The sequence below is a fragment of the Pannonibacter sp. CBAS1226 genome (assembly GCF_055685825.1).
In genome coordinates this window covers 113,047-215,074 of the sequence record NZ_JBVOUO010000009.1, presented here as the reverse complement: position 1 = coordinate 215,074, position 102,028 = coordinate 113,047, and the positions used below count along the sequence as shown (strand labels likewise).

Below are 102,028 nucleotides of genomic sequence, written 5' to 3'. Positions count from 1 at the left end.
GAGGGGGAGGGGTTAGGGGTGGGGGGATAGCCTTTCCGGCTGGCAGGGTATCCATTGATTATAGACAGTCTCTCCTCGCCAGCTTCTTCAGGAAAAGTTCGTCTTTTCAACTCCTTGCAGGCTCAGAGCCCCCCACCCCTTCCCCCTCCCCACGAGGGGGAGGGGGGCGGAGTCATCCTGCCGGAAAGCTGTTGCATCACTGCGGTCGACGTCAGAACCTGATGTGTGAACCCGGTAGGACGCCTGAGCTCCCTCAACACACGGCGGACCCTCGCTTTCCTCTCATCCCGCCTCCGGCTCCACCGCGATCCTGTAGATGTGCCAGGTCGTGTGGCCGAGGATGGGGAGGGTGAAGATGAGGCCCATGAAGGAGGGCACCATCGAGACGATCAGCGTCAGCGTGACCGCGATGCCCCAGCCGATCATCGGCAGGGGCGAGGTGGCGACGGTGCGCACGCTGGTGATCATGGCGGTGATGAAATCCCGGTCCCGGTCGAGCAGCAGCGGGAAGGAGATCACCGTCAGCGAGAACAGCAGCAGCGACAGGATGGCCCCGACAATGTGGCCGGTGAGCAGGAACATCAGCCCTTCCGGCGTCGAGATCACCGTGTCGATGAACTCGGGGAAGCTGGCGAAGGACTGGAAGCCGAGGAACAGCGCCAGCAGCAGGCGCACCTGATACATCCACATGATCAGCACGAACAGCACGGCAAAGGCCATCCAGCCGATTTCCCGGCTGCGCTGGGCCCAGATGACGCCGAGCACGCCGCCCCAGGTGAGCGGCTCGTTCTGCTCCAGCCGCCGGCTTACCTCATAAAGGCCGCAGGCAATGAACGGCCCGACGAGGGCAAAGCCCGCCGCCAGCGGATAGCTGAGATAGCTCATGTGCAGGGCCGAGGCCGTCAGCAGCACGAGGATGCCGCCGAGGGCATAGATGCCGCCGAAGAACAGGCCGAATTGCGGAGCCCGCCGGAAATCGCGCAGGCCCTTGCCAAGGGCGGTGATGATGTCGGCGGTGCTGATCTTGCGCACCTTGGGATCTGGCCTGTGTGAGGCTGTTCCCTGCGGGGCGGCGTTACCCGTTTCCTCCATACCCATCTCCTCCCTCGATTGCATGGTTTGCGAAGAAGAGTGGCGTGAAAACCGCAAGCCGCCAATCGTATTTTCCGGTAGGAGGGGCCGAAATTTTTTAATCTGCACCTACATATGCGTTGCGGTGCTGCTTTTGCTTGATCCCCGCCGCAGGCCGCAGTACCTGCCACGTCAGGACCTGTCCTCACCCGCTGGAGCAACAATGGTTTCCGGACTTCCCCCTGCCCAGCTGAGCCCCGGCATCCGCTGGCTGCTGCTCAGCCCGATTGGCCGCCTGTCGCGCCAGGTCTATTGGTACGGGCTTGCCTTCAACTGGGTGATCATTGCCATCGCCGCCAACATGTGGATGAAGTCGCTGCCGGGTGATGTGGACCTCGGCTCGCTCACCTTCGGCGACTTCATGGGCTCCAACCCGCTGTTTCCGGTGTTGTTCGTCGTGGTCACCTGGTTCGAGATGGCGCTGCTGATCAAGCGGCTGCAGGATGTGGGGCTGCCCGGCTTCTTCGCGCTGGTGGCCTTCGTGCCGGTGATCAATTTCTTCGCGGTGCTGACTCTTGGCTTCCTGCCCAGTGCGCAAGGGCCGAACCGCTACGGCCCGCAGCCCGACAGCTATTACCGCCGCCGCTGAAGCGGCACGCATTGACCCATGCCCCCAAGCGGGGCTAGGACTCCTACCATGACCCAAGCTCTGTCTCCCGCCGCCGCCATCGCCCGCGATCTCATCCGCTGCCCCTCCGTCACGCCCGCCGAAGGCGGTGCGCTGGCGTTTCTGGAGCGGCTGCTGGGTGAGGCAGGCTTCACCGTCTCCCGCGTCACCTTCTCCGACACGGATACGCCGGACGTGGAAAACCTCTTTGCCACCATCGGCAGCGGCGCGCCGCATTTCGTCTTTGCCGGGCACACGGATGTGGTGCCGGCAGGCGCGGAAAGTGACTGGCAGCATGAACCCTTCGGCGGCGAGATCCGCGACGGCGTGCTCTACGGGCGCGGCGCGGTGGATATGAAGGGCGGCATCGCCTCCTTCGCAGCCGCTGCTCTTGCCTTCATTGAAGCGCGCGGCAAGGCGTTCGGCGGAACCATCTCCTTCCTCATCACCGGTGACGAGGAAGGCCCGGCCGTCAACGGCACGTCGAAGCTTCTCGCCTGGGCGAAGGAGCAGGGGCACGTGTTTGATGCCTGCATCGTCGGCGAGCCGACCAACCCGGCTGCACTGGGGGATGCCATCAAGATCGGCCGCCGGGGTTATCTCTCCGGCATCGTCACGGTGGAAGGCACGCAAGGCCACGCCGCCTATCCGCAGCTCGCCGACAACCCGATCCCCGGCCTGCTGGCGCTGATGAGCGCGCTGGATGCGCTGGTGCTGGATGAAGGCAACGAGCGGTTCGAGCCCTCGAACCTTGAAATCGTCAACCTGCATGTGGGCAATCCGGCCTTCAACGTCATCCCGGCCCGCGCCGAAGGGCGCTTCAACATCCGCTTCAACGACGAGTGGACGCTGGACGCCCTGAAGGCGAAGCTGCAGGACACACTGGCGGCTGCGGCCCGCCCCGGCCTGCGCTACAGCCTCGACTTCCGCCGCGATGCGGGCGAATCCTTCCTCACCCGCGATGATGCGCTGATCACGGCGCTGGCGGACGCGGTGGAAGCGGTGACGGGCCGCCGCCCGGATCTGTCCACCAACGGCGGCACTTCCGATGCCCGTTTCATCAAGAGCTACTGCCCGGTGGTGGAATTCGGCCTTGTCGGCCAGACCATGCACAAGGTGGACGAATGCACCCCGGTCGCCGACCTCGACCAGCTCGCCGCCGTCTACCGCCGCTTCCTCGACAGCTATTTTGCTGGCTGAGGCAAGGCATTCTTCCCCGGCGTTAATCGGCAATTATCAGTAGCCTGTCATAGTCCCGGTCATTGGGTCCCGGCACCGGCCGGGACTGCAGAGCCTTTGCTGTGCCCAGATCCGGGAGTTGTCCGTTGCTCGATGTATCGCCGGTTTCCACGCAGAACTCGTTCCGCAAGAAGCGTGTGCAGTCGCTTGCCCGCATCATTGATGATTATATCGCCGTGAAGGGCCATTGCCGGATCATTGATCTTGGCGGCACGCGCGGCTTCTGGGATGTGTGGAAGAGCGAACTCGATTTCGCCCATCTCTCGGTCGATTGCGTCAACCTGTTTCCGGACAGCGATCCCAACACCACCGACATGCCCAACGTGCGCATGACGCAGGGCAATGCCTGTGACCTGGCCGGGGTGGCGGACGGGGCCTATGACCTCGCCTTTTCCAACTCGGTCATCGAGCATGTGGGCTCCTGGAGCAACAAGAAGGCCTTTGCGCGGGAGGCGGGCCGGGTGGCGCGCAGCTATGCCATCCAGACGCCCAGCTTCTCCTTCCCGATTGAACCCCATGCCCGCAGCCTGTTCCTGCACTGGCTGCCGGACCCGCTGCGCTACCGCATTCATCTGGCCCGGACCACGGGCTTCTATTCTAAGGCCGCGAATCTCGACGAGGCCATGGCCTCGCTGGAAGACGCCCGCATGCTGGACCTGCGCCAGATGCGCTATCTCTTCCCCGATGCGGTGATGGAGAAGGAAAAGTTCTTCGGCCTCACCAAGTCCTTCACCGCCGTGCGGCATATGCCGCTGCGCTGAGAACGCCGGAAACAAGAAGCCCCCGCCAGAGCATCCTCCGGCGGGGGCTTTTGCTTTGCGTGTGCGGTCAAAGGCTTTCGATGCTGACGCATCACGCCTTCAAACGGCTCGAACGCCGCACGGGACCAGGTATCAGTCGCGCAGCAGCTCGTTGATGGCGGTCTTGGCGCGGGTCTGGGCGTCGACGCGCTTGACGATCACGGCGCAATAGAGGCTCGGGCCGGGGGTGCCGTCCGGCAGCGGCTTGCCGGGCATGGCGCCGGGCACGACGACGGAATAGGCCGGAACCTCACCGATGAAGACTTCGCCGGTGGCGCGGTCGATGATCTTGGTGGAGGCGCCGATGAAGACGCCCATGGACAGCACCGCGCCCTCACGCACGATCACGCCTTCCACGACTTCCGAGCGGGCGCCGATGAAGCAGTTGTCCTCGATGATGACCGGGCCTGCCTGCAGCGGCTCCAGCACGCCGCCGATGCCGACGCCGCCGGACAGGTGCACATGCTTGCCGATCTGGGCGCAGGAGCCCACGGTGGCCCAAGTGTCCACCATCGTGCCTTCACCCACATGGGCGCCGAGGTTGACGAAGGAGGGCATCAGCACCACGCCCTTGCCGATGAAGGCCGAGCGGCGGACGATGGCGCCCGGAACGGCGCGGAAGCCGGCTTCCTCAAAGTCCACACCGCGCCAGCCGTCAAACTTCGACGGCACCTTGTCCCACCAGGTCGCATCACCGGGGCCGCCCTTGATGACGTCCATCGGGTTGAGGCGGAAGGAGAGCAGCACGGCCTTTTTGGCCCACTGGTTCACGGTCCAGTCCCCGCCGTCCTGCTTTTCGGCGACGCGCAGCTGCCCGCGGTCCATCAGGTTCAGGGCGGTTTCTACGGCCTGACGCACGTCACCCGTCGTGTGCGTGTCGATATTGGCGCGGTCTTCAAAGGCGGCGTCAATGGTGGCGGCAAGTTTCACGAGATCGGTCGACATGGAAATGATCGGCTCCGCAAAGGGGTCGGTTAGGGTTCGCCGGATAAAAGGCGGGTGCGGGGCTTGAGTCAATGGTTCATGCGGCTTGAGAAGCGCTCAACTGCGCAAAGGCCGCAAACAGGCGACATTGAGGACGGTTTCTCCCGCATCTTCTCAAGCCCGCAGGCCGCCTCTCATGGAACTCTGGATTCCCATCACTCTCTTTGCCGCCTTCTGCCAGAACCTGCGCTCGGCGCTGCAGAAGCACCTGAAGGGCCGCCTTGGCACCAGCGGGGCGACGCTGGTGCGATTCGCCTATGGCTTTCCCTTTGCCCTTGCCTATGTGCTGGTGCTGCATCTGGCCTTCGGCATGCCTTTTCCGGACATGAATGGCCGCTTCCTTCTGGCGGCGGCCCTCGGCGGCTTTGCCCAGATCATCGCGACACTCCTGCTCGTCCACCTCTTCTCCTTCCGCAATTTCGCGGTCGGCACGGCCTATTCCAAGACCGAACCGGTGCAGGCGGCGATCTTCGGCGCCGTCATTCTGGGCGAGCACGTAACCGGGCTGACGGCAGCTGCCATCGGCATCGGGGTTGCGGGCGTCATCCTCATTTCCATGGCGCGGGTGCCGCTGACGGGCCGGGCGATTGTGGCTTCGCTCGCCGGGCGTCCGGCGCTGATCGGGCTGGCTTCGGCTGCCTTCTTCGGGGGCTCGGCGGCGCTCTACCGCATGGCTTCGCTCTCGCTGGAAGGGCCCGGCTATCTGATGCAGGCCGCCTACAGCCTTGCAGTGGTCACCCTGATGCAGACGGTGGCCATGGGGCTCTACATGGCCTGGCGCGAGCCGGACCAGCTGGCCGCCTCCATCCGCCACTGGCGGCAGGCGGTATGGGTGGGGCTTGCCGGTGTCGCAGGATCTGCGGGCTGGTTCACCGCCATGACGCTTCAGCAGGTTGCCTATGTGCGGGCACTGGCGCAGGTGGAGCTGGTCTTCACCCTCATTGCGTCCTGGTTCTTCTTCAAGGAGCGCATCAATGGCCGCGAGATCACCGGCTGCGTGCTGATCGTCGCCGCCATTCTGGTGCTGCTGTCCGGTACCTGATCACTACCCGGCATCCGCCGCAGACGTGCCGATCAGCCAGTCGCGGAAGCCTGAGATGGGGCGGGAGAGCGGGCGGTTGGGGGAGCGGACGAACCAGTAGCCGCTGTCCAGCTGCAGCACCGGCCAGTCGGGCATGACGAGATGTCCAGCCGCCAGCTCCAGCATGACGAAGCGCCGGTCGATGACGATGGCGCCCATGCCCGCGATGGCGGCCTGAATGGCAAGATCCCGGCTTTCCAGCACCATGCCGGAGCTGGCATCCGGCAGCTTCAGCCCCGCATGGGCCAGCCAGCGGGACCAGTCGTCACGCCGGGAGGCGCTGTGCAGCAGCTTGAGGCCGGGCAGGGCGGCGTCCGGACCAGCGTCTTCGCGCATCAGGCGCGGCGCCATGGCAACCGCCAGATGCTCGCGCCACAGCAGCGTGGCGTCGATGCCCGGCCAGTCGCCCCGCCCAAGCCGGATGGCGCAGTCGTAATTCTCCCGGTCGAGGTCAACGACGCGGGTGGAGGCGGACAGCAGCAACTCCACATCGGGCTGCGCGGTCTGAAACTGCGGCAGGCGCGGTATCAGCCAGCGGGTGGCGAAGGTGGAGACGGTGCTGATGCGCAGTTCCGTCCGGCCCCGGCGGCGGAAACCGTCCACGGCCGATTCAATGCGGTCAAAAGCATCGCCCAGCCCGGCAGCCAGGCGCTTTCCCTCTTCGGTGAGTGACAGGCCGCGCCCGTCGCGCAGCACCAGTGTGGCGCCCAGCTCGCTTTCCAGCTTGCGCAGCAGATGCGACAGGGCCGAAGGCGAAATGCCGAGGTCGTCCGCTGCCTGCGCGGCGCGGCCATTGCGGGCAAGAAGAGCAAAGGCATGCAGAGCGCGCAGGGAGACCATGGGTTCACACGATGGATTCGGCAGGCCGGGGCGGCTTGCGGGATTATTGAGTTTACATCAATAAACCGGCGAAGCTCCCGTGGTCCAGTGCCTCACGCTTCAATCGCTCCCAGAACCCCTTCGAGGAAGCCGGCAAGATTGCCGGTTACGAAGTCGATATGCGGGGCATCCTGACCCTCCATCTCCCACTCCTCGCGGAAGACTTCGCGTGTCACCTTCGGCACGATCAGGGCCGTGCGCATGCCGAGCTTGTGCGGCACCAGCAGATTGCGCGGCAGATCTTCGAACATGGCCGCCCTGGCGGGCGAGACGCCTGTCTTGGCGATGAAGGTCTGGTAGGTCTCAAGATTCGGCTTCGGCAGCAGGCCAGCGGCGACGATGTCGAAGATGTCCTCGAAATGATCGCTGATGCCGAGCGCGGCAGCGGTGCGCTCCGCATGGGGGCGGTCGCCATTGGTGAAGATGAACTTGCGGCCCGGCAGACGGCTGATCGCCGCGCCAAGCGCAGGGTCCGGCTTCACCGGCGAATAGTCGATGTCATGCACATAGGCGAGGAAGTCATCCGGATCGATCTTGTGCTGCATCATCAGCCCGCGCAGCGTGGTGCCGTAGTCGCGGTAGAACTCCTTCTGCTTCGCCCGCGCGGCATCCTTGCCGATGTCCAGCAGCTTCGCGATGTAGTCGGAGATGCGGACGTCGATCTGCGAGAACAGATCGATTTCCGCCGGATAGAGCGTGTTGTCCAGATCAAAGACCCAGGCCTCCACACCGGTGAAGGCCCGAAGATCATGACGGTGGGCGCCCTGGCCCTCGCCCGGTGTGGGGATGGTGTCTGTCACTTGCTGATCAGGGTCCCGGCGCCGCGGTCGGTGAAGAGTTCCAGCAGGACGGCGTGCTTCACCTTGCCATCAAGGATGACCACGCCCTCGACGCCGCGGTCCAGCGCCTCGATGCAGGTTTCCACCTTCGGGATCATGCCGCCGGAAATGGTGCCATCGGCAATCAGTTCACGCGCATGGGCAACGGTGAGGTTCTTGATCAGCTTGCCTTCCTTGTCGAGCACGCCCGGCACGTCGGTCAGGAACAGCAGGCGCGAGGCATGCAGCGCACCGGCGATGGCGCCGGCGAAAGTGTCGGCGTTGATGTTGTAGGTCTCGCCATCTTCGCCGGGGGCCACGGGGGCCACCACGGGGATCAGGTCTTCCTTCAGCATCATTTCCAGCATCACCGGATTGACGTGTGCAGGCTCGCCGACGAAACCGAGATCGAGGATCCTCTCGATGTTGGAATCCGGGTCCATTTCGGTCCGGGTCAGCTTGGTGGCCTTCACCAGATTGCCGTCCTTGCCGCACAGGCCGACCGCACGGCCGCCTTCGGCATTGATCAGCTGGACGATTTCCTTGTTGATCGAGCCGGCCAGCACCATCTCGACGATCTCGACCGTCGCCTTGTCGGTGACGCGCAGGCCGCCGCGGAACTCGCTGACGATGTTGAGGCGCTTCAGCATGTTGCCGATCTGCGGGCCGCCGCCATGGACGACCACCGGATGCACGCCGGACTGGCGCAGCAGGGTGATGTCACGGGCAAAGGCCTTGCCCAGTTCCGCATCGCCCATGGCATGGCCGCCGTACTTCACCACGACACGCCGCTTGTCATAGCGCTGCATGTAGGGCAGGGCCTGGGCGATGATATGGGCGTTGTTGCTGAAGTCCGGGGTGCTCATGGGCGGGAACACTCGCTGCTGCTGTGGCGGGAAAAGGCGCGGAAGCCCTCGATCGGAAGCAAGGGCTTGCAGCGTCTATAGCCGGTTTGGCCGGGTATCTCAACGGATCGCGTGAGCGGACACGCAAGCTTCATTCGGAGCTTGGGCCGGCGCATGCTTCAGGGCAGCGCGCAGATTTCCGCACGCAACAGGTCGATGCCCAGCCCCTTCTCGGAGGACGTGGGGATGAGCACCGGGTGGGCCGCCGGCCGCTTGCGCAGGATCTCGGCCGTTGCCGTCATCAGCGTGGCCAGCTGGCCGGGCTTGATCTTGTCGGCCTTGGTGAGAACCACCTGATAGACGACGGCCGCCTTGTCGAGCAGCTGCATGGTCTCAAGGTCGTTGTCCTTGATGCCGTGGCGGCTGTCGATCAGGAGGAAGACGCGGCGCAGGTTCGGCCGTCCGCGCAGGTAGGAGAACACCAGCTTCGTCCAGGCATCCACCATGTCCTTCGGCGCCTGGGCATAGCCATAGCCGGGCATGTCCACCACGGTGACGCTCGCGCCCTCGGCGCCGAAGAAGTTCAGCATCTGCGTGCGGCCCGGCGTGTTGGACGTGCGGGCAAGGCCCTTGCGGCCGGTCAGGGCGTTGATGAGGCTGGACTTGCCCACATTCGAGCGCCCGGCAAAGGCGATTTCCGTGCCGCGCGAGGCCGGAAGCTGGCGCATGTCGGCAACGCTGGTCTGGAAGGTCCAGGGGCGGTTGAACATCAGCCGGCCGGCTTCAAGCTGTTCGTCGGTATATTCGGGCAAGTCGGTCATGATGTGCTTTTAGCTGGCTGCGGCCGCGCCGTCGAGCGCAGGTTGAGCATGTGGCAAACAGAAGGGCCTGCCGTGTGGCAGGCCCTTTGGTCTTTGGTGCTGAAGAAGGCTGGATCAGCTCTTCTTTTCCGCTTCGGGTGCGCCCTTCTTGCGCTTGAACGTCTCCCTGAGGTTCCCCCACAGTTCCACCTTCACGCCCTGGCGGCGCATGATGATGTACTGCTGGGTGATCGACAGGCTGTTGTTCCAGGCCCAGTAGATGACCAGACCTGCCGGGAAGGAGGCCAGCATGAAGGTGAAGAGCACCGGCATCCAGGTGAAGACGATCTGCTGGGCCGGGTCGGTCGGCGCCGGGTTCATCTTCATCTGCAGGAACATGGTGATGCCCATGATGATCGGCCAGATGCCCAGCATCAGCAGGTGCGGCGGGGTCCAGTCGATCAGGCCGAACAGGTTGAAGATCGTCGTCGGATCCGGCGCGGAAAGGTCCTGAATCCAGCCAAAGAACGGCGCATGGCGCATTTCGATGGTGACGAACAGCACCTTGTAGAGCGCGAAGAACACCGGGATCTGGATCAGAACCGGAAGACAGCCCGCCAGCGGGTTGATCTTTTCGGTCTTGTACAGCTCCATCAGCGCCTGCTGCTGCTTGGCCTTGTCGTCCTTGTATTTCTCGCGGATGTCCATCATCTGCGGCTGCACGAGCTTCATCTTGCTCATGGAGACATAGGACTTGTTGGCCAGCGGGAAGAAGATCGCCTTGACCAGAACCGTCACCAGCAGGATGGCGATGCCGAAGTTGCCGACCAGATGGAACAGCCAGTCGATGACATAGAACATCGGCTTGGTCAGGAAGTAGAACCAGCCCCAGTCGATCAGCAGATCGAAACGGTCGATGCCAATGCTCTCCTCATAGGAGGCCAGAAGCTTGGTTTCCTTGGCACCGGCAAACAGATAGGTGCTGGCTTCCTGCGTGCTGCCGGCTGCAATGGAAACCGCGTCGCCCAGGTAATCGGCCTGGAAATTGTCGGTGGCCTTGTTGTAGCTGAAGCTCGGCTGGAAGCTGGTGCCCGGCTCCGGCGCAACCGTTGCAGCCCAGTACTTGTCGGTGAAGCCGAGCCAGCCCCGGTTTGCCTTGGCTGGCATCGTCTTGCCGTCTTCGGCGATGGTCTTGTACTTGATCTCGTGCAAGCCTTCGTCACCGGTCACACCGATCAGGCCTTCATGAAGAATGTAGAAGCCTTCGGTGTGCGGCGTGCCGTTGCGGACAATCAGGCTGTAGGGATAGAGCGTCAGATCGCCGCCCGTGTTGTTGGTCACCGACTGGGTGACCTTGAACATGTAGTTCTCGTCAATGGAGAAGGTGCGGCTGAACACGGCGCCTTCGCCATTGTCCCAGGTCAGGGTGACCGGCGTGCCGGGGGTCAGATTGCTTTCGCCCGCAACGGTCCACACCGTGTCAGCACCCGGCAGCTTCACCTGTGCGCCCGGTTCCGCCACCCAGCCATTGTCGGCATAGAAGGCACCCTGCGTGCCCTTGGGCGAGAACAGGGTGATGAGCGGGCTGCCCTTGTCGACCGTCTCGCGGTAGTCCTTCAGGCGCAGGTCATCGACCCGGGCACCGGTCAGGCTGATGGAGCCGCTCAGGCGCGGTGTCTCGATGGAAACGCGCGGTGCTGCTGCAATCGCCTGCTCACGGCTGAGCGGGCCGGTGGCTTCACCTGCAGAACCGGGGACGCCAGCCGTGCCGGGTGCGGCACCGGGCGTTGCGCCGGGTGCCGGAGTGCCGGCCTGCTGTGCCTCGGCCTGCTGCTGCGCGGCCTGCTGAGCCTGCTCCAGCTGCGGCCGGGCGACAAAATACTGCCACCCGAGAAGGACCACCAGCGACAGCGCGATGGCGATGAATGTGTTGCGGTTGTCAGCCATGAGCTGCGGTTACCCCTGTCTCTGTCCTGACCCCTGTGCGGGTTCCTTGCCTTGTGCCTGCCCGCCTGCCTTTGGCTTGCGGTTGTCACGGCGGCCCTGCCATGATCCGTTGCCCTTGCGCTCCAGAGCAGGCTTGAGCCCTGAGTTAAGCTCTCTGACCAGATCTGCAAAGGGCTGATTCAGCGCGGCGCGGCGTCCGATGATCACAAAATCCGCACCGGATGGTACGGTCTCGTCCTCAAGTTGCGCAACAGCCGCGCGCAGCCGTCTCTTGATCCGGTTCCGCTCGACCGCATTGCCAGTCTTCTTGGTCACCGTGTAGCCGACGCGGGCCGGGCCTTCATCCGCGCGTTTCAGGCCCTGTAATGCAAAAGCGCGCCGGTCTGTCCGTCCACCTTTGGCGACGGCCAGAAACTCGGAGCGCTTTTTAAGAGTTTTCATGTGCTGCGGCGTTCTGAAATCCAGAGCCTCGAAAGGGTGGTCCGAAGCGCCGCTGCAGGGCGCTATCAGGCGCTCAGGCTCTTGCGGCCCTTGGCCCGGCGGCGGGACAGGACCAGACGGCCATTCTTGGTCGCCATGCGTGCGCGGAAGCCATGACGGCGCTTGCGGACGAGGCGGCTGGGTTGATACGTACGCTTCATTTTTCTATTCCGCGCCGTCGCGCGGCCCTTTTATTTGAAACTTGAGGCTGGATGCATCCTGCCGCCACAAGGCAAGCCTGCTCCATGAGACAGGCCGGATGCCGGTCCGAGTCGAGCGCGCTTATACGAGGGCTCTGGCGGTGAGTCAACGCAGAACCGCCTTTTCCCGCGCCATTGCATGGCTTTGCCCTGCCTGCAGGCCGCAGGAGGCAGGATTTGCACAGCTGGCTCATGTTCCGCCGGGTCCGTGCTACCCTGCACCTGTCCGCCGGCCGGGGGAATCGCTGCAGGGTGACGGCTTGCTGGCGGGGTGGCTGACATGGCGCCTGTGCCGGGTTATAAAGCAGAAGCAGGTGCTTGGGGCGGATGAGGGGCGCTGGAGCAGAGTGATGAAGCACGAACAGCCGCCCACGGCGTCCGGAGGGGCCACTCCGCCCCCCGGTGAAGGGCTGCCTGCCGTTCCGCCTGCTCCTGTTCCCGCAGGGGGGGCTGTGTGGCGCCGCTCTGCCGGCCTGTCCGGCAAACTGCTGCTTTTGACAGTGCTTTTCGTCATGCTGTCGGAAGTCTTCGTCTATGTGCCGTCAGTCGCCAATTTCCGCAGCACATGGCTGAAGGACAAGCTCACCACCGCTGGTGTGGCCGCCGCCGTCCTGTCCGAAACCAACACCATCGCCCCGCGCCTGCAGGAAGAGCTGATGCGGGTAACGGGGGCCGTCGCCATCTCTCTCACCCACAAGGGCCGCCGCAGCCTGATCGCCATGAGCGGCCTGCCGGAGGAGATCCGCTATGTCATCGACATGGAGGAAGAGACGCCCTGGAGTGCCATCCGCGACAGTGTCGAGGTGCTGTTTTCCGATGGCTCCGGCCTGATGCGCGTCAGCCAGCCGCTGCCGATGGGCTCCAGCGCCGGGGATGACGTGCAGAAGGTGGATATCGTGCTTCCGGTCGCCATGCTGCGCAAGGACATGCTGGCCTTCTCGGGCCGCATTCTCGGGCTGACGCTGATCATCTCGGTGATCACGGCCAGCCTCGTCTATCTGGCGCTGCGCTGGATGTTCGTGCGCCCGCTGCAGCGCCTGTCGGCGTCCATGGCCCGCTTTGCCGAAGATCCCGAGGATACGGCGCGCATCATTGTGCCGGGCGGACGTGACGACGAGATCGGCGATGCGGAAAAGCGGCTGGCTGACATGCAGCGGGGCCTTTCCCGCGCCCTGCACCAGAAGCAGAGGCTCGCCGACCTGGGCCTTGCCGTCTCCAAGATCAACCATGACCTGCGCAACCTTCTGGCCTCGGCGCAGCTGTTCATGGAGCGTATCGAGCATGTGCCCGATCCGACCGTGAAGCGGCTGGTGCCGAAGATCCTGGCGACGCTCGACCGTGCGGTGGGCTACACCCAGGCCGTGATGGCCTATGGCAAGGCGCGGGAAGAGCCGCCGCGCCGCCGCCTGATCCGCCTCGAGCGGGTGGTGAGCGACGTGGCCGAACTGCTGGCGCTTGCCGAGCATCCGGGCATCGAATTCGAGAGCCGCGTGGCCGAAGGCTTCGAGCTGGAGGCAGATCCGGAGCAGCTGTTCCGGGTGCTGGTGAACCTCTGCCGCAATGCCGTTCAGGCGATGGAAGCCGGTGCGGACGCCGCCCATGTCTGCCGTCTGACCATTGAAGCGGCGCTGATTGAAGGCGAATGCCTCATCCGCGTCAGGGATACCGGACCGGGCATTCCCCCTGCCGTGCGTGCGGGCCTGTTCCGGGCCTTCCAGAGCGGGGCAAAGAACGGCGGCACCGGCCTTGGCCTTGCCATCGCCCTTGAAATCGTCCGCGCCCACGGCGGCCGCCTCGTGCTGGAAGACACCGGGCCCGGCACCACATTCTGCATCCAGCTGCCGCAGCGCGCCGCGCCAGAGGCGTGAGCCGCTGCCGGTGAGCCTGACAGACCGGGAGCTTCTCAAGCCCGTGCGGCGCCTGAGTCTTCTCAGGGCGTGATGCGTCAGCATCAAAAGCCTTGGTATGAGACGCGGCGTGCAGTGGAACGGTGTTTTCGCCGTCCTCCTTATCCGGCAGAGCCTTGGCTGGCGGGCACAGGGGCTCCTCCCGCCCACAGTTCAAATCAGTTCTGAAGGCGTTTGATGCGGCGTGGGGGCGGGGCCCTTTGCCGGATATGTTATCCACCGCCGTGCACAGGCTTTCTGCAAAGTTTTCGCCGCAGGAGTCTGCGGTTTTTCAGCGCCGGATAAAAAAACTCGAAAACGCCCCTTGCAATCCTCTCGGGAGGCCGGTAGATACCCCCTCGTTCGCAGCCGCCGCGGCAACGCGGTGAACGAACAGCTGTTTGGTTTCCTTGCAGGTATATCCGCAAGTCCAGCAACCAGACACTGCCTCAAACAGGCACTGCGCGCCCGTAGCTCAGCTGGATAGAGCACCAGACTACGAATCTGGGGGTCAGAGGTTCGAATCCTTTCGGGCGCGCCATTTTGCTTTTCTCACAAGAATTCAAGACAGTATCTTGTTTTTGAACGCTTATTTGAGTTCGAAAACGCTGTTTTGTCGAAATACTCTTTCTAGCCCAATGGGGTTCTTTTTTCACATCCAACAAGAGATCGTATTTTTTAAACCCCTGAGTAGCCGTGCGTTTCAAGGCAATGCGGCGGAGTTCGAACTTTTTTTGACAATGTAATCTGGGGGCGCTGCCCCCAACGCCGCTACAAGCAAAATAGACGGCTCCCTGGCTCCGTCGCTTTGCTCCGTGCGCCCGCCGTCGATTTAGCTGTCCGGCTTTGCCCCCGTGTTCGCCACAGGACACAGGGAGGCAAGTCTGCCTCCCTGTGATTTCAATGAGCTGTAAACGAGTCTTAACTGCCGCGGGCGTGATGCTTCAAAGGCGGTTCATCAGAACGTCAGAAAGTGTAGTACATCTGACCTGAAAGTTCCATCTGCCGAGGCGAGTCTTTCTTCATCCAAGGGACGCTACCGCTGCCCGGCGCTTGCGCTCCATCTCTGCGATCGCGGCTTGGATCTCTGGGGAAACCGGGTTGTTTGGCCCCGACGGCGGCAGGTAAGCTAGGTGCCGCCAACGCTCATCGAGGCCAGCAAGTGACACCTCGTCGGTATGTCCGCGCCGGGCTTGTCGGCGGAACAAGCTTTCCAACTCGCTCGATACGGGTTTGCCTTCGCGCATCCGTTTGGCGGTCCAGAGCGTGACGTCGACCAGTTCGAGGCCTGCGCTTTCATCGCCAGGTTTGTATTCAGGCGGAATTTCCGGAAGCATCGAGTAATTAAACTCGGGCATGCCAGGGCCCAGACTCGATTTGTGGCCGCGTAGCTTTTGGTAGAAATCCGCCAATTCCGCCTGAGCCTTGTTAAATTCGGTTTGGCGGTCTACCGTTACCCTATGAACTTTCTGCCCCATAGCGGTTGCCTCCCTTCCGATGCCTTGTAGAACCGACTGGAAGCCGACTAAATTTGGGGATATCTGCAACAAGGTGTCGTAGTTTCCAACGCCGTAGCTGATTGCGTCCGGATGTGCGTCTGCCCAGCGGATGGCTCCGTCTATGATCTCTCGCGAACGAGCATCGGGCAGCCTGTTGATGTTCGCAAGAAGCTGCCTGTGGACGTTCTGAAGCATAGTGGCACAGCGAGCAGGATTTTTCTCGAGTCGGGCCTTCCATGCGGCTTTTGCGATGTCATCATCAAAAAGATGCGCTACTTTGAAAAGCAATGGATAGCGCAACGGCGTCCAATAATGGTTCCATGCGACTGCATCATTCAGGCCAGCATCGAAGACCTGGTCGAAGTAGCTGATGATCGCATGGTCCTTCTTATTCACTGTGAAGACAGAGAATCTTAGATCGTTTTTCTTACTAAATTGTTCGATGCGCCCGGCGATAGTTGTCAACTTTGCGACGCCGAGTTCGTTGGAGTGGATGCGGTTCACACCCAACTCCCTTCTAAGCGCCCGCAGCAAAGGTTCAGCAATGACGTCTAGATTGGCACGTGCTCCGAGGACGCCATAATAGAGAAGGGGCTGGTCAGGGTCGAATAGATGCAACCCGGTATTACCGCTCTCATCGACGAAATAATACATGCCTGCCCTCGATAGCCTGACCAACTCATAGCTATTCGGGAGTCTCGCATTCAGCCGCCCGGCTGCCAAGCCCGTAGTCTGACGATCCGCTCAGGAAACCGCTATTGGTTGGGTACGAAGGTTCGCTTTGGCGGGCACGACTTTCGGCCAAGACCTAAGAGCCGCTTTGGCAGAGCCTCGACATTGAGAACAGAAAATGTCCACCCCCCGTGAAACCATCCTCGCCGATCTTTATATCCATACTGGCTTGCCCAGAACATAAAAACGGCGGCATCCGGCGGGAAAAAGTTCGCACGCCCCGGATGTTGAGAACTATCGAAAAACAAGTGGCACCGGCCGGTGGGCCGATGCCGGATTGTGATTGGGCCTTCGGCCTCACCCTTGCTGGGCGTCGTAGAGCGCAACCGCGTCGGCACCGGCCGGAAACTGTTGGCGGCCTGATGTGTCGTAGACGGCATTCCAGACTGCCCGGGCCACATCCTCTTCCTTGGTCGTCATGGCGGGATAGGCGTAAGCCTCGAAGATGGGTGTTGCAAAACCGGCATAGGCTGGCGGGATCAGATCCTCGATCCGCACATCCGTATTCTGTGCAAAGCGCGTCGTCGGGGCATAACCTGGTTCCACCAGTTTCGCCCGGACATTGAAGCAGCCAAGCTCATGCGCGAGCGATCCGGTGAAGCCCTCGATGGCCTGCTTGCTGGCGGTGTAGGCCGCAGCAAGTGGCATGGCGGCCAGCGTCACGCTCGATGTCACGTTGACGATCACACCGGAGCGGCGTTCGCGCATCTGCGGAATGACCGCCTGGCACATCGCCATCACGCCGAACGTGTTGGTAGCGAAGACCTTGCGGACATGTGCCATGGGCGTCGCCTCGAATGCGCCGGCCACACCGATGCCGGCATTGTTGACCAACACGTCGATAGGGCCGGCGGCGGCGATGGTTTCCGCGATGCTTTCATCGCTTGTCACATCGAGCGGCAGGAGACGCAACAGCGGCGAAGCAGGAAAAAGGCTGGTGTCAGGGCGGCGCATCGTGGCGATGACAGTCCACCCCTTGTCGAGGAAGTGGCGCGCCGTTTCCAGGCCGTAGCCCGAGGATGTACCGGTAATCAGGATCGTTTGCATGGGAACCTCCATTCGTTTCGGATGGTTCCTTGATAACTTTAGTCCGAGAGACGATACATAATCCAAAGTCCATAAATATTGCTCAATCGTCCATACTGAAGCTGCATGCTTTTGGCTTCAGGCGTGATTGCTACTGCCGTTGATCCTGGCGAATTGCCCCGGCGGACAGCCGAGCCGCTTGCGAAAGGCAGTGCTGAAAGCGCTGGCAGATTCATAGCCGATCTCATCGGCAATCCGGTCGAGCGTCTTTGCGCCGCGCAGCAGTGCGTCTTTCGCAAGAGCCATCCGCCAGCGGGCCAGATATTCGATCGGCCCGCAGCCAAGCACGGCGCCAAAGCGCGCAGCAAAGGCTGAACGCGATTGCCCGGCAATGCGGGCAAGACTTGCTACCGTCCAGCCGGCACGCACATCAGCATGCATGACAGCAAGCACGCGCGCCAGCACAGGATCGCGCATGCCATGAAGCAGACCGGCCCGGTTCTCATCCATCGCTGTACCGTGCGAGCGAAGCGCCTCGATGAGAAGAACCTCGAGCATGCGCTGGAGGATCATGTCCTTGCCCGGCTCTTCGCTGCGGCATTCCTCCGCAATGAGATCGATCAGCAGGCCGAGCCGTGCCGATCGGCCTTCGGACGGCGGCACATGGATCATGCGCGGCAGCAGGGCGAGCAGCAGCGGCGCATTCGCCGTCTCGATGCGAAAGGTTCCACCCAGCGCCCTGAAATCCGCTTCGCCTTCCTGTTCGCCGTAGCGGACGGGGGCATCCATCGGGTCACGCAGCGCTCCCTCCATGCCGGGTTGGCTGCTCAGCGTGAAGGCTGGCGTGGTGGGCAGTAGCAAAAAGGCTCCCGTTTCCAGCTTCAGTGGGGGCTCATCCTCGAACGTGACCCAACATTCGCCGTTCAGGACGATCGTGAATCCGGGGGCATCATGTGCGGCGTAACGCACGGCCCAAGCACCCCGGCCGGAGATGGGCTTGGAGATGGCCGTGTTCGGCCGAAGCAAGGCTATCACATCGCTGAGCGGGTCCACTTGGACGGTCCGTAGTTTATACTGGAAGAGAGTTATGGATCGTCCAGGAGATCGAGTCCAGTGCCTGATGGCACGCCCGATCTGACCCTGCGATAGGCGGACATGCTCGTCTCGTAAGAGAAAAAGATTTTACCGCCTTGCCCATTTTCAGCGCCCCTGCTCCGGCCTGTCCCAAAGAGCCAGGTGTCCGGAACGCGAGCGCTGTCCGCAGCCGTTGTCTTGCAGGCCCATGACCCAACCAGCATATGCCCGAGGAAGGCATAGGTGAGGCAGAAGTAGATGAGGACGCCGAGCAGATCCATGATCGAGGTGATCATCGGCGGGCTCAGCGTGGCCGGATCCGTGCCGGTGCGGCATGCGGCAAACGGCAGGAGCGCGCCGATCAACCCGCCCAGCACGGCGCAAGCGGGGGCCATGCGCCAGGCGGGCGCCCGTTCCAGCGCTGGTGTCAGGACCAGCCGGCGCGGCGTGCGAGGGCGGCGCGGCGCAGCAGGCCGCTGTCGGTGTCAACCGCGATGAACAGGGCGCCTGCGGCCCTGGCGTCGCGCAGAAAATCCTGATCAAGTGACAGAATGCCCGCCGGCACACCAAGGCCGCGCAGCACGCCGATCCCGTCAAGGATTGCCTGTCTGACCTCGGGGTGCGAGGGCTGGCCGGGGTGGCCGAAACTGGCCGCAAGATCGGCTGGACCGAAGAACACGCCGTCCACGCCCGGCACCTGTGCGATCTCCCTGAGCTGCGACAGCGCCTCGCGGGTTTCGACCTGGACCAGCAGGCAGATTTCCTCATTGGCGCGTGTGGCATAGTTGGCAACGGCGCCGTAGCGGTTGGCGCGGGTCATGCCGGAGACGCCCCGCACGCCCTTGGGCGGATAGGTCACGGCCGCCACCGCCTGCCGGGCTTCTTCCGCAGACTGGATATAGGGGATCAGCAGGGTCTGCGCCCCGGCATCGAGAAGCTTCTTGATCTCCACCGGATTGTTCCAGCCGGGCCGCACCACCGCGCTGACCGGGTAGGGAGCCACGGTGCGCAGAAAGCTGATCACTTCGTTCGGGCCCGCCGTGGAATGTTCCGTGTCGAACATCATCCAGTCATAGCCGCAACCGGCCAGAAGCTCGGCCACGGCTGGATCTGACAGCGAATTCCAGATGCCGATCTGGGTCCGTCCGGCGCGCAGCGCGGCCTTGAAAGCGTTGGCAGGCAAATTCATGATCATCTCCCGGCACGTTGCAGTGAGCGTGGGGACACAGGCAGGCCGGTCACTCGAACCGGACGCCCAGTGAGCCCAGATGTCCGAAATCGGCGAAGATCACGTCGCCGGAGGAAATATCGACGGGGCGGGTAAAGGATCCTCCCAGCACGATATCGCCCTTCTTCAAGCCGCCGCCGAGCGGGGCCAGCTTGTTGACCAGCCACGCCAGACCGGCGGCCGGGTGCCCCATGACCGCGGCCGAGACGCCTGTCTCTTCGATCACGCCATTCTGTGACAGGGTGGCGCCGATCCAGCGCAGATCGGTGTCGAACGGGCGAATGGTGCGCCCGCCCAGAACGATCGCGCCGAAAGCGGCATTGTCGGCGATGGTGTCGACGATCTGGCGCGGCACTTCGGTGCGGTAGTCGATGATCTCCAGGGCAGGCTGAACGAATTCCGTTGCCCGGAGCACGTCATGCACCTGGCACCCGGCCCCACGCAGATCCTCGCCCATGATGAAGGCCAGTTCGACCTCGAGCCGTGGCTTGATGAACGTGCCGGCCTTGATCCGCGCGCCGTCATAGAACAGCGCGTCGTCCAGGATCACGCCGTAGTCCGGTTCGGTCATCCTGGAGGCCTGCTGCATGGCGCGGCTGGTGAGGCCGATCTTGCGTCCGGCAATCTTCGCCCCGCCTGCAATGCGCGCCTCCGCCCAGCGGCGCTGGACGTCATAGGCGTCCTCGAGCGTCATGCCGGGCCATGTCTTCGATGGCTGCGGACAGACCTGGCGGGTCCGTTCTGCCTGCAGGATCGCGTCGGCGGCATCCTGGCGCTGCTGTTCAGTCAACATCATCGGCTCACTTGATTGGGGGGATGGGGAGTTTCGAGACGCCCGGCTCGAGCGTCAGCGTGTGTTCGAGCGTGTACCATTCGCCCACCTCACCATCCTCGGGATGCGGGCCGGTGTGCTTTTCGAGCTTGCCAATCAGCGCCGCCGTTACCCCGAACTGGACATCCGAGGTCAGATAGCTGGTCTCATCGACATAGGTCTGGTTGATCAATGTCTTGAACCCTTCCTTGTGGGCCAGGACATGCACATGCGCCGGGCGGTAGGGATGGCGGTTCTGTGCAGCCAGCAGCATGCCGACCGTCGTCCCGGTCGGGATCGGATAGCCGATGGGCTTGACCGACCGGAACCGCACGGTTCCGTCCGCCCCGGTGATGAACTTGCCGCGCAGATTGAAGTCGGCCTGGCTCTCGTCCTGGTTCTCGTAAAGGCCCACGGGCGAGGCATGCCATATGTCCACCTCCAGCCCTTCGACAGGAGAGCCGTTCTGGTCCAGGAAGGTGAACGTGCCATAGAGCCGGGGGCCGGGGGTTTCGGACCGGAGGATCGAGCCGCCATTTTCCGTGACCGGATGGTTCATGCGCCAGAACGGGCCCAACAGGGACTGTGTGGTTTCCGTCGTGCCATTGTCCCCGTTGTTGAGCAGGCAGACCAGGGACGACACGCCGAGCGACCCGGCCATGAGCACGAATTCATTGTGCTTGTCGTTGCTCTGCTGACCCATCGTGTTGAGGATCCGGGTCGCCTGCTGGAACTCGGTTTCGGTCAGGCGGACGTCGCGGATGAAGCCGTGCAGATGCTTGATCAGGCTCACCATGATCTCGCGCAGGCGCGGATCGCTGGTCTGTTCCATGACCTTCAGGACGGCGGGCGTCACGTCCTGCTGATTGTGGATGATGGTCATCCGGAGCCCTCCTTCTTGATGGCTGTGCGGTTTCGCGGGTCAGCGCCGGGACTGGCGCGCCGCTGTCACTGCGGCTGGCTGGACGTGAGTTGGCAGACCCGGCGCACACCGGCGGCGTAGCCTTCAAGGCCGAGGCCTGCGATCACCCCATCGGCGCGAAGCGATACATAGGAGTGGTGCCGGAAGGCCTCGCGCTTGTGCACCTGGCTGATGTGGACCTCGATCACTGGCGGCTCGTAGGTGTTGAGCGCATCCAGAATCGCGATCGAGGTATGCGTGAACGCAGCAGGATTGAAGACCAGCCCGCAGGTTGTCTCGCGGGCTTCGTGAATCCAGTCGATCAGCTGGCCCTCGTGGTTGGACTGAAGCAGGCGGATGCGAAACCCGTCCGCACAGGCGGCATTGCACAGGCGTTCGACATCAGCGAGCGTTTCGCGCCCGTAGATCTCGGGCTGGCGCTTGCCGAGAAGGTTCAGATTGGGACCGTTAAGGACAAGGATGGTCTTCATGCTGTCTCCGGTGCGAAGAGGGCAGAGGCCGCGGAAAAGATGGCGCGGGCGCGCTCAAGCGGCGGGCGTGCATCGCTGGCAGAAGGAATTTCGACGGAGACGGCCGCCGCGGCCGGCAGCGCCCGTACGAACCCGGCAAGATCCAGCCCGCCCTCGCCGGGGAGAAGGCGTCCGCCGCGTGCTTCAGCCAGAAGCGCGCTGTTGCCGGACGGGGCGGTGGCAGGCGCGTCGCAGAGCTGCGCGGAAACAACCATGCCTGCCGGCATGGCGGTTATGTCCGTGGGGACGCCGCCGCAGCGCGAATGGTGCAGCGCATCGGCCAGATAGGCCGCACCGGTGGCGCCTGAGGCCGCAATCAGATCAAGACAGGCGCGCGGCGTGTTGATCCCGCGCCATGCCATGCATTCAAGGTCTAGACCCAGCCCGCGTGCGGTGGCCAGGGCGCTTATCCTTGCAAAGGTCTCCGCAAGTGCGGGAAAGACATCCGCGCAAACATTGACGCGCTTGGCTCCGAGAGCTTTGGCCGCCTCCATCGCCGGAATCAGGCTCTCCGGCTCAAGCGTCTCGTCGATGACGACCGTCTCGATGTCGTAGAGGCCGATGCCCTCGCCATCCATGACGCGCGCCAGTTCGCGCAGACCGGGCGCATCGGGCAGCCAGTTCAGCGCTCCGGGAGTGACCGGGTGGAAACGCAGGCCGACGAAACCGAAACCGGACCGCCGTGCCAGCCGGACCAGTTCGGCTGGCGGCAGGTCGAGAAAGGTGAAATGTCCCAGACCGATCGGGCGGGTCACAGCGGAACCGCCGGCAGTTCATCGGAGATAAGGCGCCGCAGGTTGTTGGTTGAGCGCTCGATGTGCCTGATCAGCAAGGCGGCGGCATCGTCCGCGCGACGTTCGACGGCAGCCTCCGCAATGGCGGTGTGTTCATCGATCACGTCGCGCTGAACCGCAACCGCCTTCAGATAGATGTGCCTGTAACGGTCATTCATGCTGACAAGCGACTTGTACATCTTGATTAGCAGCGGCATGCCGCAGCACTCGATCAACGTCAGGTGAAAGGCGTTGTTTGCAGCCTCCCAATTGGCAAGGCTGCCCGGGTCGCCGGGGATCCGGCTGGTCTTGTTCAGGCGGTACAGGGCGCCCATGACGGCGGCCTCCCAGTCGAGACCGCCCTTTTCGATGGATTTTCGCAGGGCGTAAGGCTCAAGTTCGAGCCGCAAGGCGCAGACCTCGTCGAGATTGGCGACCGAGATCGGCGTGACGGTATAGCCGCGCTGCGCCTCGGCTTCGATCAGCCCTTCCGTGACCAGCCGGGTGACGGCCTCGCGCAGGGGGGACAATCCAACACCCATCGCAATCCGGAGCTTGTCGAGATTCAATTTGGCGCCCGGAGCCAGAATGCCATGCAGGATGTCGTGGCGCAGCTGCGCCTCGATCTGCCCCGCGATGGTGGGCTTACCCGTTGATTTTACGTTGAAATCCAAGACTGACATGGGTGCGGTCCTCATCAACGCGACGATATCGCGGCCGGAAAAGGCTGTAAAGAGAAAAACCATAATCGGTCAGAAAATCGATTTTAATTGATTGTATCGATCTGGAGTGATACGAAACCCTTCATGGGTTCGTCCGCTTAAGGAGTGAGAGCGGGGCCGTTGACCCGAGGGAGGACCAGAATGTTTTTTGCCATCACGCGCCGCGCCCTTCTTGCGGCCGCCACGGTGCTCGCAGTCAGTGCCACCGGTGCATTCGCCCAGGACAAAATCCGGCTTCGGCTTTCCGCTGTGAACTCGGAGACTGACCAGCGCGCTGTCGCGATGATCAATGTCTTCGGTCCGGCCGTTGCCGGATTTGCGGCCTTCGAGCCGCACTGGAACGGCACCTTGTTCGCGCAAGGGACGGAACTCGAGGCGATCGCCGTCGGCGATCTCGAAATGTCGATCACCTCTGCACAGGAGCTGGCGGCGTTCTTCCCCGAATGGTCGATCTTCGCGGCCGGGTATGTGCTGCAGAGTGCTGAACATCAGGTCCGGGTCTTCAACGATCCGCTGATGGATCCTTTCAAGCAGAAGGTCGAGAGCGAGCTTGGCATCCGGTTGCTGGCGCCGATGTATCTCGGGCGCCGCCAGGTGAACCTGCGCCAGCCCCGTTCGGAAATTGATGTGAAGACCCCCGCCGAACTGGCCGGCGTCAACCTGCGGATGCCGGGCTCTGATGCATGGCAGTTCCTTGGCCGCGCGCTTGGCGTAAACCCGGTCCCGATGGCCTTCACCGAGGTCTATACCGCGCTGCAGACCGGCGCCGTTGACGGCCAGGACAACCCGCTGCCAACCGTGGTCGACGCCAAGTTCTACGAGGTCACCAGGCAGATCGTTCTGACATCCCACCTGGTGGACTGGAACTTCATTGCCATCTCGGCGGAAGTTTACAACGCAATGACCGCGGAACAGCAGGCAGCGGTTACCGCGGCTGCCGTTGCCGCTGCCGACAGTGGCCGGGCTGCGCAGCTTGCCAAGGAAGAAGAGCTGGTGACCTTCCTCAAGGACAAGGGGATGGATATCTACGAGCCCGATGTCGCCGCATTCCGCAGCGCGGTGCAATTGGCCTATCTGAGCAGTGTCTTTGCCGCCAACTGGCCGGAAGGCGTCCTGGACGCTGTCAACGCTCTCGGCAACTGAGCCGCCTGAAACCGGCGCAACGCATCCTGCGCTGCGCCGGTGGTTCCGGAACCGGAGCAACCCGCGCGCGTCACGCTGACCGCCGCGTGATGCCGGCTCAGAAGAGCAAGGTTTGACTCATTCAGCGTTGCTCATGCCCGTGCGGCGCATGAGCGGTTTCAAGGCTGATGCGGCAGCATCTCATGGCCTTGGTAGCAGGAGGGGGCGCAATGAAGGCTGTGATCAGCACACTCCGTAACATAGCCGAAGGAGTTTCCGCGCTGATGATGGCCGCCATTTTCGGCACGTTCATCTTGCAGATTTTCGTGCGCTACGCGGTTGGCTCGCAATGGTTCGTCTCGACCTTTGGCAATGCCATTGATGCTTCTTCCTTCGGCTGGACCGTCGAGTTCATCCTCGTGCTCTGGCTCTGGACGATCTTCTGGGGGATCGCCTTCGTCGTCCGGGATAGTGACCACGTCACTTTCGACATCATCTACAACATGGCGGGCCGGAAAACCCGCACGGTTCTGGCGGTCACCGGCGCGCTGATCATCGCCGCAGCTCTCTGGTCATCGATCGGGCCAACCTATGACAGGATGAAGCTGTTGCGGCTGAAATCCTCGGCGACCCTGCCGGTGAAGATGCTGCCTGTGTACTCGATCTACTTCGTCTTCCTCGCGGCTGTTGGTCTGCGCTATGTCCTGCGCGCCTGGGACTGCCTCCGCCCCGGCGCTGATCGTGAGCTTCACATGCCTCCCTATGAAGAGCCGGTTCGCGCGGAGAAGGAACAATGAGTTTCGATCTCTTGATCATGGTGGGTGCCCTCTTTCTCCTGTCCGGGATCGGCATCCCGATCGCCTATGCGATCATCGTGGCCTCGATGGCCTACATGCTGGCGGCGGGAGCTTCCATCGGCATCGTCGGCAAGACACTGACGGACGGCATCTACCAGAGCTTCCTGCTGCTCGCCGTGCCGCTCTTCATTGTCGCCGCGAACATCATGAATGCGGGGACGATTTCGGACCGGCTGCTGAACTTCTGCATCGCCACCGTCGGCCGCTTCAAGGGAGGGCTGGGCCATGTCAACGTCATGGCGTCGCTCATATTCTCCGGAATGTCCGGATCGGCGGTGGCCGATGCGGCAGGCATCGGCAAGATCATCATCGGCATGATGCGCAAGGATGGCCGCTTTCCTGCAGGCTATGCCGCAGCCATCACAGCCGCCTCGGCCACAATCGGCCCGATCATTCCGCCCTCCATCCCGATGGTGCTGTACGCTCTGGTCTCGAATGCTTCCGTCGGAGCGTTGTTTCTCGGCGGCATTCTGCCCGGATTGCTCATGGGCGCCGTGCTGATGGCGATGAATTCCTGGATCTCGCACCGCCGTGGTTTCGCCACCGAGGCACCGGTGCCGTTCCGTGATCTGCCAAGAGTGACGGGCCGGGCCTTTCCCGCCTTGCTGATGCCGGCGATCCTCCTTTACGGGATCTATGGCGGTGTCACGACACCAACCGAGGCCGCAGCCGTTGCCGCCGCCTACGCGCTGCTGCTGTCGGCCGTCTTCTACCGCTCGCTGCGGATGAAGACGCTGTACATGATCCTGGTGGAAAGTGCGCGGTCGTCGGCGGCTGTCGGTATCGTCATCGGCGGCGCCTTGATCCTGAACTATATCGTCGCATCGGAGAACATTCCCGCAGCGCTGGCCGCCCACCTCGTGGACGTCGACGTCTCACCCTTGACATTCCTGCTGGCGGTGAGCGCGCTGGTGCTCGTGCTGGGCTGTCTGCTGGACGCCACCACGATCATCCTGGTTATCGTTCCCCTGTTCATTCCGGCCTGCAACCTTCTGGGGATCGATCTGGTGCATTTCGGGGTCGTGATCGTCGTGAACTGCATGATCGGCCTGATCACACCGCCTTATGGGATCCTGCTGTTTGTCATCAATGCGGTCACGGGCATTCCGCTGCGCGACATCATTCGTGACGTGGTGCCGTTTCTGGTGGTTCTCCTCGCCGCGCTTCTGGCGATGATACTGATCCCCGACATCGTTCTCTTCCTGCCGCGCCTGACGGGTTACGAGGGCTAGAATGTGTCAGGTATAAGCCGGTGCGGCGCCTGAGCAATTTCAAGGCGTGATGCGTCAGCATCTCAGCGTCTTGGTATTAGCCCCCCGCAATTGCGGGAGAACAAAGAGATAGAGCACTTCCGGCGGCGCAGCTTTTAACGAAACTGCTCCAGGATTATGGCGAAACAAAAAGGTGAAACGTGATCTCGGGCAATACCAAACTGATCGTCCATCTCGGATACCCGACCGGTTCCTTCCGGGCTCCCATGATCTACAACCCGTTTTTCGAGCAGCATGGCATTGATGCCGTCGTGGTTCCGATGGGCTGCAAGGCGGAGGACTACACCGAATTCCTGAGGCTTGTCTTCCGCCTGTCGAACATTCACGGGGCTCTGGTGACCATGCCCCACAAGGTCACGACGATGGCGCTGCTTGACGAGGCGTCAACGACGGCACAGGTCGCCGGGGCGTGCAATGCGATCCGGCTGGATCCCGATGGCAGGCTGGTGGGCGACATGTTCGACGGGGAAGGCTTTGTCCGGGGTGTGCTGCGCAAAGGCCGGGAGCTTTCGGGCAAAGCGGCCCTGGTCGTGGGCTCGGGCGGCGTTGGATCGGCGATCGCGGCATCCCTGGCCAAGGCGGGTGTTGCCCAGCTGTCCCTGTTCGACGGTTTTGAGCCGTCGATGCTGGGGCTGGCGGCGCGTCTGCGGCAGGCCTATCCCGGCCTTGCTGTCAACACCGGCTCGAACGATCCGGCCGGATACGATCTGGTGGTCAATGCGACGCCGCTCGGCATGAAAGAGGGAGATCCGCTGCCGGTGGATGTGTCTCGCATCGACCCGTCGGCCTTTGTCGGCGAGGTGGTGATGAAAACCGAGATCACCCCGTTCCTTGCCGCGGCCCGCGAGCGCGGCTGCCAGTTTCAGGTTGGCACGGACATGCTTTTCGAGCAGATCCCCGCCTATCTTGAGTTCTTCGGCTTTCGTTCTGCAACGGCGGACGAACTGCGCGCCGTCGCCAGGATCGCCTATTGAGCGCCGCATCGGGCGCTCATTCGCAGGTGCCGGGCGGGATCATCAGTCGCTTAAAGCCTCCACCCGCCATCTTGCTGCGGTGACTGATGGCTCGAGGCTGAGACGGCCGACGATCTGTTCGACGGCCTTGTCCGTCCGGCTGTCGGCGTGGACGGTTGCTTCGATCTCGACCCGGTCACTGTCTTCGATGTTGCTGCTGTCCAGCTGGCGCAGATGCATGGCGCTGGCCGCAAGCCCCTGCAGCAACAAGGCCCGGACATGGGCCTCCTGATCTCCGCGGCAGACAATGCTGATCCTGTAGCCGAAGTCCAGTTCCGTCGAAGACAGGGGCTGCCGGTTGATGCGGAAGACCAGCGGCCGCAGGAGCAGGTTGACGGTGATGACCAGCCCGGTGACGACGGCGGCATAGGCGAGGGCACCGGCTCCGGCGAGAACCCCGACGGAGGCCGAGCACCACAAGGTGGCGGCCGTGTTCAGCCCGCGCACGTTAAGGCCCTCTCTGAAGATGATGCCCGCGCCGAGGAAGCCGATTCCGGAGACGACCTGGGCGGCAACCCGTGTGGGGCTGGCATCGCCGGGAACAACCGTCGAGAAGACGACGAAACTCGCCGCCCCAAGCGCAACAAGGGTGTTGGTCCGCAGCCCGGCAAGCCGCTGGCGCCATTGCCGTTCAAAACCGATGGCAGCTCCCAGCAGCATGGCCGCGGTCAGGTGGAGAGCTGCGGCTTCGATCGCCATCGTCATGTAATTTGTCTCCCTTGTTCTTGTTCCGGTTGCGCCGCCGTCCCACGCGCAGCAGGAGGATGGCGGCGCGCTGCGCCTTGCCGGCAAGACTGAAACCTGTCCTGACCCCGGCGGGCGAAACCAGTCCGGCACGATAAAGACGCATTGTGACAGTCAGTGCTGCGCCTGCGAGCTGAAGCAGGCGGCGGATCGCGAGATAACGGGTTTCTTCACATAAAGCTCTCAGCCACGGGCGCTGGTTCTCTCTGGTCATCTCCGGGCCTCCTTCGGCTCATGAACCTGCAGCCGGGCAGCGCCCGCGCTCCGGCCTGTCCCAAGGAGCCAGGTGTCCGGAACGCGAGCGCTGTCCGCAGCCGCTGTCTTGCGGGCCCATCAGCCGGCCAACAGATGCCCGAGGAAGGCATAGGCGAGGCCGAAGTAGATGAAGACGCCGAGCAGATCCATGATCGAGGTGATCATCGGCGAGCTCAGCGTGGCCGGATCCGTGCCGATGCGGCGTGCGGCAAACGGCAGGAGCGCGCCGATCAGCCCGCCCAGCACGGTGCAGGCGGCCATGGACAGGCCAACCACCAGCAGCACATCACCTCCCACGCCCTTGCTGAAATAGGCCAGCACGGCCTCAAGCAGGGCAATGATAACGCCGAGCGTCAGCGCCACGGGGATTTCGCGCTTGATCACGAACCAGATGTCCCGCCAGCGCAGCTTGAGGTCGCCAAGCGCCATGGCGCGGATGACCAGCGTTGCGGACTGGCTGCCCGTATTGCCGCCCATGTCGACGATTGGAGCAATGAAGGCTGCCAGAACGATGGCCTGGCTCAGGATCTCCTCCTGAGCGGCGACGAAGGTGCTGGTGATCACGCCAAAGACAGTCAGCATGATCAGCCAGAAAGAGCGGACCTTGAACATCTCCAGAAAGCTGGAGGCCCTGAGATCGAGGTCAGGACCGCCGCCGGGAGCGACGTTGCCGCCGAACTGCAGCACCCGGCGCCCGCGCTGGGCCTCGGCGGCATCCATGGCGTCATCGACGGTGACAATGCCGGCGAGCGCATCGCCGCCATTGACAATGGGCAGCGCCAGCAGGTCGTAATCGGCAATCTTCTGCACCACGCTGTCGCGCTTGTCCTGCACATGGGCGAAGATCACCCCCTTGCGCATGATGCCGGACACCTGCACCTCGTCGCGGGCGAGGAGCAGATCGCGCAGGGACACGACACCGGTCAGCTGGCGCTGGTCATCGACCACATAGGCCTCGTAGATTGTCTCCCGGTCGGGCGCCTCCTGCCGCAGCCGGTCGATGGCCTCGCGGACGGTGAGATCCGGCGTCAGCGTTGCATAGTCGGAGGTCATGATCGAGCCGGCCGTGCCTTCGGGATAGGAGGCCAGCTTGCGGATATCCTCGCGCTCGGCATGGGCGATCCCGGGCAGCAGCGCCTGCTGCTGATCTGGCGTCAGCCGGTTGAAAAGGTCGGCGCGCTCGTCATGCGACATGGCCGTGACAAGCCGGGCCAGACCGGACCGGCTCAGCTGACCGGCAACCGCCACCTGGATGGCGGGCTCGAAATAGCCGAAAACCTCCGCCTCGCGCCGTTCGGGCAGAAGCAGCAGGATCTGCGTGATCTCCTCCGGGGCGAGGCTTGCGGTCACGGCGGCGATATCTGCCGGATGCCGGTCGGCAAGCGCGGCCTTGATGGAGCCGGTGTCCTTGCGGTCAAGGAAGCTGCGGAAGGCAGCGGCAGTGATGAGGGTGGTCATGGTCATTACTCCGTCGATGGTCAGGCGGCCACCGGCGGAGGACCCGCCATCAACGAGGTGGCAGGATCAGACGCCGGCGGGCAGTTGGAATGGGCTTGAGGGGCATGGCCACGGGGCACGAATGCCGCGCGGCCCAACGTCTAGGTCGGTCGTCCATGGGAGTGCTCCGGTCTGGGTTCAGGCTGCCCGCAGGCAGCCGGTAAGGCGAGGCTGGCGCAGTGCAAGCGGCAATCGTGCAGATTGCATGCTTGCGCCGTCGTCTGCCGCCGGGTCCTCGGTGGTCCAGCGGCAGCAGAGCTTGCCGTTTGAATGGGGGACAGACCAGCGGCAGATCAGCTGGCGGCCGGAGACAGGCCGTGCACCTTGCCGCACGTCAGGCCGGAAATGGCTGGCCTGTGCCTTTGCTGCTGGGAAAATCGCACGCTCCGGCGGAAGCCGGCCAGCCTGCGGAAACAAGATGAGCTTGTTCATGTTCACCTCCTGCGACCCCTCACGGCGGGGGAAGAGGTGAACGGGGCCGCCCTCAGGCGTGGACGCCGCCGGTCACCCGGCCCTTGCCGGGAGCGATCTGTTCTGTCTGGAGTGGCGCCCGCTTCAGGACGCCACGACTAGAATAGCCGTCCATGGTTCTCTCGATTGTCAGATAGGCCCGCAGCTGCACCAGTGCGGACGAAAGGCAAATAGGCCGATGGTTTGTTGAGATCAAGGGAAAAATGGCGCTGACCGCACCAAAGACCTGCGGCGGGCTGCTGGCGTCTGCAGAAAATCGCAGCAAAAACAACGGGCCGCCGCAGGAGCGGCGGCCCGGTCTGGCGCGTCTTTTACCTTCCAGAGGGGATCAGAAGGCGTAGGAGGAGCCAAACATCAGACGGTGATTGGTGGAGCTTTCCTTGAAGGTGGTGGAGCCGAAGGACTGCTTCTTGTTGCTGCCCATCGTCAGCGTGTAGTCGGCGCGCAGGCGCATGTTGTCAGTCATGGCCATTTCCAGACCGCCACCGACCACCGGCCTTACGGCAACAGACTTCTTGTCCTTGAAGCCCTGCATCTGATGGGTGTGCTGCGTCAGGGCAACACCGGCCGACAGATAGGGCATGAACTGGCCCACCGGCATGCCGACGCGGCCCTTGATGTCCGCCGCCCAGGGCGAATGGGAGCGTACGCCGCTGAGCGCACCGGTTCCCGCCGCTGTCTTCTTGTTGCCGAGATAGGTGGCCGAACCTTCGACACCGGCGATGGCGCTGCCCATCTGCCAGTTGTAGCCGCCGAACAGACCAAAGGCCGCGTCCATCCGCGACGAGGATTTCTTGCCGCTGCCCTTGCTCCTGTCGGTATTACCGGACACACCGGCCTCAAGGCCCATGTAGCTGCCGGCAAACAACGGCTTTTTGCGCTCATGCGAGCTGACGTTCTCATAGTCCGGCAGGCTGCCGGGCATATCGGCGGCGAAGGCTGGCAATGCAGCCGAGCAGACAATCGCCGCGGCAAGGCCGCGCACTCCGGTGCGGGCGGCAGAGCGGTTCAGGGAAACAAAGGAAAAACGCATGGAGAGTTCTGCTCCGGTTGATCGCCGCAACGCCGGCAGTTTCACCGGCGGCGGAAGGGGGACTTCAATCATATCGCCTTCTGCGTGAAAAATTGCTGTTAGGCGATAATTTTTAGATGCTTAATTCTAATTTTTTTGTCAACAGCATTATTTTGGATTTTCGTTGGCAGGCGCCCCTAAAGACGGATCCAGCACAAGCCGCCGGGGCAGATCTCAGGGCATCCGGCACCCTCGTGTGCCGTTTCCGGCAGCGTTCTGTGGGGACCAGCAGCCAGAACTGCCGCGGTGAACAGTCCAATCGACAGAAGCGCAGCGGCGATGGCGCATAGAGCGCGGCGGCTGCAGGGGCGCTCGGTGGGAACAGCGGAAAGACTCATGGGGCTCTGCTCCAGGCGATCATCATCCGGCCGGCGGGCTGCCGGGTGGCAGTCGAATTCCCGGGCCAGGACTACGGATCAGATCAATTTTTTATCGTTATGCGATAATTTTCAAATGAATGAATTATATTTTTTTGTCAATCGCATTGTTTTCTCATTGCGGGGTGCCGGCATGGGCGGTACTACTGAACCCAGTAGCCCCTATCAGGACGTTTCCCATGGCATCCGGCATCTTTCATTCCCTGTTCAGGACCAGTGACGATCAGGCGCACCGCCTGCATCGCATCCAGTCTTTTTCCGGAGGCATGAAGTGGCTTCTGACCGGTCTCGCATCTATCACCGCCCTGTTCGGCCTGCTGGTCTGCGTGGTGCTGCTGGCACCGGGGCTGCTGGGATACGGCCCGGAGGAAACGGTCGATATCGGCGGCGTTTCACGCGTCATTCTTGAGATCAGCCTGCCTCAGCGCATCGGCATCACGCTGTTGCTGGTCATCCTCATTGAAGCTGTGCTGATGCTGCTGTGGAAGCTGCGCCAGCTCTTCGCCCGTCTTGCCGAGCTGGACTTTTTCTCAAGCCGCACCTTGTCCATTATCGTGCAGAGCGGCAGGTGGCTGCTCGTCCTCGGGGCGATGGATTTCGTTTTCGATCCAGTCAGTTCGGTGTTGATGACCTTTGACCTGCCGGAAGGCGAGAAACAGATTTCACTCTCGCTGGAAGCCGGGCAGATCCTGTTCCTGGTTCTGGGCGCGCTTGTGCTTCTGCTCGGATGGGTGATGCGCGAGGCTGCCCTCGCGCATGAAGAAAACCAGCAGTTCGTCTGAGGCTTCCGGTATGCCCATCATCATAGAACTCGACGTCATGCTCGCCCGCCGCAAGATGCGGTCAAAGGAACTGGCCGAGAAGATCGGTATCACCGAGCAGAACGTGTCCCTGCTCAAGTCCGGCAAGGTCAAGGGTGTCCGTTTCGAAACTCTGGAACGGATCTGCGAGGTGCTGGAATGTCAGCCCGGCGACATTCTGATCTACCGGAGCGGCGAGAGCTCAAGCTAGAGCACTTTCGGTGGCCCCGTTTTTATCGACAGTGCCCCCGCCGAGGGGGCTGAACAGGGAGCATCCGGACTTAAACCGCCTGGAAAAACAAAATCCCCCGGAGCGTGCCCGCCCCGGGGGATTTGTGCTTCAGTCTGCTCCTGTCCTCAGATGCTGAGGCAGAGGTATTTCATCTCGGTGTAGTCCTCGAGGCCGTAGCGGGAGCCCTCGCGGCCCTGGCCGGACTGTTTGATGCCGCCGAAGGGGGCGACTTCGGTGGAGATGAGGCCGGTGTTGATGCCGACCATGCCGTATTCCAGAGCCTCGGCGACGCGGAAGATCTTCGACACATCGCGCGAGTAGAAATAGGAGGCGAGGCCGAATTCCGTGTTGTTGGCCATGGCGATCACGTCCGCCTCGGTCTTGAAGCGGAAGAGCGGGGCGACGGGGCCGAAGGTCTCCTCACGGGCGATCTTCATGGCCGGCGTCACGTCCGTCAGCACCGTCGGTTCGAAGAACAGGCCGCCGCGCGTGTGGGCCTTGCCGCCCAGCATCACCTTGGCGCCCTTGGAGGTGGCGTCGGCGATGTGGTCGTTGACCTTGGCGAGGGCAGCATCGTCGATCAGCGGACCGGCATTCACCCCGTCCTCGAAACCGTCGCCCACCTTCATGGCCGAAACTTTGGCCGCCAGCTTTTCGGCGAAGGCGTCATAGACATCCGCATGCACATAGATGCGGTTGGCGCAGACGCAGGTCTGGCCGTTGTTGCGGTATTTCGAGACCATGGCGCCTTCGACGGCGGCATCCAGGTCGGCGTCCTCGAAGACGATGAAGGGCGCGTTGCCGCCCAGCTCCAGCCCCAGCTTCATGATGTTGTCCGCGCCCTGACGCATCAGGATGCGGCCAACCTCGGTGGAGCCGGTGAAGGTGAGCTTGCGCACCTTGGCGTTGCTGGTGAATTCCTGGCCGATGGCGGGCGCATCGGTGCCCAGGATCACGTTGTAGAGGCCGGCGGGCAGGCCCGCGCGCTCGGCCAGAACGGCGAGGGCAAGGGCGGACAGCGGCGTTTCGGCGGCAGGTTTGGAGACCATGGCGCAGCCAGCTGCCAGCGCCGGGGCAAGCTTGCGCGCCAGCATCGCATTGGGGAAGTTCCACGGGGTGATGGCCGCCACCACACCCACCGGCTGGCGGATGATGATGATGCGCTTGTCCGGCTGGTGGCCGGGGATGGTGTCGCCATAGACGCGCTTGGCCTCTTCGGCGAACCACTCCATGTAGGAGGCGCCATAGAGGATTTCGCCGCGCGCTTCGGCCAGCGGCTTGCCCATTTCCATGGTCAGGATGGTGGCAAGATCATCGGCGTTGGCGACCATCAGGTCGAAGAGCTTGCGCAGCACGGCCGCGCGGTCCTTGCCCGTGCGGGCCGCCCAGGCAACCTGCGCGGCATGGGCGGCGTCGATCGCCTGCGCGGTTTCCTCGCGGCCCATATCCGGCAGGGTGGCGATCACTTCGCCATTGGCCGGATTGGTGACCTCGAAGGTGGCGCCGCTTTCGCTGGCCGAGCGCCAGGAGCCGTTGATATAGGCCTTGTCCGTGACGAGCGAAGCGTCCTTCAGGCGGGACAGGAGAGAGGTGGAAATCGTCATGGTTCAGCCTTCCTTCGCGCCGAGAAGCGCGGCTTCGAGAATGTCCAGCGCCTCGCTGAACACATCATCGGGAATGGTGACGGGCGCAAGGAAACGGATGACGTTACCGTAGACGCCGCAGGTGAGAAGGATCAAGCCGCGCTCCAGCGCCTTCTCGCGCACCCTGTTGGTGAACTCCGGGTCCGGGGTCGAGGTTCCCGGAATGTTGAACTCCACCGCATTCATGAAGCCGGGGCCGCGCACATCGGCGATCTGCGGCACGCTGGCGGCAAGGCCGGAGAGGCGCTGCTTCAGCCTGTTGCCAAGGCTGAGGGCGCGCTCGCACAGGCCCTCTTCCTCGATCACTTCGAGCACGGCAAGACCTGCGGCAACGCCAATCGGGTTGCCGCCATAGGTGCCGCCAAGGCCGCCGGGGGCAGGGGCATCCATGATCTCGGCGCGGCCTGTAACGGCGGCAATCGGGAAACCGCCGCCAAGGCCCTTGGCCATGGTGGTGATGTCCGGCACGACGCCGTAATGCTCCATGGCGAAGAGTTTGCCGGTGCGGGCAAAGCCGGTCTGCACTTCGTCGGCAATCAGCAGGATGCCGTGCTTGCGGGCGATCTCCTGCAGCTTCTCCATGAAGGCGTGCGGCACTTCATAGAAGCCGCCTTCGCCCTGCACGGGCTCGACGATGAAGGCGGCAACGCGCGCCGGGTCCACGGCTGCCTTGAACAGCTTCTCGAGTACGGAGAGCGAATCCTCGATGGATACGCCATGCAGCTCGACGGGGAAGGGCACGTGGAACACGTCCGGCATCATGGCGCCGAAGCCGGCCTTGTAGGGCTGCACCTTGCCGGTCAGCGTCATGCCCATGAAGGTGCGGCCATGGAAGCCGCCGGTGAAGGCGATGACGGCGGGCCGGTTCGTGGCGGCGCGGGCAATCTTGACGGCATTTTCCACCGCCTCGGCGCCGGTGGTGACGAAGATGGTCTTCTTGGCAAAGTCGCCGGGCACGGCGGCATTCAGCTTTTCGGCCAGTGCCACATAGTTCTCGTAGGGCACGACCTGGTGGCAGGTGTGGGTGAAGCTGTCGAGCTGCGCCTTCACGGCCTCGATCACCTTGGGGTGCCGGTGGCCGGTGTTTACCACGGCGATGCCTGCGGCAAAGTCGATGTAGCGGCGGCCCTCCACATCCCAGATCTCGGCATTCTCGGCCTTGTGGGCATAGACCTGCGTCGTCACGCCGACGCCGCGCGAAATGGCAGCAGCCCGCCGGGCCGCGATCTGAGAATTCTGCATCTTCATCTCCAGACAGGGCGGACCTCGTGAAAAATGCCGGCCCGCATCACCGAAATAAAACTCTACATTTTTTCTGTAGAGTTGCAATCCCGCCTGTGCCACTTTTTATACCAAGGCTCTGAGATGCTGACGCATCACGCCTTGACAAGGCTCAGGCGCCGCACGGGCTTGATCAACTCTCGATGAGTCAAGCCCATCGAGAGTTGGTATGAGTGCCTTGAAGATTCGGAACAGCGGAGCGGCGCAAGGCCATGACAGAACCGGTGCGTTTCAAGATCGCCGAAGCGGCGCGCATGGCCGGTGTGTCCGCCTCCACGCTGCGGCTGTGGGAGAGCCAGGGCCTGATCGAGCCGCTGCGAACGGACAAGGGCCAGCGGCTCTACAGCGAGGCCCATGTGGAGCAGCTGAAGAAGATCAGCTGGCTGCGGCAGGAAAAGGGGATCAATCCGGCAGCCATCCGCGAGGGGCTGGCGGAAACAGTTGGCAAGCCATCCCGGCAGCGCAAGGCCGCCCGCCGTGCCGCTGTGCCGCAACTGGGGCCGAAGTTCCGCCATCTGCGGCGTGAGGCCGGGCAGACGCTCGGACAGGTCAGCGCGGCCATTGGCGTGTCGTCTTCCGTGCTGTCCACCTTCGAGCGCACCTCGCAGGGGTTGTCGTTGAAGGCGCTGCGCGATCTGGCCGGGCATTTCGGCACCACGCTGGCAGCTCTTACGGGCACTGAAGGCAACAGCACGGGCGAGTCACTGGTGCGCAGCGGCACCTGGGCCAGCTGGCCGCCGACGGCCTCCGGTGTGGTGGTGCAGGTGCTGGCGGAAGGGCCGTTCCAGATGGAGTGCCACCGCTTCGTGCTCGCCCCCGGCGCGTCGAGCGAAGGCGCCTATGCGCATGAGGGCGAGGAATTCGTCCATGTGCTGTCCGGGGCGCTGGAAATCATTCTGGAGCAGGACCGCTTCATCACCTTGCAGGCGGGCGATTCCTTCTATTTCGAAAGCCGCCGCCCGCATTCCTGGCGCAATCTCAGCGGCGGCGAAACCGTGCTCCTGTGGGTCAACACTCCGGCGTCGTTCTGATACCAGTTCTCGATGAGCTCGACTCATCGAGAACTGGTTAAGCCGGTGCGGCGCTTGAGCATTTTCAAGGCGTGATGCGTCAGCATCGAAAGCTTTGGTATGAGGCAGATCAATCAGCAGGGAGGCCGGGAGGGAGCGGCCAGTGCGGTGGTGGGTGGTGCCGCCCCCTCCCTTCCCGAACGGGTGTTACCGCCCGCCGGTCAGCATGCGGTAGCGGTACTGGTCCGCCACCACGGCAAGGATGAGCAGCCCGCCCAGCAGGACCATCTGCATGTAGGAGCCGATCTGCATGATGTTCATGCCGTTCTGCACCAGCACGATGAAAAAGGCGCCCAGCACCACATTCTCCACCCGGCCGATGCCGCCGCGCAGCGACACCCCGGCGATGACGCAGGCGGCGATGGATTCCATGGCAATCGTCCCGCCCAGATTGGTCTCGCCGCTTTCCACCCGGGCCGTCAGCAGGATGCCGGCAATGGAGGCAAGGGCGGCGCAGATGAGATAGGCGATGAAGAGCGTACGCGCCGTGTTGATGCCGGACAGCTGCGCCGCCTTGATGTTGCCGCCGATGGCATAGATGCGCGCGCCCGTGCGGGTGCGGTTCATCAGCACCCACATCACCGCAATGGCAACGAGTGCCACCAGCACCGGCACGGGAACGCCCGCCACCCGGCCGAAGCCGAAGAGGTCGCCGAACTCATAGGGCAGGTTGCCGACCGGAACGCCGCCGGTCAGAAACAGGGCGGCGCCCGCTCCGGCCGATTGAACGCCCAGCGTCATGATGAAGGGCGAGACGCCGAATTTTGCGACGCCAAAGCCGTTGACGGCACCAATGGCCAGCGCGGCAGCAAGGCCGGCGAGAAGGCCGGGCAGGATCACCAGCCAGCCGGCATCGGGGAAGATGCCGGCCAGATGCACCATCATCATGGCCGAGACCACGGATGTCATGGCGATGGCGGTGCCGACCGCAAGGTCAAAGCCGCCGGTGATGAGCACCGTCATCTGCCCCAGCGACACAAGGATCAGATAGACCGACTGGCGGGCGACGTTGGTCAGGTTGCCAAGCGTCAGGAACTGCGGCGAGGCGAGGGTGAAGATCACCACGGCAGCGGTCATGAACAGGGGCAGAACCCCGGTGCGCAGGAAGGTTTCCCGCGCAAGCGAGCCTGCGCGGCTGGGCAGCGTTCTGGCCGCCATGGGGGCGGTCCCGGCGTCGAGCGTCATGCGGCATGCCTTTCGTTGCTGAAGAAGGCGCGCAGAACCGCCTCTTCGGAAATCTGGGTCTGATCAAATTCGGCGGAGATGCGCCCTTGCGAGAAGACGATGAGCCGGTGGGCGAGGTGCATCACTTCATGCAGGTCGGAAGAGATGACGACGACCGCCTTTCCCGCTTCCGCCACCTGCTTGATGATGCGGTAGAGCGCGGCGCGGGTGCCCATGTCGACGCCGACGGTCGGCTCGTCGAAGATGTAGATCTCCCGGTCTTCGGCAAAGCCCTTGCCGAAGAGGATCTTCTGCTGGTTGCCGCCGGAGAGGCTGGAGACCATGCGGCCCATATAGGCATCCGCCAGATCCACCTTGCGGCCAATGCGGCCTGCCTCCGCCGACAGGCGGGAGGGGGAGAGCAGACCGGCGGTGCTGCGCATGTCCGCCCGGTCCATCAGCGCCAGTTTCAGGTTGTCGCGGGTGGTGGCGCCCAGCACCAGGCCTTCGCTCTTGCGGTCCGAGGGCAGGTAGAAGATGCCTTCGCGCAGCAGGCGGCGCACCGGCTGCCCCGTCACATCCCGGCCCTTCAGCCGCACCTCGCCCGCCTCGATGCGGTTGAGGCCCAGCATGGCGCGGAAGCAGCGGGACTTGCCCGAACCGACCAGCCCGGCGACACCGAGAACTTCGCCCTGCCGGATATCAAGATCCACCCCCTCGACACCCCAGGCATGAAGGCCGCGGATGGTGAGCACGGGTTCAGGCGCGGCGGCGCGGGTGATGGCCGGGTAGATCTCGTCCACCGGGCGGCCCGTCATCATCTCCACCAGCGCCTTTTCGCTGATGCCTTTGGCGTCCACCGTGCCGATCAGCCGCCCGTCGCGCAGCACGGTGATGCGGCTGGCGATGGCCTGAAATTCCTGGATGCGATGGGAGATGTAGACGACACCCACGCCTTCCGCCACGGCGGAGCGGATGAAGGCAAAGAGCCGTTCCGTCTCGCGCTCGGTCAGGGAGGCGGTGGGCTCGTCCAGAATGAGAATGCGCGCCTTGCGGTGCAACGCCTTGGCGATTTCGACCATCTGCTGCTCGGCGCGCGAGAGCGACAGCACCCGCCGGCTCACGTCCACATCGAAGCCGAGGCGGGTGAAGAGGGCGCGGGCCTCGCGCCGCATGGCGCGCCGGTCGATGAAGGGGCCGCGCCGGGGCTCATCGCCCAGATAGATGTTCTCGGCCACCGTCATGGTGGGCACGAGCGAAAATTCCTGAAACACCGCGCCGACACCGGCGGCCTGTGCATCGCGCACGCCTGCAAAATGCACCGGCTCCCCGTCAATGCGGATCTCTCCGGCGCTGGGCTGGTTTACCCCGGCCAGGATCGAGATGAGGGTGGACTTGCCCGCGCCGTTCTCGCCGAACAGCACATGCACTTCCCCCGCTTCCAGCGTGAAATTCACGCCATCAAGAGCTTTCACACCGGGATAATGCTTGGCAATCCCGGTCATCTCGACGAGCGGCTTCCGGTTCACGGACATCTGCCATTCTCCTTCAGGACTGTGCCTGTGGTGTCTTCCGGGCTGTTGCGGCAGTGGCGGAACCTGTTTCCCCGGCGGGGCTTCTCCGCCCCCCTCCCCCTCGTGGGGAGGGGTAAGGGGTGGGGGGAGAGCGTCTCCACCGGGTACAGAGACGAATGATCCCGAACACCTGTTAGCCCTCTGAAGAAAGTATCTATCTCTCAAATAGTTGCAGGCTCAGAGCCCCCCCACCCCTCACCCCTCCCCACCAGGGGGAGGGGGGCGGCTGGCGTCTTCCCGGAAAGCAAACGCGTCATTGCGGGCGGAGTTCGAACCTGATGTATAAATCCGCTGATCATTGAGGGGAGGTGAGGCGCTATGTCACCAATGGCGCCTCACCATCCGCATCACTCCACCGTAAACACCGGCTTGAAGCCGTCCGGGGGCAGGATGCTGGTCTTGGAGACGGTGGCGATGTTGTCCCCGTCCACGACGAAGATCTTCGGCCCGACGTGCTGGATCAGCTCCTTGCCTTCGAGGGCGCGGACGGCCTGGTCGATGGCGATGCGGCCCTGGATGACCATGGAGTCGGCGGGGGCGGCGGCGATGAAGCCGCGCTTGATGCCCTCATAGACGCCCGGCGTCATGTAGAAAGCGAGAAGGTCCACCTTGCCCTGCAGCCCGCGCTCGCGGATGAGGCCCTGTGCGGCTTCGGCGGTGACCGCGGTTCCGGCGATGTAGCGCACGTCCGGTTCGGCCTGCAGCACGTCCTCCACCAGCTTCAGCTGGGCTTCCTTGCCGGTGTCGCCATATTTGGGGTCCAGAATGGTGAGGCCGGAGTCCTTGACCGCCTCCATGAAGCCCTTGTTGGCCGCTTCCACCCAGCCGGCGCCCGCAGGACCGGGGAACCAGCCCACCTTCACCGGATCGCTGCCCTTCGGATGCTTGGCTGCAAGGTATTTCCCGGTCTCGAAGCCCATGGTGTAGAAGGAAACGAGGGACTTGGCCGTCAGCTTGGGCGAGGACATGCCGTTGACGACATCGATGACGGGAATGTTCTTCGCCGCCAGTTCCGAAACGAGGTTGTTGAGCCCGTCATAGGAGATGGCGCCGATCACCACCGCCTGCGCTCCGCCGGCGACGCAATCCTCGATCTGTGAGATCTGCTTGGCGAGCTCGGTGTAGCCGCCCGCTTCGACGAGCGTCATCTTGACGCCGAGATCCTTCGCCTGTTCGGCAACGCCATAGTCCACGCCCAGCCAGTAGGCATCCTTCATGTGCGGGAAGGAGACGCAGATCTTGTAAGGCTGGCTGGCCTTTTCGAGCGGCGTGTATTGCACGTCAGAGGGCGTGCCGTCCGCCGAGAAGGCAGGGGTGATCTCGGTGGCATCATAGGGATACCAGGTCTCCGCCAGAGACGGGGCCATCGAGGCAAGCAGGATCATTGAGGCCGAAAGCCCCTTGAAGGCAGTGCGTGTCATGTTGTCTTCCCCGGTTGAAAGGTTGCGTCTTGTTTTTGTTATGCGAAGTCAGAAAAGCGTCCTGATGCGGCCGATCAGCTCTGCCCGTTCCCTGCGGGCTTTCAGGGCGCCCTCCATGTCCACCTGGACAAAGCGGGTGGGGGTGTTCGGCTGCAGCTGGCCGATGAGGTCCATGTCCGCCGAAATCACCGTGCCCACCATGAAGTAGCCGCCGCCCGACACCGCATCGCGGTGCAGGATGATCGGCTCGCTGCCGCTGGGCACCTGAATGGAGCCATAGGGGTAGCAGCTGTCGACGATGTTGGACGGGTCCGAGCCTGCGCCGAAGGGCGGCTGGCGCGGTACGAAATCAAGCGGGCGTCCGCCGCGGAAGCGGTAGCCCATGCGGTCGGCCTCAGGTGCCACCTTCCACTCGTCGGCAAAGAAGGCTTGCTGCGCCTCTTCCGTGATACGGTGCCAGTAGAGCCCCGGCAGCACGCGCAGCTGTGCCGGGGTGCCCGGCTTGCGGCGCAGGTCTTCCGGAATGGTCCGCCCGTCCGTGCTGGCTCCGGCGTCTCCCACCGGCAGCTCGTCACCGGCGGCAATCGCCCGGCCGTTGAAGCCGCCGAGGGCGCCGATGGCATAGGTCGAGCGGCTGCCGAGCGCCAGCGGCACGTCGATGCCGCCCGACACGGCGATGCAGATGCGGGCGCCGGATTTCAGGAAGTCGAAGCTGAGCACCTGTCCGGCCTTGACTGCAAAGGCAGTCCAGCCGGGCCGGGCCTCGCCGTCGAGCTTCACCGGCATGTCCGCACCGGTGACGGCAACGGTCACATCGCGGGTGAACTCCAGCTTGGGGCCGATGAACACGGCCTCAAGACCGGCAGCGCCCTCGTCATTGCCCACCAGCAGGTTGGCCGCCCGCATGGCCAGCCGGTCCATGGCCCCGCCAATGGGAATGCCGAGATGGAAATATCCGGGGCGGCCGAGGTCCTGAACCGTTGTGGCAAGGCCGGGATGGAGAACCTTAATCGCCATAGAGGACGCCCTCCAGTTTCTGGTTGTAGCCGTCGATGTCCTTGCTGAATTCGGTGAGATCGAAGCTCACCTCGCGGACGGGCGGGGTGAAGTGCCCCTTGGCCACCTCTTCCACTGCCGTGTCATAGCCATCGCGGTCCACCGGCTTGAACTTGACGATGTCGCCCGGGCGGAAGAACACCATGAAGTCCTTGAGGTAGCTCGTCTCTTGCGCCGGGTCATAGATCGGCATGGGCGTGATGCCGAACATCTGGTAGCCGCCTGCGCCGCGCACCGAATAGATGCAGCCGAAGCAGCCGCCATGGCCCACGGTCAGCCGGGGCGTGTCCGTGCGCGGGCGCAGGTATTTCGGCACCTCGATCTGCCGCTGCCGCTCCACCATCTGATACATGAAGGGCAGGCCCGAGACGAAGCCGACCATGGAGACGAACCAGGGCGAGCCGGAATGGGCGGTGATGAAATCGCTCACCGTGTCATAGCCGTTGATCCGGGCGGCATAGTCGAGGTCGGTCCCTGTTGGGTCCTGATGGCGCTCGCGGAAACGCATCAGCGTCTCATGCGTCCAGGGATCGTTGTAGAACACCGGGATCTCGACGATGCGGGTGCGGATCACCGGTTCGGCTTTGGCAGCGGCGGCCTCGATGGCCTTCACCTCGCGCATGAGGTCGTCCGGATGGATCACGTCCGGATTGAACTTCACCTGAAACGAGGCATTGGCCGGGCAGATTTCCGTGACGCCGCTGATGCCCGCATCACGGATGCCATTGGTCATGGACAGGGACTGGAAGAAGGCATCGAGGGACATGTCCTCGCTGCATTCCACGAAGAGGTGCTCGTCACCGCCGAATGTGTAACGCATCGCCATTACGCAACCTCCTCAAGTCCAGCGCCCGGCTGGAAGCTCTCTTCGAGCCAGGGTTCCAGGAAACGTGTGTGAACGGCGCCCGTCTTCACGCTGTCATCGCGGCACAGGGCCAGATGCAGCGGCACGGTGGTGGCCAGCCCGCCGATCTTCAGGCCCTTGAGGGCCTGTTCCAGCCGGGCCATGCAGGCCGCCCGGTCCGTGCCGTGGACGATCAGCTTGCCGAGCAGGGAATCGTAGAAGGGCGGCACCGTGTAGCCCTCGTAGAGCATGGTGTCGAAGCGGATGCCCTCGCCCTCCGGTACGGTGAGGCTGGAGATCGTGCCGGGGCCGGGGACGAAGTTGCGGGCCGGGTCTTCCGCATTGATGCGGCATTCGATGGCATGGCCCGACAGGCGGATGTCCTCCTGCCGCAGGCTCAGCTTTCCACCGCCCGCAATGCGGATCATTTCCTGCACCAGATCCACGCCGGTGATCATTTCGGTCACCGGGTGTTCCACCTGAATGCGGGTGTTCACCTCGATGAAATAGAAGGCGCCTGCGTCCTCGTCATAGAGATATTCGACGGTGCCAGCGCCCTTGTAGCCGACGGATTTTGCGAGCGCGACAGCACTGGCGCACAGGGCATCGCGGATATCAGCCGGCAGGCTGCAGGAGGGTGCTTCCTCCCAGACCTTCTGGCGGCGGCGCTGCAATGAGCACTCCCGCTCGAACAGGTGGATGGCGTCCACCCCGTCGCCCAGGATCTGCACTTCCACATGCCGGGCGCGCTCGATCACCTTCTCGATATAGAGCCCGCCATCGCCGAAGGCGGCCTTGGCCTCGGCGGAAGCAAGCGGAAACTGACGCTCGAACTCTTCCATGCTGGCGGCAATGCGGATGCCGCGCCCGCCGCCGCCTGCTGCGGCTTTGATCATCACCGGAAAGCCGGTGCGGGCGGTGACGGCACGGGCGGCCTCGATATCCCCAATCAGCCCGTCGCTGCCCGGAACGGTGGGCACACCGGCAGCCGCAGCCACCTCGCGCGCCTTCACCTTGTCGCCAAGCAGGCTGATGGCTTCGGCGCTGGGGCCGATGAAGATCAGCCCCGCATCGGTGACGGCCTGCGCAAAGGCGGCATTCTCGGACAGGAAGCCGTACCCCGGATGGATCGCATCAACGCCGGCCTCCTTGGCGGCGGCCACCACACGCTCGATGTTGAGATAGGACTTGGCGGCAGACGGCGGGCCGATATCGACGGCTTCATCCGCAAGCTTCACCGCCAGCATGTCCGCATCGGCAGCGGAATGGACCTGCACGGTGCGCAGGCCCATGGCCTTGGCCGCCTTGACGATCCTGACGGCGATCTCGCCCCGGTTGGCCACAAGGAGGGAGCGGATCGTCATGTCTCGACCTCGGCCAGAACCTGCCCCGCCATCACCGGCTCGGCATCTTCCACGTGGAAGGTGATGTTGCTGCCGGACAAGCCTGCCGGGATCTCGTGGAAGGTCTTCATCACCTCGATGAGGCCGATCACATCCGCCTCGCCAACGCTGGCACCATCCTGCGCGAAGGGGGCCGCATCGGGGGAGGGCTTGCGGTAGAAGATGCCCGGAAGGGGCGATCTGATCTCGATCTTGCTCATGCGCTTCTCCGGAAGGTTTCTTTTGCGAGTTCAGAGACGGGAATGATCTTGATGCCGGCGGCCTTCAGGCCCTCGCGCATGGCCAGGCCGATCTCCTGCGCGCCCAGCGTGTCGGAATGGAAGCAGATGGATTCGAACGGCACCTTGATGTCGGTGCCGGTGACAGTCGTCACCACGCCTTCCTTGCAGGCGCGCACCACCTTGCGGGCAATGGCCTCCGGGTCGGGCCGTCCCACGTCGCGGGTGAAGACGATGGAGCCGCTGTCGTCATAGTCCCGGTCGGCATAGAACTCGCGGATCACCGGCTGGCCCGCCTCAAGCGCAGCGGTTTCGGTGGCCGAGCCCGACATGCAGAAGACAAAGGCGTTCGGCGCCACGGTCTGCATGTAGGTCATGAACAGTTGGGAAAGCTCGGTGTTGACCGCCATCTCCATGTAGAGCGCGCCATGCGGCTTCACATGCTGCAGGCTGGCACCATGGCGGCGGGCGAACTCGCGCAGTGCGCCGACCTGATAGATGATGTCGTTCAGCAGCTCGCGCGCCGTGCCGTCGATCCGGCGGCGGCCAAAGCCCTTGAGGTCGTTGTAGCCGGGATGCGCGCCGATGCCGACGCCATGCTCCACGGCCATGCGCACGGTGCGGTCCATCAGGTTGGGATCGCCTGCATGAAAGCCGGTGGCAATGTTGGCCGAGCTGATCAGGCCCATCAGCGCGGCATCCTCGGTATCGCCGATGCGCCAGCGGCCGAAGCCCTCTCCCAGATCACAATTGATGTCGACAGCTTCGAGTGCCAATGTCCGCCCTTTCACCGCCTGCCTGCGTTTTGAGCAGGAAGGTGGGGTGCCTCTGTTTTCGTCATAGATGACGCTAGGCGAAAAAAGAGCGTTTGAAAATTTTTATGTTTTGCGCTTCTCTATCTGAAAAGAAGAAGAGGCATGTCCACGCAGATGGGGAATTAGAGAATAAAAATCAACAAGATGCCGGATGATGAGCAGAAGTTGACAGCTCGTTGCTCAAGATGAAGGCGGTCTCATCTGAAAATCAGATGAGTTGTGATTGGAAAATACGGGAGGGGTACAATCATGTCGATCAGCCTGAGGCAGATCCGCTACTTTGTGGCGACGGCGGAGCAGGGGCAGGTGTCGCAGGCGGCCATTCATCTGTCGATTTCCCAGTCAGCCGTGACCACGGCGATCAAGGAACTGGAGCAGATTGTAGGCTCGCCACTGTTCGAGCGGGTGTCCCACGGCATGGAGCTGACGGAGGCCGGGCGGCAGTTTCTTTCCCACGCCTATGAGATCCTGCGCAAGGTGGAGGAGGCAACGCATCTGTCGCTGACGGGCAGCGAGCTGACCGGGCGGCTGACGGTGGCTGCCACCTACACGGTCATGGGCTATTTCCTGCCCCTGCATATCGAGCGGATCCGCCGCCGCCTGCCGGGGCTCGACATCCAGCTGCTGGAGATGAACCGGGAGTCCATCGAGGAGGGGCTGCTGACCAACCGGCATGACATTGCCGTGCTGCTGACCTCCAACATTCTCAATCCGGAACTGACCACGGAAAAGCTGATGAGTTCGGCCCGCCGCCTCTGGGTGCCGGGCCAGCACCGGTTGCTGTCCGCGCCTTCGGTCGGTCTCAGGGAAGTGGCGGAAGAGCCCTACATCATGCTGACGGTGGACGAGGCCTCGCACAGCTCGCTGAAATACTGGAGCCAGTCCGGCTATCAGCCGCACATCACCTTGCGCACCTCGTCGGTGGAAGCGGTGCGCTCGCTGGTCGCCAATGATCAGGGCGTCGCCATCCTCTCCGATATGGTGCACCGGCCCTGGTCGCTGGAGGGCCGCCGCATCGAGACCATCAACCTGCGCGATCCCGTGCCTTCCATGGATGTCGGCCTTGCCTGGCGCAAGAACGCCGAATTCACCCCCGCCATGGCCGCCATCCGCCGCTATTTCCGCCAGACTTTCCACCTGCCGGGGTGAGGGGCACCAGAAGGCTGGTAAGGGAGGTGTAAATTATAATTTACACCCCCGGCCGCTGGCACTATATTTCTCTCATGATCGAAGTCCGCCAGACAGCCGTCTTTCGCGGCTGGTTTGCTGAGTTGAAAGACTTGCGCGCCCGAAGCCGGATCGCCAGACGGATTGCCACCGTGCAAAGTGGTTTATTGGGCGATGTAAAATTCTTCGATGGCATAGGCGAGCTTCGTATCGATTATGGCCCGGGCTATCGCGTTTATTTCGTCCGCAAGGGTGCTGTGGTGATCATCCTGCTGTGCGGGGGAGACAAAGGCAGCCAGGCCCGCGATATCCGCAAGGCCAGGATGATGGCTGCGGATCTGGAGGAATGACCATGGCACTTGAAACCTTTCCGTTCGATGCCGCCGAGCACCTGACAGATCCAGTTGATCAGGCCGAGTTGCTGAACGAAGCCTTGGGAAGCGGAGATGCCGCCGCTATCGCTTCCGCCCTCGGGATCATTGCCCGGGCGCGCGGCATGACTGAAGTCGCCCGGGAGGCCGGTGTAACCCGTGTCGCGCTTTACAAGTCCCTGAGTGAAGAGGGAGACCCCCGCCTGACAACCTTGCTGGGAGTGATGCGGGCTTTGGGGATGAAGCTGTCTGCAGAGATTACGCCTGCTTCCTGACTTAAATTGCAGTCTTGGCCTCCGCCGTATCCTTGTAGCGGAACCGGCAGGCAGGCCAGATGAAGCCTGACTGCCGCACATGGCAGATTACCCGTCTTTGCGTGCAAGCCCGGTGATCACGTCAAAGGCCAGCATCACGTCATCGCGGGTGGTTTCGAACTGGCCGGCCTGGAAGCGCAGGACGAAGCGGCCGTCCACCAGCGTCTGGGTGAGGTAGATCCGCCCGTCCGCATTGATGGCCTCCAGCAGCGCCCGGTTGGCGGCCGCAATGGCCTCCTCATCGCCGGAGAGATGCGCCGGGCTGTAGCGGAAGGTGAAGAGCGACAGCATGGGCTCGGTGATGATCTCGAAATCCGGCTCACCGCCGAGTTTCTGTGCCAGCTCCACCGACCATGCCACGTGATTGCGGATCATTTCACGCAGGCCGGTGAGACCATGGGCGCGCATCAGGAACCAGAGTTTCAGCGCCCGGAAACGGCGGCCCAGCACCACGGACCATTCGGAATAGTTGGTGATTTCGTCCTGACCGGATGTCTTCAGATATTCCGGCCGGATGGCCAGCGCACGCACCTGCTGGGAAGGATCGCGCAGGAACTGCACCGTGCAATCGAACTGGGCGCCCAGCCACTTGTGCGGATTGATGACGATGCTGTCCGCGCCCTCAACGCCATCCCACAACTCGCGGAACTCCGGGCAGATCATGGCAGATCCCGCCCAGGCCGCATCCACATGCAGGTAGAGGTCTTCGCGGGCAGCGATCTCCGCCACGGCGCGGATATCGTCCCTGCCGCCGCAACCCGTGCCACCCACGCAGGCGATGATGCCGGCCGGCAGATATCCGGCCTCACGGTCGGCGGTGATGGCGGCTTGCAGCGCCTTCGGGTTCATCGCCCGCCCCGGCCCTTCGATGGGGATTCGCACCAGATTGTCCGCGCCAAGACCTGCAAACCACACCGCCCGGTCAATGGAGGTGTGCACCTCGCCCGAGCAATAGACCCTGAGGCGCGGCTGACCGGAGAGGCCTTCGCTGTTGCCGCGCCAGCCAAGGGCGCGCTCGCGCAGGGTCAGCACGGCGGCCAGCGTGGCGGAGGAGGCCGTATCCTGCAGCGTGCCGGAAAATTCTGCAGGAAGGCCAATCGCCTGACGGAACCAGTCCGTCACCCGGCCTTCCAGCTCGGTTGCCGCCGGTGAGGTTTGCCACAGCATGCATTGCGCGGCCATCGCGCTGACGAGATACTCGGCAACCACAGAGACCGGCGCGGCATTGGCCGGGAAATAGGCGAAGAAGCGCGGATGCTGCCAGTGGGTCATGCCGGGCAGGATATCGGCCTCGAAGCTCTGGAAGATCGCCTCCATGGCCTCCGGCTCTTCCGGCGGGCTGGCAGCAATGCGGGCGGCAATTTCGCCGGGGGCTGTCTGGGCCCGCACCGGACGATCCCTCAGGCCTGCCCTGTAGTCAGCACCCCAATCGGCTGCGCGCCGCGACCAGTGGCGGAATTCTTCGCCGTCCATTCCATCCTCCCCGGAAAGATTATTCGCGCATACTGTTATCTCCCGTCATTCCTGCCTGCAAGCTGCGCGCTTTCAGTTTGGCAACCAGCGGATGGCTTGCTAAAAGATGAGTTTACGAGTTAGGTATTAGCGCGCGAGGGACGGCTGCCGCCTGGCAGCTGCTGCCTGCAGGCTGATACGAAAACATGCAGCCCCTCAAGGCCGGTACGTGACGCATGTCTTGAGCTGGCCCTCCTGCCGCAGATGAATGAACGGGTCCATGTCACTCAGGGAAAGCGACAGCCGGTATGCTGCTTATCTGGCACATCGCAGTGCCCTGATCGACTATGGCACCCGGCTGCTGGGCTCGCGCGCCGATGCAGAGGATGTGGTGCAGGAAGCCTTCATCCGCTTTGTGCCGGAGAACAGCCCGCCTGCTTCCTCCCTCAGGGCCTATCTGTTCCGTATCGTGCGCAACCTTGCCTTTGACATCCGCCGCCGCCGCCAGCTGGAGACGCGCGAAGAGCCGGGCGATCTGCCGCATTGGACGAGGCCCCAGGATGTGCAGACGCCGGAAGAGGATGCGCTGTTCTGCGAGAACCTGCGGCGCATTTCGGACTATCTCGCCACACTGCCGCCGGAGGTGCGGACTTCGCTGGAAATGCACCGCTTTGGCGGCTACACGCTGGACGAGATCGGTGGCCACCTGGGCCTGTCCACCGCCACCGTGCACCGTCATGTCACCCGGACGCTGGCGGCTCTGGCTGCCCTGCTGGAGCCCGGCACGTGACTTTTTGGAGCGATTCTGAAAAATTCTTGCGGCTCGCTCGTCTTGGGGAGAGTAAGGGACATCCGGCACGGCAGAATTTGCCGCTGCGGAAAGAGACGCGCGCGACATGCCAGTGACACCGGCCGGAGACATCAAGGATCCTGCGCTGCTCGAAGCGGCGGCAGATTGGCTCGTGCGCCTGCGTGAGGCGCCAGAGGATGAGGTCCTGCAGCAGGCCTTTGAGGTCTGGCTGACGCAGACCCCTGCCCATGCGGCGGCCTGGGCCCGGATGAACCGGACCTGGGACCTGCTTGGCCATGCGGGCGCAGCATCAGCGGAAGAGCCTCTGGCCGGTTCCGTGCAACCCGTCACCCGCGAGCCCATCATCCACCAGTCTGTGGCGCCGTCCCGCCGTCCGGTCTCCGGCAGACATGCCGCAGGTCCGCGGCGCTGGCGGCGCTCGGTTCTGGCTGCAACAGCCGGAGCGATGGCGGCCTGCCTTGTCCTGCTGGCCGCGCCAACCCTTCTGCTGCGTCTTGAAGCCGATCATTACACCGCAGCAGGCGAGCAGCGGGGCGTGACGCTGGAGGATGGCACGCGGGTGACCCTCGCCGCTGCCAGTGCGATTGCCACGGGATTTACGCCGCAGGCCCGCAACGTCGAGCTGCTGTCAGGGGATGCCTATTTTGATGTGGTCAAGGACGCTGCCCGGCCCTTCACCGTGGGGACAGGGAATGTGCGCATCACGGTCCTCGGCACGTCCTTCGATGTGCGCGCCACCAGCGGCATGATCGATATAAGCCTGGCGGAGGGTTCGGTGCAGGCCGAGGTCAGCGCGGGCGGCAAGGTGCAACTGCGGACGCTGGTACCCGGCGAGATGCTGAGCATCGACCGGGCGACAGGACATCTCGTCATCCGCCAGATTGCGCCGGAAGATATCGGCTCCTGGCGGCAGGGGCGCCTCTATGTGGTGGATGCCACCGTCAGTTCCGTGCTGGAGGATATCGCCCGCTATCACTCTGCATGGATTCGTCTCACTGACGAGTCTTTGGGCCGCCAGCGTGTCACCGGCGTCTTCGATCTCAACGATCCGGACCGGGCCTTGCGTGCCCTTGTCGAGCCATTTGAGGGCGAAGTGGTGGCTGTTTCGCCCTATGTCCGGCTGATTTCCGGGCGCTGAAAAGAAATATGAGTTTTATTTTCAGATTTTTTCGTCCGGGATGCCGGAATCCTGAAAAATTTGACAGAGCCGTTCGTCTCTAGGGTCGGAAGCGCAGCACCGGGGAGGTCTGCGCCAGGACGTAAAGAGACAGGGCAGGCATGTTTTCGAGTAGCGGGTCTGGGGCAGCCAACAGCCGGCGCAAGGCTGGTTTTCCCCATCGGGCAAGACTTCTGGCCACCATTGCCATGGTGCCTCTGGCAGCCGTGGGGGTGAATCATCTGCCGCCGCAGGCGGCACAGGCGCAGACGACAGCCGTGCGGAGCTTCAGCATTCCCGCGCAGGGGCTGGCCAGTGCCGTCAGTGCCTTCGGCCGCCAATCCGGCCTGCAGGTGACGCTCGCCGCCAGCGCGTCAAACGGGGTGACGACGCAGGCCGTGCAGGGATCCATGACGCCGCTGGAGGCGCTGGGCCGGATGCTGCAGGGCACCGGCGTTCCCTTCCGGATCACGGGCGATGGCACGGCGGTGATCGGTGCGGCCCGCCCCTCTGCCGCGGCAGGCGAGGGCGTGGAGGGCGCCACGCAGCTTGAGACGGTGACGCTGACGGGCGAGGGCTCCAGCGGCTACATGGGCGCGCCCGACTGGGTTTACGACACACCGTCGAGTGTTGCCGTGGTCTCGGGTGAGGCCATCCGCGATGCGGGCGTGCGCGATATCCGGGAGGTGTTCAATTCCGTTGCCGGTGCCTATGCCGGTGAGGGTGTTGCCAGTTTCCCCACCGTTTCTCCGAACTTGCGCGGTGTGCAGGATGCCGGGCGCGTTGCCGTCTCCATTGATGGGGCGCGGCAGAATGCGCAGGACGGCGGGCGTTACGGTGCAGCAAGTACTGGCGCTGGCGGCACGGCCGTTGTCGATGGGGCTTTCATCCGTCAGGTTGAAATCGACAAGAACCCGGGCGCAACGGCCGGAAACACGGGCACGCTGGCCGGTTCCGTCGATTTCCGCACGGTTGGTGCGGCGGATATCATCCGCGACGGCAAGTCCTGGGGGGCGGAGGCCGATGTGGCCACCGGCAGCAACGGCTATGACCTGCAGACATCGGTGATCGGTTCCGCCCGGCTGTCGGAAGTCTTTGCCCTGACCATGGGCCTCAGCAAGACCGAACTGAATCAATACCGCGCCGGCCGGATGGGCGAGGCAACCTCATCGGTTGATGCCACCGGTATCCGCAAGGATCTGCGCGGGCGTGACACCTGGGGCTCCATGCTGAAGCTGGAAATGGAGCATGAGGACATCAAGGCCTCGGCATCCTGGATGCATCAGCAGAATGATTATGCTTATGACAGCCTGGGTGGTGGGGGCAGCACCTACAGCACTATCAGCCGGTTCGAGAACACCAATGACAGCGGCTCCCTGAACTTCGGCTGGGATCCGGACAGCGAATGGATCGACTTCAAGGCCAATCTCTGGCTCAACGATTCCTCGGTTCTGGAAACCCGTGACGCCCGTGGCAGCGACGTGCCCGAAACGGAAATCGACAAGAGCCTGACCAGCTTCGGCATCACCTTGCAAAACACCAGCACCGTCAACACCCCTCTCGGCGGCCTTGCCCTCAACTATGGCGTCGAGGCCTTCCGTGATGTGGCCAACAAGTCCGCCTCAAGCTCGTCGATCTCGCAGACACCTTACTACGCGGACAATTATGGCGTGTTCAACCCGCCGGGCCGCCGCGACATGGCCAGCATCTTCCTCAATGGCAAGCTGGAGCCTGTCCATTGGTTCAACGTGTCCGGCGGTCTGCGTTATGACTGGTACCGGCTGAAAGGCACTGCCCGCTACTATAACTTCGGCAAGCTTATCACTCCGGCGACATATGTTTATGCAGGGTGTGTTGCCACTTTTCAGCAGGCTTATCCTGTTGGTTCGACGACCTATACCACACAAAACAGATTGCTGACTTCCAGCAACTCGACTTTAAGGCGCCGGGCGACCGAATGGTTTGCCACTTGGAATGCCAATCCCTGTGGCGAATACAATTCCGGCGGAGCCTTTGTTCAGGAAGGCTCGGTTCTCTCCTCAACGGCAGCCGTCCGGCAGGACGTCATTTATGACGAGGAGATCGACCGTTCCGGCGGCAAGCTGCTGCCCTCGGTAACGGTGGAATTCGTGCCGGTTGACTGGTTCAAGCCCTATGCCAGCTACAACCAGACCTACCGTCCGCCCACCATTACCGAAGCCTTCATGAGCGGCGGTTTGCAGCCTGCCGATGGTCGGCCTACGTCCACGGCGCCCAATCCTTGGCTGCGCCCTGAAACAGCGGAAACCTACGAAATCGGTGCCAATATCGTGACGGACGGCCTGATCACTGAGCGTGACCGGCTGCGGATCAAGGCGGCCGCCTTCTACCGGGAAATCGACGACTACATCGTCCTCGGCACCATCTATGCCTCGCAGGAGACTGCCAAGACCTATACGGGCTTCGTCAACATGGATGGCATCACCCGCACCCGCGGTGTGGAGGTGGAAGCCAATTATGATGCCGGCCGTTTCTGGTTTGGCGGTTCGGCGACCTTCCTGTCCACCAACTGGCCGAGCAAGACCGAAGTCTTCAGCAATGGCACGGATGTGACCAGCGGCAACGTCTTCGCCTGGAACGGCAACATCCCGCCGCGCTTCAAGGTGACGGGCGACGCGGGACTGCGCTTCTTTGAAGAAAAGCTCAGCCTTGGTGCGCGTGTCACCCATGTGACGCCCAGCCAGACGGCGGTGCTGGACGTGGATACCGGCATGCTCACCGAATACAGCGATAGCTACACCACGCTGGATCTTTACGGCTCCTACAAGGTCAACAAGAACGCCACGCTGCATCTTTCAGCCAACAACGTCACGGATGTCGCCTACATCCCGGCCAACAGTTCCATGGCAGCGGCCGGGCGCACCCTGCAGGCGCGGTTCAATGTGAAATTCTGAAGGTTTGCGGAAGGCATCCCTTCCGTCCGTCATTCCTGGCCGGGTGGCAGCCCGGCCAGGAAACCGCCGCCCCCGAAACGGGCGGCACGCAACAGCCAACCAAGGAGATTGAAATGGCTGCGACTATCGAACTGAACGGAACGTCTTTCGACATGGTGAGCTTCTTTGCCGATTGGCTGGCAGATTTCACCCCAAGCTACGGTGCATTCTGGTCCGCCTCGTCCGGCATCACCACCGCTCCGTCCAGCACGGCTGTTTACGACCAGTGGGGCAGCGGCGCAACCGGTGGCTCCGGCGTCGTCATGAGCGGTGACATGCAGTACAGCCAGGGCAACCTGACCGGGACGGTCGACACTGTTGTCCTTGGCTCCGGTTACAGCGAGTCTTCCACAAGCGGCTTCTCCGTTGATGCAGAGATGACGATCAACGCTGATCCTGACTACTCGCTGGCATCGCCTGGTGATCTCTTCGACTTTGCCATCTACCGCTTCTCGCAGGGCACTCTGTCAGGTCTCTACAACTACCTGGGCGCCGTTGGTACCGAGATCATTGATACAAATGGAGATGATATCCTCGTCGGGTTCTCTGGTGCCGACACCTTCTACTTCTCCGGTGGCAATGACATCGTGACCGCGGGTGATACCGGCACCTATGGCTATCAGGATGGCACGGACAAGCTGAATGTGTCTGGCTGGGGGGCCACGGCTTACAGCGATCTGGCCGTGGCAGCCTCCGGTTCCGATACCGTCATTTCCTACGGCGGCAATTCGGTAACCCTCGTGGGTGTGGATTCGAGCGTCATCGACGCATCCGACTTCCTGTTCGCCTGACCGGCTGACCTTCATGTTGGCACCCAGCCAGCATGGCTTGTGGCCCCGGCGCAATGCCGGGGCTGCTGGTCTTCCGTTGAGGGGGGTGGTGGTGGCGCTGTTCTGCGCCAGTGCCGTCCTCAACCTGCTCGCCCTCAACGGCTCGCTGTTCATGCTGCAGGTCTATGACCGGGTGCTCGCCAGCCGCAGCATCCCGACGCTGGTTGCCCTGTGCGTGCTGTCCGCCGGTCTCTTCGGCTTTCAGGCGCTGCTCGACAGCCTGCGCGCCCGGCTGCTGCTGCGTCTTGGCGAAAGTGCCGACGCGCACCTTTCTGCCTGTGTGATGCGGGCCATTGCGCGGCTGCCGCTGATGTCGCGCGGGCAGGGCGATGGCCTGCAGCCCTTGCGGGATCTCGACACGATCCGCTCCTTCTTTGCAACGCCCGGCCCGGCAGCCCTGTTCGATCTGCCGTGGATCCCGGTCTATCTCGCTATCTGCTTTCTCTTTCACTTCTGGATTGGTGTGACCGCGCTGGCCGGTACCGTGATCATGGTGGCGATCACCGTCTTTGCCGATGTGTCGGCGCGCCGTCCTGCGCGCATTGCCGCCGAGCGCGGGGCCACCCGCTCCAGCCTTGCCGAACAGGCCCGCCGCAACGCCGAAAGCCTTCAGGCCATGGGCTTTGCGGACCGCATTCTCGACCGCTGGCAGGTGGAGAACGATGCCTATCTTGCTGCCAACCGCAGCGCGGGCGACACCAGCGGCACCATGAGCGCCATCTCCCGCGCCATCCGGCAGGCGCTGCAATCGGCCATTCTTGCCGTGGGCGCCTGGCTGGTGATCCAGCAGGAAGCCTCGGCCGGCGTGATGATCGCCTCGTCCATCATGATGGGCCGCACCATGGCCCCGGTGGATTCGGCCATCGGCAGCTGGCGCAGCTTTGTGGCGGCCCGTCAGGGCTGGGCGCGCCTGCGCAAGCTGGAGCCTGTCTTTCAGGAAGCTGCGCCCGTTCTCGATCTTCCCGCGCCCTGCCGGGACCTCAGGGCCGAAGGGCTCGTCATCGCGCCGCCCTCTGCCGCAGGCAGCGGTGTCTTGCCAACCGTGACGGACATCTCGTTCCGGCTGGCGGCCGGCAGTGCGCTCGGCGTCATCGGGGCTTCCGGTTCCGGCAAGAGCACGCTGGTGCGCGCCCTGACTGGTGTGTGGCCGCTGCTGCGCGGCCATGTGCGGCTGGACGGGGCGGCGCTCGATCAATACGGCCCGGAGGCGCTTGGCCGCCACACCGGCTATCTGCCGCAGCAGGCGGAGCTGTTCGAGGGTACGGTGGCGGAAAACATCGCCCGTTTTGACCCCGATGCCGCACCGGAAGCGATCATCGCAGCGGCGGAAGCGGCCGGAGTGCATGGCTTCGTCACCAGCCTGCCGCAGGGCTACCAGACCCGCATCGGTCATGATGGCGCGGGGCTCTCCGGTGGCCAGCGCCAGCGTATCGGTCTGGCGCGTGCGCTCTATGGCAACCCGTTCCTGCTGGTGCTGGACGAGCCGAACGCCAATCTCGATGCAGATGGCGAGGCCGCCGTGGTGGAGGTGATGAAGCGCCAGCGCGAGCGCGGCGGCATTGCCATCGTCGTGGCGCACCGCCCCAGCGCGCTGGGCGCGGTGGATCATGTGCTGATGATGGAGGCCGGCCGGATGAAGGCCTTCGGCCCGCGGGACGAGGTTCTCTCCCGCGTGCTCAAGGGCGCCCCTGCCGTAAAGCAGCCGGGGGCGGGGTTCGGCAGCATGTCCGCCCGCCTGCAGCCGCCGCTGAAGGTGGTGGCCGCACAGGCCGGTGTTCAGGCCGGGACTCCTGCTGACGCGGGTGCAGACAAGGAGGCGGCGGAATGAACGCGGCACCATCCTATTCACTCGCCCGGTCCCTGCGCCGCCACATGCTGGCGAGCGGTGCCGTTGCCATGCTGCTGGCTGCCGGAGTGGGCGGCTGGGCCATGGCCTCTACCCTTTCTGGCGCCGTGGTGGCGCCGGGAACCTTCGTCGTCGACAGCTATGTGAAGGCGGTACAGCATCCGACCGGCGGCGTGGTAGGCGAGCTTCTGGTGACAGAAGGGGCCTATGTCGAGGCCGGCGAGACCGTGCTGCGGCTCGACGCCACGCAGGAGCGCGCGGCCCTGGCCATCGTCACCAAGCGCCTTGATGAACTGACCGCCCGCCAGGCGCGGCTGCTGGCCGAGCGGGACGGCCTGCCGGAGCTGCGCTTTCCGCCGGAGCTTCTGGCGCGGGCACACGAGCCGCTTGCCGGTGAAGCCATGGCCAGCGAGACACGGCTCTTCGCCATCCGCAAGGCTGCCCGGGAGGGCAACCGGGCGCAGCTGGAAGAGCGGATCTCCCAGCTGGAGCATGAAATCAGCGGTTACGCCAGCCAGCAGAAGGCCTTCGACCGGTCACTTGCCATCCTGACGGACGAAACCGGCAAGCTGCAGGGCTTGTATGACCAGCGCCTTGTCTCTGCCCAGCGGCTCAACGCACTGGAGCGGGAAGCGGCATCTGTCAGTGCCGACCGGGCCGAAGCGGCCGCCTTTCAGGCGCGGGCTGCCGGGCGCATTGCCGAAACACGGCTGCAGATCCTTCAGCTGGAGCAGGACCTCAGCGCCGAAGCCGGTAATGAGCTGCGCGACATTGACGTTCAGCTTGGCGAACTGGTGGAGCGCAAGATCGCGGCGGAAGACAAGCTGGCCCGCATCGAACTGAAGGCGCCCCAGTCCGGCACGGTGCATCAGCTGGCGGTGCATACGGTTGGCGGTGTCATCTCGCCCGCAGACAAGATCATGCTGATCGTGCCCGGTAATGACGATCTGAGAGTGGAGGCGCGGATCAACCCTGCCGATATCGACCAGATCGCTCTAGGCCAGAAGGCCCTCCTGCGCCTTTCCGCCTTCAACCAGCGCACCACGCCCGAGCTGAATGGGGAAGTTGACCGGGTGGCCGCTGATCTCAGCGAGGATCAGCGCACAGGGCAGGCTTATTACCTCGTGCGCATCCGCATTCCGCAAGAGGAACTGGCGCGGCTGGACGGCCTTGGCCTTGTTCCCGGCATGCCGGCGGAAGCCTTCATCCAGACAGGAGAGCGCACGGCGCTGTCCTATTTCCTCAAGCCCCTCAACGACCAGATCGCCCGCGCCTTCAGAGAGGACTGACGGCGCCTGTTCCAACCCCAGGAGACACATATGGACGCGCATACCCTGGACAATCCCGCCCCCAACGAGCCCGCCACCATCGAACCCGGCAGCCGGGCGAAGATGCTGAAACAGGCAACCCATGACATTCACGATGGCCTCGACAAGGACATCATGAGCCGCGACCCGTTCGGCAGCATCGGCAACTACGCCCGGTTTCTTGAGGTGCAGTACCGGTTTCATACGGTGATGGACGGCATCTACCGCATGCCCGCCCTTGATCCTCTGCTGCCGGATCTCGGCGGCCGCCGCCGCCTGCATCTGGTGGCGCAGGATCTGGCCGACATCGGCATGCCGCTGCCGGAGTTCACGCAGGACGCGGATGAGGCCGGGCCGGGCGATGATATGTCCGCCGCCATGGGCTGGCTCTATGTGGCCGAGGGCTCGAACCTGGGTGCGGCCTTTCTGTTGAAAGCGGCGGCAAAGCTGGGTCTGTCCGAGACCCATGGCGCGCGCCATCTGGCTGGCCATCCGGAAGGCCGTGGCCTGCACTGGCGGACCTTTACCGCTGCGCTGGATGCCATCCCGCTGCCGCCGGAGGATGAGGCACGGGTGATTGCCCATGCGAAACAGGCCTTCGCCCTTGTGCGCCGCTACGTGGGGGAAGCCTACGCCTGATCTCAGATCCCCGTTTCAGGTCCCGGTGCCTTCCAGGTGCCGGGATCTGAAACGATCTGTCAGTTCTTTGACGCTGTTCAAGCCCGCAGGTATCCAGACCCGCCATTTCGGGCAGGAGATGATAAAATAAGTTTGAAATAGTTTTTCACGCTGGCGGCGCCGATTTCACGCCGCGGCTGCTTGTTTCCTGGTGAAATATTTATTATTGATAATGCCGTAATACCATTACGTGGCGGCGCCTCGGCCCATGCGGGCGGTGCCTGTTCAGATCGCGGCAGCGGTCCACCGGAGGAGGCTGAGGTGACGCCTGAGCAGATCCAACTTGTGCAAGCAAGCTTCGACCGGCTGCGCCCGCAAGGGACTGCCGTCATCTCCGGCTTTTACGGCCGCCTTTTCGAACTATCTCCTTCCTTGCGACCGCTGTTCCGCACTTCGCTTCCGGCACAGGAGCAGCGGCTGCTGGAGGCCCTGTCCGCCGTTGTCAGCATGCTGTCGAACCTGCAGATGCTGCTGCCGGAACTGGAGGCGCTCGCCAAGCGTCACGTGACCTATGGCGTCAGCGCCGCTCATTATCAGGCGGCCGGGGATGCCCTCTTGTGGACACTCGAGAGCCACCTTGGCGAAGCCTTCACACCTGAGGTACGCTCGGCATGGATGGCAGCCTATGCAACGCTGTCCGACATCATGATTGCGAGCGCGGAATACCGCGCAGCCTGAGCAGGCGCGCAGAACGGCAGCTTGCCGGGAGTGCCGCGCCCGCGCCGGCAAACCGGAGTTTCAGCCATGGATCCGATTACAGTGCTTGGCACGATCAGCGGCACCTCCGCCGATGGTATCGACATGGCCCTGATCACGACAGACGGGGAACGGCTGCTGTCGGCAGGGCCAGCAGAAACCGAAGCCTATGCTCCCGAGACCCGCGCGGCCATTCTGGCCACCATCGCAGCAGGTCCCAAGCGCAGGGATCTTTGGCCGGGTCTGGCCGAAGCCGTCACCCGCGATCACGCCGTGGCCATTGCCGCCTTTCTGGCACGGCTGGAGCGCAAGCCGGATCTCGTTGTCTTCCACGGCCAGACGGTCTGGCATGATCCCGCCGCTGGCGAGACCGTGCAGCTCGGTAACCCTCAGAAGCTGGCGGATGTGCTGGGGCTGCCGGTCGTGGGCGATGTGCGGCAGGCGGATATGGAAGCGGGCGGGCAGGGCGCGCCGCTGGTGCCGGTCTATCACCGGGCGCTGGCCGCAGGCCTGAAGCAGCCGCTGTGCTTCCTCAACATCGGCGGGGTGTCCAATCTCACCTATATCGACGGCGAACATCTGATGGCCTTTGACATCGGGCCGGGCAATGCGCTGCTGGATGACTGGATCCGCCAGTCCGGCCTCGGTGATTTCGACCGGGACGGGCGCTGGTCCGGGGCAGGGCATGTGGAAGCCTCACGGGTGGAAATCGCCCTGCGCCATCCCTATTTCGCCCAGCCTGCCCCCAAGTCGCTGGACCGCAATGCCTTCTCGCTGAAATGGGTGGAGGGTCTGTCGTGGCTGGATGGCGCGGCAACGCTCGCAGCCATCACGGCGGAGGCAGTGGCCCGGTCCGCCGCCCTTCTGCCGCGCACGCCCAAAAGCTGGATCGTCTGCGGCGGCGGGCGGCGCAACCAGACGATCATGGCGGAGCTGGCACAGCGGCTGGATGCGGATGTGGTCAGCTCGGATGTGCATGGCATCGACGGCGATGCTCTGGAAGCGCAGGCAATGGCTTTCCTTGGCGCGCGGTTCATGGCAGGTCTTCCTACCAGCTATCCGCATACGACGGGGGCGCGCGAGCCGGTGATCGGCGGACGCCTCTACCGCCCCTCAGCCTGAGGCGCCTGAAGATACATGGACAAGAGCAGACCCATTGACGAAGACGAGGTCTTCGGAAACCGAGAGCGGCACGACGAGCGGCTGAACGGGGCCGAAATCTACCGCCGGCTGGTGGAGGCCATCGAGGACCGCACGCTGAAGCCGGGCGACCGCCTGCGTGAGGCAGAGCTCGCCGAGATTTTCGGCGTCAGCCGCACACCGATCCGCGAAGGCCTGAAGCGGCTGGAAGCGCAAGGCCTCGCCATTCATGAGCCGAACCGCGGCATGGTCATCCCGACGCTGGATCACCGGCAGATTTCCGAGGTCTATTACATGCGCGAGGTGCTGGAAGGCACAGCCGCCCGCTTGGCTGCCCAGCATGCGTCCAACGCCGAAATCGAGATCCTGACCGAACTGGTCGAGGCGGACCGGCAGCGGGTGGCGGATGAAAAGTCCATGGTGCGCTCCAACAGGGAGTTCCACCGGCGCATTTATCTCGCCTCCCACAACCGCTATCTCGTCGGCCAGATCGACCATCTGCGCCTGTCGATGATCCTGATGGCCGGCACGACGCTGGACACACCCGAGCGGCGCGAGACGGCCATTGAAGAGCATGCCGCTATCGTGCGGGCCATTGCCTCACGCGATCTCGATGCCGCAGAGACGGCTGCCCGCCGTCATATCGAACACGCCCAGAAGACCCGCCTGAAGCAGAACTGAAGCCCGCCTCCTCTGGTCTTACTCACCCGGAAAGAACCGGCAAAAACAACAGTTTCCATCTGGTCAAGCGGCCTTGATGCGGTCTACGATCACAGGTGGAAATTCTGCTTCGGGCTCGGAGCCCGCCGGGAGGTCAATCAATGAAACGCCGTGATTTTCTGAAAACGGGCGCGCTTGCGGCTGCGGCTGCGCCTGCCCTTGCAGCGCCCGCCCTTGCGCAGGCAACGCTGAACCTCAAGCTCGTGGGCGGTTTCCCGCGCGGCTTCCCCGGTGTGGGCACCGGGGCTGAAAAGCTCGCCAAGCGCATCGAGGCGATGAGCGATGGCAAGGTGAAGATCACCTATTACGGCGGCGGTGAACTGGTGCCCCCCTTCGAGGTATTCGGGGCGGTGTCGAGCGGTGCAGCCGACATGGGCCATACGGCGTCCTATTACCATGCGGGCAAGGTGCGCGCCGCGATGTATTACACCACCGTGCCCTACGGTCTGGAGCAGACCGAACTGTCGGGCTGGATCGCCTATGGCGGCGGCCAGGCGCTGTGGGACGAGGCCTATGCCCCGTTCGGCGTGAAGCCGTTCTATGCGGGCGGATCGGGCGCCCAGGCCGGCGGCTGGTTCAAGAACCCGGTCACCAAGCTGGATGATCTGGCAGGCCTCAAGATGCGCATTGCCGGTCTTGGCGGCGATGTGATGCGCAAGCTTGGCGTCGTCACCGTGCTGACCCCGCCGCCGGAAATCTATCCGGCTCTCCAGTCCGGCGTTGTCGATGCGGCCGAGTTCGTCGGCCCGTGGAACGATGTGGCGCTGGGGCTCTACAAGATCGCGCCCTACTACTACCTGCCGGCCTTCCACGAGCCGGGCGCGGCGCTGGAAATGATCGTGAACCAGAATGTCTGGGGCAACATGTCCCCGTCGCTGCAGGCCATCTTCGCCAGCGCCGCACAGGCGCAGGGCGAGGATACGATTGCCGAGTTCCGCTACAACAACACCCGCGTTCTGGCCGATCTCGTCAGCAAGGGCGCCAAGGTCTCGGCCTTCCCGGATGATGTGGTGGCGGCGCTGGGCAAGGCCTCGCGCGAGGTGCTGGAGGCCTATCCGCAAGGCGATGCCGTAGCCGAAAAAGTGCACGCCTCCTACATCGCCTACATCAAGGAATGCGCGTCCTACACCAAGGCCATGGAAGAGCGCATGTACCACGACCGCGCCGCGGTCTGGGGCGTGTGACATGAAAAAGCCCGGACAGCTTGCAGGCTGTCCGGGCTTTTGTTTTTTGACGGGCGATTGGTCTTCCCGCCGGGACCTGAGTTACACCACCGCCAGCACGATGCCCGTGACCGCAGAGATGGTGAGGGTGGCGAAGGTGAGGATCATGCCGCTCATGCGGAAGACCAGCGGCTCCTTCGGCTGGGAGACACCATAGGCGTGCGATACGCGGCCAATCGTGAAAGCGAGACCGAGGGCATGCACGAGCAGAAGCGGTGCGCCCTGCAATTCGCACATGAGGATCAGGATCAGCACCAGCGGCACATATTCGGCAAAGTTGCCGTGCACGCGCTGACGGCGCAGCAGTTCGGCGTCGCCGCCATCACCCAGCGCCAGCTGCAGGCTCTTGCGGCGGCTGACGACGCGAAAACTCAGGAAGAGATAGACCAGCCCCAGAACCCCGGCATAGATGGGGGTGGCGCTGAGAAGAAGTGCTGTCTGCTGCAAGATGGTTCTCCCGCTGCGGGCCGCAGTGGCCCGCTCTCTTCCTGACGCGAGCAAGCTCCCGTCTCCCGTCAGGGTTTCAACATTCGACAATATTCACGGCGAGGCCTCCGGTCGAGGTCTCTTTGTATTTTCGGGCGTGCCAGTGTGATGCTGCGTCCCATTGTCTGGCTGCGTCCGGCGGCACCGCGAAGGTTCAATTCAGCAAGAAGTGCCACGCACACGGAGCAATGTCAGGGCCTCAGGACCACAAAGCCTCAAAAACCGCGAGCGAAAAGCCGATATGATCCGTCAGAAGGCGGGAAGCGCGGTCCGCGTTGCGGTCGAGAGCGGCCTGCATCAGCTCCGTGTGCGGGCCAAGGCCTAGCGTTTTCTCATAGGTCTCCCGCAGCCGCCCTTGCGGATCGTCATCCATGCGGGCGCGCACCTCCGGAGAGCTGAGCATATGCCGCTGGTGGCGCCGGAGCTGGTCATTCACCTGGCTGGCAAAAAGCTGCAGCCAGGGGGCCTGCGTGCCCGAGAGAAGGGCTGCGTGAAAGGCATCGTGCCGCCGCTCCCACAGGTGGATGGCATCGCGCGCCGCATGCGGCACCGGCACGGGCGTTGAAGCCAGCTGGTGATGGGCTGCGACCACACGCCCTTCCCAGTCTTCCCCGCCCTCGGCAATGGAGCGGATGAAAAGCCTTGGCTCTATGGCAAGCCGCGCGTCCTGAAGATCGCGCAGGCTTTCCGCCGAGACGCCGCAGACCCTGTAGCCGCGATTTGGCATCAGCACCACCAGCCGCTCGGCCTCCAGCCGCGACAGCGCCTCGCGCAGCGGCGTCCAGCCAAAGCCGAACCGCTCCTTCAACAGGGAAACGGTCAGCGGTGCATCCGGAGGCAGGGTGCATTCCAGAATGGCACTGCGCAGGGCGTTGTAGGCGTCTTCCGTCTTCGGCATTCCGCTCGGGGGTCCCGGTTGAGATTTCCCGTGCATCTGAGCAGGAATATATGACCTGTCAAATTATATATAATCCTTGCGGGCATGCAGGTCCGCTGTTAGCGTGACCGCATGAGGCAGCCGTTGCTGCGGCAGTGCGCCCAGAGGGCGCGGCAAGACCGACTGAGGGAGATTTCATGTCCGGAACATCCAGCGTTCATCCGCTTGATCAGGGCGATCCGCTTGGGCCCAAGCGTGCCGCCTTTGCCCTGCCCGAGGGCGTCATCTATCTGGATGGCAACTCCCTTGGCACGTTGCCCGCCCATGTGCCGCAGCGGGTGGCCGATGTGGTGAGCAAGCAGTGGGGCGAGAGCCTCATCCGCGCCTGGAACGAGCATGACTGGGTGGATCTGCCGCGCCGTGTAGGCGACCGGATCGGCCGTCTGGTGGGCGCGGCGCCCGGCACGGTGATTGCCGGAGACAGCACGTCGATCAACCTGTTCAAGGTGCTCTCGGCTGCCCTTGCCCTGCGCCCGGAGCGCAAGGTGATCCTCTCCGACACGGGCAATTTCCCGACCGATCTCTACATGGCGCAGGGCCTGCGGGACCTGCTGGGTGCCGGTCATGAGCTGCGTCTTGTCGCGCCGGAAGAGGTGGCGGATGCCATCACGGACGAGGTCGCGGTGATGATGATCACCCAGGTCGACTACCGCACGGGCCGCCGTCATGACATGGCGGCGCTGACCCGCCTTGCCCATGAGGCTGGAGCTCTTGCTATCTGGGATCTCGCCCATTCCGCCGGTGCCTTCAAGGTGGAACTGGATGCCTGCGGCGCCGATTTTGCCATCGGCTGCGGCTACAAGTATCTGAACGGCGGCCCAGGTGCTCCGGCTTTCCTCTATGTGGCAGAGCGGCACCAGGCCGTTGCCCGCCAGCCGCTGAACGGCTGGATGGGCCACGATGCGCCCTTCGCGTTCGATCTCGATTACCGCGGCGCCAGGGGCGTCGACCAGTTCCGCGTCGGCACGCCGCCGATCCTGTCGCTCTCCGCCCTGGATGCGGCGCTGGATGTGTTTGACGATGTAGATATGGACGTGCTGCGGGCCAAATCCGTTTCCCTGTGCGAACTGTTCATCAAGGAGGTGGAAAGCCGCTGCGAGGGTCTGGAACTGGCGAGCCCGCGCAATGCGGATGAGCGCGGCAGCCAGGTCTCCTTCCGCTTTGCCGAGGGCTATGCCCTGATGCAGGCACTGATTGCACGCGGCGTCATCGGCGATTTCCGCGCACCGGACATCGTCCGCTTCGGCTTTACCCCGCTCTATCTCTCTCACGGCGATGTGGTGAAGGCTGTCGATATTCTGGCGGACATTCTCGCCACCCGCAGCTGGGATGCACCGCAGTTCAAGACCCGCGCCAAGGTGACCTGAGATGACCGCCAAGACCCCCTATGATCCCTCGGAAGACGGCGCGCAGATGCGCTTTGACGGGCGCATGTCCTATGGCGACTACCTGTCGCTGGACAAGATCCTGACGGCACAGGCGCCTCTGTCGAAGGCCGATGATGAGCTGCTGTTCATCATCCAGCACCAGACATCCGAATTGTGGATGAAACTGGCGCTGCATGAACTGGCTTCGGCCAAGGCGCATATCGCCAGCGGGAACGTTCAGCCGGCCTTCAAGCTGCTCACCCGCGTGGCGCGGATCTTCGAGCAGCTGAATTCGGCCTGGGATGTGCTGCGCACGATGACGCCCAGCGACTACACTACTTTCCGCGCGGCGCTCGGCCAGTCTTCCGGCTTCCAGTCGTTCCAGTACCGGGCGATCGAGTTCATGGCCGGCAACAAGAACGCGGCCATGATGCGCCCGCATGAGCACGTGCCGGAGGTTCACGGCTGGCTGGAGGGCATCCGCCAGGAAACCAGCCTCTACGATGAGGCGATCCGCCTGCTGGCCCGCTCCGGCTTCGAGATTTCGGAAGCGATGCTGAACCGGGATGTGTCGGAGCCCTATACGGCGGATGAGACGGTGCGGGCCGCCTGGATCGAGGTCTACCGGGACCCGGCGCGCTACTGGACGCTCTATGAGCTGGCCGAGAAACTGGTGGATTTCGAGGATTATTTCCGGCGCTGGCGCTTCAACCATGTGACCACGGTGGAGCGGGTGATAGGCTTCAAGCGCGGCACCGGCGGCACCAGCGGCGTGGTCTATCTGCGGCGCATGCTGGAGGTGGTGCTCTTCCCCGAACTGTGGGATCTGCGCGCCGATCTGTGACCTCACCGCAGGTCCCGGTGAGCCAGTTTCATCGGGACCGGATCAGGCCCGGCGGGGGATGGCCTGCCGGGGCTTGCGCACTTTCAACACCTTGGACTGGTTGCGCCGCCGCTCCTGATCCTCTTCGCACTGCAGGATAAGATCCGCAAAGGGGACCGGGCGGCTGAAGTGGAAGCCCTGATACTCATCGCAGCCATTGGCCCGCAGCCATTCAAGCTGTTCGGCCGTCTCGACGCCTTCCGCCACGATCCGCACATTCAGCACATTGCCGAGGGAGATGATCAGCCGGGTGATCGGAGCTGCCGTCTTCAGGTCATTGATGAAGGTGCGGTCGATCTTCAGCACGTCAATCGGGTAATTCTGCAAATAGGCAAGGTTGGAATAGCCGGTGCCGAAATCATCGATCAGGATATTGTAGCCGCACTTCTTCAGGCGTGACAGGGAGAAGCGGACGGACGGACTGTCGCCCAGCAGCATGGATTCGGTGATTTCGAAGCCGATCTTGCGCGGATCGCAGCCGGTCTCCTGCGGCAGCAGCAGAAGCTTTTCGATCAGCTCCTGATCCTGGAACTGGCGCACGGACAGGTTCAGCGACAGGCTGATGTCAATGCCAGCATCTTGCAGATGCCTCTGGTGCAGCGCCACTTGCCGGTAGACCCATTCGCCCACCTCCACGATCATGCCGGTCTCTTCGCAGGCCGGAATGAAGCTGCCGGGGCTCAACAGGCCGCGCCTGGGATGCTGCCACCGGATCAGGGCTTCGGCCGAAAGGATCGCGCCGGTCTTGACGCAGACGCGCGGCTGGAAATGCAGGAGGAATTCGTTGTTCTCCAGCGCCCGCCAGAGGTCCTGTTCCAGCGCCACACGTTCATCAAGGCGCTGGCGCAGGTCCATGGAGAACGGGGTGACCTTGTTGGCCCGCCCGCCCCGCGCCTCGTAAAGCGCAAGGTCGCCATGACGCATCAGGGTGTCCATGTCCTTGCCGTCGTCCGGGCAGACGCTCATCCCTGCGGCGGCGGTGACCTGCAGCATCTGACCGCCAATGTCCATGGGCTCGATGAACAGATCCAGCAGCTGCCGGCCGAAGTCCTGCGGGTTGAGGCCGTTCATCCGGTCAGGAATGCAGACAATGAACTCATCGCCGCCGAGCCGTGCCACCGTACCTTTGTCACCCGCAAAGCCGGACAGCCGCGCCGCGGCTGCACTCAGCAGCAGATCGCCGGTGACATGGCCAAGGGTATCGTTGATGGCCTTGAAGCCATTGAGATCGATGAAATAGAGGTAGAGGCTCCGGCCTTCGGTCAGGGACGCATTGATCATGGCCGGGAGTTGAGACTGAAGATAGAGCCGGTTCGGCAATCCGGTCAGGAAGTCGTGGTCCGCCAGGAATCTGGCCCGTTCCTGGGTTTCCTTCAGCTCGGTGACATCAATCTCGCTGACCAGATAGGCCTGCACGCCGGTGACCGCATCGCGGCAGGTTCTGGCTGTAATCTCGTGCCAGCGGATGCCATGTGTGGTGCGGGTCTGGGCCACGACCTTGCAATCCGAGCCGTAGTCGAGGGCTCCCATCAGGGCCTCAGCGATGGTTCCGTCGACAAGCCGGTTCTGGAGGGTGAGATCGGCTTCGATCTGCGATGCGCGTGAGGCTGGATTGCGGTAGAGCGGCGCGCCATTGCGCGAGAACAGGGAGATCATGACCGGCGTATGCAGCAGCGCTTCAGCACTGCGCAGGGTCTCCGGCCTGATTTCGTGGTTGACGATGCCTTCGCACAGCATGCCGGTGCGCCCGTCCTTCAGGCGGATTCCCCGGAATATCACCTGCAGCGTTTTGGGTTCCCCAAGAGGGTAAAGTGTCCAGGTTTCGGCAAAGCTCGTATCGCTCCGCTGGAAGTCGGCCTTGTACTGGTTCAGCCGTTCGGCGACCGCCCGGGACATATCGGAGCCGAGGTCACGGGAGCGCAGGTGTTCGATGCTCGAAGCTCCCCACACATCAAGACCGCTGGCATTGGCCCACAGGATACGCTTCAGATCAAAGTCATAGATCCAGAGTGCGGTCGCGACGCGGCCGAGCTGGGCAAGCAGCTCTCCTGCTTCCACCTCGCTAATCCGGAAGATATCGTCCGTCACTGACTTCATTTAACCGGCGCCGTATATCCTTGGGGTCAATTCTCAAAAATGAGCAGATGTATCTACAGTGACGATCTGGCGTTGATATTGTGAAGTTTGACAGGTTTCGGGGTGTCCAAAGAAATGCCAAGCCTCTTTCAATCTCTAATCGCATTCTCATGTATCAGTATTCATTGAATGTGTTTTCCAAGCCTTAATCGGGATAGTTACGAATAAGTAAATTTTAATGCATGCGCGTTGCCAAATTCGTTTGAGATTATGCCGCTTTCAGGTTTCAGTGCCGGTCGGAAACCCTGTTATGGTAAATAGGTCTCGGCTGCCGGAATATGGAAGAGGTTGAAAATACTTGGAATTTCATTTCTCATCTTTTCTATCCGGGGCGGCCGGTGCCGTTTTATTTATCTCTGGTTGAGTCCGGGTAGTTGCGATCTGCTGTGTTTTGGCATCCGGGGAGGTGTCTCCGGCCAGCCAGCTGGTTCGGCCTTGTCAGGGGAGGCGAAAAGGCGCTCTTGATATGTTTTAAATTTAAAGTAATCTCATCGGCAGACTGCTTCCGCGCTTCATCGGGCGTTGTCAGGCCAAGGCGGGATGCTGGCGCATCCCGCCTTGATTGCTCCGGCGCCGCACCGGCTTGACCGGCTTTCAATGAGTGGGGCCCAGTGAGAGTTGGTATTGCTGGCTGTAACCGGAGTTTGCCTTGTCCCGTCTTATCGACTTAACCCCGCCGCTTCGGGCCAGTTCTGCCGTATTTCCAGGTGACGCGCGCTTCGAGCTGCGGCAGACCTTCTCCATTGGTCCCGGCTGCCCGGTCAATGTGGCGGCTTTCTCCATGTCCGTGCATTGCGGCGCCCATGCGGACGCGCCGCTGCACTATGCGAAAGAGGGCGCCACGATCGATCAGCTGGCGCTGGAAGATTACATCGGTCCGGCCCGGGTGATCGACGCAAGAGGTGCTGGCCCCCTCGTCGAGCCGCTGGATATTGAAGCAGCGCTGGCGGACGTGCCGCAACGGGTGCTCCTGCGCTGCGAAGAGAGCCTTGATCCGGATGTGTGGCCGGAAGGCTTCCGCACTCTGGCGCCGGAGACGGTCGAACTGCTGGCCTCCCGGGGCGTGCGGCTGGTGGGTGTCGATGTGCCGTCGGTTGATCCGGACACGTCCAAGGATCTTCCCTCTCACATGACCGTGTATCGCCATGACATGCGAATTCTGGAAAATCTGGTACTGGCGGGCGTCGAACCGGGGGATTATGAGTTGATTGCTCTGCCCATCCGGCTAGAAGGACTGGATGCGGCGCCTGTCAGGGCTGTCCTGCGCACGCTTGCGAGGGACTGAGGGAAATCTGACACCGGGCGCAAAAAGAAACAATAAGGGCGCTGCCAATCGCAGCGGCGGGGAAAATCAGATGCTGGAACTCGACCAGCTTGTCATGCAGTTTGGCGGCTTCACGGCTGTTGATCACTGTACCTTCCAGGTGAAGGAAGGCACGATCACAGGCCTGATCGGACCCAATGGCGCTGGCAAGACGACGCTTTTCAATCTCATTGCAGGTGCATTTCCTCCGGTGGCGGGCAAGATCCGCTTCTGCGGTGAGGATGTGACCGGCCTGCCGGCCAACAAGCTGTTCCACAAGGGGCTGGTGCGCACCTTCCAGATCCCGCACGAGTTTCACCGGCTGACGGCGCTGGAAAACCTGATGATGGTGGCCCCGGCCCAGCCGGGCGAGAACCTTCTGGCCAACTGGTTCAACTGGGGCAAGGTGGCCAGCACAGAGGCGGAGGTGGTCCGCCGGGCCTGGGAAACGCTGGACTTCCTCGAACTCACCCATGTGGCGGGCGAGCGGGCTGGCAATCTCTCCGGCGGCCAGAAGAAGCTGCTGGAACTGGGCCGCACCATGATGACGGATGCGAAGCTGGTGCTGCTGGACGAGCCTGCGGCCGGCGTCAACCGCACCCTCCTGCGCAAGCTGGAAGAAAAGATCCAGATCCTCAACCGGGAGCGCGGCTATACCTTCATCCTCATCGAGCACGACATGGAGATGATCGAGAAGCTCTGCCATCCGGTCGTCTGCATGGCCGAGGGCAAGGTGCTCATCGCCGGGGACTTCCAGACCGTGCGTTCCGATCCAAGGGTGCTCGAAGCCTATCTCGGTGAAACGCAGGGAGATGCAGCATGAGCGCGCTCCTGACGATGCAGTCCCTCACCGGGGGCTATGGCGAGACCAACATTCTCAATCAGGTGTCGATGACGGTGAATGACCGCGAGATCGTGGTCATCGTCGGCCCCAACGGGGCGGGCAAATCCACCGCGATGAAGGCCATCTTCGGCCTTCTCACCATTCGCGGCGGCTCCATCACCTTCGACGGCACCGACATCACCAGCTGGGCGCCGAACCAGATCGTCCAGCGCGGCATCTGCTACGTGCCGCAGGTGGACAATATCTTCCGCGAAATGAGCATCCACGAGAATCTCGAAATGGGTGCCTTCCTGCGCAAGGGCGATCTCTCGGCCGCCTTTGACCGGGTGTACACGCTGTTCCCGGACTTGAAGGCGCGCCGCAAGACGCCGGCGGGCAATCTCTCCGGCGGGCAGCGGCAGATGGTGGCCATGGGCCGGGCCCTGATGCTCGACCCCAAGCTCCTGCTGCTGGACGAGCCGACGGCGGGCCTTTCGCCGAAATACATGGAGCAGATCTTCCAGATCAGCCGCGATGTCCGGGATACGGGCGTCGCCATCCTGCTGGTGGAGCAGCATGCCAAGCAGGCCCTTGCCTTTGCCGACCGGGCCTATGTGCTGGCGGCAGGTGCCAACCGGCACGAAGGCACGGGGCAGGCGCTTCTCGCCGACCGCGAGGTCGCAGAAATGTTCCTGGGCGGGTGAGGCTGAGACAAGATGACCTTTCTGGATTTCATCAATTTCTACATCGTGCCGGGGCTCGTCATGGGCTCCATCTATGCGCTGGGTGCCGTCGGCATCACGCTGGTGTTTGCGATCCTGCGCTTTGCGCATCTGGCCCATGGTGATCTGGCAACGCTCGGTGCCTTCCTGGCGCTGGCGCTGGTGACGGCTCTCGGCATCCCGCCCCTGGCGGCGCTGCCCTTTGCCATCCTGGCGACAGCGGGCGTGGCGGTGGGGCTCGACAAGGTGTTCTACGAGCACCTGCGCAACCGGCCGAAGATCATCACCGTGATGGCAACGCTGGGTGCGGCCCTGATGATCCGCGCCGTGGTGCAGGTGGTCTGGGGTGTCGATACCCAGACCTATTCCCGCGGGCTGGTGCGGCCGGAGAACTACTTCGGCATCCGGGTGCGCGACCGGGAGATCTACACCCTCATCGCCATGCTGGTGCTGGTGGCCGGCCTGCAGCTGTTCCTGTCCCGCTCCAAGTGGGGCAAGGCCATGCGCGCCATGTCGGACAATCCCAACCTGGCGCTGCTGTCGGGCATCGACAACCGCAAGGTCGTCATGCTGACATGGATGATCGCGGGCGGCCTGTGCGCGGCAGCCGGCGTGTTCCTGGGGCTCAACACCGAGCTGAAGCCGATGATGGGCTGGTCCATGCTGCTGCCGATGTTCGCGGCGGCCATTCTGGGCGGCGTCGGCCGCGTGGAAGGGGCCGTGCTGGGCGGCCTCATTGTGGGCATCGCCGAAGAGGTCTCCGTGGTGTTCATTCCCAGTGAATACAAGGCGGCAATGGCCTTCGCGATTCTGCTGTTCATGCTGCTGGTGCGGCCCACCGGGCTTCTGCGCGGCAAGGTGCTCTGACGGGGAGATTGCGCCATGGAACTCATTGGCCTTGCAAACTACGCCCTGTTCATGGGCGTCTTCATCGGCATCTACGCGCTTCTGGCGCTGGGGCTGAACATTCAGTGGGGCTTCACCGGCCTGTTCAATGCCGGTATCGCGGGCTTCTTTGCCGTCGGGGCCTACACCTCGGCGATCCTGACGAGCCCGCATGTGGCCGGCCGGCTTGGCGGTTTTGATCTGCCGGTGCTGGCAGGCTGGGCCGGCGCCATGCTGGCGGCGGGCGCCATCGCCTGGCCGATCGGCAAGATCTGTCTGCGCTTCCGCTCCGATTATCTCGCCATCGCCACCATCGGCATTGCCGAGATCATCCGCCTCGTCATCAAGTCCGAAGATGCATTGACGGGCGGCGCACGCGGCATCACGCGCATTCCGCGCCCCTTCGGCGATCTGCCCTATGTGCAGTCGCAGATGGCCTATCTCGCCATTGTCATCGTGGTGCTGGGCATTGCCTACATGCTGATCCAGCGGCAGATCAATTCGCCCTGGGGCCGCATGATGCGCGCCATCCGTGACAACGAGCTGGCGGCCACCGCCATGGGCAAGGACATTGCCTACCGCCGCCTGCAGTCCTTCATCTTCGGCGCGGCGCTGATGGGCCTTGGCGGGGCGCTGTTTGCCCATTTCAACCGCGCCATCACCCCGGAAGCCATCGACCCGATGATTGCCACCTTCCTCGTCTGGATCATGCTGATCCTCGGCGGGTCGGGCAATAACAGGGGAGCAATCCTGGGTGCGGCGATTGTATGGATCATCTGGTCCGTTTCAGAGATTGCAACGGACCGCCTGCCGCATGAATATGCGGTCAAGGCCAAGTACATCCGCGTCTTCCTCATCGGGTTGATGCTGCAGCTGGTTCTGCGCTTCCGCTCCGAGGGGCTGTTGCCGGAAACCCTTCCGGAAAACCCGCCCAGGCCGCAGAAGCAGGGGACTGGTGCCTGACCTGGCCGCGGGACTGAAGTTTGCAATGAGGGGCAAAAGCCCCCGCTTTGTGGAGGTAATGAAATGACGCATAAGCTTCTCGCTCTGGCAGGTTCGCTCCTGGCCGCGACTGCTCTGGCCAGCGTTCCGGCCAAGGCAGATGTGAAGATTGGCCTGCTCGGCGGCATTTCCGGCCCGATTGCGGCCATGGCTCCGGCCATGATTGATTCGGCCCAGATGGCGATTGCCGAAGTGAACGAGCAGGGCGGCATTCTGGCCGGTGAAAAGCTCGTGCCGGTCATCGGCGACAGCGCCTGCAACCCGCAGAACGGCACGGACGCCGCCACCAAGGCCGTGAACATCGACGGCGTTGTCGGTATCGTCGGCCCGCATTGCTCGGGCGCCGTGATTGCCGCTGCCAACTCGGTCACCATCCCGGCCGGTATCGCGCTCATCACCCCGTCGGGCACCTCGCCGGAAATCACCGGCCTGAAGGACAATGACACCGTGTTCCGCACCGTGCCGTCCGACGACTTCCAGGGCCGTGCTCTTGCCCGTACCCTGAAGGAGCAGGGCTATGGCAAGGTGGCTGTCGCCTATCTCAACAATGACTATGGCTCCGGCCTCGCCAATGCCTTCAAGGCTGAATACGAAGAGATCGGCGGAGAGATCGCCGGTTTTGCCGCCCATGAAGGCGAGCGCGCCTCCTACCGCTCGAACCTCGCTGAACTCGCCAAGGGCGGTGCCGACACGCTCGTCATCTTCGACTATGGTGATGGCAGCGGCCTGACCATGCTGCGCGAAGCGCTGGAGAACGGCTTCTTCGAGAAGTTCGTCGGCGGCGACGGCATGAAGTCCGACGCTCCGATCCGCGAGCTGGGTGCAGACAACCTCACCACCTTCGTGGCCTCATCTCCGGTTGGCGAGCAGTCGGCAGCCCTCGAAGCCTTCAATGCGGCCTTCAAGGCCAAGGGCGGCGATCCGGACGCGATCTTCGTCACCACCTCCTATGACGCGGCCTTCCTGATGGCTCTGGCCATCGAAAAGGCTGGCGGCGACAAGACCAAGGTGGCAGCTGCCATCCGTCAGGTGGCCGGTGCTGAAGGCGGCGAGCCGATCCTGCCGGGCGAATGGGCGAAGGCCAAGGCGCTGATCGCCGAAGGCAAGGCCATCGACTATCAGGGCGCTGCAGGCGAGCACTCCTTCGACGAGGCCGGCGACGTTCCGGGCGCTTACTCCCTGTTCAAGGTCGGCGCCAACGGCTTCGAAGTCCTGACCGAAATGAAGTGACATGGTTCCGGCCCCGTTGCGGGCCGGTACCCGGCACATGCGATCATACGAGACCGGCGGCCCCAAAGGCTGCCGGTTTTCGTTTGAAGATCTGTTCACTCTCCGTCGTCATCCCGGCCAAGCGTAGCGCGAGCCGGGACCGGTGAGCCGGGGTGTAAGTTGGTTGTCCCAAGAGCTAGAGCCGCAAGACCGTGGCTCACCGGTCCCGGATCTCCGCTTCGCTGCGTCCGGGATGACGACGGAAAGGCTATGGCTGCGTTTTTGACGACTGCTGGTTTTCGTTTGAAGGCCGCTTTGCTCAACCGCGGAAGATGAAGCCTGCGCCAACGGCGATCAGCGAGAAGCCGATCAGGTGATTGAAGCGCAGCGGCTCGCCCAGATAGAAAACGGAGAAGAGCACGAAGACCGTCAGCGTCAGGACTTCCTGAATGGTCTTCAGTTCGGCGGCATTGAAATAGCCGTAGCCGATACGGTTGGCAGGAACCTGCAGGCAATATTCGAAAAAGGCGATGCCCCAGCTGACCATGATGACGATCCAGAGCGCGGTGCTCTTGAACTTCAGATGGCCATACCAGGCGAAAGTCATGAAGATATTGGAGGCCAGCAGGAGACCGATGGTCACCAGCGGAACGGGAAGGGAAGCCATGTCAGGATGCACTCCGGCAAGAAAAGGCGCTGGCCGGGCATGATTCCTGCCGCGTGACCAGACGCCTTCACTTGCGCGCAGTTTGCGGCGCGCGCAAGGCCTTCGTGACCCCTCCCTGCGTCATTTTGTCAGAATCAGCTTGCCGAGCTTGGTGATCGTCAGCCGGTAGGTCTCGTCATTGTGCCGGATGCGCACTTCGCGTGAACCCTTGAACAGGGAGGTGCTGTCCAGCATGCCGTTATGGTCTGCCGCAGCGCTCTTGCGCATGCCCGGAAGGCTCAGCTTTTCCTGGCGCAGGCTGTTCTGGCTGGGCACGGCGTGGGAGGGGGGAACGTGGCGCATGAAATTACCTCGACAGCTCAACAGTTTGGACAAGTTCCAATGTGCGGTGCACCCGCAACATTTAACTTGACTGTAATACTCATAATAAGCTATCAAGGCAAGGCCTGAGCGGCGGTGCTTCGGAAATCGCGTCCTTCGAACCACGTGCCCTCAGGAGGCTGACCTTCAGTCAAAATGCCTGGCAAGCCAGCTGTTTTCTCCTCTCCCTCAGACAGCAAGCCAGCCCGGCGTTCCCCGCTTCAAGCGGGGAGGCCTGCGGGCCCGATTCTGCCCTTTGAGGCAATCTCTCCCCGAACAGATTTTCCGGAACAGCCAGTCACCTGAGCGCAACCCTCCGGTTGCCGCCGCGTGAGCGCCTGACCGTTGCTGTCCAAGAAAAAACGCCGGACCTGTCAGGACCGGCGTCTCAATGCAATCGCCTTGCGGCCTGCCGTAGCAGGGAACGGGTCAGCTGGCGGCGGCGAGAGAAATTTCGCCGATGTTCAGCAGCTGGCGCAGGTCCGTGCGGTTCTCGGAGATGTCTTCGATGGTCTTGCTGTCCAGCACGTCCATGAAAGCCTCCAGCGCTTCGTGCAGCACGCCGTTGAAGCCGCAGGTCGTCAGGATCGGGCAATCCTTCCGGCCGGAGTTGAAGCATTCCGCCAGATAGAAGGATTCTTCGGCAACCCGCACAACCTCGCCCAGCGTGATCTGGTCGGCGGGTCTCGCCAGAACGATCCCGCCATTGCGGCCGCGAAGGGTCTTGATGAGGTCCGCATCCACCAGGATCTTCATGATCTTGAACAGGTGCGTTTCGGACATGCCGAAGCTGGCGGCAATCTCTGCCACCTTGCTGGGACGGTCCGGGTTCGCTGCGCAGTACATCAGCGTGCGAACGGCATAGTTAGTTTGTTGAGTAAGACGCATAGGTTTTAATATGTCCTCAAGAGGGGCAACCGTCAATGGGGTAAACGCGTAAGGATCGCAGTATTCTGCGGCTTACGGACTTGTTGCCGATACGTCAGGTTTTTGCCTCCTCCGGGGGCAGATTACCCGGCAAGAAGATGTCGATGCCGATCCGCTCCTGTTCCGCGATCACCGGCGTGCCGTCAATCAGCGCCTTCAGCACCCGGACTGCGCTGCGGATCTCGTGGCCGGGGTTCTGGGCGATCAGCGCATCAATGGTGCCGTCGAGCAGCGCCCGGCGGGTGTATGGCGTCAGTTCATGGGCGATGAAGGTCACCTGCCGCGCCACGCCGCGTTCCTCCAGCGCCGAAATGACACCCCGGTTGCCGCCGCCCGCATTGTAGAGCCCTTCGAGGTCCGGATGCTCGTCGAGCAGCCGCAGGGTGATGTCGCGGGTGCGCTCATTGTCATCGCGGCCTTCGCGCACCTTCAGCGCCTGCAATCCGGGCTGAAGCTCTTCCAGCACCTCAAGGCAGCTGCCGTGGCGCTCCGCATGGTCGCGCAGGCCCAGCGAGCCGGCAATGAAGCCGACCTTGGCCGTGGAGCCGGGGCGGTTGCCGGCAATGAACCGGGCGAGCAGCTGCCCGGCAGAGCGCCCCGCTGCCACATTGTCGATGCCGGCAAAATGCGCGCGCGCCGAGGCCGGATGATCGGAGATGAGGGTGACCACAGGCACGTCCCGCATGGCCAGCCGGTCGATGGCGGCACGCACCTCCGGTGAGCTGGGTGCAACCACGGCCACCCCGTCGCAGATGCTCTTGTCGAGCACGGCCAGCGTTCCGGCGACCGAATGGCTGTCAAAGGCGTCGATGGGGGTGATGGTCATCACCACCCGCTCGCCCGCAACACGCAGCGCCACTTGTTCCGCCTCCCGCTTCAGATCTTCCATGAAGGCGTTGGTGCTCTGGGGGATGAGGAAATGCAGCCGGTAGCGGCGGCGTTTGGCCAGGTTGGCGGCATGGACATCGGGCGTATAGCCCAGGTCCCGCACGGCCGTTTCAACCCGCTCAACCGTTGCGGCCCGCACACCCGGCCTGCCGTTCAGCACCCTGTCGACGGTGGCAAGGCTCACTCCGGCCCGCGCCGCCACATCATGAATGGTCACACGCTGCATCATCACTCCCCAGCTGCCCCGACTATAGCCGCCGCATCGGGCTTGTCAGCAATTTTGTGCAATGCAGCAAGTGCTGCTTTCAGCCGAGCACAGCCTGTCCTGCCGCATGGCCCGAGGCCCAGGCCCACTGGAAATTGAAGCCGCCGAGATGGCCGGTCACATCCACCACCTCGCCGATGAAATAAAGCCCCGGCACATCGTTGGCCTCCATGGAGCGGGAGGAGAGGGCGGTGGTGTCGACGCCGCCCAATGTCACCTCCGCCGTGCGGTAGCCTTCGGTGCCTGCAGGCAGCAGCTGCCAGCTGTTGATGGCGCTGCCCGTCTTCTGCAGCACCTTGTCGGGCTGGTCGGCCAGCCGTCCGCCAAAGCCATGGGCGGCGCTCAGCTCTTCCGCCAGCCGCTTGGGCAAAAGTCCGGCGAGCGCGGTGCGCACATCCTGCTTGCCGTGGCTGGTCTTGCCCGCCTTCAGCGCAGCAAACACATCGGTCTGCGGCAGTAGGTCGACGGTGATCGGCTGGCCCTCGCGCCAGTAGGACGAGATCTGCAGGACCGACGGGCCGGAAAGCCCCCGGTGCGTGAAGAGCAGGCCTTCGCGGAAACGCGTCTTGCCGAAGCTGACGACCGCATCCACCGAGACACCCGCAAGCTTGGTGCAGAGGATTTTGTTGTCGTCCGAGAAGGTCAGCGGCACCAGCGCGGGGCGGGGCGGAACCACGGCAAGGCCGAACTGTTTTGCAATCTCGTAGCCGATGCCTGTGGCCCCCATCTTCGGGATCGACGGCCCGCCGGTCGCCACCACCAGCGCCCGGGCGCGCAGGGCCCCGCGGGAGGTGGCAACGGAGAACCGGTCATCCGGCTTGCTGACGGCGGTAAAGGACGTTTCCATCCACAGCTTCACCCCCGACGCCTCCGCCTCGCGCAGCAGCATGTGGATGATGTCCATGGCGGCGTTGTCGCAGAACAGCTGGCCAAGGGTCTTCTCATGCCAGGGAATGCGGTGCGCCTCCACCAGCTTCAGAAAATGCTGCGGCGTATAGCGTTTCAGCGCCGAAACGCAGAAGCGCGGGTTCTGCGACAGGAAATTGGCCGGCGTGGTGTGCAGGTTGGTGAAATTGCACCGCCCGCCGCCGGAAATGCGGATCTTCTCCGCCGGGCGTTTGGCATGGTCGATCACCAGCACGGAAAGCCCCCGCTTTCCCGCCTCAATCGCACACATCAGCCCGGCCGCCCCGGCGCCGAGCACAAGAACATCAATATCGGTCATGGGCTGCTTATAGGGCTTTGCCGGTGGGACGGCTAGCGGGGGGGATCTGGTTATTCCAGCACGGCCTCTCCGCCCCCCTCCCCCTGGTGGGGAGGGGTAAGGGGTGGGGGGCTCTGAGCCGAAAAGAATATGAAAGACAGACAGATACCTGAAGAGGCCTCAGGAGGAGCTGCTGTATGAAATCAATGAATACTCCGCCAGACGGAAAGGCCTTTCCCCCCACCCCTCACCCCTCCCCACCAGGGGGAGGGGGGCGGAGGCGCCGTGCCGGAGTGATTCAACTTCAGGCTTTTCCGAAGCCGCTAAGGGCTTCACACACAATGTGTGCCCCAGAGACCTCACGAGGTCACTCCCCCTCAATAAGCCGCCTCGGTCCGTCCCATTTCCACGTAGACGCTCTTGATCTGGCTGTAGTGGGCAATGGCGGCGTGGCCGTTTTCGCGGCCGATGCCGGAGGATTTGAAGCCGCCGAAGGGCATCTGGATGGGGGTGAGATTGTAGGTGTTGATCCAGCAGGTGCCCGCCTGAAGCTGGCCGATGACCCGGTGGGCGCGCTGGATGTCGGGGGTGAAGACGCCGGCGCCGAGGCCGAATTCGGTGGCGTTGGCGCGGGTGATGACTTCTTCCTCCGTGTCGAAATCGAGCACACACATCACCGGGCCGAAGATCTCTTCCCTGGCAATGCGCATGCTGTCCTTAACATCGGCAAAGACGGTCGGCTCGACGAACAGCCCTTGCGGGAACTGCGGCACCTGCGCCGCCTTGCCGCCGCAGACGAGCCTTGCGCCTTCCTCCTGGCCCAGCTTCATGTAGCCCAGCACCTTGTCATACTGTGCCTTTGACACGAGCGGGCCGAGGTTGACGGCCTCGTCCAGCGGGTCGCCCATCACCGCATTGGCGGTGCGCTCGGCAAGGCGCGTCAGGAAGGCCTCCTTCAGGCCCTTCTGCACGAAGACGCGGGTGCCGTTGGAGCAGACCTGGCCTGTCGAATAGAAATTGGCGTTGATCGCTGCCGAGACGGCGCTTTCGAGATCGGAATCGTCGAACAGGATCAGCGGCGACTTGCCGCCCAGTTCCAGCGTCAGATGCTTGAGGTTCGCCCCCGCAAGGCCTGCCACCTTGCGGCCCGTCGGCACGGAGCCGGTGACGGAGACCTTGGCCACAGCCGGATGGGAAACGAGCTTTGCCCCCACATCGCCCGCGCCCTGCACCACGTTGAACACTCCGGCGGGAACGCCAGCCTCGGTGAGGGCTTCTGCCAGTTTCAGGGCGGAGAGCGGCGTCACTTCCGAGGGCTTGAAGATCATGGCATTGCCGCAGGCAAGGGCGGGAGCGGCCTTCCAGCAGGCGATCTGGATCGGATAGTTCCAGGCGCCGATGCCCACGCAGATGCCCAGCGGCTCGCGCCGGGTGTAGGCGAAGGAGCCGCCCAGATCGATGTGCTCGCCGGTCAGCGTGGCAGCGAGATTGCCGAAATATTCAAGGCAGTCGGCGCCGGAGGCCGCATCGGCGATGAGCGTTTCCTGCAAGGGCTTGCCGGTGTCCAGCGTTTCAAGCTCGCTCAGCTCCCGGTTCTGCCGGCGCAGGATCTCCGCTGCCCGGCGCAGCACCCGGCCGCGCTCCGTGGCAGGCGTTGCCGCCCAGAGCTTCTGCCCTTCGCGGGCTGCGGCAATGGCTGCTTCGATGGTAGCGTCATCTGCGCCATGCAGCCGGGCGATCACTTCGCCGGTGGCCGGGTAGATGCTGTCGAATGCGGGGCCTTCGGGGCTCTCCACATAGGCGCCGCCGATATAGTGGGAAGCTGCGGGTTGCGCGCGCATGGGCTTCGCTCCGTTCTGTTGACTGGGTGCCGCTGTGGGCACGCTCCTGTTCGGTCTTTTGGCTCAACGCTGGCTGTTTTGCCAGTCCGGATGGATCCACGGCTCCTGATTGGAGGCGGGCAGGGGCGTGCGGCCGAGGATATGGTCCGAGGCCTTCTCGCCCACCATGATCGAGGGCGCATTGAGATTGCCGTTGGTCACCTGCGGGAAGATGGAACTGTCCGCAACCCGCAAGCCCTCGACGCCGATCACCCGGCATTCCGGGTCCACCACGGCCATGGGATCGTCCTTGGCCCCCATGCGGCAGGTGCCGCAGGGGTGATAGGCGCTTTCCGCATGTTCGCGGATGAAGCCGTCCAGCTCATCATCGCTCTGCAGATGGCTGCCGGGCTGGATTTCCTTGCCCCGGAAGGGTGTGAAAGCCTCCTGCCCGAAGATCTCCCGGGTCAGGCGGATGCAGGCGCGGAAATCGGCCCAGTCATCGGCATGGGACATGTAGTTGAAGCGGATCGACGGCTTGTCCAGCGGATCACCGCTTCTGAGCCGCACTTCGCCACGGGACTTGGAGCGCATCGGCCCGACATGGGCCTGGAACCCGTGCCCCTCCGCCGCTGCCTTGCCGTCATAGCGCACGGCAAAGGGGATGAAGTGGAACTGGATGTCCGGATAGTCGATGCCGGCCTTCGAGCGGATGAAGGCGCAGGCCTCGAACTGGTTGGAAGCGCCAAGCCCCGTGCCGGTGAACAGCCACTGCGCCCCGATCAGGGCCTTGGAGACAAGGTTCCAGTGCTTGTAGAGCGTGATCGGCTGGGTGCAGGCCTGCTGCAGGTAAAGCTCCAGATGGTCCTGCAGGTTGGCGCCAACGCCGGGCCGGTCCGCCACAACTTCGATGCCGTTGTCCTTCAGGTGCTGCGCCGGGCCGATGCCGGAGTGCATCAGCAGCTTGGGCGAGTTGATCGACGAGGCGGAGATGATCACTTCGCGCCGGGCATGGGCCACCTGCGGCGCGCCGCTGCCGCGCTGATACTCAACGCCGGTGGCGCGGCCGTTTTCGATGATGACGCGGCGCACGAGGGCACCGGTGATCAGCTCCACATTGCCGCGCTTGAGGGCGGGCTTCAGATAGGCATTGGCGGCGGACCAGCGCTGACCCTTGTAAACGGTCATCTCCATGTCGCCGAAACCTTCCTGCTTCTCGCCGTTGTAGTCGGCGGTGGTCTCGTAACCGGCCTGCCGCCCGGCTTCGATGAAGGCATTGAACAGCGGATTGTGCTTGGGCCCGCGCTGCACATGCAGGGGGCCGCTGCGCCCGCGCCAGCTTTCGTCACCGGCCTTGGCATTCTCCATCCGCTGGAAATAGGGCAGCACATGCCGGTAGCCCCAGCCGCTGGCGCCCATGTCCTCCCAGGTGTCGAAGTCCTTCGCGTGGCCGCGCACATAGACCATGCCGTTGATGGAGGACGAGCCGCCGATCACCTTGCCGCGCGGGGTCGCCAGCACCCGCCCGCCCAGATGCGGCTCCGGCTCGCTGGCAAAGCCCCAGTCATAGCGGCGCATGTTCATGGGATAGGAGAGGGCGGCGGGCATCTGGATGAAAGGCCCGGCATCCGTGCCGCCGAACTCCAGCACCAGCACGCGGTTTGCAGGATCTTCCGACAGGCGCGCGGCCATGGCACAGCCCGCAGAGCCGGCCCCCACGATGATGAAGTCATATCCGCTCATGGCTGCACCTCGTTCCCGGCTCCGGATTTGCGCATGCGGATCTGCGCTTCCACATAATCCTCGACCATGCGGATGGCGGCTTCCCGGTCCGGCGATTTCCGGCTCAGGGCCTGACGGATCCACACGCCGTCGATCATGGAAGCGGTGCCTTCGGCGACCTCGGCCGCATCCTTTTCCGGCAGGAAGGCCTTGAGGCTGAAGGTCAGGTTGGAGGTGAGGCGCGCGGCATAGATGCGCAGCAGGCGCTGATTGGATTCGGCCGTCTGGGCCTGCGCGTAGAAGGACAGCCAGGCCGCAATCACCGCCTCGCGGAACTGCTCGGGATCGAAGTTCCCGGCGATGATCGCCGAAATCCGCTCGCGCGGGGTCGAGGCTGCGGCAAGCCGGGCGCGGATGCCCTGACCCAGCTCATGCAGCAGATGCCGCATGGTGGCCGCAAGCAATTGATCCTTCGAGCCAAAATAGTGGTGCGCCAGACCGCCGGACACACCGGCACGGCGGGCGATCTGCGCAATCGTCACGTCGCAGAAGCCTGTCTCGTGAATCGCATCCACGGTTGCTTCGATAAGGGTGCGGCGGCGTTCCGCTTCCATCCCGATTTTCGGCATCAGGCACTCCTTTCCTCACCCTATGGATATTTTTAATTGATCGATCAATCAATCAAAACTTGCCAAGCCTGCGGCAAAATGTTTCATTAGCAAAATCCAGAGGGGCAAACCGCACCGCAAAGACGGTCGTAGAAAAGGTTCCCCATTGCATAAGGGGTCCTGCCGGGTTCATTTGGGCGTGAACACCGGGGACGAGTCCTGTTATTACAGGGCGTCAACGCGAAAGCAGGAGAAAGAACCGGATGAAGCGTATATCCACTTTCATCGCCGGGCCGGCAGCGGGTTTTGCCCTTGCCATGACCTTGACGGGCAGCGCCCTGGCGCTGGAACCTGAAAGCTGCAAGATGGTCCGGTTCTCGGATGTCGGCTGGACCGATATCACCGCGACAACCGCCGTCACCACCACGCTTCTTCAGGGGCTGGGCTATGAGACGGATATCAAGATCCTCTCCGTCCCGGTCACCTACGCCTCGCTCAAGAACAAGGACATCGACGTCTTCCTGGGCAACTGGATGCCCACCATGGAGGCGGACATCGCCCCCTACCGTGAGGATGGGTCGGTCGAGACGGTCCGCGCCAATCTGGAAGGCGCCAAATACACGCTCGCCGTGCCGCAATATACCTACGACAAGGGCCTCAAGAGCTTTGCCGACATTGCCAAGTTCAAGGACAGTTTGAACGGCAAAATCTACGGCATCGAGCCTGGAAACGACGGAAACCGTCTCATCATCGGCATGATCGATCAGGATGAGTTCGGCCTGAAGGATTTCGAGGTGGTGGAAAGTTCCGAGCAGGGCATGCTGGCGCAGGTCGCCCGGGCCACCAGCCGGAAGCAGGATGTGGTCTTCCTCGGCTGGGCGCCGCACCCGATGAACTCCAGTTTCGAAATTGCCTATCTGGATGGCGGCGATGAGGTCTTCGGCCCCAACTATGGCGGCGCCACCGTCTACACCAATGTGCGCCAGGGCTATGTTGCCGAATGCGCCAATGTGGGCAAGCTGCTGACCAATCTCGAATTCACCCTCGAGATGGAAAACGGGATCATGGGCGCGATCCTGAACGACAACGCCGATCCCGCCAAGGCGGCCGCCGAATGGCTCAAGGCCAATCCGGCCAGCTTCGAAGGCTGGCTTGAGGGCGTGACCACCCGCGACGGCGGTGAAGCCATTCCGGCTGTGAAGCAGGCCCTCGGCCTCTGAACCCACCCGTACACTCCGGTGAGCTGGCCGAAAGGCCGCTCCCGGCAGGATGACATTGAACTGGCCGGGCACCATGTCCCGGCTGGAAGGGGGTGAATATTGACCTTTCCCGGCCTTTCCTTTGCCACTGCCGCCCAGACGGCGGCCTCATTGCCCGCCCAGGCGGTGGAGTGGCTGACCAGCCACAAGCTTCCCATAGGCCCCTGGGCAAGATCGGTGGTCGACTGGCTGACCACCAATGCCTACATGGTCTTTGATGCCATTTCCTACACAATTGAAGCCTTTATCGGCAGCCTGCTGTGGGTGCTGAAGACGCCGCATCCGCTGACGGTCGTCGCGGTCGTGACCGTTCTGGCCTATGTGGTCCGCCGCAACATCGGCTTTCCGCTGCTGGTGCTGGGCTCGCTGCTGCTGATCATCAATCAGGGCTACTGGACGGCCACGATGGATACGCTGGCGCTGGTGCTTGGCTCGACTGCAATCTGCATGGCTGTTGGCGTGCCGATTGGTGTCGTGGCTGCGCATAACCCGCGCTTCTATGCGTTCCTCCAGCCGGTGCTGGATCTGATGCAGACGATCCCGACCTTCGTCTATCTCATTCCCGCGCTCATTCTCTTCGGCCTCGGGATGGTGCCGGGCCTGATTGCCACGGTGATCTTCGCGCTGCCTGCGCCGATCCGCCTGACCCAGCTGGGGGTGTCCTCGACGCCCACGCAGCTGATTGAGGCGGGCGAGGCCTTCGGCACCACCCGCTGGCAGCTTCTGTGGAAGGTGGAGCTTCCCTATGCCCTGCCGCAGATCATGGCCGGACTGACGCAGACAATCATGCTGTCCCTGTCGATGGTGGTGATTGCAGCGCTGGTGGGGGCCAACGGCCTCGGCGTGCCGACGCTGCGGGCACTCAACTCGGTCAACATTGCCATGGGCTTCGAGGTGGGTGTGGCCATCGTTCTGGTTGCCATCGTGCTTGACCGTTTCTTCAAGGGCCGTTCGGGCAAGACCCGCAAGGGAGGCGCGAATGACTGAAGCTGCCGTTTCCTTCCGCAATGTGGATATCGTCTTCGGCTCGGACCCCAGGTCCGCCCTGCCGCTGATCGATGCGGGCCGCACCCGCACCGAAATCCAGAAAGAAACCGGCCAGACGCTGGGCGTTGCCGGTGCCACGTTCGACATCATGCCGGGCGAGGTGATCGTGCTGATGGGCCTGTCCGGCTCGGGCAAGTCCACGCTGCTGCGCGCCGTCAATGGGCTCAACCCGGTCATCCGGGGCGAGGCGCTGGTGCGGGATGAGGACGGGCTGGTCAATCCGGCCACCTGCGGTCCGGAGCGGCTGCGCCGCCTGCGCCGCAGCCGGGTGGCCATGGTGTTCCAGCAATTCGCCCTGCTGCCCTGGCGCACGGTGGCGGAGAATGTCGGCTTCGGGCTTGAGGTCGCAGGCATGCCGGTGGCTGAGCGCCGGCGCAAGGTGGCCGAACAGCTGGAGCTGGTCGGTCTTGCAGGGGTTGGCGGCAAGCAGGTGCACGAGCTGTCCGGCGGCATGCAGCAGCGTGTCGGCCTTGCCCGCGCCTTTGCCACGGATGCGCCGATCCTGCTGATGGACGAGCCCTTCTCGGCACTGGACCCGCTGATCCGCGACCGGCTGCAGGATGAGCTTCTGGAACTGCAGAGCAAGCTTCACCGCACCATCATCTTCGTCAGCCATGACCTTGATGAAGCGGCCAAGATCGGCTCGCGCATTGCCATCATGGAGGGCGGCCGCATCATCCAGCTCGGCACGCCGCAGGAGATCGTCCGCTCTCCGGCAACGCCTTATGTGGCGGATTTCGTCGCCCACATGAATCCGCTCAACGTGCTGCGGGCGCAGGACGTGATGGTGCCTGTGGAGGCGCAGGCCGCTGCCGCAGACGACTGTTCCCGCTGCGATCTTGCCACGCCCTTGCGCGAGGTCATCGCCCTCAAGCGCCAGTCGGCAGGCCCCGTTATCGTCCTCAACGGCGGTATCCCCGCCGGTCTCATCCGCGAGGGGGACCTGCTGGCGGCGATGGGGTGAGGGGAGGTGGCCTCTGCTGTGATGCGAGTGTCAGAGCAGTGGCATGACGGATAGCACAGGTTAGAGCTGTTAGGTTGACGCATTAGGTCCGGACATTGCCCGCACTGATGCCCTTGCTTTCTGGCTGGACGCCTCCGCCCCCCTCCCCCTCGTGGGGAGGGGTTAGGGGTGGGGGGAAAGCCTTTCCGGCTGGCAGGGAACTCATTGTCTCAGGACGCCCATTCCTTTCGGTATCTCTTCAGGAAAAGTTCAATTTTTCAAACCCTTGCAGGCTCAGAGCCCCCCACCCCTCACCCCTCCCCACGAGGGGGAGGGGGGCTGAAACGCCTTGCTCGAATGACCAGATCGCAGTCCTTCTTCCAGTCCTCTCGCGGCTGTGACCTGCGGTGAGGGCACGGCATGGATGCCATTGTCAGGGCAATGGCATGACGGATACGGATAGTGCAGGGGAAAGGTCTCCTCCGCCACAATCGTCTCAATCCGCCGGGCGTTCCGGGTCGCGGGTGTGGCGGAGGGCTTCGAGGGCTTTCATGCGCTGCTCGCTGCGGGTCCAGTTTTCCTGCGTCACACCGGCAATCAAGGCCTCGGCGATGGCCATCAGCGCGGTGGAGGAATCCCACGGCGAGGGCAAGGCGACGCGGGCGGGCAGCACATGGGCGGCGATACGGGCGATGGGTGACATCCAGCTGTCGGTGATCAGCCCCACCGTCACCCCTTGCCGGGCGGCCGCCTCGGCGAAGCGGATGATTTCGGCCTGATAGCGGCGGATATCGAAGACGACCAGCACATCCTTCGGCCCCATGCCGATGAGCTGGTCCAGCCAGTTGCCCTGCTGCCCCGCCACATGCTGCACGCCGGGGCGCACGATGCGCAGATGCGCGGCCATGTAACGGGCGAGCGCATCGGTGAAGCGCCCGCCGATGATGTGAACCGTCCGCTTTTCGTCCGCGAGCAGCCGGACGAAGGCTTCGATGTCCTTCTGCGGCAGATGCAGGAATGTCTCGCGCAGGTTCTCGACCAGCTTGTCGGCAAAGGCATTGCCGCAGCCCGAGCCTGCTTCCGGCAATGCCGGGTCGCGGGCAAGAGGAGATTTCAGCTGGTTCTCAAGCTCTGCGCGCAGCCGCTTCTGAAAATCGGCAAAGCCCGGAAAGCCTAGCCTTGCAACAAAACGCAGGATCGTCGGCGAACTGACACCGGCAGCTTCAGCGAACTGGGCGACCGTCTCCAGACCCAGCATCGGATAATTGGCCAGCAGCGCCACCGCCGCCCGCCGTTCGGTGGTGGTGAACTCGTCCAGCCGCTCCCGGATTTCCTCGGTCAGTGCGCGTTCCATGGGCTGTTCCCGGTTCTGTCTGCCGCTTGAGAAGGCAGGTGGCACATGTTCGGCAGGTGCCTTCGTTTTGTGTTTGACACGGCTTCAAACTGTGTATCAAATCATACACAGACAGCCGGACTTCGCAAATCTGTAACAAAAAATACAAGCGCAGATCCGGCCGCCAGAGGTATCGGGAGCAGCTATGGGGCAGGCAGGGGAACCGCAGCCGGAGCACGGCACAGGTGCGGCCATTTCCATCGAGAACCGCCAGGGGCAGAGCGATTTTGTCCTGCTTGTCGATCACGCCTCCAACGTGATTCCGCCGGAGTATGGCGATCTTGGCCTCAGCGCGGAAGCCCGTGTTGCGCATATCGCCTGGGACCCCGGTGCACTGGGCACCGCCCGCGAGATGGCGCGCCTGCTGGATGCGCCGCTGATCTATCCGCTGGTGTCGCGGCTCATCATCGATTGCAACCGTCAGCATGACGCCCATGACCTGATCCCGGCCATCAGCGAGACGACCCGTATTCCCGGCAATGAGAACCTGACGGAGGCGGAACGGCGGAAGCGCATCGCGCTGGCGCATGCCCCGTTCCATGCGGCGGCGGAAGCTGTGCTCGCAGAACGGGATGCACGCGGACAGGCCAGCATCGTTGTTTCGGTGCACACCTACACCCCGGTCTACAAGGGCGTCAGCCGCCCGTGGGAAATCGGCATCATCGCTGCGCAGGACCGGCGGCTGGCCGATTTTCTGATCCGGGAACTGGAAGCCGAAGGCGGGCTGACGGTGGGCGACAATGAGCCCTATTCCCCCGCTGACGGGGTCTATTACACAGTGAACCGGCATGGAGAATCCCGGGGCCGGGCGTGTGTCATGATCGAGGTGCGCAACAACGAGCTGGTGACGGCAGAGCAGGAACGGGAATGGGGCGCAAGGCTCGCCCGCATTCTGGAGGCCGCCCGTGCCCGGATTGGCCTGTCCGGCGGCAAGGGGAGCGGCAATGCCTAGAGCGGCCCTTGCCTATATCCGCTGGGTGGATGGCTTCAACCGGGGGCTCGGGCGGCTCGTCATGTACGGGCTGTTCATCCTGATGGCGATCCTGTTGTGGTCGTCCATCTCCAAGACCTTCTTCCAGCCCTCGCTCTGGACACTGGAAGCCGCGCAATTCGCCATGGTCACCTATTACATTCTCGGCGGCCCCTATGCCCTGCAGGCGGGCGGCAGCGTGCGGATGGATCTTTTCTATGCGGACTGGTCCCTGAAAAAGAAGGCGTGGTTCGACGCCTTCACGGTGTTCCTGCTGATCTTCTATCTCGGCGTGCTGTTCTATGGCGCCATGGGCTCTGCGGCCTATTCGCTCGGCTATTTCGGCACCCAGCCGCTCCACTTCTTTGGTGATCTGATCTACGCCTATGTCACCGGCGGCAGCGAGGCGGCCGGAAAGGTGCTGGGCTTTCTGGAGCGCAGCCGCAGCGCCTGGCGGCCTGAGCTCTGGCCGATCAAATTCGTCATGTGCTTCGGTTTCCTGCTCATGCTGCTGCAGGCCTTCTCCGAATTCCTGAAGGATATTGCGCGCATCCGTGGGGAGGAAATCTGATGTCCTACGAGATGATCGCCATCCTGATGTTCTCCTCGATGATGCTGATGCTCCTCACCGGGCAGCGCGTCTTCGGGGCCATCGGCGGCATTGCCACCATCGCCTCGCTGGCCCTGTGGGGCACGGGCTCCTACGACATTCCCTTCGCGCAGGCCATGAAGCTGATGGCCTGGTATCCGCTGCTCACCCTGCCGATGTTCATCTTCATGGGCTATGTGCTGTCGGAATCGAAGATCGCCGAAGACCTCTACCGCATGTTCCATGTGTGGATGGGGCCGGTCAGTGGCGGCCTTGCCATCGGCACGATCCTCCTCATGGTGCTGGTCTCGGCCATGAACGGGCTCTCCGTCGCGGGCATGGCCATCGGCGCCACCATCGCCCTGCCGGAGCTGCTGCGGCGCGGCTATGACAAGCGTATGGTCACTGGCGTCATTCAGGCCGGATCGTCTCTCGGCATCCTAGTGCCGCCGTCTGTGGTGCTGGTGCTCTATGCCATGATCGCCCGCGCGCCCGTTGGCCAGTTGTGGCTGGCCGGCGTCCTGCCGGGGCTGATGATGGCCGCCATGTTCATCCTCTATGTGGCGGTGCGCTGCGCCCTGCAGCCGAGGCTCGGGCCGGCGCTGCCGGTGGAAGAGCGCAACATCCCTATGGCGGAAAAGCTTCGGCTGCTCTCCGCCGGCCTTTTGCCCATCGGCATTTTCCTCGTCATGATGGTGCCCTTCGTCAAGGGCTGGACCAGCCTTGTTGAAAGCTCGGCCATCGGCGCGATTGCGGCGCTTGCCGTGGCGCTTGTCAAGCGGCGCATGACGCGGCAGATCTTCCAGTCCTGCGTGCGCCAGACGCTGCTGATCTCCTGCATGTTCATGTGGATTATCCTTGCCGCTCTCGGCTTCGGCGCCGTGTTCGACGGGCTCGGGGCGGTGAAGGCGATCGAGAGCTTCTTCACGGTGGAACTGGGGCTCAACCCCTGGACCATCCTGATCCTGATGCAGGTGTCGTTCCTCGTCATGGGCACGTTCCTGGACGACACGGCGATGCTGGTGATCGTTGCGCCGCTTTATGTGCCGCTGGTGGCCAAGCTCGACCTTGGCCTGCCGCCCGATCAGGTGCTGATCTGGTACGGCGTGCTTTACACGGTCACAACGCAGATCGCCTATATGACGCCGCCCTTCGGCTACAACCTGTTCCTGATGCGCGCCATGGCGCCGCCGGAGATCAGGCTCAGCGACATTTACGCCTCCATCGTCCCGTTTGTTCTGGTGATGATCCTGGCGCTCGTTATCATCATGCTGTTTCCGCAGGTGGCGCTCTGGCTGCCGCAGCAGGTCTACGGATAGGGCGTGCGGGCAGGGTGCCCGCGTGCAGGCAAGGCAAACTGCTTCACCCGCCGTCACAGCGGGCGGGAAGCGGACGGGGAGGACTGAAACCGGACGGGCGCACGGGGCAATCCGCAAGGCCGTCACTTCGGGGAAGCCGGACAGGCAAGAACAAGGCCGCAAAGGCAGCTGTCCGGGACACCATGATCATGACCAACAGGGGAGTTAGCAGACATGACCAGCAGACGTGAATTCCTGAAGAATGCGGGCCTTGGTGCAACGGTTGCAGCAGGCGCCACCACGCTGGCCGCTCCGGCGGTTCTCGCCCAGGCGCCGATCAAGTGGCGCCTGCAGACCTATGCCGGGCCTGCCCTTGGCGAGCACGTGATCAAGCCGGCCATCGATGCCTTCAATGCGGCCGCCAACGGCCAGATGGAAATCGAGCTGTTCTACGCCGACCAGCTGGTGCCGACCTCCGAACTCTTCCGCGCCATGCAGCGCGGCACCATCGATGCGGTGCAGTCGGACGATGACTCCATGGCCTCGCCCACCGAGGTGACCGTCTTCGGCGGTTACTTCCCCTTTGCCACGCGCTACTCGCTCGATGTGCCGGTGCTGTTCAACCAGTATGGCCTCAAGGAAATCTGGGAAGAGGAATATGCGCGCGTCGGCGTGAAGCACATTTCCGCCGGTGCCTGGGACCCGTGCCACTTCGCCACCAAGGACCCGATCAACTCCCTGGCCGATCTCAAGGGCAAGCGCATCTTCACCTTCCCGACCGCCGGCCGCTTCCTGTCGCAGTTCGGCGTCGTGCCGGTCACCCTGCCGTGGGAAGACATTCAGACGGCGGTACAGACCGGTGAACTGGACGGCATCGCCTGGTCCGGCATCACCGAGGATTACACCGTCGGCTGGGCGGATGTGACCAAGTACTTCCTCACCAACAACATCTCGGGCGCCTGGATCGGCCACTTCTTCGCCAACATGGACCGCTGGAACGAGCTGCCTGATCACCTGAAGATCATGCTGCAGCTCGCCATGGATTCCTCCCATCTCTACCGCCAGTGGTGGTACTGGGGCGGCGAAGCGGACCTGCGCGTCAACGGCACCAAGCTGCAGCTGACCTCCATTCCGGACGAGGAATGGGCGACGGTGGAAGCTGCTGCAGGCAAGTTCTGGGACGAGATTGCCGCCGAGTCCGAGACCAAGGCTAAGGTGGTCGAGATCATCAAGAAATACAACGCAGCCATGGCCAAGGCTGGCCGTCCGTACCGTTACGGCTGATCCGGCGCAAGGTTTGCGGCGGCGCGGAGCTTCGCGCCGCTGCCTGCGATCAACGGCGGCGCGGGAGGCTGCGCCGCCCGGTCACTTTCAAGAATGAACGGAACGATCATCCAGATGGCTGCCAACATGACATTCGACGCCCTGAAACAGGCCGTTCAGGAAGGTACGGTCGACACGGTTCTGGCCTGTATCATCGACATGCAGGGCCGCCTGATGGGCAAGCGCTTCCATGCGCGCCACTTCATCGACAGCGCCTATGACGAGACCCATTGCTGCAACTATCTGCTGGCAACGGACCTCGAAATGTACACGGTCGAAGGCTATGCCTCGACCAGCTGGTCGCGCGGCTATGGCGACTATGTGATGAAGCCGGATCTTTCCACCATCCGCCGCCTCGGCTGGCTGGAGGGCACGGTGATGGTGCTGTGCGACGTGCAGGATCACCACACCCACGCCGACGTGCCGCACTCGCCCCGCGCCCTGCTGAAGGGGCAGGTGGCACGGCTGAAGGACATGGGCTTTCAGGCGATGATGGCGACGGAGCTGGAGTTCTTCCTGTTCGAGAAGAGCTTCGACGAGATCCGCAAGTCCGGCTTCCGCGATCTGGAGCCGATCTCCGCCTATAACGAGGATTACCACATCCTCGCCACCACCAAGGAAGAGCATGTGATGCGCCCGGTGCGCAACCATCTCTATGCTGCGGGCATCCCGGTGGAGAACACCAAGGGCGAGGCCGAGGCCGGGCAGGAGGAGCTGAACATCCGCTATGCCCCCGCCATGCTCTGCGCCGACTATCACACCATCGCCAAACATGCGGTGAAGGAGATTGCCTGGCAGAAGGGGCACGGCGTTACCTTCCTGCCCAAGTGGCACAAGGACCGCACAGGCTCTTCCGCCCATATCCACCAGTCGCTGTGGACGCTGGACGGCAAGCCCGCCTTCTTCGATGCTTCGGACAGCCTCGGCATGTCGGCGCTGATGAAGCACTACATGGCGGGCCTCATCAAATACGCGGGCGACTACACCTATTTCCTGGCGCCCTATGTGAACAGCTACAAGCGCTTCCAGCGCGGCACTTTTGCGCCCACCCGCACGGTCTGGTCCATCGACAACCGCACGGCAGGCTTCCGCCTCTGCGGCGAGGGCTCGAAGGGCGTGCGCGTGGAATGCCGTATTGGCGGCTCGGACCTCAATCCCTATCTGGCCCTTGCGTCCCAGATCGCGGCCGGTATTCGCGGCATCGAGGAGAAGCTGGACCTTGCCCCGCCGATGACCGGCGACATCTATCAGGCGCAGAAGGCCAAGCAGATCCCCCGCACCCTGCGCGATGCGACGGAGACGTTGCGCAAGTCGAAGATGCTGCGCGAGGCTTTCGGTGACGGCGTTGTCGAGCATTACGCCCGCGCCGGGGAATGGGAGCAGGAGGAATTCGACCGCGTTGTCACGGATTACGAACTGGCCCGCGGGTTTGAGAGGTGCTGAAATAGGTACATTATATGCACTGTTGATGGGTGTGTTGTTTTCCCGTACGATTGTGACTGATGATGCACAGCGTGCGAAGGAGCTTGGCGATGCACAAGTATGATCCGCTTGGAACCTATTTGAAGTCCGGAAAGTTCGAGACTCTCTCGATGAGCTTTTCGGAAATCGAAAGGTTGATCGACGGCAGCCTGCCGGCCTCGGCGCGCAAGCACCGGGCCTGGTGGAGCAACAACCCAAGCAACAGTGTTATTACAAAAGCATGGCTCGATGCCGGCTATGTGACGGCCAATGTGGATCTGGCGGCGGAAAGGCTGACTTTCCGCAAGGCGCATAAGGATCAAACCGTGCAGACAGTGAAGGCGGTCCGTCCGGCAGCCAGCATCTTCGGCTGCATGAAGGGAACGCTGACGGTGCTGTCGGAGAGCGATCTGGTGCATCCTGCCGACGGGGAGTGGGGGAAGGTCTACGAGGATGTCTGAGCCGCTGCTGCTCGACACATGCGCCATGATCTGGCTGTCGCAGGGGGCTCCGGTCTCTGATGCGGCGATGAAGGCCATTGGCGCGGTGGATACGGCGAAGCATCCCCTTCGCCTGTCTGTCATGTCGGCGTGGGAGCTTGGCGTGCTTGTGGCCAAGGGGCGGCTGGCATCGACCAAGCCGCCGCTGCGCTGGTTTGAGGAATTTGTCGATGTGGCAGGCATTCAGGTGGAAGAGGTGACGGCGGGCATTCTGATCGCCTCCTCCTATCTGCCGGAGCCGGTTCACAACGACCCGATGGACAGAATTCTGATTGCAACAGCCCGTGAACACGATCTCACCATCGTCACACGGGATCGTGCCATCCTCGCTTATGGCGAGGCGGGCCATGTCAGGACACTTGCCTGCTGATGCGGGCACAACGGCTTTTGCCAACTGGAAGAAGAACATGACCGAAACAATCAAGCTGATATCGCCGGTCGATGGATCGGTTTACGCCGAAAGGGCTGCTGCAGACGCCACGGCGGTTGACCGGGCGGTCACGGCGGCGAAGGCAGCACAGCCGGGCTGGGCGGCAACGCCGCTGGAAACGCGCATCGGCCTGTGCCTGAAGGCACTTGAGGCGCTGCTGGCGATGAATGAGGAAATCGTGCCGGAACTGGCCTGGCAGATGGGCCGCCCGGTGCGTTTCGGCGGCGAGAAGGGCGGCGTGGAAGAGCGCGCCCGCTACATGGCCAGCATCGCCAAGGATGCACTGGCCAATATCGTTCCGCCGGAGCGCCCCGGTTTCAAGCGCTACCTCAAGATGGAGCCGCTGGGCCTCGTCATGGTCATTGCGCCGTGGAACTACCCGTTCCTGACGGCCGGAAACACCATCTTCCCGGCGCTTATGGCGGGCAACGTGGTGCTGCTGAAGCACGCTGCCCAGACGCTGCTGGTGGGCGAGCGCTTTGCCGAGGCCTTCAAGAAGGCCGGGCTGCCGGAGGGCGTGTTCCAGAACATCGTCATGACCCACGAGGGCACGGAAAGACTGCTCGGCTCCGGTCTTGTGGACCACGTCAACTTCACCGGCTCGGTTGCAGGCGGCAAGGCCATTGAAAAGGCGCTGGCCGGCACCTTCGCCACCATGGGGCTGGAACTGGGCGGCAAGGACCCGGCCTATGTCATGGCCGATGCCGATCTCGACTATGCCGTTGCCAATCTGGTGGATGGTGCCTTCTTCAACTCCGGCCAGTGCTGCTGTGGCATCGAGCGCATCTATGTGCATGAAAGCCGCTACGACGCCTTCGTGGACGGCTTTGTCGATCTGACCAGGCAGTACAAGCTCGGCAATCCGCTCGATACGGAAACCACCATCGGCCCCATGGCGCAGACGCGTTTTGCCACCTGGGTGCGCGAGCAGACGGAAGAGGCGCTGCGCAAGGGTGCCAAGGCGCATATCGACACGTCCGCCTTCCCGATGGACAAGGCCGGAACGCCCTACCTCGCTCCGCAGGTGCTGACCAACGTCAATCACCAGATGTCGGTGATGCGCGAGGAAAGCTTCGGCCCGGTCGTCGGCATCATGAAGGTGAAGGACGATGCGGAAGCCATCCAGCTGATGAATGACAGCCCCTATGGCCTCACCGCTTCGATCTGGACGGAAGACCTCGATGCGGCCGAGCGGATCGGCGGCGAGATCGACACCGGCACCGTCTTCATGAACCGCTGCGACTATGTGGATCCCGGCCTTGTCTGGACCGGCGTGAAGGACACCGGCAAGGGCGCCGCCCTGTCGCAGGTGGGCTTCGCCAACCTGACGCGGCCCAAGTCCTTCCATCTGCGCAAGGAACACTGAACCGGATTTGCGGCGCTGGCTGGACAATGATGTGAAGGCACGCAGTGTTGCAGATGCCTTCGATATTGCCGCAGCGCCCCTCTCCCCCCTTGAGGGGGAGATGTCTGCGTGAGCAGACAGAGGGGGGTATCAGCGCCGCAGCGGAAATGGCTTTCCGGTTGAACCGGAAGGCCGATACCCCCACCCCTAACCCCTCCCCTCAAGGGGGAGGGGGACGTTCTGCGGACTGATTTCGAGACCTTCAATCTGAAAGCCTGAACCATGACCACCGTTCCCTCTGTCAACTGGTCCTATCCGACTGCCGTGCGCTTTGGTGCCGGGCGCATCAAGGAGCTGGCCGCCGTCGTGAAGCTTGCGGGCATGAAGCGCCCGCTGCTGGTCACCGACCCCGGCCTTGCCAAGCTGCCGATGACCACAGCCATGCTCGGCCTGCTCAAGGCCGATGGCATCGAGGCTGCCGTCTTCTCGGACGTGAAGCCCAACCCGGTCGACAGCAACATTTCCGCAGGCGTTGCCGCCTACAAGGCAGGCGGCCATGACGGCGTCGTCGCCGTGGGCGGCGGCTCGGGCCTTGATGCGGGCAAGCTGATTGCCTTCATGTCCGGCCAGACCCGCCCGATCTGGGACTTCGAGGATATCGGCGACTGGTACACCCGCGCCGACCCAGCCGGTATTGCTCCGATTGTTGCCGTGCCGACCACGGCTGGCACGGGCTCGGAAGTCGGCCGCGCCGGTGTGGTCACCAATGAGGAGACCCACACCAAGAAGGTGATCTTCCACCCGAAGATGCTGCCTGCCTACGTCATCTGCGATCCGGAACTGACCACCGGCATGCCGCGCATGATCACCGTCGGCACCGGTATGGACGCGCTGGCCCATTGCCTTGAGGCCCTGTGCTCGCCCTTCTATCACCCGATGTCGGAAGGCATCGCCGTGGAAGGCGCCCGCCTTGCGCTGGAAAACCTGCCGCTGGTTGCCGCCAATGGTCAGGATCTGGTGGCGCGCGGCAACATGATGAGCGCCGGTGCCATGGGCGCGGTGGCCTTCCAGAAGGGCCTTGGCGCCATCCACGCCCTGTCCCATCCGGTCGGCGCGCTTTATGACACGCACCACGGCATGACCAATGCGGTCTTCATGCCCTATGTGCTGAAGTTCAACCGCTCCGCCATCGAAGCGAAGATCGAGCGTCTGGCCGGGTTCTGCGGGATCAAGGGCGGCTTCGACGGCTTCCTGGAGCATATCCTGAAGATGCGCGCCGATCTCGGCGTGCCCCACACCATCGGCGGCCTCGGTGTCGATGATGTCAAGCGTGACCTCATCGCGGACATGGCCATCGTCGATCCGACCGCAGGCGGCAACCCGGTCGAACTCACCCGCGACGCCGCCCTCGCCATCTTCGACGCAGCCCTCTCCGGCGAGCTGTGATCTGCGGACGAAGATGACCTGAACTGACGGAAGGCGCGGCCCGCGAGGGCTGCGCCTTTTGTCTTCAGCGGAGGCAGGCAGATTGCATTGTGAACCCGCTGGCTGCGAAGTCCCTGACAGGTCCCGGCACGGAGGCCGGGACGGCGCGGTGGGGAGGCTTTGGGCGTAGCTTACCGCAGGGTTCCGGGGCTCTTCGGAAGATGAACCAACTCTCCGCGCCGCCCCGGCCTTGTGCCGGGGCCTGTTATGATCTTGATGCCTCAAATGCTCTCACATCCGGCACCGCATGAAAGCCAGGATCAAAACAAACGCCCCCCGTGCAGAACCCCGCCACATCGGCTAGGCTCCCCGTCCAGTCTCAATCACTCCGTCAGGAAATCCCATGAACAGCGAAGATGATGCCGCCCGCCGCAAGCGCATTTCCGTGCGCGCCCGCCGGATGGTCTATGAGGGCCGCTGCACGGTGGAGGAGATCACCGTGGATCAGGACCGCAGCGATGGCGGGCAGCAGACCATCGTGCGTGAGGTGGTGCGCTATGGCCGCAATGTGGTGGCCATCCTGCCGGTGGACCGCAGGCGCAAATGCCTGCTGCTCTGCCGCCAGCTGCGGGTGCCGGTGATGGCCGATCAGGATGACCCCTTCCCCTGGGAGGTTTGCGCGGGCCGCCTCGAGGAGGGCGAGGACGTGCTGGACGGGGCACGGCGCGAGCTGATGGAGGAGTTCGGCGTCGAGGCGCAGGGGCTGAAACTGGCCTGTTCCAGCTATTCCAGCCCCGGCATTCTGGGCAGCCGGGTGGATCATTTCCTGTGCGACTACACCGGGATTGAGCGCCAGCGCGGCGGTGGTCTGGTCGAGGAGGGCGAGGATATCACCGTCCACGAGCTGACCTGCAGCGAGGTGGCGCAGCTGTGGCGGCAGGGCGCGATCCGCGATGCCAAGGCCTTGATCCTGTTGCAGCATCTGATGCTGACAGAGCCGGAGCTGTTTTCCGGCGCGGATTGATTGCACCGGCGTTTTTCATCCGTTAGCGTGCAAATCATGTAACGCGCAGACGGGAGGACGGCGGGCCGGAAAGCGCGGCGCAGCCTGTCAGTTCCGCGAGCAGGGAGGAAGTCATGCCATTACGGACCATTGCGGCAGGGGATGTGCTGAAGCCGGCGGCCATCATCGATGGCGAGCGGGTGTTCACGCCGGATGGGCAGGAGTTTGAAAGCCTGTGCCCCTCGGATGGCAAGGTCATTGCCCTCATCCCGCGCTGTGATGCGGCGGAAGTCGGCCGGGCTGTGGCTGCCGCCCGCAAGGCCTTCGAGACAGGCCCCTGGCCGAAGCTGACGGCGGCAGACCGTGGCCGGTTGCTGATGAAGCTGTCGGCGCTGGTCACTGAACATCATGACGAGCTTGCCGCTCTGGAAAGCCTTGATGCGGGCAAGCCGCTGAAGCAGGGCAAGGCGGATATCACCGCGCTGGCCCGCTACTTTGAATTTTATGGCGGGGCGGCAGACAAGGTGATGGGGGATACGATCCCCACGTCTGACGGCTTTCTGGCCATGACCCTGCGCGAGCCGCATGGCGTTGTCGGCGGCATCATCCCCTGGAACTATCCGGCGCAGATCATGGGCCGTGTCGCCGGTGCGGCGCTGGCCATGGGCAACACGCTGGTGCTGAAGCCGGCTGAAGATGCCTGTCTCAGCGTGCTGCGCGTCGCCGAACTGGCGCTGGAAGCAGGCTTTCCGGCGGGCGTCTTCAACGTGGTGCCGGGGCTGGGCTCCGAAGCTGGCGCCGCCCTTTCCAACCATCCGGGGCTCGATTACCTCACCTTCACCGGCTCGCCGGAAGTGGGGGTGATGATCCAGACGGCAGCGGCGAAGAACCACATCGGCTGCACGCTGGAGCTGGGCGGCAAGTCGCCGCAGATCGTCTTTGACGACGCCGACCTCGGCGCGGCCCTGCCGGTCATCGTCAATGCCATCATCCAGAACTGCGGCCAGACCTGTTCGGCCGGCAGCCGCGTGCTGGTGCACAAGGGCATCTGGGATGCGGTGGTGGAGGGCCTGCGCGCACGCATCCGCACCCTCGTGTCCGGCCCGCACAGCGCCGATCTCGACCTTGGGCCGCTGATCAATGCGGGCCAGCTGCGGCGCGTACAGTCCTTCGTGGACCGGGCGCTAGCCGATGGCATCCCCCTGATTGCGGAAGGGGCGATTGCGCCGGATGCTTCAAGCGAAGGCCACTTCGTCCCGGCCCGCGTCTTTGGTCCAGTGCCTGCCGATCACCTGATCGCGCGTGAGGAAATCTTCGGCCCGGTGCTGTCGCTGATCCCCTTCCGCGATGAAGACGAGGCGCTGCGCATTGCCAATGGCACCGAGTTCGGCCTCGTGGCAGGCGTGTGGACGCGGGATGCCCAGCGGGCGGTGCGGGTCGCCAAGGCGGTTCGTGCGGGTCAGGTCTTCGTCAACGCCTATGGCGCGGGCGGCGGCATCGAGCTGCCCTTCGGCGGCTTCAAGAAATCAGGTCATGGCCGCGAGAAGGGCTTTGAAGCGCTCTACGATTTCTCGGCAACCAAGACACTGGTGCTGCGTCACGGTTGACGCAGGCCCCAAACAATTCAGCAATTCAGGGAGGAATTCATGGCAGACCGGCTCAAGGGCAAGGTGGCAGTCATCACGGGCGCAGGCTCCGGCTTTGGCGAGGGCATGGCCAAGCTCTTTGCCAGCGAGGGGGCGAAGGTCATCGTCGCCGATCTCAACGGCGAAGCGGCGGCGCGTGTGGCCTCGGAAATCGGTGAGGCAGCCATTGCGGTGACGGCAGACGTGACGGTGCGAGCCGATGTGGGGGCGATGGTGACGGCGGCCACCGGCCATTTCGGGCGGCTCGATATCCTCGTCAACAACGCCGGCTATTCCCACCGCAATGGCTCCATGCTGGGCGTCGATGAGGAAACCTTCGACCGCATTTTCGATGTGAATGCCAAGGCCATCTATCTGGCGGCGCTTGCCGTTGTGCCGGTGATGGAAGCGCAGGGCGGCGGTGTCATCATCAACACGGCCTCCACCGCAGGCCTGCGGCCGCGTCCGGGCCTCACCTGGTACAATGCGTCGAAGGGCTGGGCCATCACGGCCACCAAGTCCATGGCGGTGGAACTGGCCCCGGCGAAGATCCGCGTCAACGCGCTCTGCCCTGTGGCAGGCGAGACGGGCATGCTGCATCTCTTCATGGGTGAGGACACGCCGGAAAAGCGCGCCCAGTTCCGCGCCTCCATCCCGCTCGGCCGCCTCTCCACCCCGCAGGACATCGCCAACGCGGCCCTGTGGCTCGCCTCTGACGACGCCGAGTTCATCACCGGCGTCGCCCTCGAAGTCGACGGCGGCCGCTGCATCTGAGGATACAGGCCTTCAAAAAGGAACCGGCGGCCAGTCGGCCGCCGGTTCTGTTTTCAGAAGTGCCGCCATTCAGTTCCAGACAGCGCTCGCGTCTGTTCTGGCGCTTTCGAGTACGTAATCCGTATCTTCCGGCAGCATGAGGCCTTCGGCGATCAGACCATCGGCGGCTGCTTTCACCGCATCCAGATAGGCCTGCTGGTCCTTGTAGCGTGCCTCGATGGGCGTGCGGCTGTCATTGGCATCGGCCTTTGCCGGGAAAGGCTGGTAGCTTCCGGCCAGGCTGCACAGCTGACCTTCGGCAAAGTCCTTTGCGCGCAGGTTCCAGCCCATATAGGTGCCGAGCGGGGCAGCAATGACGGGCAAGCGGATGCCACCCAGAGGGATGCCGTCCTTGTCAACCGGAGGGACATATTCGGCATAGGCAGCGCCCCGAGCCGGTGGCTGCACGGAATGGTCCATCACCCGAAGCGTGTTGAACTTCGGCTGGGCTGCCGTGCCGCCAATGACCGGCAGTTTCAGATCTTCCACCTTGACCAGAGTTTCCTCTGAGAATGTGGGATAGCGGCTTGCAGGGGGCGCTTTGTCTTCCGCCACCCAGTCCTCCATCGCGGCATAAAGCGCCCGCATGACCGGCGCCGCACTCAGCGGGTTCGTGGGGTGGATGCAGGTCTGGCTCATTTCCGGCTTGAGGCCCCAGCCGTTGAAATGGGGCACACCGGCGAGGAAATAGAGCCTGACATTGTCAGGCATCGTCAGCGTCTTCCCTTCGGGCGACGCTGACACCAGATAGGCCCGTCCCTGCCAGAACTCCGTCGAAGTGTCCGTGTGCATGATCTTCGGACAGGTATTGCTTGCGGTGCAGACGCTCAGAATGCTTTCCCGTCTGTTTGTCAGCGGATCGGTCGTAAGGGCATAGGTGAAGGGAAACTGGTCACCCGGGTAGTCATGGTCCTCATGCTGGCGGGAATAGCGGCCGGGTTGGGCAAAGCGGTAGTTGGTGTAGCTCTTTCGGGAGCCTGCAATATGCGCCATCGCCCCGTCGAAGACTTGCTGCCCGCCTTCATCCGCGTTGAAGCCCTGATAGATGAAGTCGCGGAGAAAGCGGCCGGACTGCGAAATGCCCATGCCGACCGTATGCTTGATGCCGCTGAGCGGGCTCTCTGCGTCATGGCCGTCATTGCCGCGCAGGAAGGAGACCACATCCCGTGTGGCGGCAAGCGCAAGGCCTGCGGGCACGGCGCCCTCGGCCGGATAAACGAAATCATAGATCGCCCCAGAATCCAGTCCGGCAGGGCGGGTGATCTCGATTTCGGTGCTGCTGACATATTTGAAGGTGAGGCCTTCCGGCGTGGCGGGGGCATCGTCCGGCGTTGCGCGGACCGTCAGGCGTGCCTTCGCCGGGTCAAGGTCTGCGGCTGGATAGGTGAGGGGGATTTTTCCCGTCTCGCCGGGCTTGTCGAAGATCATCTGCTCACGGGACGTGCCCGTGACGCCTGGCAGCTTCGGCAGGGTGATGTTGATGCCTGCCTCCGGCGCGTCGAACTGCCAGCCGCTCCAGACCACCGTGCTGCCCCGGTTCATGAGAAAGCCGTCTCCGGCATCTTCGGCCTTGGCGGGCACGCCAGTTCCTGCCGAACGGTTGAGTAGCGTGAAACTCAGGTTCCGCCCCCGGTTGGGCACTTCATAGAACAGGACAGGTGATTGCTTGGCCGCATCGGCCGGGCGCAGAATGAAGACCTCGGTGGTGAATTCCACTTCCCCCCTGGCATTGCGGGGCGCCTTGTCCAGATCGGCAATACCGGCATTGGCCGGTGCATCCGGGTCAACCGCGATGGTGGCGATGGCGTCGATCCGCTCATAGGTGCCCGTATCTGCGAAAGCAGCGCCCTCGAAGGCGGGGCTGGCCGACTGGATCTGGAACCCGGTCACGCGGGCGTCTGCGGTGCCCGGCAGCACTGTTGCCGCCAGGAGAACCGCTGGCAGAGCATGTTTTCCTCTCATGATTTTTCCTCCCATGCCGCTTGAGACTGTCAAGCGTGCATGATCGTGAGGCATTTTTGCGCACAGAGTCAATAATCTTGCATACAAGACTCCGGCGCAGGCGTTGGAACTGAGCCTGAGACGCCCGGACGCGGGTGGCGGGCGGTGGCGCGGGGCGGCCTGTTCCGGAGGAGGGGAAGCGATCTTGTTCGTGGAACCTGCGAACTGAGGATTCTTTTTCTCCCCCTTTTCAAGCTTTGAAAAACGATGCCCGGCATAATCGCCCTGCAACCGTTATTGTGCGTGCCATCATTGATGCAGGAGTGCCTTCATGTCCGGTACCGGGTCAGCATCCGGCGGCGAGCCCCGCGAGAACAAGCGCCACCGGCGCCTTGACGTGTTCCCGGCCTTTCACAAGGTCGCGGACCGGCGCGTTGTCGTGGTTGGTCATGGCGGCGAGGCGGCGGCCAAGGTGCGGCTGCTGGGCGAGACCAATGCGCTGATCGAGGTCGTTTCCGCACACATCGAGCCGGAACTGGCCGAGGTGATGGAGATGGTGGGGGCCACCCATGT

At 63.4% G+C, this 102,028-nt stretch carries 97 protein-coding genes and 1 tRNA gene (1 of these 98 cut by a window edge); 51 read left to right on the top strand and 47 right to left on the bottom strand.

Going from position 1 to position 102,028, the window contains the following annotated elements; all coding sequences use genetic code 11:
• Positions 1-282: 282 nt before the first annotated feature.
• The gene (locus AC0CMF_RS21570; RefSeq protein ID WP_050472191.1) at positions 283-1,092 is read right to left on the bottom strand and encodes a DUF2189 domain-containing protein; all 810 of its coding nucleotides are present in this window, start codon (positions 1,090-1,092) and stop codon (positions 283-285) included.
• A 202-nt stretch (positions 1,093-1,294) separates the two neighbouring features.
• Here AC0CMF_RS21570 and AC0CMF_RS21565 point away from each other — a divergent pair, with 202 nt between their 5' ends.
• The 3 genes from AC0CMF_RS21565 (at position 1,295) to AC0CMF_RS21555 (ending at position 3,738) form a co-directional block, all read left to right on the top strand.
• Entirely contained in the window at positions 1,295-1,720 is a 426-nt protein-coding gene (locus tag AC0CMF_RS21565) for a DUF805 domain-containing protein (protein WP_374630745.1), read from the top strand.
• 48 nt (positions 1,721-1,768) lie between these two features.
• Positions 1,769-2,938 (top strand): succinyl-diaminopimelate desuccinylase, encoded by a 1,170-nt coding sequence (dapE, locus tag AC0CMF_RS21560; RefSeq protein ID WP_374630747.1) that lies wholly within the window; start codon positions 1,769-1,771, stop codon positions 2,936-2,938.
• Between the two features lie 125 nt (positions 2,939-3,063).
• Entirely contained in the window at positions 3,064-3,738 is a 675-nt protein-coding gene (locus AC0CMF_RS21555) for a class I SAM-dependent methyltransferase (protein WP_472482452.1), read from the top strand.
• Positions 3,739-3,870: 132 nt separating this feature from the next.
• Here AC0CMF_RS21555 and dapD read toward each other — a convergent pair whose 3' ends face one another.
• A complete protein-coding gene (gene dapD, locus AC0CMF_RS21550; protein ID WP_374630751.1) occupies positions 3,871-4,722 on the bottom strand; it encodes a 2,3,4,5-tetrahydropyridine-2,6-dicarboxylate N-succinyltransferase in 852 nt (283 codons plus the stop codon).
• Between the two features lie 175 nt (positions 4,723-4,897).
• On the opposite strand from dapD, the gene AC0CMF_RS21545 reads away from it, so the two are divergent.
• The gene (locus AC0CMF_RS21545; RefSeq protein ID WP_374630753.1) at positions 4,898-5,803 is read left to right on the top strand and encodes a DMT family transporter; all 906 of its coding nucleotides are present in this window, start codon (positions 4,898-4,900) and stop codon (positions 5,801-5,803) included.
• A gap of 3 nt (positions 5,804-5,806) precedes the next feature.
• On the opposite strand, the gene AC0CMF_RS21540 is transcribed toward AC0CMF_RS21545, so the two are convergent.
• From AC0CMF_RS21540 to rpmH, 7 genes are all read right to left on the bottom strand, one after another.
• Complete coding sequence (locus tag AC0CMF_RS21540) at positions 5,807-6,682, bottom strand: LysR substrate-binding domain-containing protein (protein ID WP_019963384.1); 876 nt, start codon at positions 6,680-6,682, stop codon at positions 5,807-5,809.
• 92 nt (positions 6,683-6,774) lie between these two features.
• Positions 6,775-7,521, bottom strand: coding sequence for a pyrimidine 5'-nucleotidase (locus AC0CMF_RS21535; RefSeq protein ID WP_374630755.1), 747 nt, complete (start codon positions 7,519-7,521; stop codon positions 6,775-6,777).
• The gene (argB, locus tag AC0CMF_RS21530) at positions 7,518-8,405 is read right to left on the bottom strand and encodes an acetylglutamate kinase (RefSeq protein WP_374630757.1); all 888 of its coding nucleotides are present in this window, start codon (positions 8,403-8,405) and stop codon (positions 7,518-7,520) included. Before argB ends, AC0CMF_RS21535 begins: the two co-directional genes overlap by 4 nt.
• Positions 8,406-8,563: 158 nt before the next feature.
• On the bottom strand, positions 8,564-9,205 hold the full coding sequence (yihA, locus tag AC0CMF_RS21525; protein WP_050472184.1) for a ribosome biogenesis GTP-binding protein YihA/YsxC: 642 nt from the start codon (positions 9,203-9,205) through the stop codon (positions 8,564-8,566).
• Positions 9,206-9,319: 114 nt separating this feature from the next.
• Positions 9,320-11,131 (bottom strand): membrane protein insertase YidC, encoded by a 1,812-nt coding sequence (gene yidC, locus AC0CMF_RS21520; protein WP_374630760.1) that lies wholly within the window; start codon positions 11,129-11,131, stop codon positions 9,320-9,322.
• Positions 11,132-11,140: 9 nt separating this feature from the next.
• Positions 11,141-11,572, bottom strand: a complete 432-nt coding sequence (gene rnpA / locus AC0CMF_RS21515) for a ribonuclease P protein component (protein ID WP_019963379.1) — start codon at positions 11,570-11,572, stop codon at positions 11,141-11,143.
• Between the two features lie 65 nt (positions 11,573-11,637).
• Positions 11,638-11,772 (bottom strand): 50S ribosomal protein L34, encoded by a 135-nt coding sequence (gene rpmH, locus AC0CMF_RS21510; protein ID WP_026355454.1) that lies wholly within the window; start codon positions 11,770-11,772, stop codon positions 11,638-11,640.
• A gap of 389 nt (positions 11,773-12,161) precedes the next feature.
• Between rpmH and AC0CMF_RS21505 the strand changes: the two genes are divergently transcribed.
• Positions 12,162-13,679, top strand: a complete 1,518-nt coding sequence (locus AC0CMF_RS21505; protein ID WP_374630763.1) for a sensor histidine kinase — start codon at positions 12,162-12,164, stop codon at positions 13,677-13,679.
• Between the two features lie 482 nt (positions 13,680-14,161).
• Positions 14,162-14,238: transfer RNA gene (locus AC0CMF_RS21500), tRNA-Arg, on the top strand.
• A 481-nt stretch (positions 14,239-14,719) separates the two neighbouring features.
• Here the strand turns inward: AC0CMF_RS21500 and AC0CMF_RS21495 are convergent.
• The 10 genes from AC0CMF_RS21495 to AC0CMF_RS21450 all read right to left on the bottom strand — a co-directional run bounded on the left by AC0CMF_RS21495 (position 14,720) and on the right by AC0CMF_RS21450 (position 22,954).
• Entirely contained in the window at positions 14,720-15,850 is a 1,131-nt protein-coding gene (locus AC0CMF_RS21495) for a DUF3800 domain-containing protein (RefSeq protein WP_374630765.1), read from the bottom strand.
• Positions 15,851-16,225: 375 nt separating this feature from the next.
• Positions 16,226-16,975, bottom strand: a complete 750-nt coding sequence (locus AC0CMF_RS21490) for an SDR family oxidoreductase (protein WP_374630767.1) — start codon at positions 16,973-16,975, stop codon at positions 16,226-16,228.
• Positions 16,976-17,092: 117 nt separating this feature from the next.
• Positions 17,093-18,007, bottom strand: a complete 915-nt coding sequence (locus AC0CMF_RS21485; RefSeq protein WP_374630769.1) for an AraC family transcriptional regulator — start codon at positions 18,005-18,007, stop codon at positions 17,093-17,095.
• 32 nt (positions 18,008-18,039) lie between these two features.
• A complete protein-coding gene (locus AC0CMF_RS21480; protein ID WP_374630771.1) occupies positions 18,040-18,393 on the bottom strand; it encodes a magnesium transporter in 354 nt (117 codons plus the stop codon).
• A 62-nt stretch (positions 18,394-18,455) separates the two neighbouring features.
• Positions 18,456-19,217 (bottom strand): HpcH/HpaI aldolase family protein, encoded by a 762-nt coding sequence (locus tag AC0CMF_RS21475; protein ID WP_374630773.1) that lies wholly within the window; start codon positions 19,215-19,217, stop codon positions 18,456-18,458.
• A gap of 49 nt (positions 19,218-19,266) precedes the next feature.
• Positions 19,267-20,049, bottom strand: coding sequence for a fumarylacetoacetate hydrolase family protein (locus AC0CMF_RS21470; protein WP_058900524.1), 783 nt, complete (start codon positions 20,047-20,049; stop codon positions 19,267-19,269).
• Positions 20,050-20,056: 7 nt separating this feature from the next.
• Positions 20,057-20,950, bottom strand: a complete 894-nt coding sequence (locus AC0CMF_RS21465; protein WP_374630775.1) for a dioxygenase family protein — start codon at positions 20,948-20,950, stop codon at positions 20,057-20,059.
• Between the two features lie 65 nt (positions 20,951-21,015).
• Positions 21,016-21,459: a type II 3-dehydroquinate dehydratase gene (gene aroQ / locus AC0CMF_RS21460; RefSeq protein WP_374630777.1), complete on the bottom strand. Its 444-nt coding sequence runs from the start codon at positions 21,457-21,459 to the stop codon at positions 21,016-21,018.
• On the bottom strand, positions 21,456-22,253 hold the full coding sequence (locus tag AC0CMF_RS21455; protein ID WP_374630778.1) for a sugar phosphate isomerase/epimerase family protein: 798 nt from the start codon (positions 22,251-22,253) through the stop codon (positions 21,456-21,458). The genes aroQ and AC0CMF_RS21455 overlap by 4 nt, the downstream gene beginning before the upstream one ends.
• Positions 22,250-22,954, bottom strand: a complete 705-nt coding sequence (locus AC0CMF_RS21450; RefSeq protein WP_050472175.1) for a GntR family transcriptional regulator — start codon at positions 22,952-22,954, stop codon at positions 22,250-22,252. Before AC0CMF_RS21450 ends, AC0CMF_RS21455 begins: the two co-directional genes overlap by 4 nt.
• 180 nt (positions 22,955-23,134) lie before the next feature.
• Here AC0CMF_RS21450 and dctP point away from each other — a divergent pair, with 180 nt between their 5' ends.
• The 4 genes from dctP to AC0CMF_RS21430 all read left to right on the top strand — a co-directional run bounded on the left by dctP (position 23,135) and on the right by AC0CMF_RS21430 (position 27,217).
• Positions 23,135-24,136 carry a TRAP transporter substrate-binding protein DctP gene (gene dctP, locus AC0CMF_RS21445; protein WP_050472174.1) on the top strand — a complete coding sequence of 334 codons (1,002 nt, stop codon included), beginning with the start codon at positions 23,135-23,137 and terminating at the stop codon, positions 24,134-24,136.
• Positions 24,137-24,345: 209 nt separating this feature from the next.
• Positions 24,346-24,912, top strand: a complete 567-nt coding sequence (locus tag AC0CMF_RS21440; RefSeq protein WP_374630780.1) for a TRAP transporter small permease — start codon at positions 24,346-24,348, stop codon at positions 24,910-24,912.
• Positions 24,909-26,204, top strand: coding sequence for a TRAP transporter large permease (locus tag AC0CMF_RS21435; protein ID WP_374630782.1), 1,296 nt, complete (start codon positions 24,909-24,911; stop codon positions 26,202-26,204). The genes AC0CMF_RS21440 and AC0CMF_RS21435 overlap by 4 nt, the downstream gene beginning before the upstream one ends.
• A 179-nt stretch (positions 26,205-26,383) precedes the next feature.
• The gene (locus tag AC0CMF_RS21430; RefSeq protein WP_374630784.1) at positions 26,384-27,217 is read left to right on the top strand and encodes a shikimate dehydrogenase family protein; all 834 of its coding nucleotides are present in this window, start codon (positions 26,384-26,386) and stop codon (positions 27,215-27,217) included.
• A 42-nt stretch (positions 27,218-27,259) separates the two neighbouring features.
• On the opposite strand, the gene AC0CMF_RS21425 is transcribed toward AC0CMF_RS21430, so the two are convergent.
• The 4 genes from AC0CMF_RS21425 to AC0CMF_RS21410 form a co-directional block, all read right to left on the bottom strand.
• The gene (locus AC0CMF_RS21425; protein WP_058897982.1) at positions 27,260-27,961 is read right to left on the bottom strand and encodes an MgtC/SapB family protein; all 702 of its coding nucleotides are present in this window, start codon (positions 27,959-27,961) and stop codon (positions 27,260-27,262) included.
• Complete coding sequence (locus AC0CMF_RS21420) at positions 27,888-28,214, bottom strand: hypothetical protein (protein ID WP_374630787.1); 327 nt, start codon at positions 28,212-28,214, stop codon at positions 27,888-27,890. The genes AC0CMF_RS21425 and AC0CMF_RS21420 overlap by 74 nt, the downstream gene beginning before the upstream one ends.
• A gap of 119 nt (positions 28,215-28,333) precedes the next feature.
• On the bottom strand, positions 28,334-29,713 hold the full coding sequence (mgtE, locus tag AC0CMF_RS21415) for a magnesium transporter (RefSeq protein ID WP_374630789.1): 1,380 nt from the start codon (positions 29,711-29,713) through the stop codon (positions 28,334-28,336).
• 838 nt (positions 29,714-30,551) lie between these two features.
• Complete coding sequence (locus AC0CMF_RS21410; RefSeq protein ID WP_374630791.1) at positions 30,552-31,256, bottom strand: outer membrane protein; 705 nt, start codon at positions 31,254-31,256, stop codon at positions 30,552-30,554.
• Between the two features lie 496 nt (positions 31,257-31,752).
• Here AC0CMF_RS21410 and AC0CMF_RS21405 point away from each other — a divergent pair, with 496 nt between their 5' ends.
• Positions 31,753-32,454 carry a DUF2975 domain-containing protein gene (locus AC0CMF_RS21405; protein ID WP_472482451.1) on the top strand — a complete coding sequence of 234 codons (702 nt, stop codon included), beginning with the start codon at positions 31,753-31,755 and terminating at the stop codon, positions 32,452-32,454.
• Positions 32,455-32,464: 10 nt separating this feature from the next.
• Positions 32,465-32,683, top strand: a complete 219-nt coding sequence (locus AC0CMF_RS21400) for a helix-turn-helix domain-containing protein (RefSeq protein ID WP_050472167.1) — start codon at positions 32,465-32,467, stop codon at positions 32,681-32,683.
• Positions 32,684-32,829: 146 nt separating this feature from the next.
• On the opposite strand, the gene AC0CMF_RS21395 is transcribed toward AC0CMF_RS21400, so the two are convergent.
• Entirely contained in the window at positions 32,830-34,308 is a 1,479-nt protein-coding gene (locus AC0CMF_RS21395) for an NAD-dependent succinate-semialdehyde dehydrogenase (protein WP_122519288.1), read from the bottom strand.
• 3 nt (positions 34,309-34,311) lie between these two features.
• Positions 34,312-35,589 (bottom strand): 4-aminobutyrate--2-oxoglutarate transaminase, encoded by a 1,278-nt coding sequence (locus AC0CMF_RS21390; protein WP_374630796.1) that lies wholly within the window; start codon positions 35,587-35,589, stop codon positions 34,312-34,314.
• Positions 35,590-35,840: 251 nt separating this feature from the next.
• Here AC0CMF_RS21390 and AC0CMF_RS21385 point away from each other — a divergent pair, with 251 nt between their 5' ends.
• The gene (locus AC0CMF_RS21385) at positions 35,841-36,659 is read left to right on the top strand and encodes a MerR family transcriptional regulator (protein WP_186392157.1); all 819 of its coding nucleotides are present in this window, start codon (positions 35,841-35,843) and stop codon (positions 36,657-36,659) included.
• 186 nt (positions 36,660-36,845) lie between these two features.
• Here AC0CMF_RS21385 and AC0CMF_RS21380 read toward each other — a convergent pair whose 3' ends face one another.
• From AC0CMF_RS21380 to AC0CMF_RS21345, 8 genes are all read right to left on the bottom strand, one after another.
• The gene (locus tag AC0CMF_RS21380) at positions 36,846-37,883 is read right to left on the bottom strand and encodes an ABC transporter permease (protein ID WP_208977311.1); all 1,038 of its coding nucleotides are present in this window, start codon (positions 37,881-37,883) and stop codon (positions 36,846-36,848) included.
• Complete coding sequence (locus tag AC0CMF_RS21375; RefSeq protein ID WP_374630799.1) at positions 37,880-39,397, bottom strand: sugar ABC transporter ATP-binding protein; 1,518 nt, start codon at positions 39,395-39,397, stop codon at positions 37,880-37,882. Before AC0CMF_RS21375 ends, AC0CMF_RS21380 begins: the two co-directional genes overlap by 4 nt.
• Positions 39,398-39,783: 386 nt before the next feature.
• Positions 39,784-40,857: a TMAO reductase system periplasmic protein TorT gene (gene torT / locus AC0CMF_RS21370; protein WP_058897974.1), complete on the bottom strand. Its 1,074-nt coding sequence runs from the start codon at positions 40,855-40,857 to the stop codon at positions 39,784-39,786.
• Between the two features lie 48 nt (positions 40,858-40,905).
• A complete protein-coding gene (locus AC0CMF_RS21365; RefSeq protein ID WP_374630209.1) occupies positions 40,906-41,874 on the bottom strand; it encodes a 5-oxoprolinase subunit C family protein in 969 nt (322 codons plus the stop codon).
• Positions 41,864-42,739: a 5-oxoprolinase subunit B family protein gene (locus tag AC0CMF_RS21360; protein WP_019963365.1), complete on the bottom strand. Its 876-nt coding sequence runs from the start codon at positions 42,737-42,739 to the stop codon at positions 41,864-41,866. The genes AC0CMF_RS21365 and AC0CMF_RS21360 overlap by 11 nt, the downstream gene beginning before the upstream one ends.
• Positions 42,739-44,121, bottom strand: a complete 1,383-nt coding sequence (locus tag AC0CMF_RS21355) for an acetyl-CoA carboxylase biotin carboxylase subunit (protein ID WP_374630210.1) — start codon at positions 44,119-44,121, stop codon at positions 42,739-42,741. Before AC0CMF_RS21355 ends, AC0CMF_RS21360 begins: the two co-directional genes overlap by 1 nt.
• The gene (locus AC0CMF_RS21350) at positions 44,118-44,360 is read right to left on the bottom strand and encodes an acetyl-CoA carboxylase (RefSeq protein WP_123193540.1); all 243 of its coding nucleotides are present in this window, start codon (positions 44,358-44,360) and stop codon (positions 44,118-44,120) included. The genes AC0CMF_RS21355 and AC0CMF_RS21350 overlap by 4 nt, the downstream gene beginning before the upstream one ends.
• On the bottom strand, positions 44,357-45,154 hold the full coding sequence (locus tag AC0CMF_RS21345; protein ID WP_019963362.1) for a 5-oxoprolinase subunit PxpA: 798 nt from the start codon (positions 45,152-45,154) through the stop codon (positions 44,357-44,359). The genes AC0CMF_RS21350 and AC0CMF_RS21345 overlap by 4 nt, the downstream gene beginning before the upstream one ends.
• Before the next feature lie 288 nt (positions 45,155-45,442).
• Between AC0CMF_RS21345 and AC0CMF_RS21340 the strand changes: the two genes are divergently transcribed.
• The 3 genes from AC0CMF_RS21340 (at position 45,443) to AC0CMF_RS21330 (ending at position 47,006) form a co-directional block, all read left to right on the top strand.
• Complete coding sequence (locus AC0CMF_RS21340) at positions 45,443-46,342, top strand: LysR family transcriptional regulator (RefSeq protein ID WP_050472156.1); 900 nt, start codon at positions 45,443-45,445, stop codon at positions 46,340-46,342.
• Between the two features lie 74 nt (positions 46,343-46,416).
• Positions 46,417-46,710 carry a type II toxin-antitoxin system RelE/ParE family toxin gene (locus tag AC0CMF_RS21335; protein ID WP_019963360.1) on the top strand — a complete coding sequence of 98 codons (294 nt, stop codon included), beginning with the start codon at positions 46,417-46,419 and terminating at the stop codon, positions 46,708-46,710.
• Positions 46,711-46,712: 2 nt separating this feature from the next.
• Positions 46,713-47,006 carry an addiction module antidote protein gene (locus AC0CMF_RS21330; RefSeq protein ID WP_026355451.1) on the top strand — a complete coding sequence of 98 codons (294 nt, stop codon included), beginning with the start codon at positions 46,713-46,715 and terminating at the stop codon, positions 47,004-47,006.
• 87 nt (positions 47,007-47,093) lie between these two features.
• Here AC0CMF_RS21330 and AC0CMF_RS21325 read toward each other — a convergent pair whose 3' ends face one another.
• The gene (locus tag AC0CMF_RS21325) at positions 47,094-48,518 is read right to left on the bottom strand and encodes a pyridoxal phosphate-dependent decarboxylase family protein (protein WP_374630212.1); all 1,425 of its coding nucleotides are present in this window, start codon (positions 48,516-48,518) and stop codon (positions 47,094-47,096) included.
• 259 nt (positions 48,519-48,777) lie between these two features.
• Between AC0CMF_RS21325 and AC0CMF_RS21320 the strand changes: the two genes are divergently transcribed.
• From AC0CMF_RS21320 to AC0CMF_RS21270, 11 genes are all read left to right on the top strand, one after another.
• Positions 48,778-49,287 (top strand): RNA polymerase sigma factor, encoded by a 510-nt coding sequence (locus AC0CMF_RS21320; protein ID WP_050472153.1) that lies wholly within the window; start codon positions 48,778-48,780, stop codon positions 49,285-49,287.
• Between the two features lie 106 nt (positions 49,288-49,393).
• Positions 49,394-50,446 (top strand): FecR family protein, encoded by a 1,053-nt coding sequence (locus AC0CMF_RS21315; RefSeq protein WP_094462420.1) that lies wholly within the window; start codon positions 49,394-49,396, stop codon positions 50,444-50,446.
• Positions 50,447-50,586: 140 nt separating this feature from the next.
• Positions 50,587-53,397, top strand: coding sequence for a TonB-dependent receptor (locus tag AC0CMF_RS21310; protein WP_374630213.1), 2,811 nt, complete (start codon positions 50,587-50,589; stop codon positions 53,395-53,397).
• A 113-nt stretch (positions 53,398-53,510) separates the two neighbouring features.
• Positions 53,511-54,227: a hypothetical protein gene (locus tag AC0CMF_RS21305; protein WP_122519297.1), complete on the top strand. Its 717-nt coding sequence runs from the start codon at positions 53,511-53,513 to the stop codon at positions 54,225-54,227.
• 13 nt (positions 54,228-54,240) lie between these two features.
• Positions 54,241-56,094, top strand: coding sequence for a type I secretion system permease/ATPase (locus tag AC0CMF_RS21300; RefSeq protein ID WP_209004768.1), 1,854 nt, complete (start codon positions 54,241-54,243; stop codon positions 56,092-56,094).
• Positions 56,091-57,401, top strand: coding sequence for an HlyD family type I secretion periplasmic adaptor subunit (locus AC0CMF_RS21295; RefSeq protein WP_122519299.1), 1,311 nt, complete (start codon positions 56,091-56,093; stop codon positions 57,399-57,401). Before AC0CMF_RS21300 ends, AC0CMF_RS21295 begins: the two co-directional genes overlap by 4 nt.
• A 30-nt stretch (positions 57,402-57,431) precedes the next feature.
• Entirely contained in the window at positions 57,432-58,058 is a 627-nt protein-coding gene (locus AC0CMF_RS21290) for a biliverdin-producing heme oxygenase (protein WP_122519300.1), read from the top strand.
• Positions 58,059-58,358: 300 nt separating this feature from the next.
• Positions 58,359-58,775: a globin family protein gene (locus tag AC0CMF_RS21285; RefSeq protein WP_058897962.1), complete on the top strand. Its 417-nt coding sequence runs from the start codon at positions 58,359-58,361 to the stop codon at positions 58,773-58,775.
• A 66-nt stretch (positions 58,776-58,841) separates the two neighbouring features.
• Positions 58,842-59,915: an anhydro-N-acetylmuramic acid kinase gene (locus AC0CMF_RS21280; RefSeq protein ID WP_050472146.1), complete on the top strand. Its 1,074-nt coding sequence runs from the start codon at positions 58,842-58,844 to the stop codon at positions 59,913-59,915.
• A gap of 81 nt (positions 59,916-59,996) precedes the next feature.
• Positions 59,997-60,614 carry a GntR family transcriptional regulator gene (locus AC0CMF_RS21275; protein WP_026355445.1) on the top strand — a complete coding sequence of 206 codons (618 nt, stop codon included), beginning with the start codon at positions 59,997-59,999 and terminating at the stop codon, positions 60,612-60,614.
• Positions 60,615-60,754: 140 nt separating this feature from the next.
• The gene (locus AC0CMF_RS21270; RefSeq protein WP_050472145.1) at positions 60,755-61,837 is read left to right on the top strand and encodes a TRAP transporter substrate-binding protein; all 1,083 of its coding nucleotides are present in this window, start codon (positions 60,755-60,757) and stop codon (positions 61,835-61,837) included.
• A gap of 81 nt (positions 61,838-61,918) precedes the next feature.
• Here AC0CMF_RS21270 and AC0CMF_RS21265 read toward each other — a convergent pair whose 3' ends face one another.
• Both AC0CMF_RS21265 and AC0CMF_RS21260 read right to left on the bottom strand, forming a co-directional pair.
• Positions 61,919-62,323, bottom strand: a complete 405-nt coding sequence (locus tag AC0CMF_RS21265) for an MAPEG family protein (protein WP_374630214.1) — start codon at positions 62,321-62,323, stop codon at positions 61,919-61,921.
• 238 nt (positions 62,324-62,561) lie between these two features.
• Positions 62,562-63,260, bottom strand: coding sequence for a GntR family transcriptional regulator (locus AC0CMF_RS21260; protein ID WP_374630216.1), 699 nt, complete (start codon positions 63,258-63,260; stop codon positions 62,562-62,564).
• A gap of 176 nt (positions 63,261-63,436) precedes the next feature.
• Between AC0CMF_RS21260 and kynU the strand changes: the two genes are divergently transcribed.
• Together kynU and kynA are read left to right on the top strand one after the other, a co-directional pair.
• Positions 63,437-64,666, top strand: coding sequence for a kynureninase (gene kynU, locus AC0CMF_RS21255; RefSeq protein WP_374630217.1), 1,230 nt, complete (start codon positions 63,437-63,439; stop codon positions 64,664-64,666).
• Between the two features lies 1 nt (position 64,667).
• Positions 64,668-65,510, top strand: coding sequence for a tryptophan 2,3-dioxygenase (gene kynA / locus AC0CMF_RS21250; protein WP_374630218.1), 843 nt, complete (start codon positions 64,668-64,670; stop codon positions 65,508-65,510).
• 42 nt (positions 65,511-65,552) lie between these two features.
• On the opposite strand, the gene AC0CMF_RS21245 is transcribed toward kynA, so the two are convergent.
• Positions 65,553-67,646 carry a putative bifunctional diguanylate cyclase/phosphodiesterase gene (locus tag AC0CMF_RS21245; protein WP_050472140.1) on the bottom strand — a complete coding sequence of 698 codons (2,094 nt, stop codon included), beginning with the start codon at positions 67,644-67,646 and terminating at the stop codon, positions 65,553-65,555.
• A gap of 688 nt (positions 67,647-68,334) precedes the next feature.
• Here AC0CMF_RS21245 and kynB point away from each other — a divergent pair.
• The 6 genes from kynB (at position 68,335) to AC0CMF_RS21215 (ending at position 73,650) form a co-directional block, all read left to right on the top strand.
• Positions 68,335-68,970 (top strand): arylformamidase, encoded by a 636-nt coding sequence (kynB, locus tag AC0CMF_RS21240; RefSeq protein ID WP_374630219.1) that lies wholly within the window; start codon positions 68,335-68,337, stop codon positions 68,968-68,970.
• Positions 68,971-69,040: 70 nt separating this feature from the next.
• Positions 69,041-69,811, top strand: a complete 771-nt coding sequence (locus tag AC0CMF_RS21235) for an ABC transporter ATP-binding protein (RefSeq protein ID WP_050472138.1) — start codon at positions 69,041-69,043, stop codon at positions 69,809-69,811.
• Positions 69,808-70,515, top strand: a complete 708-nt coding sequence (locus AC0CMF_RS21230; protein WP_055454970.1) for an ABC transporter ATP-binding protein — start codon at positions 69,808-69,810, stop codon at positions 70,513-70,515. Before AC0CMF_RS21235 ends, AC0CMF_RS21230 begins: the two co-directional genes overlap by 4 nt.
• Before the next feature lie 12 nt (positions 70,516-70,527).
• Positions 70,528-71,400 (top strand): branched-chain amino acid ABC transporter permease, encoded by an 873-nt coding sequence (locus AC0CMF_RS21225; RefSeq protein ID WP_050472136.1) that lies wholly within the window; start codon positions 70,528-70,530, stop codon positions 71,398-71,400.
• 15 nt (positions 71,401-71,415) lie between these two features.
• Positions 71,416-72,381, top strand: coding sequence for a branched-chain amino acid ABC transporter permease (locus AC0CMF_RS21220; RefSeq protein WP_374630220.1), 966 nt, complete (start codon positions 71,416-71,418; stop codon positions 72,379-72,381).
• A gap of 63 nt (positions 72,382-72,444) precedes the next feature.
• Complete coding sequence (locus AC0CMF_RS21215; protein ID WP_123193557.1) at positions 72,445-73,650, top strand: ABC transporter substrate-binding protein; 1,206 nt, start codon at positions 72,445-72,447, stop codon at positions 73,648-73,650.
• A 298-nt stretch (positions 73,651-73,948) separates the two neighbouring features.
• Here AC0CMF_RS21215 and AC0CMF_RS21210 read toward each other — a convergent pair whose 3' ends face one another.
• The 8 genes from AC0CMF_RS21210 to betI form a co-directional block, all read right to left on the bottom strand.
• Positions 73,949-74,296, bottom strand: coding sequence for a DMT family protein (locus AC0CMF_RS21210; RefSeq protein WP_050472133.1), 348 nt, complete (start codon positions 74,294-74,296; stop codon positions 73,949-73,951).
• 120 nt (positions 74,297-74,416) lie between these two features.
• Positions 74,417-74,638, bottom strand: coding sequence for a hemin uptake protein HemP (gene hemP / locus AC0CMF_RS21205; RefSeq protein ID WP_244274454.1), 222 nt, complete (start codon positions 74,636-74,638; stop codon positions 74,417-74,419).
• Positions 74,639-75,085: 447 nt separating this feature from the next.
• Entirely contained in the window at positions 75,086-75,544 is a 459-nt protein-coding gene (locus tag AC0CMF_RS21200) for an Rrf2 family transcriptional regulator (RefSeq protein ID WP_082205851.1), read from the bottom strand.
• Positions 75,545-75,638: 94 nt separating this feature from the next.
• Positions 75,639-76,700: a LacI family DNA-binding transcriptional regulator gene (locus tag AC0CMF_RS21195; RefSeq protein WP_082205850.1), complete on the bottom strand. Its 1,062-nt coding sequence runs from the start codon at positions 76,698-76,700 to the stop codon at positions 75,639-75,641.
• Positions 76,701-76,776: 76 nt separating this feature from the next.
• On the bottom strand, positions 76,777-77,961 hold the full coding sequence (locus AC0CMF_RS21190) for a BaiN/RdsA family NAD(P)/FAD-dependent oxidoreductase (protein ID WP_374630221.1): 1,185 nt from the start codon (positions 77,959-77,961) through the stop codon (positions 76,777-76,779).
• A 356-nt stretch (positions 77,962-78,317) separates the two neighbouring features.
• Entirely contained in the window at positions 78,318-79,781 is a 1,464-nt protein-coding gene (gene betB, locus AC0CMF_RS21185) for a betaine-aldehyde dehydrogenase (protein ID WP_374630222.1), read from the bottom strand.
• 63 nt (positions 79,782-79,844) lie between these two features.
• Positions 79,845-81,503: a choline dehydrogenase gene (gene betA, locus AC0CMF_RS21180; protein WP_123193561.1), complete on the bottom strand. Its 1,659-nt coding sequence runs from the start codon at positions 81,501-81,503 to the stop codon at positions 79,845-79,847.
• Positions 81,500-82,111 carry a transcriptional regulator BetI gene (betI, locus tag AC0CMF_RS21175; protein WP_050472126.1) on the bottom strand — a complete coding sequence of 204 codons (612 nt, stop codon included), beginning with the start codon at positions 82,109-82,111 and terminating at the stop codon, positions 81,500-81,502. The genes betA and betI overlap by 4 nt, the downstream gene beginning before the upstream one ends.
• Before the next feature lie 242 nt (positions 82,112-82,353).
• Between betI and AC0CMF_RS21170 the strand changes: the two genes are divergently transcribed.
• The 3 genes from AC0CMF_RS21170 to choV all read left to right on the top strand — a co-directional run bounded on the left by AC0CMF_RS21170 (position 82,354) and on the right by choV (position 85,360).
• The gene (locus tag AC0CMF_RS21170) at positions 82,354-83,310 is read left to right on the top strand and encodes a choline ABC transporter substrate-binding protein (RefSeq protein WP_374630223.1); all 957 of its coding nucleotides are present in this window, start codon (positions 82,354-82,356) and stop codon (positions 83,308-83,310) included.
• Positions 83,311-83,475: 165 nt separating this feature from the next.
• Positions 83,476-84,336, top strand: a complete 861-nt coding sequence (choW, locus tag AC0CMF_RS21165; protein ID WP_026355441.1) for a choline ABC transporter permease subunit — start codon at positions 83,476-83,478, stop codon at positions 84,334-84,336.
• The gene (choV, locus tag AC0CMF_RS21160; protein WP_374630224.1) at positions 84,329-85,360 is read left to right on the top strand and encodes a choline ABC transporter ATP-binding protein; all 1,032 of its coding nucleotides are present in this window, start codon (positions 84,329-84,331) and stop codon (positions 85,358-85,360) included. The genes choW and choV overlap by 8 nt, the downstream gene beginning before the upstream one ends.
• A 475-nt stretch (positions 85,361-85,835) precedes the next feature.
• Here choV and AC0CMF_RS21155 read toward each other — a convergent pair whose 3' ends face one another.
• Complete coding sequence (locus AC0CMF_RS21155; RefSeq protein ID WP_374630225.1) at positions 85,836-86,693, bottom strand: MurR/RpiR family transcriptional regulator; 858 nt, start codon at positions 86,691-86,693, stop codon at positions 85,836-85,838.
• Between the two features lie 184 nt (positions 86,694-86,877).
• Between AC0CMF_RS21155 and AC0CMF_RS21150 the strand changes: the two genes are divergently transcribed.
• The 12 genes from AC0CMF_RS21150 (at position 86,878) to AC0CMF_RS21095 (ending at position 99,475) form a co-directional block, all read left to right on the top strand.
• A complete protein-coding gene (locus AC0CMF_RS21150) occupies positions 86,878-87,684 on the top strand; it encodes an N-formylglutamate amidohydrolase (RefSeq protein ID WP_374630226.1) in 807 nt (268 codons plus the stop codon).
• The gene (locus AC0CMF_RS21145) at positions 87,677-88,273 is read left to right on the top strand and encodes a TRAP transporter small permease subunit (RefSeq protein WP_374630227.1); all 597 of its coding nucleotides are present in this window, start codon (positions 87,677-87,679) and stop codon (positions 88,271-88,273) included. The genes AC0CMF_RS21150 and AC0CMF_RS21145 overlap by 8 nt, the downstream gene beginning before the upstream one ends.
• Positions 88,273-89,610, top strand: a complete 1,338-nt coding sequence (locus AC0CMF_RS21140; RefSeq protein WP_374630228.1) for a TRAP transporter large permease — start codon at positions 88,273-88,275, stop codon at positions 89,608-89,610. Before AC0CMF_RS21145 ends, AC0CMF_RS21140 begins: the two co-directional genes overlap by 1 nt.
• Positions 89,611-89,823: 213 nt before the next feature.
• Positions 89,824-90,873, top strand: a complete 1,050-nt coding sequence (locus AC0CMF_RS21135; protein ID WP_019963318.1) for a TRAP transporter substrate-binding protein — start codon at positions 89,824-89,826, stop codon at positions 90,871-90,873.
• Positions 90,874-90,987: 114 nt separating this feature from the next.
• Entirely contained in the window at positions 90,988-92,355 is a 1,368-nt protein-coding gene (locus AC0CMF_RS21130) for a glutamine synthetase family protein (protein WP_374630242.1), read from the top strand.
• 59 nt (positions 92,356-92,414) lie between these two features.
• Positions 92,415-92,834, top strand: coding sequence for a DUF7662 domain-containing protein (locus tag AC0CMF_RS21125; protein WP_472482450.1), 420 nt, complete (start codon positions 92,415-92,417; stop codon positions 92,832-92,834).
• Complete coding sequence (locus AC0CMF_RS21120; RefSeq protein ID WP_019963315.1) at positions 92,827-93,243, top strand: type II toxin-antitoxin system VapC family toxin; 417 nt, start codon at positions 92,827-92,829, stop codon at positions 93,241-93,243. The genes AC0CMF_RS21125 and AC0CMF_RS21120 overlap by 8 nt, the downstream gene beginning before the upstream one ends.
• A gap of 37 nt (positions 93,244-93,280) precedes the next feature.
• Positions 93,281-94,669: an aldehyde dehydrogenase family protein gene (locus AC0CMF_RS21115; RefSeq protein ID WP_374630230.1), complete on the top strand. Its 1,389-nt coding sequence runs from the start codon at positions 93,281-93,283 to the stop codon at positions 94,667-94,669.
• A 261-nt stretch (positions 94,670-94,930) separates the two neighbouring features.
• The gene (locus tag AC0CMF_RS21110; protein ID WP_374630231.1) at positions 94,931-96,094 is read left to right on the top strand and encodes an iron-containing alcohol dehydrogenase; all 1,164 of its coding nucleotides are present in this window, start codon (positions 94,931-94,933) and stop codon (positions 96,092-96,094) included.
• 382 nt (positions 96,095-96,476) lie between these two features.
• On the top strand, positions 96,477-97,097 hold the full coding sequence (locus AC0CMF_RS21105) for an NUDIX domain-containing protein (protein WP_374630232.1): 621 nt from the start codon (positions 96,477-96,479) through the stop codon (positions 97,095-97,097).
• Positions 97,098-97,210: 113 nt separating this feature from the next.
• Complete coding sequence (locus AC0CMF_RS21100) at positions 97,211-98,683, top strand: aldehyde dehydrogenase family protein (RefSeq protein ID WP_374630233.1); 1,473 nt, start codon at positions 97,211-97,213, stop codon at positions 98,681-98,683.
• A 39-nt stretch (positions 98,684-98,722) separates the two neighbouring features.
• Positions 98,723-99,475, top strand: coding sequence for an SDR family oxidoreductase (locus AC0CMF_RS21095; RefSeq protein WP_374630234.1), 753 nt, complete (start codon positions 98,723-98,725; stop codon positions 99,473-99,475).
• Between the two features lie 69 nt (positions 99,476-99,544).
• Here AC0CMF_RS21095 and AC0CMF_RS21090 read toward each other — a convergent pair whose 3' ends face one another.
• Positions 99,545-101,476 (bottom strand): alpha/beta hydrolase domain-containing protein, encoded by a 1,932-nt coding sequence (locus AC0CMF_RS21090; RefSeq protein WP_374630235.1) that lies wholly within the window; start codon positions 101,474-101,476, stop codon positions 99,545-99,547.
• A gap of 310 nt (positions 101,477-101,786) precedes the next feature.
• Between AC0CMF_RS21090 and cysG the strand changes: the two genes are divergently transcribed.
• Positions 101,787-102,028, top strand: the 5' portion of a protein-coding gene (cysG, locus tag AC0CMF_RS21085; RefSeq protein ID WP_472482449.1) for a siroheme synthase CysG. 1,225 nt of this gene lie beyond the right edge of the window; 242 of the gene's 1,467 nt are visible here — the first part of the coding sequence; it begins with the start codon at positions 101,787-101,789; its stop codon lies beyond the right edge, outside the window.

Bases quoted from the DNA above. Each gene is read 5' to 3' on its own strand.
- yihA (WP_050472184.1), bottom strand. From the start codon at position 9,205: ATGACCGACTTGCCCGAATATACCGACGAACAGCTTGAAGCCGGCCGG.
- AC0CMF_RS21435 (WP_374630782.1), top strand. From the start codon at position 24,909: ATGAGTTTCGATCTCTTGATCATGGTGGGTGCCCTCTTTCTCCTGTCC.
- AC0CMF_RS21395 (WP_122519288.1), bottom strand. From the start codon at position 34,308: ATGACGATTTCCACCTCTCTCCTGTCCCGCCTGAAGGACGCTTCGCTC.
- AC0CMF_RS21195 (WP_082205850.1), bottom strand. From the start codon at position 76,700: ATGATGCAGCGTGTGACCATTCATGATGTGGCGGCGCGGGCCGGAGTG.
- AC0CMF_RS21410 (WP_374630791.1), bottom strand. From the start codon at position 31,256: ATGCGTTTTTCCTTTGTTTCCCTGAACCGCTCTGCCGCCCGCACCGGA.
- AC0CMF_RS21420 (WP_374630787.1), bottom strand. From the start codon at position 28,214: ATGACCAGAGAGAACCAGCGCCCGTGGCTGAGAGCTTTATGTGAAGAA.
- AC0CMF_RS21290 (WP_122519300.1), top strand. From the start codon at position 57,432: ATGGACGCGCATACCCTGGACAATCCCGCCCCCAACGAGCCCGCCACC.
- AC0CMF_RS21450 (WP_050472175.1), bottom strand. From the start codon at position 22,954: ATGTCAGTCTTGGATTTCAACGTAAAATCAACGGGTAAGCCCACCATC.
- mgtE (WP_374630789.1), bottom strand. From the start codon at position 29,713: ATGACCACCCTCATCACTGCCGCTGCCTTCCGCAGCTTCCTTGACCGC.
- AC0CMF_RS21325 (WP_374630212.1), bottom strand. From the start codon at position 48,518: ATGGACGGCGAAGAATTCCGCCACTGGTCGCGGCGCGCAGCCGATTGG.
- AC0CMF_RS21540 (WP_019963384.1), bottom strand. From the start codon at position 6,682: ATGGTCTCCCTGCGCGCTCTGCATGCCTTTGCTCTTCTTGCCCGCAAT.
- AC0CMF_RS21565 (WP_374630745.1), top strand. From the start codon at position 1,295: ATGGTTTCCGGACTTCCCCCTGCCCAGCTGAGCCCCGGCATCCGCTGG.
- AC0CMF_RS21310 (WP_374630213.1), top strand. From the start codon at position 50,587: ATGTTTTCGAGTAGCGGGTCTGGGGCAGCCAACAGCCGGCGCAAGGCT.
- dctP (WP_050472174.1), top strand. From the start codon at position 23,135: ATGTTTTTTGCCATCACGCGCCGCGCCCTTCTTGCGGCCGCCACGGTG.
- choV (WP_374630224.1), top strand. From the start codon at position 84,329: ATGACTGAAGCTGCCGTTTCCTTCCGCAATGTGGATATCGTCTTCGGC.
- AC0CMF_RS21110 (WP_374630231.1), top strand. From the start codon at position 94,931: ATGACCACCGTTCCCTCTGTCAACTGGTCCTATCCGACTGCCGTGCGC.
- AC0CMF_RS21190 (WP_374630221.1), bottom strand. From the start codon at position 77,961: ATGACCGATATTGATGTTCTTGTGCTCGGCGCCGGGGCGGCCGGGCTG.
- AC0CMF_RS21295 (WP_122519299.1), top strand. From the start codon at position 56,091: ATGAACGCGGCACCATCCTATTCACTCGCCCGGTCCCTGCGCCGCCAC.
- AC0CMF_RS21125 (WP_472482450.1), top strand. From the start codon at position 92,415: ATGATGCACAGCGTGCGAAGGAGCTTGGCGATGCACAAGTATGATCCG.
- AC0CMF_RS21270 (WP_050472145.1), top strand. From the start codon at position 60,755: ATGAAACGCCGTGATTTTCTGAAAACGGGCGCGCTTGCGGCTGCGGCT.
- AC0CMF_RS21100 (WP_374630233.1), top strand. From the start codon at position 97,211: ATGCCATTACGGACCATTGCGGCAGGGGATGTGCTGAAGCCGGCGGCC.
- AC0CMF_RS21300 (WP_209004768.1), top strand. From the start codon at position 54,241: ATGTTGGCACCCAGCCAGCATGGCTTGTGGCCCCGGCGCAATGCCGGG.
- AC0CMF_RS21105 (WP_374630232.1), top strand. From the start codon at position 96,477: ATGAACAGCGAAGATGATGCCGCCCGCCGCAAGCGCATTTCCGTGCGC.
- AC0CMF_RS21390 (WP_374630796.1), bottom strand. From the start codon at position 35,589: ATGCAGAATTCTCAGATCGCGGCCCGGCGGGCTGCTGCCATTTCGCGC.
- AC0CMF_RS21340 (WP_050472156.1), top strand. From the start codon at position 45,443: ATGTCGATCAGCCTGAGGCAGATCCGCTACTTTGTGGCGACGGCGGAG.
- AC0CMF_RS21470 (WP_058900524.1), bottom strand. From the start codon at position 20,049: ATGTTGACTGAACAGCAGCGCCAGGATGCCGCCGACGCGATCCTGCAG.
- betI (WP_050472126.1), bottom strand. From the start codon at position 82,111: ATGCCGAAAATCGGGATGGAAGCGGAACGCCGCCGCACCCTTATCGAA.
- AC0CMF_RS21120 (WP_019963315.1), top strand. From the start codon at position 92,827: ATGTCTGAGCCGCTGCTGCTCGACACATGCGCCATGATCTGGCTGTCG.
- AC0CMF_RS21235 (WP_050472138.1), top strand. From the start codon at position 69,041: ATGCTGGAACTCGACCAGCTTGTCATGCAGTTTGGCGGCTTCACGGCT.
- AC0CMF_RS21245 (WP_050472140.1), bottom strand. From the start codon at position 67,646: ATGAAGTCAGTGACGGACGATATCTTCCGGATTAGCGAGGTGGAAGCA.
- AC0CMF_RS21330 (WP_026355451.1), top strand. From the start codon at position 46,713: ATGGCACTTGAAACCTTTCCGTTCGATGCCGCCGAGCACCTGACAGAT.
- torT (WP_058897974.1), bottom strand. From the start codon at position 40,857: ATGACACGCACTGCCTTCAAGGGGCTTTCGGCCTCAATGATCCTGCTT.
- dapD (WP_374630751.1), bottom strand. From the start codon at position 4,722: ATGTCGACCGATCTCGTGAAACTTGCCGCCACCATTGACGCCGCCTTT.
- AC0CMF_RS21115 (WP_374630230.1), top strand. From the start codon at position 93,281: ATGACCGAAACAATCAAGCTGATATCGCCGGTCGATGGATCGGTTTAC.
- AC0CMF_RS21475 (WP_374630773.1), bottom strand. From the start codon at position 19,217: ATGAATTTGCCTGCCAACGCTTTCAAGGCCGCGCTGCGCGCCGGACGG.
- AC0CMF_RS21200 (WP_082205851.1), bottom strand. From the start codon at position 75,544: ATGCGTCTTACTCAACAAACTAACTATGCCGTTCGCACGCTGATGTAC.
- AC0CMF_RS21405 (WP_472482451.1), top strand. From the start codon at position 31,753: ATGAATTATATTTTTTTGTCAATCGCATTGTTTTCTCATTGCGGGGTG.
- AC0CMF_RS21355 (WP_374630210.1), bottom strand. From the start codon at position 44,121: ATGACGATCCGCTCCCTCCTTGTGGCCAACCGGGGCGAGATCGCCGTC.
- AC0CMF_RS21570 (WP_050472191.1), bottom strand. From the start codon at position 1,092: ATGGAGGAAACGGGTAACGCCGCCCCGCAGGGAACAGCCTCACACAGG.
- AC0CMF_RS21150 (WP_374630226.1), top strand. From the start codon at position 86,878: ATGGGGCAGGCAGGGGAACCGCAGCCGGAGCACGGCACAGGTGCGGCC.
- AC0CMF_RS21095 (WP_374630234.1), top strand. From the start codon at position 98,723: ATGGCAGACCGGCTCAAGGGCAAGGTGGCAGTCATCACGGGCGCAGGC.
- AC0CMF_RS21490 (WP_374630767.1), bottom strand. From the start codon at position 16,975: ATGCAAACGATCCTGATTACCGGTACATCCTCGGGCTACGGCCTGGAA.
- AC0CMF_RS21140 (WP_374630228.1), top strand. From the start codon at position 88,273: ATGTCCTACGAGATGATCGCCATCCTGATGTTCTCCTCGATGATGCTG.
- aroQ (WP_374630777.1), bottom strand. From the start codon at position 21,459: ATGAAGACCATCCTTGTCCTTAACGGTCCCAATCTGAACCTTCTCGGC.
- AC0CMF_RS21335 (WP_019963360.1), top strand. From the start codon at position 46,417: ATGATCGAAGTCCGCCAGACAGCCGTCTTTCGCGGCTGGTTTGCTGAG.
- AC0CMF_RS21210 (WP_050472133.1), bottom strand. From the start codon at position 74,296: ATGGCTTCCCTTCCCGTTCCGCTGGTGACCATCGGTCTCCTGCTGGCC.
- AC0CMF_RS21375 (WP_374630799.1), bottom strand. From the start codon at position 39,397: ATGTCCGTGAACCGGAAGCCGCTCGTCGAGATGACCGGGATTGCCAAG.
- kynA (WP_374630218.1), top strand. From the start codon at position 64,668: ATGACCGCCAAGACCCCCTATGATCCCTCGGAAGACGGCGCGCAGATG.
- AC0CMF_RS21315 (WP_094462420.1), top strand. From the start codon at position 49,394: ATGCCAGTGACACCGGCCGGAGACATCAAGGATCCTGCGCTGCTCGAA.
- AC0CMF_RS21505 (WP_374630763.1), top strand. From the start codon at position 12,162: ATGAAGCACGAACAGCCGCCCACGGCGTCCGGAGGGGCCACTCCGCCC.
- dapE (WP_374630747.1), top strand. From the start codon at position 1,769: ATGACCCAAGCTCTGTCTCCCGCCGCCGCCATCGCCCGCGATCTCATC.
- AC0CMF_RS21305 (WP_122519297.1), top strand. From the start codon at position 53,511: ATGGCTGCGACTATCGAACTGAACGGAACGTCTTTCGACATGGTGAGC.
- AC0CMF_RS21145 (WP_374630227.1), top strand. From the start codon at position 87,677: ATGCCTAGAGCGGCCCTTGCCTATATCCGCTGGGTGGATGGCTTCAAC.
- AC0CMF_RS21400 (WP_050472167.1), top strand. From the start codon at position 32,465: ATGCCCATCATCATAGAACTCGACGTCATGCTCGCCCGCCGCAAGATG.
- AC0CMF_RS21385 (WP_186392157.1), top strand. From the start codon at position 35,841: ATGACAGAACCGGTGCGTTTCAAGATCGCCGAAGCGGCGCGCATGGCC.
- AC0CMF_RS21260 (WP_374630216.1), bottom strand. From the start codon at position 63,260: ATGCCGAAGACGGAAGACGCCTACAACGCCCTGCGCAGTGCCATTCTG.
- yidC (WP_374630760.1), bottom strand. From the start codon at position 11,131: ATGGCTGACAACCGCAACACATTCATCGCCATCGCGCTGTCGCTGGTG.
- AC0CMF_RS21280 (WP_050472146.1), top strand. From the start codon at position 58,842: ATGGATCCGATTACAGTGCTTGGCACGATCAGCGGCACCTCCGCCGAT.
- AC0CMF_RS21380 (WP_208977311.1), bottom strand. From the start codon at position 37,883: ATGACGCTCGACGCCGGGACCGCCCCCATGGCGGCCAGAACGCTGCCC.
- AC0CMF_RS21465 (WP_374630775.1), bottom strand. From the start codon at position 20,950: ATGACCATCATCCACAATCAGCAGGACGTGACGCCCGCCGTCCTGAAG.
- betA (WP_123193561.1), bottom strand. From the start codon at position 81,503: ATGAGCGGATATGACTTCATCATCGTGGGGGCCGGCTCTGCGGGCTGT.
- hemP (WP_244274454.1), bottom strand. From the start codon at position 74,638: ATGCGCCACGTTCCCCCCTCCCACGCCGTGCCCAGCCAGAACAGCCTG.
- AC0CMF_RS21350 (WP_123193540.1), bottom strand. From the start codon at position 44,360: ATGAGCAAGATCGAGATCAGATCGCCCCTTCCGGGCATCTTCTACCGC.
- AC0CMF_RS21230 (WP_055454970.1), top strand. From the start codon at position 69,808: ATGAGCGCGCTCCTGACGATGCAGTCCCTCACCGGGGGCTATGGCGAG.
- AC0CMF_RS21320 (WP_050472153.1), top strand. From the start codon at position 48,778: ATGTCACTCAGGGAAAGCGACAGCCGGTATGCTGCTTATCTGGCACAT.
- argB (WP_374630757.1), bottom strand. From the start codon at position 8,405: ATGAGCACCCCGGACTTCAGCAACAACGCCCATATCATCGCCCAGGCC.
- AC0CMF_RS21440 (WP_374630780.1), top strand. From the start codon at position 24,346: ATGAAGGCTGTGATCAGCACACTCCGTAACATAGCCGAAGGAGTTTCC.
- rnpA (WP_019963379.1), bottom strand. From the start codon at position 11,572: ATGAAAACTCTTAAAAAGCGCTCCGAGTTTCTGGCCGTCGCCAAAGGT.
- AC0CMF_RS21215 (WP_123193557.1), top strand. From the start codon at position 72,445: ATGACGCATAAGCTTCTCGCTCTGGCAGGTTCGCTCCTGGCCGCGACT.
- AC0CMF_RS21170 (WP_374630223.1), top strand. From the start codon at position 82,354: ATGAAGCGTATATCCACTTTCATCGCCGGGCCGGCAGCGGGTTTTGCC.
- AC0CMF_RS21365 (WP_374630209.1), bottom strand. From the start codon at position 41,874: ATGGCGATTAAGGTTCTCCATCCCGGCCTTGCCACAACGGTTCAGGAC.
- AC0CMF_RS21220 (WP_374630220.1), top strand. From the start codon at position 71,416: ATGGAACTCATTGGCCTTGCAAACTACGCCCTGTTCATGGGCGTCTTC.
- AC0CMF_RS21545 (WP_374630753.1), top strand. From the start codon at position 4,898: ATGGAACTCTGGATTCCCATCACTCTCTTTGCCGCCTTCTGCCAGAAC.
- AC0CMF_RS21495 (WP_374630765.1), bottom strand. From the start codon at position 15,850: ATGTATTATTTCGTCGATGAGAGCGGTAATACCGGGTTGCATCTATTC.
- kynU (WP_374630217.1), top strand. From the start codon at position 63,437: ATGTCCGGAACATCCAGCGTTCATCCGCTTGATCAGGGCGATCCGCTT.
- AC0CMF_RS21155 (WP_374630225.1), bottom strand. From the start codon at position 86,693: ATGGAACGCGCACTGACCGAGGAAATCCGGGAGCGGCTGGACGAGTTC.
- betB (WP_374630222.1), bottom strand. From the start codon at position 79,781: ATGCGCGCGCAACCCGCAGCTTCCCACTATATCGGCGGCGCCTATGTG.
- AC0CMF_RS21360 (WP_019963365.1), bottom strand. From the start codon at position 42,739: ATGGCGATGCGTTACACATTCGGCGGTGACGAGCACCTCTTCGTGGAA.
- AC0CMF_RS21130 (WP_374630242.1), top strand. From the start codon at position 90,988: ATGGCTGCCAACATGACATTCGACGCCCTGAAACAGGCCGTTCAGGAA.
- AC0CMF_RS21090 (WP_374630235.1), bottom strand. From the start codon at position 101,476: ATGAGAGGAAAACATGCTCTGCCAGCGGTTCTCCTGGCGGCAACAGTG.
- AC0CMF_RS21135 (WP_019963318.1), top strand. From the start codon at position 89,824: ATGACCAGCAGACGTGAATTCCTGAAGAATGCGGGCCTTGGTGCAACG.
- AC0CMF_RS21425 (WP_058897982.1), bottom strand. From the start codon at position 27,961: ATGACGATGGCGATCGAAGCCGCAGCTCTCCACCTGACCGCGGCCATG.
- AC0CMF_RS21225 (WP_050472136.1), top strand. From the start codon at position 70,528: ATGACCTTTCTGGATTTCATCAATTTCTACATCGTGCCGGGGCTCGTC.
- rpmH (WP_026355454.1), bottom strand. From the start codon at position 11,772: ATGAAGCGTACGTATCAACCCAGCCGCCTCGTCCGCAAGCGCCGTCAT.